Source organism: Corallococcus terminator, from assembly GCF_049194865.1.
Taxonomy (GTDB): Bacteria; Myxococcota; Myxococcia; order Myxococcales; family Myxococcaceae; genus Myxococcus; species Myxococcus terminator_A.
The window spans coordinates 1-95,811 of sequence record NZ_JBLZWL010000023.1 but is presented as its reverse complement, the minus strand read 5'-3'; the positions used below and the strand labels follow the sequence as shown (position 1 = coordinate 95,811).

The following is a 95,811-nucleotide window of genomic DNA, read 5'->3' as shown; positions in this document are numbered from 1 at the left end:
GTGGGTGGGAAAGCGCGGCCAGTACACAGCCGCCGTGTCCGGCGAGAGAGACACCTTCGCCACCCGCTGGGAGATCTCCGCATACCAGTCACATGCTCGCGCCACCTGCTCCCGTACGGGACGCAGCCTGCGCTCCGGGCTCGCCACCTCCATCGATTGCGCCAGCGCGAACAACACCCCGAGCAACTGCTCGCTCACCTCCAGGAGCACGAGCAGGTGCTCACCCCGTCGCGACTCATCGGAGCGCCCTACCCGCGTGGACGCCAGCGTCTGTCGGGCTCGCTCAATCTTCGCGCGCAGCGGCAGGTGCCGCGTCGTGGCCGCCGTCCAGACCTCCGCGGGAGCCCCCTCCCGCGCGAGCGTGGCGAGGTCCCGTGCCCCATCGGCGAGCGACGTGTACACATGCGCGATGGCCCGGCGCGACGGGCGATAGGGATGCACCGGCCAGAGCACCAGCGACTGCAACATCGCCCACCCGCCGCCCAGCAGGAGCGCCCCGCCGCGCGTCAGCGCCGCGTCCAACTCCACGGCATGCGCTCCCAGGGACGCCACGAAGATGACCGCGAGCTTCTCCCCCACCGAGCCCGCCGTGTCGCCGTAACACCGGGCGAACGTCAGGACGAAGACTCCCACCAGGAGCAGAATCGCATCCAGCCAGAGGCGCCCGCCCGCCAGCGCGGCGATTGTTCCCACGAGTGCTCCGAGCACCGTCACCGTGCCCATCACCCGCGCCCTGCCCCGGTAGGCCCCTCCGGGATTCGCCAGCGTCACGAGCAGCCCCGTGAGTCCCGTCCAGCCCGCGTCCTTGAAGCCCAGCAGCATGGCGAGCGAGTACGGAATCGTGACAGCCAACGCCGCGCGAACACCGGCCGCCCATGCCGGCTTGCCCGGCTGGAGTCGGAAGAACCTCCGGATGTGGCGCAAGAGACGATGCATCCGCGAGCCTCCCCCTGTCCGCGATGAATGTCCTCATGTGCTCACGCACCGCGTCGCCCGAAAGCTCCCCTCGCTCGCAGGGGCGCTCGGTGGGCGGCGTGGGCAGGGAGGCAATCGTCCCCCGCATGCCCTCACGCTCAGGGCCAGGCCTTGACGGGCTCACCGAGGACCCGCAGCAGCGCCGCGTCTCGCGCGGCGACGTCATCCCCCACCAGTGCGTCCAGGAGCGCCAGTTGCTCCTGTCTGCGCACGGGGTCATGCACCCAGAGGCCATGCCTCGCCATCAACATCTCCGCGGCGTCGAGCCTCATTGAATCCCGAGGCCGCTCCCGAATGAGCCGCACGAGGCGAGCGCTGGCGTCACTCGATGGCAATGCACGGCGCAATCCTTCCGACGCGATGCCCTTGGCCCACTGGTCCTCGAGCCGCGCCACGGAGCCCTCCAGCAGGTCCAGCGCCATGGGCTCGTTCACGAGCACGCCGAGCGCGGCGGCGACCTCCAGGTCGAAGTACGTGGGCGTCACACCGGGCTTCCACGGCAGCGGGAGTGCCTCACGCAGCAGGCCGATGGTGGCCTGCGTCGGGGCCAGGACCGCCAGCGCCACCGGGGCGCGCACCTCCCGCTGGGAGAGGAGCCGGGTCAGCGTGGCGAACACCTGGACCTGTTCGTCCGGACCGAGGTGTCTCAGGTTGCCCAGCGAGAACCCATCGAGCCGCTCCCGCCCCTGTGCATCGACCTCACGCATGAACAACTCATAAGCCGCGGTCATCCCTGTCTCTCCTTCGCACCCGCCTGAGGCATCGGTTGCTCAGTGACCTACGTGCAACCGGCCCGGAGGCAGTGCCGCTTCCAGGCGCTGCGCTTCCGTCGCGGGAATCTTGTCCAGGCCCAACTTGAACTGCTTGAGGTGCGCGAGCGGCGCGAGGTCCGCGGGCAACGCCGTCACCTCGCCCTGGAAGAAGCCAGAGTGCGTCAGCTTCGGCATCCGGCCCAGGCCCTCCACCAGCGCCCGCAGCTTCTCCGGCGTCGTCTTGAAGAAGCGCCACCACCAGAGCTTCTTGAGCTTCGGCAGTCGCGTCAGCACCTCGGGAAAGCCCTCCAGTCCCTTGGCGTCCAGGTACAGCTCCTCCAGTGACTCCAGCTCGCCAAACGCGTCCGGGAGGCTGGCGAGCTTGTCGCAGTAGCGAAGGCTCAGCTTCTTGAGCGCGGGGAGCCGGCACAGCTCCTCGGGCAGCGCGCTCACCGGCAGGCTCTCCAGGCTGAGGGAGCGCAGCGCGCGCAGCTCGCCGATGCGCGGCGAAATCACCTCGATGGGATTGGAGTCCAACGTGAGGCCCTCCAGGCCCGTGAGCGTGAAGACCTCCTCGGGAATGGCCTTCAGCTTCTTGAGCGAGAGCCCGAGTCGAGGCGCCTTCTCCCCCTTCGCCACCTTCTCCTTCGCGGCGGCAATCGCCTTCTCCACCGGACCGAGCCGCGTGTCCGCCAGCACGGGCTTCCCCGCGCGCAGCTTCGCGCGCAGCGCCTTCCCATCCAGCGTCGAGTCGACGACGCCGTCCTCGTCCTCGTCCTCGGCGGTCCACGCCCCCGGAAGCAGCGCCTCATGCGGCGCCAGCGTCTGACGAGGATTGCCCGGAGCGGTGAGCTTGCTACCCACGAGGGCGTCCACATCGAGCGCGCCCGCCACATGGAGGTGGTGATGCTCCTCGACGAGCACCCGGGCCTTCAGGCCGCCACCCACCCAGAAGACGTCGTCACCGAGCGAGTCTCCGAAGAGGAGCCCACGAATCCGGACGTCACCCGCGATGAACATGGCGGAGAGCGTCACCACGTTCTCCACCTCCAGGTCTCCCAGCACCACGAGGAGCGTGTGGTCGGCGGCGTGTCCATCCTCCAGCAAGCCCTTCAGCCGGACATTGCCGGAGACGACGAGCGGCCGAGGCCCCACCACGAGCGAGTCCGCCTCCAGGTCGCCTTCATGGAGCAGGACGCCCTCGTCGGTGACTCCCTTCCACCAGGAGGCCAGCTTCTGACGCCACTCGGGCGTCGCGGCGGCCTCCACCCGGGCCCAGGCCTCACGCTCGGAGACCTCACGCCCCCAGCTCGTCACCGCACCCTGCTTCGCCGCCATGTCCTAGAGACTCCCAGCCGAAGATTCCCAGCGCCGGACATCAGGGCATGGACGATGGCGGTCATCAACAACTCCGCGCGACATGCGGCAGGTGCGGCTCACCGACCGTTGTATTGCGCGTCGGTGACCTTCTCCAGCCACTCGACGCTCTTGCCCTCGAGCTGCTCCTGGATGGCCAGGTGGGTCATCGCCGTGGTGGGTGAAGCGCCATGCCAGTGCTTCTGGCCGGGAGGTGTCCAGACGACGTCTCCGGGACGAAGCTCCTCCACGGGGCCGCCCCAGGCCTGCACCCGGCCCATTCCCGCCGTCACCACCAGCGTCTGACCGAGCGGATGGGTGTGCCACGCTGAGCGAGCGCCGGGCTCGAACGTGACGTAGGCCCCCGCGGTGCGCGAAGGGGCGCTCGGCTGGAAGAGCGGGTCCACGCGCACGGCACCGGTGAAGGTCTCCGCGGGCCCCTTGGCGGAAGGCTGCGAGCCACCACGGATGATGCGCAGGACAGGCGCGCCCCCGCTGGCGGCCTTTCGCGGGTCCGTCTGGGCCGCCGCGGGAACAAGGAGCGACAGCGCGACAATGACAGGCAGTTTCATCTCCAGCATCCTTTCGGGCGCGAAGCCCCTGCGCGTGGTCAGGCGTTCGTCGTGTCGATGACGAACCGGTGGTCGGGTAGCTCGAGGTCGCCCTTCATGGCTTCTCCTGTGCCGGCATGCCGAGCCGGCGACGCAGCTCCATCATCGTCGTGTTGGCCCGGAACCCCGGGCTGCCTCGCTGGAAACGACTGGCTTCGGACAGCTTGCCCAGCACCAGCGGCTCACAGCCGGCATCGCGCACCAGCCGCGCGGCCACCTGAACGGCCTCGGCGTCGTCTCCGGCGAGCGGCACGGCCAGCTTTCCGCTCTGCCTCGCGGCGGACGCCTCCACCTCCGTGGCATCCACGGCGCTGAAGGCCCGGACCAGCCGCGTGCTTGGCAGGTACTTGGCCGAGGTGGGGCCCACGCCGTGGGCCAGGGCCTCGCGCGCCAGGGCGTCATCACTGCTCGCCGAGGGATTGCAGGCGTCGAGGACGACCTTGCCGCGAAGGGCCTCCCTCAAGTCACGCCCCAGCTGCGGGAGCGCGGCGTAGGGGACGGCGAACAACACCACCGAGCCGAACCCGGCGGCTTCGCGCGGCGTCCCCACCGAAGCGCGCGGGCCCAGCTCGCGGGCCATGGCGGCGAGTTCCTCGGGATGGCGGGAGGAGAACAACACCTCGTGCCCGGCCCGAACCCAGACCCGACCGACAGTGCCGCCCAACCAGCCCGCGCCAATGACCCCGATTCGCAGGGCCTGAGCCTTCTCCTTCACCTTGCCCAGGGCGGGGAGCGCGGCGAGAGAGACGGAGGCCCCCAGAAATGACCGACGAGAGAGCGACATGAGCGTGAACCCTCCATGAGAGGGTAGAAGTACGCTCGAGGCCGGTCCGACATTAGACGCGACCGACGCAATGGGCCCTGAAGCCTTGCTTCACAATCCCGGAGGCCCCGTCACGGCGGGCGAAGGGTTGTTCAGGCTGCTCAGTCTGAACAGCTGGAAGCAGGAGATGACGGCGCAGAGAAGAATGAGGGCACCAATCAGGTACCCCCCGACGAGGAAGATGGCGACGCCGAAGAGGAGGTCGAGCGGGAGGGCAATCCAACCGGGGATGGAACTCCGCGTGAGCACCAGCAACCCGGCGAGCCCCAGCAGGGGAGACGCCAGGCACAGGGTGCCCACTATCGAATAGAAGGGCTCTCCCTTGGGCGAGGCCATCGTGGACAGGACGCCCATCACCACGATCAGCACCACCACGCCACCTTGAAGGATGGCCAGGTCCCTCAGCAACGCACTGCGGAGGACAGGAGGCTCCTTCTCTCTCGCGAGACAATCGGCGCAGTGCGTTCGCTCGGACGCGAGCGTCTCTGGCAGGCAGGCTTCACAGAAGAACCCTCCGCAGCGTGGACAGGCCTGGACCTCCTCCACCCGAGGGTGCCGGGGGCATCGCGCCGTCGTGGCCTCCAGGGGTCCCTCGGTGGCGGGCGGATCCATGCCGGCGGAGAGCGCCTCGAACACCGGCGGCAAGGGCTCGCGCGTCGCGCCCGCGAGCGAGGCGAGACACCGAGGGCAGAACTCCGCATCGCGAGGCGCCACGGCGCCACAGGCGCAACGCACGCTTTCAGTCCCCTCGGCCGAGCCCGAGGCCTCGGCCCAGCGAGCTGCATCCAGTACCTGACCGGGCTCCCAGATGAGGGTGTTGCCGGGCTCGGAGTCCTGCGTGAAGGGACCGGGCGTGACGTCGGCGATGAAGCCCTCCGGCATCGCGCGCGCCGCATGACGCCGCGTCCCTGGCTCACTGGGCCCCAGGCCCATGGACGGGGCCAGGGTGATGGCGATGGCGGGAAGGCCGAAGCCCGTGGAGGCAAACACTCCCGCTCTGAGGAGCGTGCTCGACAGCGGACGGGCGGCGGGGCGGACCTCCACCTGCTCCAGCGTGTCGAACAGGCGCCAGGGAGGACGCACTCGCGTGGCGTCCTCCGGAACCGGCGCATGGAGGAGGAAGAGCAGCTCCTTCATGTCGGCCTCGAGGCTCAGCGGCAAGACCCACCGCATCACCTTTCCTCCTTCCAAGGAGGGAAGCCCCCCACGCCACAGCTCTCGCCGAGTCACGGCATCGACGACGCGCAGGCTCACCGAAGGCGGCAAGGGCGTGAAGGCCGCCTGGAGCCAGACGACGGCGCGCGCCTCGGTGCCGCCCGGGGCCTGGACGATGGGCTCCACATGAAGCTGCACCGCTCCGAACTCACGAGGCTGACGCCCGAGCGTGTCGAGGATGTCCGGGTGGAGGCTTTCGTCCATGGGCGCAAGGCAACAGCAGCCGCCCCATAAAGACAACGGAGAACACCTGATACCCGGAGGCACATCCAACCCGGACTCCGATGGCGACCAGCCGAGCACACCCAGGTTCCAGGTCTCGATTGACCTCGGCCCAGGCGCGCTCCGCAATGCCAGACCCACCCCGTGGAGGGATGGACAATCCCTGTCATCCTGCCTGTAGTCCCGAGAGTCGCCGGGCTTGAGAACTCCGTCGGCCGATGCGGGACTCGATGAAGCTGGGGGTGCCACTACCTCTTCTTCGGCGACCTGGAGAATCCCAATGTCATGGACCCGGAGCCCTTCTTCACGTTCTCCCTGGAGGACACGAAGGCCGACTGGGTGAAGGTCGCGAAGTTCCTCTCCAAGTTCAGCCGCGAGTCCTTCAACGCGACGACGCTCATCACCGACGCGGAGAACAGCCGCTACCGGCAGGGGATGATCGACAAGCTCTCCGCCGTGCTGAAGGCTCCCGCCGAACACGAGGACTTCATCCGCTGGCTGACCGAGGATATCTACAAGGGGAAGCGGACGACGGCGGTGCTGGAGCGGCTCGGCGAGGTGGCGAAGGAAGCCATCGAGCCCACCCTCCTGCGGGTGATGGGCGATGACTTCCTGAACAAGCTCAAGGAGCGAATCCAACGGCTGAACGAGGGCGCCGCTCCGTCCACCTCGCCCGAAGGCCCCAACGTGGTGAAGGCGGACTCCACCAAGCCCTTCGAGGGTGAAGCCCGTGCTCCCGTCGAGGAGAAGAACCGCGCCGCCGTCGAGACCACGGAAGAGGAGCTGGCGTTCTTCAACGTCGTCCGGGACATCTGCGTCAAGAACGGCCACGTCCCAGAGGACATCCTCTTCCGAGACACATCGAACTACTTCAATGTGTCCTTCAAGCGCCCGACGAAGTGGTTCGCGCGGTTCTTCGGCAACGGCAGACGCAAGAGCATCGTCACGTGGGTTCCTGTCGAGGAAGCCAAGGCCATCACCGCCGACTTCGACGTGGAGGCGGCGCCTCCTGCCCTGGGGACCAGCCGCGTCTACATCGAGAACGTTCCACAGGTCTGGGCCCTGAAGAAGCTGGTGGCCCGCAGCCTGGAGCTGTCCCTGACCATCAAGGAAGAGGCCCCCTCCGAGCCCGTCACGCGCGACGACCCCAAGTCCGCACTCAAGGTCGTCTCAGGCCCCTGAGCCCCTGACTACGGCCCCGCGTCGGGCGACACGCAGGCGTTGCTCAACGCGGTGGACCAGAGCTGGCCCGCCCGCGTCTCGTCATACGCGCTGAAGAACACGCGCGAGCCCACCTTGAGGAACCCATAGGGGTAGGACGAGGTCTCCGCCGGGGCGATGTTCTTCAGGCGTCGCGTCCCGCCCACCGTGCCGTTGCTCACCCAGGGCTCCACGCCGACGCCGCCCAGCTCGAGCGAGCTGAAGAAGACCAGGTCATCCGACACGGCGACGAGCGGAGAGCTGTACTCGTCCGACAGGCTCATGGGCCGACGCAGCAGGGTAGTCCCCGCGTCGGTGCCATCCGTCACCCACAGCTGCGAGTCACGCACCCCCGGACCCGAGGTTCCGATGTGGACGGAGAAGAAGAGCTTGGAGCCACCCGGCGCCTTGCTCACCGCGTCGATGAAGGGGAACGCCACGCCCTGCGAAGCGAAGGCATTGGGCAGGCTCGTCACGGACGTCGGATTCCCGCCCGCGAGCGGGACGCGGTAGATGACCATGTACTGGGTGGTCACCGATGTGGTCGTGACGTAGGCCCAGGAGCCCAGCGCCCCCAGAATCTCCACGACACGCGAGGAGCCGAAGGACGCCAGCCGCACCGTGCCCGCGACGGTGCCATCCGTCTTCCACAACTCCTGCAGCCCGGAGGCTTCGCCCAGGATGAACAGGGTGTGCTCGTCCGAGGTCCGCACCGAGCGGATGAAGGCCTGCGCCCCGGAGGTGAGCTTCTTGAGTCGCACGGTGCCCTGCGTGGTGCCGTCCGTCTTCCACAGGCTGGTGCCCTCGCCGGACAGCTCGCGCACGAAGAAGAGCAGCGCGCCGTCCGCCTTCGCGTCCAGGTAGCTGACCTCCATCTCCGTGCCGAAGTCACGCAGACGCACCGTCCCCGAGGACGTGCCATCCGACCGCCACAGCTCGTAGCGGGTGGTGGGGGACGTGGTGTCGTCGTACGTCTCCTTGAAGAACACCAGCGCGTCTTCCACCGCCGTCAGGTGGCTCAGCGTGGAGTGCTCGGGACCTGGTGTCAGATCCTTGACCAACGCGGTGCCCGCGCCCGTGCCGTCGCTGGCCCACAGCTCCATCCCATGCGCCGTGTCCCCCGCCATGAAGAACAGCCGGGAGGGCGTGGCGGTGAGGTGCGTGACGATGGGCCAGAAGGTCCCCGTCGAGGTGGGGAGGCTCTTGACCTGCGTGGTGCCCGCCTCGGTGCCATCGCTCTTCCACAGGGCGCGGCGGCCATCCTCGAAGTTCACCGCGAAGTGGAGCGTCCCCTGGAAGCTCTCGAAGGGACCGGGGCCCGCCGCGAAGAGGGCACTGCCCAGCTCCGAGGGCGGAAGGATGGTCTTCACCCGCCTGGTAGCCGCCTCCGTGGGGAGGCAGTACGACGAGTCAAGCCCCTGCTCCACCTCCCCCGAGGAGTCAGCCGTCGCCTCCTCTCCTGGAAGTGCACTCCCGCAGCCCGCCCCCACCACCAGCAACGACACCATCCACCGACCGCGCCACGACATGCCGCCCCCTACAGGAAAGACTGGGAGGGAGGGTGTGTCGCGTGGTGCCCGGTGCAAAGTGGCCCCAAGACCTACCTTGCTCGCCTGCTTGGAGAGACAGCGCGTGCGGTGGGATTGGCACCTTCGCGTCAGGAAGGATTCGGAGTGTGTCCACTCCACACGCGGGACGCATCGTGACCTCCTGGAGCACCCGAGGTGCCCGCTTCCGGGAAGCGCTCGTGCCACATCCGGACACCCAGGCGCGGAGTCCAAGCCACCCCGACACGCAAGCCGCCCGCCCTGCTCGCGTGGGAGTCCGTGGCGCTAGAGTTGCACAAACGTCCCAGCCCCCATGCCCTCGCTCCTCCAGGAAGTTCGTCTGTCGCTGCGTCGGATGCTGCGTGAGCGCGCCTTCACCACGGTGGTGGTGGCCACGCTCGCCCTGGCCATCGGCGCGACCACCGCGGTGTTCAGCGTCGTCTATCAGGTGATGCTGCGCCCGCTGCCCTACAGCGAGCCCGAGCAGCTGGTGCGCCTCTACCAGTCGAGCGCGCAGCGGGAGCGGCTGGGCGTCAGCCACCTCATGCTGCAAGCGTGGCGCGAGCACGTCCGGACCTTCGAGCAGGTGGAGGGCCTGGCGCTGTGGGACCGCACCCTCACGGGAGCTGGCACCGCGCCGGAGCGGGTGCGCACCGGCCGCGCGACGGCGGGGCTCCTGTCCATGCTCGGCGTGCAGCCGACGCTCGGTCGCGCCTTCGGACAGGAGGAGGTGGCGGCGGGCCAGGACGACGTGGTGCTGCTCGGACACGGCCTCTGGCAGCGCCGCTTCGGAGGAAGGCCGGAGGCGCTGGGACAGAGCCTCATGCTCGACGGCAGGCCGCACACCGTGGTGGGCGTGCTGCCTGCGTCCTTCCGCTTCGCCCCCGACGTGGACCTGTGGAAGCCGCTCGTGCTGGAGCCTGTCTGGGAGGCGCATCATCCCGGGGACGTCACGCTGCGGGCGGTGGGTCGCTTGAGGACGGGGACGCCGCTGGACACCGCTCGGGAGGAGCTTGAGGGGCTGGCCGCGCGACTGGCCCGGGAGCCCGCGATGGCGGAGCAGGCGCCCGGGGTGCGACTGGTGCCGTTGCACGAGCTGGTGGTGGAGGGAGCCCGTGAGCGGCTGTGGCTCCTGTCCGGCATCGTCGCGCTGGTGCTGCTCGTGGCCTGCGCCAACGTGGCCAACCTGCTGCTCGCACGGGCCAGCGCGCGTGAGCGGGAGGTCTGCGTGCGCGCGGCGCTGGGGGCGGGACGGTGGCAGCTGGCGCGACAGTTCCTGGTGGAGAGCGCCCTGCTCGCCCTGGCGGGCGGCGGCACGGGACTCCTGCTCGCGCTGTGGGGCCTGGACCTGATGAAGCTGCTCATCCCCCAGGGCGTGCTTCCTCCCGAGAGCCTGCGGTTGGAGCCTCACGTGCTCCTCATCGCGCTCGGCGTGTCGCTGTCCACCAGCCTGCTGTTCGGGCTGGTGCCCGCGCTTCGTGCGGCGCGGGCGGAGGCCCTGGGAGCGCTGGGCGTGGCGCGTGGCGGGCGGAGCGTGACGGGGACCGGGCGACTGCGGGCGCTGCTGGTCGTCGCCCAGGTGGCGCTGGCCCTGGTGCCGCTCATCGGCGCGGGGCTGATGCTGCGCACGCTGCGCGCGCTGCACGAGGCTCCGCTGGGCTTCGAGCCTCGCGGCGTCATCGCCACCGACGTGCTGCTTCCTGGCAACACGTACGAGGACGACACGAAGAAGCGGCTCGCCCTCTCCACGCTCGTGGAGAACATCCGGGCGCTTCCCGGGGTGTCCTCGGCGGCGCTGGCCAGCACCGTGCCCCTGTGGGGCCGCAATGGGGTCAGCGCCGTGCTGCTCCCAGGCGAGTCACCGTCGGCCGCGGACACGCGCGAGCTGGCCACGTTCCGCACCGTGAGCGAGGGCCTCTTCGAGACGCTGGGAATCTCACTGAAGGAGGGCCGTCCCCTCGTGGATTCGGACACCACGAGCGCGCCCCAGGTGATGGTGGTCAACGAGACGTTCGCGCGCCGGCACTTCGCGGACGGACAGGCGCTGGGCAAGCAGGTGAAGTTGACCCTGGACGGCGAGGACTTCCGCGAGGTGGTGGGCGTGGTGCGCGACGTCCGCCACGGAGCCGTGGGCGAGACACCCCAGGCGGAGGTCTACCTCCCCATGAACCAGTTCGCGGCGTTGTACATGGTGCTCGTCGTGCGCTCCTCCACGCCGCTGGACGCGCTCGTCCCCGCCCTGCGCGAGCGCTACCGCGCGATGGATGCGGACCTGCCGCTGGGCACCGTGCGGGAGATGGAGGAGGTCGTCGAGGCGAGCCTCGGCACCACGCGCGTCATGGGAGGACTGCTGGCGCTGCTCGCGGGCCTGGGCCTGTCCCTCGCGGGCGTGGGCCTCTATGGCGTGGTGGCGTATTCGGTGAGCCAGCGGACCCGCGAGCTGGGCATCCGCATGGCCCTGGGAGCGACGGACTCCCAGGTCCTCCGGTTGGTGGTGGGCCAGGGAGCACGACTGGCGACAGTCGGCGTGGGGGTGGGCCTGGTGGGCGCCGCCCTGCTCGCGCGGAGCCTGTCTGGAATGCTCTACGGCGTGCACGCCTTCGACGTGGCGACGTTCCTGGCCGTCCCGGGCCTGCTGGGAGTCGTGGCGCTGCTCGCGAGCTGGTTGCCCGCGCGCCGCGCCCTCCAGGTCTCTCCCAGCGAGGCCCTTCGCTCAGAGCAGTGAGGACCGAGACTCAGACGCAGACGGAGTAGTCCTTGCAGACGCACTGACCTCCACTCTGCCCGCACTGAATGAAACAAGAGCAGTCCTCGTTGGTACAGATGTCCTGACACGATTCCGCGCCAGCCTCGGCCTCCGCCGGCTGAAGCACGCCCAACGCGCCTCCAACAACGACTCCCACGACAAAGACCCACTTCTGGAATCCCTTGCGCATGACAAGCCTTTCAATGGGGACGGCGGCGCCAAAGCTAACACAACCCAGACAGAGTCCCTGGCGCCGCGCTACCCTCAGGGGTTTCCACGACCTCCGGACGCGGAGTCTTGGGTCTGCTGCTTCGCCGCGTTGTTGACGAGGGTGTCCAGCCCGGGAAGCCCCACAAGGGGCCTCGCGCCGTGCTGCCGTAGCCACGCTCGCGAGGGGCCCGGCATCCAAGCGGGCCCGTGTCGGCCGGGGCTCCGAGCAGCCCTCGTCGTGCGTCGCGAGACATCCGGCGCATGACGCCTCCTCCGTGAAGGAGGAATCACGCATGCCGCTCAAGAACTATGGAGTGCTGAAGGGCTCCGCCATCGCGCGCCGCCTGGGCTCCGGTCCCAGTCCCCACTACCAGGTCCGCCTCGTGGACCAGGACGCGGACCACCGCATCGCCATCAACGTCAGCTCGAAGCTGCCGCCATCGGACCTGGAGTATCTCGTCGACGAGAACTTCCGGCACCCCGCAACCGCGGCGCTCAAGGCCCTGCCGCTCGGCTTCACGCCGCTGCCCGGTGGCGGGAGTGGACGGGCGCTCGACTACATCCGGGGCAACTTCTTCGACCGCTCGCTCATGAAGGCGCTGGCGCCGAACGTGCCCGGGCCGGACAACGACTTGAACGAGAAGCTGGACCACTTCTTCCAGCGCGCCATGGCCGATGAGCACGCCACCGTCTACGCCTTCGGTGAGACGTGGGGCCCGGAGAGCGCCAAGGACAAGTACTTCGGCTTCAGCCCCGGGCGCGGCATCCACGACATCCACATGAACCAAGGCAATCACGCGTCCTTCGCGGACCAGGATGGCGTGTGGCAGGACGGCGGCGTGCTGCTCCACTTCGCGGAGCCCGAACAGTGGGTGGGCATCTTCCTCAAGTTCCAGTCGCAGGTCTGGCACACCGACGACAGCACGGGACATGCCCTCACCACTCCCGTGCCCGAGCAGCACGACGGCCTGGTGCGCATCATCGCCGCGCTCGTCAACGACACCCACGCGCCCGAGCAGGAGACCGTCACCCTCCTCAACACGTCACCCGCTCCGGTGTCCCTCGCCGGCTGGGTGCTCGCGGACAGGAAGAAACACCAGCAGACCTTGAGCGGAGACCTGGCTCCTGGCGCCACCCGCGTGCTGCGCGTCGCCAGGCCAGTGGAGCTCACCAATCAGGGCGGCTCCATCAGTCTGCTCGACGCCCAGGGGTTGAAGGTCGACGGCGTCTCGTACGTGCGGGAGCAGGTCCGTCGCCCCGGCTGGACGGTCGTCTTCTGAGGGCCGTCAGCGCGCGGGCGGCACACAGCGATTCAGGTCGTACGGCCGGCTCCGCGCGCACCAGTCAGGGCGGCCCGAGGGAGCCCAGGAGAGGACGAGGTCCGACGGTCCCCCACCTTCGATGGGGCCGGGCCAGGTCTCCACGAGCTGGAGTCCGTCCTTCTGGCTCCAGCGGTACAACTCCGGAGCGGACTCCGGCGTCTTTCCTTCCAGCGCGAATGCCATGGTGTGCACGGGCCCGCACAGGACGCGGGGCACGGCGCGCAGTCCCTTGTGGACGACGGCACGGCGAACCTCCGTGTCGTTCTCGAACCACACCAACTCCAGGGTGGTGCCCTTGTAGCCATCCCCGTCGAAGTACGCCAAGGGCGAGGTGACAATCAGCTCCGAATCACCGCACCACTCCCGGTCCTGCGCGAACACGGGGAAGCGGCTGTGAATCTCTCCGGTCCGGGTGTCGACGAGGATGGCGGTGCCGTCCCGCATGCCCACCAGCGCCCGCGTACCGGAGGGGCTGGGGGAAGCATTGCCGACCTCCGGAATGCGCACCGAGCCGACCGTCATGACCGAGTCCGTCCGGCAGGAGCCGCTCTCCCAGTCGAGCCACTCACAGGTCCGCACGTGGGTGATGACCGCGGAGCCCATCGTCTCGGTGCGCACGGACTCGGTCCGCCTGCACCTGCATCCGGCGGCCATCAGGACGACGAGCACGAGAGCCGCGTGACGCATGGAGCCTCTGGGATGACGGGACGAGGTGCGGGGCACGCCAGAGAGTCTAGTCCGCATCACCCTCGCCCGACACGGCGCGTGACCTGGGCGACGCGTCAGCGGACGTCGAAGCAATAGAAGACCCGGGGCTGCCCGGTGCCCGTGAGCACGTCGGTGTGCAGCTCCAGCCGGTAGCAGGGCTGCTCCCCCTGCTCCGGCGTAGGCCAGGTCGTGCGCTCCACCTGGAACGCGGTCAGCAGCTCCGGCGCCCCCTGCCGTCGCAGTCGCAGGTGGCCGACATCGACGGAGTAGGCGTGGACCTGGACCTGCTCCTCCAGGTCGATGCTCTCCAGCTCACCCTCCCGGTAGAACACCAGCCGGTCCGAGACGGGATACCAGTCAGGGTCCCTCAGCCAGGTGGCGAAGGCGATACCCAGACCCGCCGGGTCGAACAGCTCGCGCTCCGGGCGCTCGGCGTCCTCGACACCCGTCCGGGCCCGCTCCAGTGACGAGAGCGACAGGCGGACCTCCGCTCGCACGTCGCGGCGCGGCTCCGTGGCCTCCAGCGCGAGCAACGCGGGACATGCCTCCGCCGCCAGCCGTCGCCCCAGCGAGCGCGCCGCCTTCAACCGCACCTCGGGCTCTGGGTCCGAGAGCGCCCTCACCAGCGCCTGCTCCACCTCCGCGCCCGGCCTGTCCGCGAGCACCCGCGCCGCCGCCGTGCGGACCCTCGGGTCCACGTCTCGCGTGAGGGCCACGGCCAGGTCCTCGTCCGCCGAAGCCGCCGCGCCCGACAGCGCGAGCGCGGCCTGGGAGCGCACCTGCCAGTCCGGGTCCGCACGCAGCAGCCGTCGCAGCGAGTCCAGCGCCCGCGACGCGCCGACGACCCGAGGCCACGCCACCACCGCCGCGGCCCGCACGCGCGCGGAGGGGTCCTCGAGCGACGCCTGGAGGACCGGCTCTCCTTCGCATGCACCCAGGGCCCCGAGCGCGGTGACGAGCGCGGCACGCTCCTCCGCGTCGGTGGCGCGGCGCGCTTCGTCGACAAGTCGCGGGGTCGCCGCGCCACAGCCGAGCTGACCGATGGCGAGGATGGCCATCTTCCGGAGCTGCGGCAGCGGGTCATCCAACACCGGAATCAGCGCCTCGCATCCCTCCGAGGCCCCCCGCCGCAGCAGCGCATGGAGCGCCCGCATCCGCACCGTGGGCGAGGCATCCGCGAGCATGGGCAGGAACGGCGCGGCGGAGAGGGCCTCGCGGGGAGTGAGCGCCTCGACGGCCGCGACGCGCACCTGCTCGTCCGCGTCCTGGAGCGCCGCCACGAGCGCGCTGTCCGCGGCCGGCCCCGCCACCATCGCCATCGCCGCGACGGCCGCGGCCCGGACCGACGGCGTGGCGTCAGCCATTCCCTGGCGCGCGAGCGGCAGCCACGCCGGTGACGCCTCCTCCCTCGCGACGTCGAGCATGATGAGCCGCTCGGACTCCGTCGCGTTCGCATAGCGCTCCCCCAGCAGCGCGCCCGCGTCGGAGGTATCGATTCGCGCGAGGGCTTCCATGGCCTGGCGCCGCACCGTGCTGTCCACATCCGCCAGGGCATGGACCAGCCGCCCCCAGGCCACCTGTCGCGGCACCAGGGCGAGCCCTCGGGCCGCCATGGCCCGGACTCGCGCGGACACGTCCCCCAGCGCGGAGAGCATGAGCGCCTGGGCCGCGCGCGCCTCCAGCCCCTGCATCGCCAGCAGCACCAGGACCCGCTCCCGCTCCTGGCCAACGGAGAGGGCCTCCTGCGCCGCATCGACCAGGTCCGCCCGAGCGCGCAGCCGCGCGATGTCCTCGGTGAAGCCACCGGTCTTCGACTCGGCAAGCTGGCGCAGCAACTCCGATGTCGACAGGGACTCGCTCGAGGACTCGGGACGCTGGCCCGCATCTCGGTCCGGAGGTGTTCGCGCTCGTGCCACGTACTCCCCCTGGCTCCGTGCTCTCCTCACGGGAGTGTAGCCGCTCGCTCCCTCGACGGGACTCAGGGGTTTCCACGAGGCGGGGTGACTTCATGGGCGGGCCGTCGGTCCTACACCCACCCGCCCCGCCCTCCTTGCCAGAGAGCAAGCGCACCCAACCCCGCATGCGAGGTGTCAGGGCCTCGCGTCCGGGAGGGCACTACAGGGAGAGAATGACGAGAGACAGCCACCTTGTTCTTCTTCCCATGGCCGCCCCTGAAAGTGCTCCGTCACCGCTTGCCCCGGAGGCCCAGCCCGTCGGCTTCACCGCGGACGTCCAGGCCATCGCGCGCATCGATGCCGTCAAGACGGTGCTGCGCGTGCTCTTGCAGACCACGGGGCTGCGCCTGGCCGTCGTCGCGCGTGTCACCGCCCAGGAGTGGCGGTGTTGCGCCGTGCTGGATGAGATGAACTTCGGCCTCAATCCCGGCGACACGCTGGCCATCACCACGACCTTCTGCAACACGGTCCGAACCTCGGCGACACCGCTGCTCGTCAATCACGCGAGCAAGGACCCGCGCTTCGCCAGTCACCCCGCGCCCAAGCTCTATGGCGTGGAGAGCTACATCGCCGTGCCCCTGTACCGCAGGGACGGGTCCTTCTTCGGTGTCATGTGCGCGCTGGACGCAAACCCCGCCCTGCTCACCCAGGACAAGCTCGAGGTCTTCCGCCACCTCGGAGAGCTCATCGGCCATCAACTGGAGAACCAGGACGAGCTGGAGCGCAGGGACGCGCAGCTCTTCAACGCGAAGGAAGCGGCGATTCTTCGCGAGCAGCTGATTGGCATCGTCAGCCACGACCTCCGCAACCCGCTCAACGCCATCCTCCTCTCCGCGTCCACGCTGGTGCGGCGAACGGACCTGGACGAGCGGGCGCGCAAGGCCATCCGGCGCGTCGTGGACTCGGCGGACCGCGCGCAGCGCCTCATCCGGGACTTGCTCGACTTCACCCAGACACGCATGGGCCAGGTGTTGCCCGTCAATCGCCAGCCCATGGACATGCACGAGCTGACCCAGCAGGCGGTGGACGAAGTGCAGTCCGTCATGCCGGAGCGGGTGCTGGAAGTCGAGACACGGGGCGACGGGAAGGGAGCCTGGGACTCGGACCGAATCGCCCAGGTGATTCACAACCTGCTCTCCAACGCCGTGCAGTACAGCCCGCCCGACGCCCGCATCCAGGTGCTCTGCGAGGGCAGCGGCCGTCAGGAATTGGTGCTGCGGGTGAGCAACGCCGGGCCGCCCATTCCCGTCGACGTGCTCCCCTCCCTCTTCGAGCCCATGCGGCGCGGCACCGAGACGGGAACGGAGCGGCGCAGCATCGGCCTGGGCCTCTTCATCGTGGACCAGATTGCCCGGGCCCATGGAGGCCGCGTCGAAGTCGACTCCACGCTGGCGGGCGGGACGACCTTCAGCATCCACCTCCCGCGCCACGGCTGACCGCCCCTCCCTCGCGTGACGAGAGGGGCGGTGGTCCTTCAACGACTCAGGGGTTGAAGGTGATGTACGTCCCCGCGAGGCGGTTGTTGTCCTCGAAGAGCTCCTGCGTCGCGTTGCCCACGTCCGCGATGGCCCCCAGGTACCAGGACCCCGGGAACGGGATGCCGGCGAAGATGGGAACCGTCCCCGTCTCGCACTGGCCCGGCGCCAGGTTGAACGCGGGCGTAGCGCCCACGGGCAGGTCCGCCTCCAGCGCGCCAGGCCCGATGGGCGGCGTGATGACGGCATCCTTCGACAGGAACAGCTCCAGGGAGGTGACCCCCTGCTGCGTGCCGTGGTTGCACACCTGGAAGGACGCGGTGAAGGGCGCCCCGAGCGAGAGCGGGGTGGGCGCCGTCACGGACGTCACCACGAAGTCCGGCCGGTACCCCACGCCCAGGCGCGTGCCCAGCGTCACGTTGTTGTCCTCGAGGAGCTCCACCTCCAACTGAGCCGGGTCCACGACCGCGCCCAGGAAGTACGTCCCCTCCTGGACCCCGTGAGGCATGCCAGTCAGGCTCACCGTCTCGCACGCGCCGGGCGCCAACGGGGCCGACGGGTAGACGGGGCCGACGTACGCGTCCGCCGAGGGCTGCGAGCCCACGCGGGGAGTAATCACCGCATCCCGAGACAGGTACAGGTCCACCGGGGCCAGCCCCGGAGTCGTGCCCTGGTTGCACACGGTGATGTTCGCGGTGAGCCACTCGCTGACCTGCACCGCGGGGGTGCCCGTCACCGACGTCACGACGAGGTCCGGCCGCAGGCCCACGCCCAGCTTCGCGCCGCTCCGCGCGTTGTTGTCCTCGAACAATTCCGCGACGACGTTGTCACGGTCCGCGAGCGCCCCCAGGAAGTACACCCCCTCCGGGATGGGCGAGCTCGACACGGACGAGAGCGTGCGGCACTCCCGCGCGTTGAGCGCGCCGATGCTCACCTGTCCCAAGGAGCGGTCGGTCGCGGTGATGACCGCGTCGTCGGACAGGAACAGCTCCATCTGGCCGCCGCTCGACGGCGTCGTGCCCTGGTTGCAGACCTGGACGCTCGCGGAGAGCGGCTGGCCGGGCGCGACAGCAGACGGACCGGAGAGCGTGCCCACCACCAGGTCGGGGCCCAACCCCACGCCGAGCCGCGCGCTCAGCCGCGTGTTGTTGTCGGCATCCAGCTCATTGAGGAGGCGGGCCGGGTCGACGATGGCGCCCACGTGGTAGGCGCCGGGGACGAGCCCCGGGGGAGTGCTCGTGAAGCTCACCGTCCGACAAGCGCCGGGCTCGAGCGGCCCGGTGTCCTGGGTGCCCAGCCGTGTGTCCGTCAGCGGGTTGGGCGGCACGTGCGGCGTGATGACCTCGTCCGCCGTCAGGTACAGCTCCACGGTGGTGGCGCCACGGACCGTGCCCTGGTTGCACACCTCCGCGCTGGCCGTCAGCGACTGCCCCGGAGCCACGCTCGCGGGCGCCGTCACGGACGCCACCACGAAATCAGGCCGCAGCCCCACGCCCATGCGACTGCCCGCCTTCGTGTTGTTGTCCTCGATGAGCTCGGCCATCGTCAGCGCTGGGTCCACGATGGCGCCCAGCGTGTAGGCCCCCTCGCGAGGCACCGACGCCGTCACCGTCTTCGACTCCGTCTGGCACTGCCCGGGTGAGAGCATGCCCAGGATGACTTCACCGAGCAGGACATCCGACGTGGGCACGAGCGGCACCTCCGACGTGATGACCGCATCCGCGGACAGGTACAGCCTCACGATGGACATGGCCGGCACCGTGCCGACGTTGCAGGCCGTCACCAGCGCGGCGAAGGACTGGCCCGGCGCCACACTCGCCGGTCCCGTCACCGACGTCACGACGAAGTCCGGACGGGAGCCCACACCGAAGCTCGCGCTGGCCTGAGTGTTGTTGCTCCAGTCCGTCTCCAGGCCGCCACGCCGTGCGTTGACGATGGCCCCCAGGAAGTACGCCCCGGGGATGGGCGCGTTCGCCTGCACGCGCGTCGTGCGCGTCTGGCATCCGCCCGGCTGGAGCGGCTCCACCATGAACTGACCGACGCGCGCGTCCGAGGCGGGAGTGAGCGGAAGGTCCGCGGTGATGACCGCGTCCGCCGACAGGTACAGCTCCACCTCCGTGCCGCTCGAAGGGAGCGGCCCCTGATTGCACACCGTCACGCGGGCATCGAACATCCCTCCGTCCTGGATGCTCGCGGGCCCGGTGACGGACGTCACGACGAAGTCGGGTGCCGGCGCCGCGCTGAGCGCGGACCGCTCCGTCTCCACGGAAGCACCCTCCGTGACTTCCTCGACCGCGACGGGTCCGACTGACTCATCACAAGCGCTCACGACCAGCATCGTCGCGAGCCCCGTCACACCCCACACACTGCTCCTGGCCTTCATACGTAAACCTCTCGCGGGAACCGCCGGCCCGGACCTGCTTGAATCCTGCTGCTCGCAGGCGCTCGTGGCCGACTCCGCCGCGTGCCCTGTCTCACTTCACACCCCTGGCCTGGCTTTCCTGCGCAACGCCTCGTGAGCGCCTCTGGCGGTCCTCCCTGACGAAGCCCTTTCGTCGAGCGTCCAGGCGTGTGCGGTATAAGGCGCGCCATGGAGTCACCGCCGGCCCACCTCGCCCCCTCACCCACGGACCCCTGGCGGCTGCCTGTCTTCTGCCTGGCGGCGGCCTCGGTGCTGGGCCTGACGCTCCAGCTCACCAACGGCACGCTCCGCGAGGACTCCCTGCGGGGACTCACCCTGGCCCTGGGACTGAGCCTCTTCGCGGTGGTCGGCCCGGGACTGCGCCGTCCCTGGACGTGGGCGGAGCCGGTGCTCGCGCTGCTCGTGGGGGTCGCGCTGCTGGCGCAGCTCCAGGCCCTGCTCTCGGACTACCCCGCGGCCTCGCTGCGGCTGGATGGCCACTGGCCCTTCGCGCTCTTCCATGAGCGTCTGGCCACCGCGGCGCTTGTGTCGGGAGCGCTCCTGGCGGGGCCGGAGCGACTGCGACAGGTGGGTGTGCCCGTCCTGCTCGGGGTGTACCTGCTCCTGGGAGGGTGGATCCTCCAGCATGCCCCGGCGCCGCGCATCGACGTCTTCGTGTTCCAGGTCGAAGGCGCGGACGAGCTGCTGCGCGGCGGCAACCCGTTCGCGATGACCTTCCCCAACATCTACGGCCACTCGCTCTGGTACGGGGACGGGCTGGTGAAGGACGGGCGCCTGCTGTTCGGCTTTCCCTATCCGCCCCTGAGCCTGCTGTTCGCCACGCTCGGTCGCGTGCTGGCCGGAGACCCTCGCTACGCGCAGCTCGTGGCCACGGCGCTGGCGGCGGGCCTCATGGCCTATGCGCGGGGCGGACGGCTGGGCGCGGGCGCCGCCGCGCTCTACCTGCTCACCCCGCGCGGCTTCTTCGTGCTGGAGCAGTCCTGGACGGAGCCGTTCCTGGTGCTGCTGCTGTCGGCGAGCGTGTTCTGCGCCCTGCGCTTCCCTCGCGCCCTGCCCTACGTCTTCGGGCTGACGCTCGCCGTGAAGCAGCACACCGTGTTCCTGGTGCCGCTGGCCTTCCTCCTGGTGCCCGAGCCCCGGCGGCTCTGGGGCCTGCTGTGGCGCGCGGGCGCCACCGCCCTGCTCGTGAGCCTTCCGTTCGTCCTGCCGGACGTGAAGGCGTTCTTCCACAGCGTGGTGGCGCTGCACGTGCACCAGCCGTTTCGCACGGAGTCGCTGAGCTACCTGGCCGCGTGGGTGGCGAGGGGCCATCCGCCTCCGCCGCTCTGGATTCCGTTCGTCGCGGTGTCCCTGGTGCTGGGGCTGGGCCTGTGGCGTGCACCCCGGTCCCCCTCGGGCTTCGCCGCCGCCACGGCGCTCACGTACGCCACCTTCTTCGCCTTCAACAAACAGGCGTTCTGCAATTACTACTACTTCGTCGTGGCGACGCTGTGCGTGGCGGTGGCCTCCGCGCGGCTGCCCTCGTCGGAAGTCGGGGGCCGGTGACAGTTTCTCGCGGGCGCGGTGTTCCATCGACGGCGCGCGACCGCGCGAGACTCTCAACGGAGGCAGGATATGTGGATGCGCATGGCCGCGGGTGTGCTCGCGGCGGGGTGGCTTGCGGGGTGCAGTGACTTCGACGTGCACGGCAACGGCGACACCGTCACCGAGGAGCGCCAGGTGGAGGCGTTCCAGTCAGTGACCCATGAAGGCCCGCTGGACGTGGTGGTGCGCGAGGGCGAGACGGCCAGCCTCAAGGTGACGCTGGACTCCAACCTCCAGGACAACGTGCGCACCTTCAAGGGCCCTGATGCGTCCCTCATCATCACCACGGACGGCAACCTCCACCCCAAGGGCACCGCGCGGGTGGAGATCACCGTGCCTCGCCTGGTGGGCGCCACGCTGGAGGGCTCCGGCACGATGACGGTGGAGGGCTTCCTCGGGCAGAGCGGGGAGCACGTGCGGCTCCAGTCGACGGGCTCGGGCAGCCTGCGCTACTGCGGCGGAGCCCGCACGGTGGAGGCGAGGGTGGAGGGCTCCGGCCGGGTGGTGATGTGCATGCCGGACTCCGTGCTCGTGGAGCGGGCGGACTTCGCCCTGTCCGGCTCCGGAGAGCTGAGCTGGATGGGCGCCGCGAGCGACGTGCACGTCGCCAGCGAGGGCTCCGGCCTGGTGAGGCTGCGGGGCACCGCCTCCCGGCTGAGCGTGCGGCTGGACGGCAGCGGCGACCTGGAGGCCCGCGAGCTGCGCACGGTGGACCTGGACCTGGTCTCCGAGGGCTCCGGTGACGCGAGCGCCACCGTCGAGGGCGGCACCGTGAAGGTCTCCCTGGACGCGTCGGGCGACGTGGACCTGTGGGGCTCGGCCTCCGTGCGCTCCATCCGCGTCAACGGCAGCGGCCGGGTCAACTGGCACTGAGGCCCCAGGCGTGACGGCGGCCCACCCATCCGGGCCGGGCCGCCCGAGCCTCGCGACCTCAGTTGCTGGCGAGCGCAAACGCCAACGCCGCCCCATAGGGGGCCGGCAGCTCGGCGCCGCCCTGGTACAGGGTTCGCGTCGTCCAGCACGCATCCTCGTCGGAGAGGGTGCCCACCCGCAGCATGTAGTCAGCCAGCTTGCGCGCGTCCTGCTCGCCCAGTTTGGCGCCGAGCTGGGAGAACCCGCGCGACAGGTCGTCCTCCACGAATGTGCGCGACGGCGTCTGCCGCAGCTCGGCGACCACCGCCCTCGTGATGACGCCGCCGAACGCCCGGAGGCCCTCGTCGTCGAGTTCGCCGAGCAACCGCCCGAGCCCCTCCTCGCCCAGGTCTCCCCGCCCGAAGGAGGCACAATCCTTCTGCTGCGCGGCGCCCAGCATGCGCGCGAGGAGTCGCATCCGCAGCACCAGGTCCTCATCCGACAGCTTGGTGAGTCCCGCGCGCGTCTTGAGCATGGACTCGTGCTGGCGCTCGGCCGCGGTGAGCTGTGGGGTCTGCTCGAACCACTGGCGAATCTCCGGAGAGGCCCGCGCCTCCAGCGCCCAGTACTTGAGGTACCGGTCCATCGGCGTGCGCGGCTCCTCCTCCGCGAACGCGGTCATCATGCGGTCGAAGTCCGAGACGCTCCTCTTCGCGTACTCCCGGTAGCCGAACCCCGAGGCCAGCGAGGCGAGCGTCACCAGGACCACGGTGCCGTTCTTGCCCAGCTTGAGGACGTGGCCGAGCCCGCCCGCGAGCCCGCCCGCGACACCACCGACCAGCGTGCTGACCAGGACACTCGACCAATCCAAGCAATGACCTCCGACGTTGAGGTCGCCAATGTAGGGCCAGCCGGAGCGGCGGTGGAAGCCTCGCTCCGCACCCAGGGTGGTGGCCCTCCGCACCCAGGCGGCCCGCTCGCCTCCCCCCCGGGCGAGCCCTCCGCCACCACCGGCCTTTCTTCGCGGGCGCCTCCGGGATATTCACCGCGGGAATGAAGGACGCAGAGACCTCGTCGCCCGCACTCCCCGCTGATACCGACCTCCCGCAGCTGCCCTCGCTCTCGCTGGAGGAGGTCCGTCGCTGCACCCAGCTCCTCGAGGCCGTGGCGCAGGAGCGCATCCTGCTCACGCGGCTTCCCGAGGAGGACAAGCTCGCCCTCCTGGTCGCCGCTGGCCGCCTGGTGCACCCCGACCGTGGGGCGAAGACGCGGCTGGAGAAGGCCCTGCGGCGCGAGCGCCGGCACGAAAAGGAGACCAAGGACCGCGAGGTCCGGGCCTCCACCCGGATCCGGCTGATGCGTCGGGCGCCCGTCCTCAACGTGCCCCTGCTGCCGCCCCCGCCCGAGGAGAACCCGGGGCAGCTGCTCGAGACGCCGCGCAAGTGCTACGTGTGCAAGGCGGAGTACCGGCAGCTGCACTTCTTCTACGACGCCATGTGCCTGGAGTGCGCCCACTTCAACTACGCGAAACGGACCCAGCGCGCGTCCCTGGACGGCAAGGTCGCGCTCATCACCGGCGCGCGCGTGAAGATTGGCTTCCAGGCCTCGCTGATGCTGCTGCGCTCGGGCGCCACCGTCATCGCGACGACGCGCTTCCCCCAGGACGCGGCGCGGCGCTACGTGCTGGAGCCGGACTTCGCGGACTGGTCCCACCGGCTGCACATCCACGGGCTGGACTTGCGGCACGCGCCCAGCGTGGAGCTGTTCGCCAACTACGTGGAGCAGACGCACCGTCGGCTGGACATCCTCATCAACAACGCGGCGCAGACGGTCCGCCGCCCGCCGGGCTTCTACGCGCACCTGCTCGAGGGTGAGCAGCTCCGCCTGGACCAGCTGCCGGAAGCCGCGAGACCGCTGCTCGCCGGACACCAGGCCTGCATCGCGACGGTGGCGCCCGCGCTCGGTACCGGTACGCAGGACGCAGCTTCGCTCACGACGACCTGGCGCAGCAGCGACCCCGCGCTGGGCATCCACTCCTCCGCCGCGCTGTCGCTCTTGCCCTACGCCATGGAGCAGGAGGGGGACACGCGCGCCCTCTTCCCCCAGGGCCGACTGGACGCGGACGAGCAGCAGGTGGACCTGCGCAACATGAACTCGTGGCGGATGAAGCTGGCGGACGTGACGACGGCGGAGATGCTGGAGGTCCACCTCATCAACGCGGTGGCGCCCTTCATCCTCTGCGGCAAGCTCAAGCCGCTGATGGCCCGCGAGCGCTCCACTCCGGGCCACATCGTCAACGTGTCGGCGATGGAGGGCAGCTTCTCGCGCGGGACGAAGACGGACCGGCACCCGCACACCAACATGGCGAAGGCCGCGCTGAACATGATGACGCTGACGTCCGCCGCGGACTACGCCAAGGACCGCATCTACATGAACGCCGTGGACACGGGCTGGGTCACCGACGAGGACCCGGTGCAGTTCTCCGAGCGCAAGGTGCAGGACCTCGACTTCCAGCCGCCGCTGGACATCGTCGACGGCGCGGCCCGCATCGTCGACCCGGTCATCTTCGCGGAGAACAGCGGCGAGTACGCCTGGGGCAACTTCTTCAAGGACTACCGCCCCACCACGTGGTGAGCACCTGACCGTGTCACCTGGGAGCAGGGCCCGTACCCATCAGCCGGGTACGCCGAGCCCGCTCCCGGGGCGTGTCGCGGGAAGTACGTAGGTCCCCGCCCACTCCGCTGGAGGCTGTGGCTGTGGTGACACCTGTCACCGTGGTACATGTACCCCAGAGTCGGCGACGGAGCGCCTCAGCGCGCCTGGAGTCCATTGCCCTCCGCCCCTGGCATAAACCCTCACCGCCTCATCTCCTCTCCATGCCGAATCCCCGTGTGCCTTCACGGTTGTTGAGCGCCCTCTTCGCCGCCCTGTTCCTCACCCTGTCCGCGTGTGGAGACGATCCGCCCTCCAATGCCGACGCGGGGCCTCGTCCCTCCGAAGGAGATGCCTCCACGCCCGACAGCGGCACGCTCGACAGCGGCACGCCCGACAGCGGCGGCGATGCGGGCACACCGGGACAGGAAGAGGACTCGGGCACTTCGTCGGAGACCGACGGTGGGAGCGGTGACGGCGGCGGCTGTCCTGGCAGCACCTTCGCCCCGAGCTCCTGCCCATGCTGCCCTCCTGACGATGATGGCGGCCCCGGCCCTCAGCCGGAAGCCGACGCGGGACCCCTGGATGCGGGACCTGTCGACGCGGGCCCCCCGGACGCGGGACCTGTCGATGGGGGACCTGTCGATGCGGGACCTGTCGATGCGGGACCTGTCGATGCGGGACCTGTCGATGCGGGACCTGTCGATGCGGGACCTGTCGATGCGGGCCCCCCGGATGCGGGAGGCCCCGTCTGCGGTGATGGAACGCGCGAGGCTCCGGAGACCTGTGACGACGGAAACACGACGAGCAACGACGGCTGCGATTCGAGCTGCGCCCTCGAGCCCGGGTGGAACTGCCCGACGAACGGGCGCGCCTGTCAGGCAGCGGCGTGTGGCGACAACCTCATCGCCGGCAACGAAGAGTGCGAGGACGGCAACATCATCACAGGGGACGGCTGCGACAACACTTGCCGCCTGGAGTCCGGCTACAAGTGCCCTCTCATTGGCCAGCCGTGCAGCCGCACCACTTGCGGCGACCAGGTGGTCGAGGGCACCGAGCAGTGCGACGACGGCAACAACGACACGGGTGACGGGTGCTCGCCGCTGTGCATGAAGGAGCCCCGCTGCACCGACGGCGTCTGTGATGCCACGTGCGGCGACGGGGTGCTGCTGCCCAACGACACGACCGAGGAGTGCGACGATGGCAACACGCGCGCCCATGACGGGTGCTCGCCGACGTGTCGCTTCGAGCCGGGCTTCACCTGCGTCAACGTCGAGCAGGAGCCGCCCCAGCAAGTGTCCCTCCCCATCGTCTACCGCGACTTCCGCGGCTACGACCTGCCGGCCTCGGGCCCCCTCCCCCGAGGACACATCGACTTCGAGAACAAGAACGGAACCGAGCGGGGCCTCGTGAAGAACCTCCTGAGTGTGGCCGGCAAGCCCGACTACGCGAAGGAGGGTCAGCCCTCCACCACGACGAGCGGAGCCGCGAATTTTGCCCAGTGGTTCCTCGACACGACCTTCGTGAACAAGCCCGTGGTCAGTACGCTGACGCTCCAGCGGCAGATGAATGGCGCGTACCTCTACGACAACGCGGCATTCTACCCGCTGGACACCCTGGGCTGGGTGGCCGCGGGGTTCGAGCCCCTGCGCATGGACAGCGGCACTCCCGCCCAGCCGCGCAACTACAGCTTCACCAGCGAGACGCGCTACTGGTTCGAGTACAAGGGCACCGAGGTCCTGACCTTCCGAGGCGATGACGACGTCTGGGTCTTCGTCAATCGCATCCTGGCGCTCGACCTGGGAGGGATCCACGGAGCGGAGCAAGGTACCGTCACGCTGTCCACTCAGGCCGCACGGCTCGGACTCACGCTGGGCGGCATCTATGAGGTCGCGGTGTTCCAGGCCGAGCGTCACACCACCGGCTCCTCGTACCGGCTCACCCTCAACAACTTCGCCACCCGCCGCACCCTGTGCATCGCGCAATGCGGCAACAACCAGGTCGATGCGTTCGAGGAATGCGATGACGGTGTGAATGATGGCAGCTACGGCCAATGCGCGCCGGGCTGCGTGCTGGGGCCGCGCTGCGGAGACGGCACTCTCCAGGACGTGTTCGGCGAGGAGTGCGATGACGGCAACCTCCAGAGCAGGGATGGCTGCAGCGCCACCTGCAAGGTGGAGATTGGCTGAGGCGTGAAGCCCGTCGGCTCCGGGGCACCACGTGCTCCGGAGCCAGGGACGGCCCTCCTCCACGACGAGCGGCGCCGCGACGACGGGCGCACGCTCACGAGCGGATGCGCCGGTACATCAGGTCCGTGCGCAGCGCGTACTTCCGGCCCGCGGTGACCTCCGCCCCCTCGTGGTACAGGTGGTGGTTGAAGAGCAGCGCGGAGCCCGCGCGCGGCGTCACGGAGCGCTCCAGGAAGAGGAAGTTCGTCGCGCCTCCGTGCGTGCAGTCGTTCAGGTACACCATGAAGGTGAGCAGGCTTCGCTCATCGCGGTGCCGCACGAAGGCCCCGTCGAAGTGCGGGGCGAAGTACTGCCCCGCGTCGTAGCGGTAGCAGCGCAGCCGCTCGTTCGTCCCGCACAGCTCCCACTCCCGCTCCAGCCGGGGCGGGACGTGGGGCGCGATTCGCTGGAACAACAGGTCCGCCAGCTCGTAGTCGTCGAACATCACCCGGGTGTTGTTCCGGATGTCGGGCCTCATCACGAAGCCCGAGGCCGTGGTGATGGGCGCCGCCGTCGGCCCGGCCTCCTCGATTCGCGCCACCAGGGCCCGGCACTCCTCGCCGTTGAGCAGGTCATCGACGGTGATGACCAGCGGGTTGCGCTCATCCAGCTCTACCTCAGGATCCGGAAGCAGGGGCGTCATGGACGTGGATGTGATTCCAAGCGCCGTGAAATGTAAACGCGCCCCGTGTCACCTCCGCCCCCCACGTGAACTACAGGCCCGCCCCACCGCGCCCACGCGGTCCGAAGAGTTCGTGCCGCCCGGCTGCCGCGCGTTGCCTCTCGCCGAGGCAAGCACGGTGACGACAGGGTGGCCCCACGATGAGCCACCACCACCGCCGCCGGTATAGGTCCACTTGTGAGCGTCTCCTACATCCTCCCGGTGTCGTCGCTGGGCGGCGCATCCACGTGAAAGGCACTGTGCTCACATCTTCACGGAGTCACCACGGCACGGGCATGAAGGGTTCAGCCCCGGCCCGTTCCAGGGGATACCGGGGAGCGGCCGGAGCGACGACGCCGGCCCCCACCACCCAGGTCCCCCGGGACTGACGGAAAGGACGCCATGCTACACATCACCAGCGCGGGACAAGGAGCCAGGGTGCGGCTGGAGAGCATCCCCACGGCCCCGCCGAAGAAGGCCCTCAAGGCCGATGCGAAGGCGGAGTTCGACGCGCTCGGCGAGGAGCTGTTCGACCTCCAGGACCTGCTCTGGGGCGCGCGCATGAACTCCGTGCTCATCGTCCTGCAAGGCCGCGACACGGCGGGCAAGGACGGCACCATCAAACACGTGGTGGGCAACCTCAATCCGCGCGGCGTCAGCGTCGCCTCCTTCGCCGCCCCCAGCACCGAGGAGCGCGAGCACGACTTCCTCTGGCGCATCCACCGCCACACGCCCCGCCAGGGCGAGTTCTCCATCTTCAACCGCTCCCACTACGAGGACGTGCTCGCCGTGCGCGTGCATGACCTGGCGCCCCGCTCACTCTGGAAGGAGCGCTACGGACACATCCGCGACTTCGAGGAGATGCTCTTCGAGCACGGCACCATCGTCCTGAAGTTCTTCCTCCACATCAGCAAGGAGGAACAGGAGCAGCGCCTGCTGGACCGGGAGAAGGAGCCGCGCAAGGCCTGGAAGATCAGCCCCGGGGACTGGGAAGACCGACAGCACTGGGCGGACTACACCCGCGCCTACCATGACGTCTTCGCGCGCACGTCGACGAAGAACGCGCCGTGGACCATCGTCCCCGCGGACGCCAAGTGGTACCGCAACCTCGTCGTCGCGCGCGCGGTGGCCACCGCCCTGCGGCCCTACCGCAAGCGCTGGCAGGAGCGACTGGACGAGGTGGGCGCCCAGAAGAAGGCGGAGCTCCGGACCTGGCGCAAGAAGCATTGATTCGCTGAGCCCTGGCGTGCGGGGAGCCGGCTTCCCCGCGCGTCACGAGCGCCGGCAGACGGCTGTCTATCGATGCGCGCTCAGCCCCCTTGATGGCGCGGCAGCCACACCTTGAAGCGGGTTCCATCCTCGGCGGAGTACACGTCGATGCTGCCGCCATGGCCCAGGACAATGAGTCGGGAGATGTAGAGCCCCAGGCCGATGCTGCCCTTGCCCCTGCGAGCCTTCGGACCACGTCGGTAGGGTTCGAAGAGGGTGGGCAACAGCGCCGCGGGAATGGGCGGACCCTCGTTGTGGACCTCCAGGCACATGCCCCCCTCGTCCTCCCGGAGCACCACCCGCACCCGCGCGGCCGGCTCGCTGTGCTGAAGCGCGTTGCCCACCAGGTTGGTCACCACCTGCGCCAGCCGGTCCTCGTCCGCGTCCAGGCGACCGTCTCCTCGAAGGTCCAGGTGGACGTGCCGGTGGGGATGCACGAGCAACACCTCTTCCACGACCTGCCGTGTCAGGCCATGCAGGTCCATGGGACGGGGCCGGATGGGGAGGCTGTCGCCGACACGGGCCTGGGTGAAGTCCAGCAGGTCCCGAATCATTCGCGTGGCTCGCTGGGTCGCATCGCGGATGCGGTCGATTCCCTTCACCCCGTCCGCGGACAGCCCGGTGCGCCGGAGCAGCGCGGCGGCCGTCAGGAGGATGGCATTGAGGGGGTTGCGCAAATCGTGGCTCACGATGGCCACGACATCCTCGCGCACCCGCACCGCCTCGCGCGCCTCCCGGTACAGCCGCGCGTTCTCGATGGCCACCGACGCGCGGTCCGCGGCGCCACGCGCCAGCTCCACCAGCGCCTCCATCTCCGCGGGCGCATGAGGTTGGGTCCACACCAGGTGGATGAGCCCCAGCGCGCGCCCGCGAGACACCAGCGGCACCAGCGCCGAGGACTGGGGCGCCAGCTCGTCCAGCAACGCGCGGTGCGCCGCATTGCTCGCCACCGCATCCAACCACTCCGGCGTCACCTGGGGCACGGCGATGGACTCGGCCCGCGACAGCGCTCGGGCCATGGGCGTGTCGCCCTCCACGCGAGGGGCGAAGGGAAGGATGCGTCGAATCAGCTCCCGGCGCGCCGGGTCCCTCGCCGCCGCCTCGACCCGGACGAGCTGCCCCTCCGCGTCCAGCAGGTCCACAGTGCAGTAGTCGGACAGGTGCGTCACCGCCAGGCCCGCGAGGCTCCGGAGGGTGGCCTCCAGGTCCAGCGAGCCCGACAGCACCCGCCCCGCCTCCAGCAGGAAGTCCCGGGCCGCGTTCGTCCGGCGGATGTCGGTGATGTCGGTGGAGATGCCGCAGACGATGGGTCCCTCCTCGCGCGCGCCGGGCAGGGGGAACTTCATGGCGAACCACGTGCGCAGCCCCTTCACCCCCGGAACCTGCTCGTCCGCCATCACGGGCGCGTGCGTCTGGCGAACCCGCGCGTCGTTCTCGCGGTTGCGGTCCGCCACCGAGGCGGGGAAGAGCTCGCAGTCCGTCCTGCCGAGGATGGCCGAGCGTGGCATCCCCATCGCCTCCTCGAAGCTGCGGTTGACGAGGACGAAGCGGCCCTGCGCGTCCTTCGCGAAGATGACGGGTGGCGCATGGTCGATGATGGCCTGGAGCCATGACTGGTCCTCGCGCGTGCGGCCCGTCACCGAGTGCCGGCTCACCGCGTCCACGGCCGCCTCCGCCAGCACCGCCCCCACGATTCGCAGCTCCCGGAAGGACACGTCCGCTCCGGCCTCGTCGAGCAACTCCAGCAGGCAGTCGTGGAACAGGACGTACTCCCGCCCGAGCAGGCCCGCATCCGTGTCCTGGTGGGCGTGCCAGCGCTCCGCCTGCCCGACGCGCAAGTCGTGAAGCACGCGGGGAGCGGGCGGAACACGCGCTTCCCGGAGCGCTCGGGTGAGGGCGTCCAGGAGGAGGGGGAACAGCTCTACCAGCCTGCTCTCCGCGAGGCCCTGGGGACCGCGCTCCCGCTCCAATCGGAGCGCGTAGCGTGCCCTCAGCTCACGCTCCCATCCCGACAGCAAATCCCCCACCCGAGCGACGGGGACCTCCCCCAAATGCACCAACGTGCGGCTCCTTCCTGCACGGCGGGACCAGGCGGGCAGCCTCCCGCCGCGTCGAGCGCCCTATCGGGACACCCACCCGCCTTCCCCCACACGAACCCCATCGCCGCCCCCGGCCTTCCAGCGCGAGCACGGGCGCACGACATATCTACGCATCGGGCCCCCAGGGGCTCATGCGGCCAGCCAACCAGGACGCTCCCCAAGAGAATGGGCTTCTGTTCCTGACGGATGCCGCGCGCCTCCAGATGCGCGGCGTGTCGAGTCGGGTCTTCCCGCGGCACTTCAAACCAGACACATCAGCCTGAAACATACACATGGGAACCCTCCAGCTTCTCCAGGGTGAAGGCGCGGCCTCTCGGAAGGAACGGAGGACGTCGCCATGTTTCGAGCCGCGTCATCGGACACGGGGCCCTTGTGGAGCGGCTCCTCCGGGCCCTGATACACTGCCGTGATACACCGAGCATCACCTCCCCTGCCCGAACATCCTCGAGCCCGCACCATGAGCACTCTCGACACCTCTGTCTGCCCTGTCAGCTCGTTCAACGAGTGGGACCCCCTGGAAGAAGTCATCGTGGGCATCGTGGACGGCGCCACCGTTCCGCCCTCGCACATCGCCCTGAAGGCCACGCTGCCCGAGGACCAGCACGACTTCTTCCGCAAGCACGCCGGCCGGCCCTTCCCCGCCGAGCGCATCGCCGCCGCGAAGCGGGAGCTGGACGGCCTGGTGCACCTCTTGGAAGCCGAGGGCGTGAAGGTGCGCCGACCGGTGCCGGTGGACCAGCTCAAGCCCTTCGGCGCGCCGGGCTGGACGAGCACCGGCCTGTACGCGGCCATGCCCCGGGACGTGCTGCTGGTGGTGGGCGATGAGCTCATCGAGTGCCCCATGGCGTGGCGCTCGCGCTACCACGAGACCTCCTCGTACCGCCCGCTGCTCAAGGAGTACTTCCGAGGCGGCGCCCGATGGACGGCGGGGCCCAAGCCGGAGCTGCGCGACGAGCTGTATGACCATGACTGGACGGAGGCCCACGACGGCGGCCCCTTCCGTTCAGTCATCACCGAGTTCGAGCCCACCTTCGACGCCGCGGACTTCATGCGGTGTGGCCGTGACCTCTTCGCCCAGCGCAGCAACGTCACCAACGACTTCGGCATCGAGTGGCTGCGCCGCCACCTGGGCCCGGAGTACCGCATCCACGTCTTCGAGTTCGATGACCCGCATCCCATGCACATCGACGCGACGCTGGTGCCGCTGGCCCCGGGCAAGCTGCTCATCAACCCGGAGCGCGTGACGAAGGTGCCGGAGCTGTTCAAGGGCTGGGACGTCTTCCGCGCGCCCACGCCCAGCATCCCCCCGGAGCACACGCTCTACATGACGAGCAAGTGGCTCAACATGAACATCCTCATGCTCGACGAGGAGCGCGTCGTCGTGGAGCGCCAGGACGAGCCGATGATTGCCGCCTTCAAGAAGTGGGGCTTCAAGCCCCTGCTCTGCGACTTCCGGAACTTCAACTCCTTCGGCGGCTCGTTCCACTGCGCCACGCTGGACGTCCGGCGCCGAGGTGGCCTCAAGTCCTACTTCTAGGGACGCCGGAAGGCGTGCCAGTCCGTCAGGGGTCCGTTAAAAAGGGCCCCCATGACGGCACTCGCTGACCTCTTCCCGACCGACGAGCAGATTCCCCCCGGCGTGAGACTCCCCGCCTATCTCGAGCAGCGCGAGTACCTGGTCGGGGGTGAACTGAGGACGTGGGCGGGAGACCTCAGCCCCGTGCGCAGCCCCGTCTTCGTGAAGACGGCCGAGGGCCCGAAGCAGAAGGTCATTGGGGCCACTCCGCTGCTGACTTCCCGCGAGTCGCTGGACGCGCTCGCGGCGGCCGTGAAGGCGTACGATTTGGGCCGGGGCGTCTGGCCGACCATGAGGGTCGCCGAGCGAATCGAGGCCGTCGAGCGCTTCGTGTTGGCGATGCGCGCGCAGCGCACGGCGGTGGTGAACCTCCTGATGTGGGAGATTGGGAAGACGCAGCCGGACTCCGAGAAGGAGTTCGACCGCACCATCGACCTCATCGTGGAGACCATCCGCTCGCTGAAGGAGCTGGACCGGACCTCGTCCCGCTTCGTGCAGGAGCAGGGCATCATGGCGCAGATTCGCCGGGCTCCCATGGGCGTGGCGCTGTGCATGGGGCCCTACAACTACCCGCTCAACGAGACGTTCAGCACGCTCTTCCCCGCCCTGTTGATGGGTAACACGGTGGTCTTCAAGCCGGCGAAGTTCGGCGTGCTGCTCATCCGTCCCCTGCTGGAGTCCTTCCGCGACTGCTTCCCGCCGGGCGTCATCAACATCATCTACGGCAAGGGCCGCGAGACGGTGGGCGCGCTGATGGAGAGCGGCCAGGTGGACCTCTTCGCCTTCATTGGAACGAACAAGGGCGCCAGCGAGCTGAAGAAGATGCACCCCCGGCCCCACCGCCTGAAGTCCGTGCTGGGCCTGGACGCGAAGAACCCGGCCATCATCCTGCCGGACGCGGACCTGGATAACGCGGTGAAGGAGTGCCTCACCGGCACGCTGTCCTTCAATGGCCAGCGGTGCACGGCGCTCAAGCTGCTGATGGTGCACCGGAGCATCGTCGACGCCTTCCTGAAGAAGTTCACCGCGGCGGTGGACCAGCTCAAGCCCGGCATGCCGTGGGAGCCGGGCGTGGCCGTCACGCCCCTGCCGGAGCCGGGCAAGACGGACTACCTCCAGGGCCTCGTGGACGACGCGGTGTCCAAGGGCGCGCGCGTGGTGAACGCGACGGGGGGCCAGTCGGCCCACTCGTTCTACGCGCCCACGGTGGTGTACCCCGTGACGCAGGACATGCGGCTGGCGAGCGAGGAGCAGTTCGGCCCCGTCGTCCCGGTGATGGTGTTCGACGAGGACGAGGAGGTGGTGCGGTGGGTGGTGAACGCCCAGTTCGGCCAGCAGCTCAGCCTCTTCGGCCAGGACTCGGCGCGCATCGGCCGCTTCATCGACGCGTTCTCCAACCAGGTGGGCCGCATCAACCTCAACTGCCAGTGCCAGCGCGGCCCGGACACCTTCCCCTTCAACGGGAGGAAGGACTCCGCCGAGGGCACGCTGTCCGTCGCGGATGCGCTGCGCGTGTTCTCCATCCGCACGCTCGTCGCCACGAAGACGACGCCCGCCAACACCACGCTCGTCCAGTCCATCCTGACCCGGCGCGAGTCGGACTTCCTCACCACGGACTTCCTCTTCTGACGGCTCAGTCGAACTCGAGCGCCCGCTGGAAGTCGGCCGGGTTGGAGGCCGCGCTCTGCGCGGTCTCCAGGGTGATGAGCCCCTCGCGGTAGAGCTGCGTCAGGTGCTGGTCGAAGGACTGCATGCCGAACATGTCGCGGCCCTTCTCGATGACGTCCTTCAGCTCGCTGGCGCGGTCATCCCGGATGTACTGCTCCACCGTCTTCGTCTGCACCATGATTTCCAGCGCCACCGTGCGGCCCTTGCCGCTGGCCCGGGGCAGGAGCCGCTGGGACACCGTCGCCTTCAGACAGTCCGCCAGGCGCATGCGCACCATCATCTGCTCTTCGGCGGGGAACACCGACACCAGGCGGTTGATGGTGCGCGAGGCATCCGTCGTGTGCACCGTGGAGAGCACCAGGTGGCCCGTCTCCGCCGCCTTGAGCGCGATGTCGATGGTCTCCGTGTCGCGCATCTCGCCCACCAGGATGACGTCCGGGTCCTGGCGCAGCGCCCCTCGGAGCGCCACCGCGAAGTTGTTCGTGTCCGAGCCAATCTCCCGCTGGGAGATGGACGACTTGATGTTCTTGTAGATGAACTCGATGGGGTCCTCGATGGTGAGGACGTGCAGGTTCTCCGAGCGATTGATGTGGTCAATCATCGACGCCAGCGTGGAGCTCTTCCCGGAGCCCGTCGCGCCCGTCACCAGCACCAACCCTCGCTCGTTGCTCGCAATCGTCTTGAGCACCTGCGGCAGGCCCAGCCCGTCGATGGTAGGGATTTCATCCGGGATGATGCGCAGGATGCACGCCAGCGAGCCCCGCTGACGGTAGATGTTGACGCGGAAGCGCGCGACGCCCGGCAGGCTGTAGGACGCGTCGCACTCCTGGAGCGTGTCCAGCTGCTTCTTGACGGACGGGTCCGAGATGACGTGGAACGCCACCTGCTTGGTGTGGTCCGCGAGGAGCTTGTCCATCTTCAGGGGCCGCAACGCGCCGTTCACCCGGTAGATGGGCGGATCACCCGGGCGAAAGTGGATGTCCGATGCGCCATTCTGCACGCCGACCGTGAGCAGCTTGTTGAGCGTTGCCAGATCCAGGAGAGGGCCTACCTTCAGCGAGGAGAGCCCCGGATTCTAGGCCAACGACTCTCACCTGCCCACGGAGTGGGTAATGACCCTCGCGCTCCTCCCGGGTGGTGAGAACCCCGCCTCAGGACCACGGCGCTTCACAGGCGTCACGATTAGCTGCACGGCAGAAATCCCGGCACGCGGTACACGTCACTCGGCGGCCAGGACCTGGGGCGGAATGGTCGGCAGGGGCACCATGACGAAGCGCTGCACGGAGTTCGTCGTCATCACGCCCTTGGAGATGCTGGATATCTGTCCGGCGAGGCGCCGCCAGCGTCCTTCCTCGACGAGGAACTCGCCGCGGGCCACATAGGAGAACTCCATCATCCCGGGGATCGACTTCTCCGGCTCGCGGTGCGCGATCTTGCCGTCGTGCCGCTCCGCGAGCGTGAAGTCGATGACGGCCACCGTGCGGCCCTCGGCCTCGTGCTCCAGCGCCACCAGCTCCACGCGGTTGAGCAGCTCGTGCTCGCCCTGCCAGCTGCCGCCCATCTTCACCAGGTCCGCGCTGTGGGTCCACACGTCGCCCACGGAGACAGGCTTCGACGGCAGCTCCACCATGAAGGCCACCAGGTTGCGCTGCTCGCGCTTGAGGTCGCTCGTCACCAGCCCGGAGGGAGTCAGGTTCGCACGAAGCTGCACTGTGCCCTCCATGGACTTCATCGCCTTCGACATCGCCTGTTCCTGCTTCGACGGGCGCTTCACCTTGGGCATGTCCATCCGCGTCACCACCACCTTGGCGGCCACGTCGCCCGAGTCCTTCGGCGTGAGCACCAACACCATGGCGGACTGCGTCGGCTGGCGAATCTCGAAAATCTGCCGGCGCTTGCTCGCGGGGACGCCCTGCAGCTTGAGGCTGGAGAGGTCCACGCGCATCGAGCTGCCCTTCGGGTCCGCGTTCTCCGTCGTGTACTCGTAGCCCATCGACTCGGGGGGCACCTTCCACCGGAGCGTCACCGGCGGGGGCGCGGCGCCCAGCAGGAGCGAGGACAGCGAGAGCAACAGCGCGGTGGGGAGCACATGGCGGCGGGACATGCCCGCATCATCAAGTGCCTGGCCGGCCTCGCGAAAGCCCCGCTGCGTAATGAACAGACGCAACCGCGTCCACGCCCGACGCAAGGGGAGGCGGGCCAGGCGATATGTCATTCTCTTTTCGGCAGGTTGCCACCGCTCACGGCCAGGGGCCCTGACCTTGCACGGGCGGCAGCACCGTCGTCCCCTCCAACCCCTGGGTCGTCCATGAGCGTCTCTCACACTCTCCTGCGTCGTTTGACGGTGGGCGGTGTCCTCGCCGGAGCCGTCATCGTCGCCTGCGCCACCGCTTCACCCACTCCGGTGGGCTCGACGGACAGCCCGGATGCCCAGGCGCTTCCGCCCGGCTGCAACCCGAACTCCCCCTGCGCTGGCTCGACGTGCGCCACCTCCATCACCCCCGCGCTGTCCGTGGTGCCGGCGGATGCCTGCCCCCGTGAAGGGGAGTTCCAGTCCGACGTGGACGTCTATTCGTGGAACACGTTCATCGCGCTCAACTGGCCGGCGACGACGTCCTCGTGCACGCCGAATACGCAGACCAGCATCCTCAGTGGCCAGGGGCCCACCGTCTGGGAGACCTACCCGGAGGACACCGACGTCTTCGTGAAGCCAGGCACCAAGCCCGGCGCCTGGTGCACGTTCAGCACGCCCGCGGCCGTGGAGGCGAAGCTGCGGCGGCTGACGCAGCTGACCGAACCCAACCTTCTCGCTGCCCTCGACGCGAACGTGGACAAGCTGCTGGTGAGTGACTCCAAGGCCTCGGCCGCCATCACGGAGAGATTCCCGGACATCGAGCAGGCCATCGGCGGGCCGCTGACGGACCAGAACGGCCGGTTCGTGCGCTACGAGAAGCGCCTCAACCAGGACGAGTACAACTACCTCATCACCAACAACCTCTGGAACGCGGCGGGGCAGACGAAGGCCACCATCGCCTTCCCCACCGGCCCCACCCAGAACCCGGGGCCCTGCAATGGCCAGCCGTGCGGTCCGGTGGGCGCCATGGAGGTCAAGGCGGCGTGGAAGGTGTTGTCCGCGCAGGAGGTCTCCGGCAAGCGCTTCTACATGCGCAAGGCGTGGGTCTTCAACAACGACTCCGGCGCGCCGAGCCCCGGCGCCAACCCCGTCATCGTGGGGCTGGTGGGCCTGCACATCATCCACAAGACGGACACCCAGTCGACGTGGTTCTGGTCCACCTTCGAGCAGGTGGACAACACGACGTCCTCCTTCTTCAACCCGCACTGCCCCAACTGCCAGCCCAACCAGCAGACGGCGCAGCAGCCCTACACGGAGCTGGCTCCGGACGGCGGGCCGCTCAATGCGCCGGTGCAGGTGACTCGCACGACGCCCATCCAGGCCGACCCGAGCCTGAATGCGTACTACCGGGGACTGCTCAAGGGCTCCGTGTGGGCGAACTACCAGCTCATCAGCACCCAGTGGGCCACGGGCGGCGCGCCCAAGGGGACGCCGCCGGTGCTCGCCAACACGACGATGGAGACCTTCATCCAGTCGACCGCGTCCTGCCTCGGCTGCCACTCCAATGCCCCCAAGGCGAGCGGCAGTGGGACGGCGGACTTCAGCTTCCTGATGATGGGGGCGCAGTAGAAAAGCCCCGGCGTTGACACCACCGCATCGCGACCAAACCCTCTCATCAAGGGCCCTGGGTCGCGATGCGGGCCGCTCGAGCGACGAGGCAAGCAACGCCTCGCCTCCCCACTCTGGACCCGAGGGCGGCCACGCATGGGCACGGCAGACGAGGCGGCCTTCATCTCCACCGGGCACCTCCCCTCCCCCGAGCGGGTCCGGGAGCTGGTCACCGAGGCGCACCAACGTTACCGGGGCAACACGGAAGGCCAGTGCTCGGACGTCTACCCCGCACTGGCCCGGGTGGAGCCCCAGCTCTTCGGCGTGTGCGTGGCGGGCATCAACGGCGGCAGCCACGGCGCTGGAGACGTGGACCAGCCCTTCACGCTCATGAGCGTCTCCAAGCCGTTCGTCTTCGCCCTCGTCTGTCAGGCGCTGGGCCCGGAGACGGCGCGGCGCAAGCTGGGGGTCAATGCCACCGGCCTGCCGTTCAACTCGGCCATGGCCATTGACCAGAGCCCGGATGGACGCACCAACCCCATGGTGAACTCGGGAGCGCTCGCGACGACGAGCCTCGTCCCGGGCGCCACTCCCGAGGCCCGGTGGCGCTTCATCCAGGAGGGGTTGTCGCGCTTCGCTGGAAGGCCGCTCGTGCTCGACGAGGAGGTGTATGACTCCGCGACGAAGACACACCATCGCAACCAGGGGCTCGCCTGGCTGTTGCACGGCCTGGGTCGCCTGGAGACACCGCCGCCCCTGACGACGGAGCTGTACACCCGCCAGTGCTCGCTGGCGGTGACGGCCAGGGACCTGGCGGTGATGGGGGCCACGCTGGCGGACGGGGGCGTGAATCCCGTGACGAGGACGCGGGTGGTCGACGAGGAGGTCTGCCACCACGCGCTCGCGGTGATGGCCACCTCGGGGATGTATGAGACGTCGGGAGACTGGCTCTACGACGTGGGCATGCCCGGCAAGAGTGGCATTGCTGGCGGAATCGTCGCCGTCGCGCCGGGCAAGGGCGGGTTGGGCACCTTCGCGCCACGGCTCGACTCCGCTGGCAACAGCATCAAGGGTCAGCTCGTCGCGCGGTTCCTGTCGCGGCGGCTCGGCTTGAGCCTGTTCCGCTCCAGCCCCGACACCTGAGACAGGACGCTCTGCGGCGGCCAGTCGACGAAGGGCTCGGCCTGGGTCCGCGGTGTTGGCGTCGAAACTCTCGTGACTACATTTTCGCGAGTTCGACAGTCGGCGCCCCGCTGTCACAGCGCCCGAGGACAGAGCCATGACGATGACGTTTCCCACGTTTCATGCGGAAGCCGTGTCTGACTTTCATCCCGCCCCCTCCATGAAGGAGCTCGACGCGACCAAGCTCCACGTCTCGCGGACGCTGCCCAAGGACGCGGGCAGCCTGGGCATCCCGGTCGGCGTCGACGGTGAGGTTCCCCGTGAGCTGGGGCTCAGCCGGGCCCAGCTCAAGGCCGCTGGCTTCGAGGGCAAGGTCGGCCAGTCCCTCGTCATTCCTCTCGCGGATGGCCCCGCGCTCGTCGTCGTGGGCATCGGGGAGAAGGCAGACAGCGACCTGGCATCGCTCCGGAACGCCGCCGCGGCCTTCGCGCGGGCGGCGGGCCACTACGTCCACCTCGGCTTCACGCTGCCGGACCTCGGCGATATCGCCCCCGACGTCGCCGCGCAGGCGGTCGTCGAGGGCATCCTCCTGGCGCGCTACCGCTATCGTCCGCTCAAGCGCACCTCCCAGCAGGAGCCGCCGCTCGAAGGCCTCACCCTCCTGTCGTCGTCGCTGCCACTCGAGGAGGTGAAGCGCGGCGTGGAGCGCGGCCGAATCACGGCCCGGGCCGCCGAGCTGGCCCGCGACCTCGCCAACGCGCCGGCCACGCTCCTCACCGCCCGCCGCGTCGAGGAGATAGCGCGCGTGGTGGCGGCCTCGTCGGGGCTGGACATCGAGGTCTTCGACGAGAAGGCCCTCGCCAAGATGGGCTGCGGCGGAATGCTCGGCGTGAATGCCGGGAGCGCGGAGCCCCCCCGCCTCATCAAGCTGACGTACCGGCCGAAGGACGAGCGCGGGAAGGCCCTGGAGCCCATCGGCCGCGTCTCGCTGATTGGCAAGGGCATCATGTATGACTCGGGAGGCCTCGGGCTGAAGCCGAACGACCTCGTCCACGCCGCGATGAAGACAGACATGTCCGGCGCGGGGGCCATCCTGGCCGCCATGTCCGCCCTGTCCTCGCTCGGGGCCAGGTCCGCCGTCACCGGGTACCTCATGTGCACGGACAACATGCCGGGCGGCAAGGCGATGCGGCTCGGCGACGTCCTGACGGCCCGGGGCGGGAAGACCATCGAGGTCCTCAACACCGACGCCGAAGGCCGGCTGGTGATGATGGACGGACTGGTCCTCGCGACGGAGGAGCAGCCGCCCCCCGATGCCATCCTCGACATCGCCACGCTCACCGGGGCGTGCGAGCGCGCGCTGGGCAACGACAACGCCGGAGTCATGGGCAACCACCAGGGCGTGGTCGACCAGGTGCGCGCGGCGGCCGAGAAGTCCGACGAGACGGTGTGGCAGTTCCCGCTCGACAAGCGCCTGCGCTCGGAGCTCGATTCGGAGGTCGCAGACCTCAAGAACATCGGCGGGGTGAACGCGGGGCAGATCACCGCGGGCCTGTTCCTGGAGGAGTTCGTCAACGGCCTCCCCTGGGCGCACATCGACATGGCGGGGACGTCGCGAGTCGAGAGCGACAAGGCGTGGCGCTCCAAGGGCGCGACGGGCTACGGCACGCGGCTGCTCATCGAGTTCCTGCTCGGGTTCAGCGCGCCGAAAGAGACTCGCCACTGACGTCGCCAGCGGGCGCCTCGCCCAGGGGCGCCCGCCCGCGCGCGGAGAGGGCGATGCTGAGCTGCGCGGCCCAGTACAACAGCATGATGGCGTAGCTGGCTCCCGGCAGGGGGCGCACGAAGAGCTTGATGGCGAGCAGTCCGTCACTCGCGGCGAAGAGCAGCGCACCGGCGAACGCTGCCCGCTGCTCGAGGCGTGACAGGCCAGACGCGCCCTGCAACGCCGCCGCGCGCCAGGCCATCGTGCAGATGACGACGACATAGGCCGTCACCGGAAGCGCCATCGCGCCCAGGCTCGGCCACAGGAGCACGCTGGCGCTCAGGGCCAGGAGCAGGAAGGGCAACGCCCTCACCCACTGGAGCCCTCGCGTCACGGTGAGGTACGCGGCGGTGTAGCTGACATGGGCCAGCAGGAAGGCGCCCAGACCGGGCAGGAACATCCCCGGTCCCGCATCCAGCAGCACGTCCCCCAGCAGCGACAGCCCCAGCCCGGCAAACACCCACCGGGCATACCGCTCCCGAGGCGGCCACTGCCACCACAGCAGGCAGAGCATGGGCAGCGCCTTGGTGACCAGCCGGAACTCGGGGCGCCCCGTGTCCAGCACGAGGAGGAAGCCCACCGCGCCCGCGACTCCGACACCCGCGAGAATCCTCGTCCCACCACCCGTCAGCATGGGGAGGAACCTTAGCGCGGCGCCGCCCCAGGCCCCAGGCCGGTATACGCGCTCACCCGGTGACGAGCGGCTCCATGCGGAACCACCGATAGCCGTAGCCCTCCAGCGTCACCCGGTGCCGCCCCGCCTTGCCCGGCGAGGAGTGCGCCTCCGACAACAGATGCACCAGCCGAGCGGGAGGGCCGCCGGGCGCAAAGCCCACCTCACACGCCTTGCCGGACAGGTTGTGCAGCATCACCAGCGTCTCGCCCTTCCAGTCGTAGCGCAGCGCGAGGACGTTCGGTTGTTTCACGCGCAGGAGCTTCCACTCGCCCCAGCCCAGCTCCGGGCACTCCTTGCGCATGCGCACCATGCGCTCCATCCAGTTGAGCAGCGAGGCGGGGTCCCTGCGCTGCTGCTCGACGTTCACCTGGGGAAAGCCGAAGGGCGCCTTGGACACCACCGGCCGGAACGGCTCGGGCGCCCGGGTGAAGCCTCCGTGGGCCTCGTCGGACCACTGCATGGGCGTGCGCACGCTCTGCCGCTCATGCAGGGACAGGTCCTCCCCCATGCCCAGCTCGTCTCCGTACCAGAGCACCGGCGTGCCCGGCAGCGAGAGCATCAGGCTGAAGGACAGCTCCAGTCGACGTCGGTCCGCCGCGAGCATCGGGGCCAGTCGCCTGCGCAGGCCCCGTCCATAGAGCTGCATCCTCGGCTCCGGCCCCAGCTCCGCGAACACACGCTTTCGCGCCGCCGCTGGCAGCCGCCCCAGGTCCAGCTCGTCATGGTTGCGCAGGAAGTTCGCCCACTGCGCCAGGTGCGGCAGCCGGGGCGCGGAGCGCAGCGCCTCCGTCAGCGGAGTCGCGTCCTCGGTCACCAGCGAGAGGAAGAAGTTCTGGTTGGCGGCGAAGTTGAAGACCATCTGCATCCGGTCCCCCTCCTTGCCGTAGAAGTTCATCACCTCGTCCATGGTGACGTTGGCCTCCGCCAGCAGGATGGCGTCGCCGCTGCGCCACGAGAGGAACTCCCGCATCCGGTTGAGCAGCGCGTACGGGTCCTTGATGCCGTGGTTCTTCAGCCCCTTCAGCTCCACGAGGAAGGGCACCGCGTCCACCCGGAAGCCTGACACGCCCAGCTCCAGCCAGTAGCCCATCACCTTGAGCAGCTCCTCGCGCACGGCGGGGTTGGCGATGTTCAGCTCGGGCTGGAAGGGGAAGAAGCGGTGGAAGTACCAGCGCTTCACGGAAGGGACATGGGTCCACGTCGTGTGTTGCGAGCCCGGGAAGACCATGCCCTCGTGCGCGTCGCGGGGCTTCTTCTCGGACCACACGTAGAAGTCATGGAAGCGGCTGTCGCGGCCCTTGCACGCGTCCAGGAACCACGGATGTTTGTCACTCGTGTGGTTGACGACCAGGTCGATGATGACGCGCATGCCGCGCTGCTTCGCCTGATGGGTGAACTCCACGAAGTCACCCGGAGTCCCCAGCCGGGGGTCCACGCCATAGTGGTCGGTGATGTCGTAGCCGTTGTCGCGGTTGGGCGTGGGATGGAAGGGCATCAACCACAGACAGGTGACGCCCAGGCCCGCCAGATAGTCCAGCCGACGCTGGAGGCCGACGAAGTCGCCCACGCCGTCGCCGTTGCCATCCATGAACGTCTCGACGTCCAGGCAGTAGATGACCGCGTTCTTGTACCAGAGGTCCTGAATCATCCGTCTCCCTGGAGGAAGGGTGGTGATGCCGCGCGAAAGACGACACCGTGAAGGCCCTCATGCGTGCGACACCGCACACTCGGCCATCAGCCAGGCTCGCGAAGCCGAGAAGGCGACACCAACTTGCGCGCGCATGCTCACGCTCGGCTACCACGCCTCCCACGAGCAGTTTCCTCCCAGCGAGCTGCTTCGACTGGTGCAACGCGCGAACGCGGCGGGCTTCACTGCCGCGCTCAACTCCGACCACTTCCACCCGTGGAGCGAGGCCCAGGGACACAGCGGCTTCGCCTGGAGCTGGATGGGCGCGGCCCTGGCCACCACGAAGCTGACGAGCCTGGGCGTGGTGAACGCCCCCGGGCAGCGCTACCACCCCGCCATCATCGCGCAGGCCCTGGGGACCCTCGCGGAGATGTTCCCGGGGCGCGCCTGGGCCGCGCTGGGCAGCGGGCAGCTCGTCAACGAGGGTGTGACAGGAGAGCCCTGGCCGCCGAAGGACTTGCGCAACGCGCGGCTGCGGGAGTGCGTGGACGTGATGCGCGCCCTCTTCCGAGGGGAGACGGTGACGCACCGGGGGCTCGTCCGGGTGGAGGAGGCGAAGCTCTATTCACGGCCAGCCCGGCCGCCCCTGCTGGTGGGCGCGGCCATCACCCCTCGGACGGCGGAGTGGGTGGGGAGCTGGGCGGATGGCCTCATCACCGTGAGCAAGCCTCCCGACGAGCTGCGGAAGATGGTGGAGGCGTTTCGTCGCGGGGGCGGCGAGGGCAAGCCGATGTTCCTCAAGGTGCAGCTCTCCTGGGCCCAGGACGAGCAGGCCGCGCTCCAGGGCGCGATGGAGCAGTGGGCGCCGAACATCTTCGCCAGCTCCGTGCTGACGGACTTGCGCCGCCCCTCCCAGTTCGAGGAGCTGGCGCGCACGGTCCAACCCAAGGACCTGGAGGGCCACGTGCGCGTGTCCGCAAGCCTCCAGCGGCACGTGGACTGGCTGGCCCAGGACGTGGAGCTGGGGTTCAGCCACCTGTACTTGCACAACGTCAATCGCTGGCAGGAGCCGTTCATCGACGCCTTCGCCACGCAGGTCCTGCCAGCGCTTCGTTGAAACCCTCGCTGCCGACGATTCACGACAGGCGTGTCAGGCGCTCCACGATTTTCAGCGCTCCCGACATCAGCGAGGCGCTACCAGAGCATGCGCCAACCAACGCCCAGCGTGATGTACTGCTGCCCTTCGTCGGTTTCGTAGGTGTAGTTGTAGAGGTTCCGGTGAATCCGCCCCTCGAGGGACAGGCGCAGCCAGTCCGCGGGGCGCACCTCCACCTCGCCGCCCAGGGAGTAGCCCAGGTTTTCGACGGAGCCATGGTTGTAGCCCACGCCCAGGAGGACCGCGGGTCGGGCGCCGCCGAGGTCGATGCCCAAGCGCGCCAGCCCACCGACCTGGAACAGAGGCTTGTTCACCAGGCTGTAGGAGTGCTGCCCATCGAACGTGACATCCATCCGGGAGCCCGCCTTCGCGTAGATGGCGGCCTCCGGCCCCACCGAGAAGTAGCGGTTCAGGTGCTTGAGCAGGTGCAGCCGCACGCCCACGCCGCTGTGCCTCTCTCCCTCCATGTCCTCGCCGCTCACCGCCGCGCCCAGGCCCACGCCCAGCTCCAGGTCCTTGGGACGGGCCGCCTCCTGCGCCCACGCACTTCCGGCCACCAGCAGCATTCCTGCGAAAAACGCCTTCATCTTGAATCCTTCCACGAGACCCGGCCTAGAACGTGGAAGGCCTGTACAAATTCCAGGCCACCCTCCCTTGCATCACTCCGGCTTGGGTCCGCCCTGGGCGCCTCGCGCCCCGGCCCCACTGCCTCGGGGAGCAGGATGCGACTCCGCATGCGCGGGCTGGCCGTGGGAGGGGGGCTTGTTGCCTCGCCGTCGCCGACGTCGTCGCTTCAGCGCGGCGCCTCCGTCTGATGCGCCTCCCAGCTCCCGGAGAACCGCCGCGCGCGCGCCGCCCTCCAGACGCAGCTCCTGGAAGAGCGCCTGCACCTGCTGCGCGCCCTGCGGATGACGCAGCGCCTCGGAGAGGCGCTCGACGACATCGATGCGCAGCGCCACGGAGCCCAGCACCTCGTACCCGAAGGCTCGCGCCTCCCGAGGGCCGAACGCGGAGGCCTCCATCGTGACGTCGCGCGGCACGCCCTTGGGCACGGGCTTCTGGAGGAACAGGGCCGTCAGCATGCTGCGCCGCTCCAGCGCCGGAGGGGCCAGCGCGGCGGCCACGTAGAAGTAGCGGCGGCCCTCGCGAACACCCAGCGACCGCAGACGCTCTCGCGACTCCACGTCCATGAGGCCCCACTGCTCCCGGGCCTCCGCCTGGGTAATCACGCCCACTCCTTCCGCGAGGCGATAGGAGAGTCCCCGCGTCACGGGAGAGCGCCCCGCGCCGGTGAGCGACTCGGCGGGAAAGCCACCCATCGCCTCGGTGACCAGGTCCCTCGCCAGCGCCTGCAGCCGTCGCTCCAGCCGCCGCCGCGCGCCGCCCGTCCAGACCTCTGGCTCCGCGAGCGCGAGCTGGGGCGAGCGTCGGTCCGTGCCGCGCACCAGTCGCGCCAGGGGCTGCCCCTCGAAGGAGATGCTCCCCAGCGCATCCACCTCGAACGTCTCATGGGTGGCGTCGACGACGCGCTGGACGAACTGCTCCTCCGTCATCGCCCCACCATCCACGCCCGGCACCTCCCCCAGCAGCAGCCCCAGCTTGGCGAAGGGACTGTCGGAGCCGCTCGCGGCGGGCGGCGTCGTGGCCCTCACGAAGCGCCGGGCGCTCCTGCGCGCGGCCCGCTGCACGAAGCGCTCGACGAGGCGCTCATGCAGCGCATCTCCCAGCGCGTCCTCGATGAGGCGCGTGCGCTCCTGCCACTGCTCCGCGTCATGCAGCCACGACGAGCGATGGCTGATGTACGTCCAGATGCGGATGGCGGCCAGCCGGTCCATCAGCGTGTGGAGGTCCCCCGACACGTCGTCGAGCGGCGACACCTGCTTGCCGAGCCACGTCGGGTCCAGCGTTCCATCGCCATCGGAGAGCTGAAGGAACGTCTCCCGCAGCAGCCCGACGTGCTGGCCGAACAGGCCCTTGCGGAAGTCGGGAATCTGGCAGACCTGCCACAGCAGCTCGACCGTCGCGCGGTCCGTCACCAAATCCCGGACGGCGGGAATCTGGGAGAGGTCCCTGAGCGCATCGAAGTCATCCGCGCGCTCCACCCGGACGAAGGCATTGTGACGAGGCGCGTGGGAAAGCGAGTCGAGCAGGGCCTCGGGGCTTTCGAAGTCCAGCTCGGCGTTGCGCCAGATGAGGCTGCGCACCGCGGGGAACCGGTGTGACTCGATGGCGGTGACCACGCGGGGAGACAGCTCCTCCAGCGTGTTCAGCGTGCCGAAGCTCCCGTCATTCAGATGACGGCCCGCGCGCCCGGCGATCTGCGCCAGCTCATCCGGAAAGAGGTCTCGCTGCTCGGCGCCGTCGTACTTGGACAGGGCGGCGAAGGCCACGTGGTTGAGGTCCAGGTTCAACCCCATGCCGATGGCATCCGTGGCCACCAGGTATTGAACCTCTCCCGACTGATACATCGCCACCTGGGCATTGCGGGTCCGGGGCGACAGCGCGCCCAGCACCACGGCCACGCCGCCGCGCAGCCGGCGCAGTGACTCGGCCAGCTCGTACACGCGGTCCGCGGAGAAGGCGACGACAGCCGAGCGCGGCGGCAGGCTCTTCAGGGAGCGCCGACCGGCATAGCGGAGCTGGGACAGGCGGGTGGCGCGCTTCACCGAGGCGTGGGGGATGAGCGACTGGAGCATCGGCCGCATCGTGTCCGCGCCCAGGAACCAGGTCTCCTTGCGTCCCCGCGCGTGCAGCAGGCGGTCGGTGAAGACATGCCCGCGCTCACGGTGGGCCGCGAGCTGGATTTCATCCACGGCGAGGAAGTCGACCTTGCGGTCCAGCGGCATCGCCTCGACGGTGCAGATCCAATAGTCGGGGCGCGGGGGCAGGCGCTTCTCCTCGCCCGTCATCAACGCGACCCGCCCCTCGCCCACCCGGGCGGTCACCCGGTCGTAGACCTCACGGGCGAGCAGGCGCAGCGGCAGCCCCATCATCCCGGAGTCGTGTTCGAGCATGCGCTCGATGGCCCGGTAGGTCTTCCCCGTGTTCGTGGGCCCCAGCTCCGCCACGACGATGGCGGCCGAGCGGCTGGGCGGACTCGCGTTCATTGCGGACAGTCTAACCGCAGGAGGGGCCCTGCGCCGCTGCTCGCACCCAAGCCATGGACGGCACCGGGGAGAGCCTCCTAGCTTGGGCCCCATGACCCATCCCGTCAGAGACACACTCCTCGGGCAGCTCGACATCGCGTGGGCCCTCACCCAGTACCATCTGGAGAGCTTGACCACGGAGGAGTGCCTGCGCCGTCCGGGCCAGGTGGGCCTCCACGTGCAGCAGGGCGCGGACGGACTGTGGCGCGCGGAGTGGCCCCAGCACGAGGGCTATGACCTGGGGCCCGCGAGCGTGGCGTGGCTGACGTGGCACCTGGGCTTCTGGTGGTCCATGGTGCTCAACCACTCGTTCGGCGACGCGACGCTGACGCGGGAGGCCGTCTACTGGCCCGGCACCGCGGACGAAGTGCGCGCCTGGATTGCGCGGCTGCACGGAGAGTGGCGGGGTCATGTCGAGCGGCTCGGCGACGAGGACCTGCGCTCCACGGAGCGAACGCGCTGGCCGCTTCAGGGCAAGCCCTTCGGCGACATCGTCGGCTGGGCCTCGCTCGAATTGATGAAGAACGCGGCGGAGCTGGGCTATGCGCGCTTCGTCCTCGCGGCCTCCAAGGCCCCCTAGCCCAATGACAGGTCCGTGTCTGTCATTGGACCAAGGTGAAGGCCCGGGCGGCCCCTATTTGTCATCCCGCCGCAGCACGAAGAAGTACGGCGCGGCCATCCCCCGGGCATCCATCACGCCCAGCAGCGTGTTCGCGTCCACCTTCCGGAACACGTCATTCGTGGGCCAGTCGTCGTAGATCATCGTCGCGCTGACCTGGCCCCGGTACACCGTCAGGCGCAGGCGCGCCTTGAACTTCTGGGTCTCCACGTCCGCCCGATGCGGACCCACGAGGCCGCGAATCGTGGGCGACGGCCACTTCCTCGGGTCGACCGGGAACACCGACGCGCGGTCCTCCGTGTAGAACAACAGCGGGTGCACGCTCTCTTCGTCCACGAACCGCTTGCCGTACCAGCCCGTCGCGCCGAGCATCCCATCCATCGGGTGGCCCGTCAGGAGCTCACTGCCCTTCCAGGTGCCGCGCATGAACTCCAGCTCCACCATGGGCAGGCTGTCGAACAACGCGAGCGCCTCTTGCGCGTCCAGGCGCCCTGCGCTCACCGCTTCGTCGAAGGTCATCGCGTGCTTCCTCCGTGCATGCGCAGCACCGGCTTGATGGCCGTGCGCGCTTCCATGTCGTGAACCGCGTCGTTGATGGCCTCGAAGTCGTAGGAGCGGCTCAGCTTCTCCAGCGGAAACCGCCCCTCCGCGTGCAACGCCACCATCCTCGGGATGAAGGTCTTCGGGTCCGCGTCCCCTTCGAGGATGCCCACCAGTCGCTTGCCGTAGAGCAGCCGGGTCATCGAGAGCGTCACCTCCGATGCCTCCGGGCTGGGCAGTCCCAACAGGCCACACGTGCCCAAGGGGCGCGTCACGTCGAAGGCCTGACGCAGCACCTGGGGCAGGCCCACGCACTCCAGCGCGAAGTCCACCCCACCCCGGGTCCGCTTGAGCATCGTCTTCGTCAGCTCGGGCTCCGTCGCCAGATACGTGTCCGTGGCGCCCAGCTCGCGCGCCAGCTCCAGTCGGCCCGCGTCCAGGTCCACCGCGAGGATGCTCGCCGCGCCAGCGACCCGCGCCGCCATGACCGCCGCGAGCCCCACCGCGCCCACGCCGAAGACCGCGAGCTGCTGTCCGGATTGGAGCTTGAACGCCTCCAGCACCGCCCCCGCGCCCGTCTGGAACCCACAGCCCAGCGGCGCGAACAGCTCGAGCGGCGCCGCCCGGTCCACCTTCACCGCGTTGTGCTGATGCGCCAGCACCTGCGTCGCGAACGACGACTGGTGGAAGAAGCCCGAGCGGATGGGCGCCCCACGCCATCGCATGGGGAAGGAGCCATCCGGCCGCGCGCCGGAGAAGTTCCCCGCGTACCCACGCTCGCAGTAGGCCGGATGCCCCCGCTCGCACGTGCCACAGGCGCGGCAGGAGTAGTAGCTGAGCACCACCGAGTCCCCGGGCTCGAACCCCGTCACACCCTCCCCCACCGCCTCCACCACCCCCGCGCCCTCATGACCGAGCACCGCCGGGAAGGGGAACCGCCCCGCGCCCGCCCGGTACGTGAGGTCCGTGTGACAGATGCCACTGGCTGTCACGCGAACCCGCAGCTCACCCACACCAGGGCCCTCCAGCTCGACCTCGTCGAGCACGAAGGGACCGCCCACCGCTTGAACCAGCGCCGCACGCACCGGAAGACCCATGGGCCCATCCTATTGGCACTCTGCCAACGATGTCGCTCCCGAACTGCGGGGCCGGTGCATTTCCTCCCCCGGAAGGGCCGCGCTGAGGGGTCTTCAACGCAAACCTTGCGTCGCATTGAGAGGGACTTTCAGGCTCTCATACCCTGGCATGAGTTCATCCGTGACTCACTTGCGGCTTCCCGAGACAGACATCTATAGGCCTCACAGCGGATTCCTCCGCGAAATCCAGACATCGGGCAAGGCAAGCACATGGAAAGAAGAACCTGGCGGAAGTGGACGTGGAATGCAGGAACGACGCTGTCGGTCGCGGGGCTGCTGTCGCTGACAGCCTGTGGTGAGACCGCGCTCCCCGTTCCCCTGGAAGCCGAGTCCCTGGGCGAGGTCGCCTCGGCGGCGAACGGCGAGTGCCAGGTCCAGCCGCCCTTCGATCCGAACTTCGAGCCGGAGCTGGAGTGGGCGTGGAACTCGAGCACCGTCCTGCCGACCCACGTCCAGGTCATGATGACGCCCATCGTCGTGGAGGTGAACGGGGATGGCGTCCCGGACGTCGTCTTCAGCACCTTCGTGGGCAGCAACTACAACACCAACGGCGTGCTGCGGGCGCTCAGCGGTGCTGATGGAAGTGAGCTGTGGACGGTGACGGACCCGGCCCTGCGCGTGCGCGGCGCGGCGAGCGTGGCGGGCGCGGACATCGACGGTGACGGACTGGTGGAGCTGTGCGCCATTCCGGAGAGCGGCACGGGCCTGCTCTGCTTCGAGAACACGGGCGCCTTCAAGTTCCGGACGACGGTCTCCCAGAACAGCTGGGGCGGCCCCTCCTTCGCGGACCTGGACGGCGACGGCACGGTGGAGATCCTCAACGGCCAGGCCGTCTTCAGCAACACCGGGGCGTTGAAGTGGACGGGCACGGACACCATCGGAGGCCCCCAGGGCCCCATCTCCTTCGCCGCGGACATCGACGGCGACGGCCTGCAGGAAGTGGTCAACGGTCGGTCCATCTACCGCCATGACGGCACGCTCAAGTGTCGGAACACGGCCATCGGCAACGGCCTTGCGGGCGTGGCCAACTTCGACGCGGACGCGAACGGTGAGGTCGTCGTGGTCAGCGGCGGCCTGGTCTACCTGATGGATGACAACTGCACCCTGCTCTGGAGCCAGGCGATCCCCGGTGGCGGCGCCGGTGGTGCGCCCAACATCGCGGACTTCGACGCGGACGGGTCGCCGGAAGTCGGTGTGGCGGGTGCCAGCCGGTATGCCGTCTTCGAGACCAACGGCACCGTGAAGTGGTCCAGCCCCACCCAGGACCACAGCTCGAACGTGACGGGCTCGTCCACCTTCGACTTCGAGGGCGACGGTCGCGCCGAGGTCGTCTACGGCGATGAGGTCCGCCTGCGCATCTACGACGGTGCCACGGGCGCGGTGCGCTTCCAGGTGGCCCACTCCTCCGGGACGACGTACGAGAACCCGCTCATCGTCGACGTGGACGCGGATGACAACGCCGAAATCGTCGTCGCGTCGAACAACTATGGCATCCCCGGCCCCACCGGCATCCGCGTGTTCCGGGACCGCAAGGACGGCTGGGTGAACACGCGTCGCATCTGGAACCAGCACGCGTACTCCGTCACCAACGTGAACGACGACGGCACCATCCCCGCGCACCCCGTCGAGAACTGGCGCACGCCCGGACTCAACACGTTCCGCGCCAACAGCCAGGGCACCGGCACCACCAGCCCCTTCGCCGCCGCCGACGTGACGGTGGCGGAGGTCACCTCGTCGTGTGACCGGACCACGGGGACGCTGAGCCTGCATGCTCGCATCAACAACGAGGGCGACGCGGCCACCTCGGCGGGCCTGCGCGTGGCCTTCTACCAGGGCAACCCCACCTCCGGCGGCACGCTGCTGGGCGTGGGCATCCTCCCCACGGTGCTGAGCGCGGGGAGCAGCGCGGTGGTGAGCCTGGCGCTCGCCTCGGCGCCCGGTGGCACCACGGTGGTCTTCGCCCAGGCGGACGATGACGGCACCGGCACGGGTCGCGAGACGGAGTGCATCGAGACCAACAACGCGGGCAGCGCGCCCGTGAGCCTCGCCTGCTCCACCAACGAGCCGCCCGTGGCCGTCTGCGGCGACGTGTCCGTCAGCGCCAGCCCCACGACCTGCAACGCGCCCGCGAACGTGAACAACGGCAGCTACGACCCGGACGAGCAGCCCGGCCCGTTCTCCGTGTCGCAGGCGCCCGCGGGGCCCTTCGGTCCGGGCACGCACTCCGTCACCCTGACGGTGTCGGATGGCCAGGCCAGCGATACGTGCACCGCCACCGTCACCGTGGTGGACGTCACCCCGCCGGTCATCGTCTGCCCGCCCGAGCGCATCGTCGAGGCCACCGGACCTGCCGGCGCCTTCGTCACTCCCGCCGCGGCCTCCGTCTCCGACGCCTGCGGCGCGCAGGTCAGCGGGCCGGCCGCCGGCACCTATCCGCATGGAACGACGGCGGTGACGTACACGGCCACCGACGCGGCGGGTAACAGCGCCTCCTGCACCACGGCCATCCACGTGGTCGACTCCGAGGGCACGCCTCCCACCCTCATCATGTGCGACGTGCCGCGCTACACGTCCGCCGCGCAGGTGAAGGCGTGCGGCTGGGCCACCTCCAGTCCTGGCGGCGCGCCCATCAGCGTGGTGCTGCTCTCCATCGACGGGGGCGCCCCCGTGCGCCTCACGCCGGACGCGGGCGGCGGACACGTCGTCGAGTGGCTGAGCCTGGCCGAAGGCCACCACACCCTCACGCTCACGGTCATCGCCACCGATGGCGGCATCGCCACCCAGAGCCGGCAAGTCACCGTGGACCGCACCGCGCCCCTGCTCCGCATCGTCGCGCCGAACCCCCAGGAGACGCAGCCGCTGACGGTGAACGTCATCACCGAGGTGACGGACCTCACGCCGGTTCGCGTGACGGCCAACTGGGTCAGCACCACCGACGTCGGCGCGGGGACGAACCTCGCGACCACGCCCGTGACGTTCTCAGGCCCCGGCTCGCACCTGGTGCTCATCCGCGCCACGGACGCCGCGGGTAACACGTCCGAGCAGGTCATCCAGGTCCAGGTCCAGTAGCGAAGCTCCAGGCGCTCCGTGGCGAAGTGGAGCCACGGAGCGCCTCGGCTCGACACGACGGCTCGAGCCAAGACGTCAGGTCCGCGACTGCTTCCGCACCTGCTCCCACGCCTCGATGATGCGACGCGTCTCCTCCTGGGCCAGGGCCTGGAGCTTCGGCCCGAGCTGGGCGACCTTGTCTGGATGGTATTGCGCCACCAGCGCCAGGTACGCCCGCTTCACGTCGGGCAGCGGCGCACCCGGTGAGACCCCGAGCACTTCCCACGCGGTGGGAGGTGGCGCGGCGGGCGCCTCGGGAGGTTCCTCTCGCGGCGCCTCTTCCTCTTCCGGAGGCGCGCGCTCTTCGCTCACCGGCTCGCGGCCCTCGCCACAACCCGCGCACAACAACCGCTCCTGCGCCTCGCCACCCGACGGAGCGACGACGCGGACATCACAGCAGTCGCCACACACCAGGTGGTGACACTGCTCACAGCGCGCGGCCGACGCGGCCTCCTCCAACCCCACCCCACACCGGGGACATTCGTCGGGCAGCGGCGCCTCTTCTCCGCAGCGCACGCAGAACGCCCAGCCTCGGTCCAACCGCACCTCGCACTCGTCGCACGACAGGTCGCCTTCGTGCTCCCAGTGTTTCTCCTCGCCGCACCAGGGGCAGAAGGGCATGAGCCACTCCAGCTTCCCCGCGCACTCCGGGCCATCGCAGTCGAAGTCGAGCTTGTACCCCCGGGCGACAGGCCTCGGCGGGTTGTCCTCCTCGAACGATTCGCCACACGCCCAGCAGCAGTTGAAGTCCCGGTGGGACGGCGCGCCACACGCCTCGCAGGCGGGATTGCCGTGCTCGCTCTTCCACGAGACTTCGTCACCACACGTCGGACAGAACGCCATGCACGGCTTCACGTCACCGTGGGTGCAGCGCGCTCGCGCATCCCGTATCGCCCGCTCGCGCTGTCCACGCGGCGCGGGAAACGGAGGCGTCTCGCCCCGGTCCACCAGGACTTCCCACAGGCAGGAGCGACACACCCGCCCCTTCACCTGCTCCTGTGTCGGTGCACGTCCGCCCACGCGCGCGCGGAAGGCGCTCGCCTCCAGCACCTGGGCGCTGAGACACGTCTCACACACAGCGTCGCCACATGACTCACAGCGTCCCGCCAGGCGCCGGCTGCCGAAGCCCAGCAACCCGGCCGTCAGCGTCTCCAGGCAGCACGGACAGGCTCGCATGCACTTCCTTCACCGGGAGAGGCCCCTGCCTGGAGCACGTGAGTGGACGGCCCTCCTGCATGCCCGAGTCCGGAGACCCCGTCCAGAAAGCGACCCTCTGGCACGACTCTGTAACGAAACATGGATTATCAGCGAGCCGTGCGACTGGTGTATGGGGGACCCCTCTCTCGCAGTGCCCCTTGAGGAGTTCTCCATGCGTCGTCTCGGTTCAGCCCTGCTTTGCGCCAGCCTGCTGGTCGGCTGTGGTCCCACCTCGCCCGCCGAGCCCTCCGCGCCGTCCGAGCAGCCTACCTCCGAGGTACCCGCGCAGCAGGCCGCGCCCCTCACGACGACGAACGTGGACGTCGCGCCGGAGTGTCAGGGCATCCTCACCTTCGCGAACACGGCGGCGCCCGCGACGCTGGACGCGTACCTGCCCAGCGACCTCGTCCTGAACCTCGTCAGCCGCCGCTCGACGGCGCCGTTCGTGACGCTGGCGGAGGTCTCCTCCGTCCACCTGATGGGTCCCTTCCGCCTGACGCAGCTGGAGACCGGGGCTCGCGCGAACGGCTTCATCAACAGCAGCTGCGTGGGCATCCTGGACGAGCTTGCGCTCTCCACCGATGACGCCGCGGCGGTGGTCTCCCTGGTCAACACCGTGAGCAGCTCCACGCTGTACGCCGTCCTGCCGTACGCGTGGAACGGCGCGACGACGCTGCTCGCACTGCGCCCGTTCACCTCCGTCCACGCCATCTCCAACGCGAATGGCATCGGCGCGGTGAGCCTGCGCAACCTGCGCAACGCCGCCACCATGGGCTACGACCTGGAGGTCCTCGTCTCCTCGGTGAACGCCGTCCCCGACAACGACTGGACTGTGAAGATGGACCTGTCGTTCGACATCGCGGATGTGGTGAACGGCGCTCACGGCAATGACCACCGGGCCTATACCCAGTGCTTCGGCATCAACCCCGCCAGCTTCCCGAACGTGCAAATCACCAACCGCCCGAACCTGGCCGACGCCGCCGAGGTCCACAACTACGTCGCGAGCGCCGCCAACACCGCCCAGTACCAGGGGCAGATTCCCACCAGCATCATCAACGACGGCCTGGACGACCTCGACGCGCGCACCGCGGGCGGCACGTTCAAGGGCTGCCACATCGGCTACAACCGGGGTCCCTGGGCCGGCATCCAGGTCCACTTCTTCGTCAACGTCACGACGGGCTTCCGCATCCTGACGGTCCAGCACTGGGTCGAGTGATTCATCCCCGCGAAGCCCCAGGCCCACGTCACCGGGCCTGGGGCTTTCGTGCGCGGCTCGATTGCCCACGGCGGAGGCGGGGCCTAATCTCCAGGCAATAACCGTCTTCAAAGGAAAAGCCGTGCGACCCTTCCCCCGAGCCTTCGTCGCGGCAGTGCTCACCCTTGGCGCGACGCTGCCGGCGCTCGCCGTCGAGCCACCTCCCGAGTTCGGTACGGATTGGGATGACCCGCGCACTGCGGTCCCCACCGTGGAGCGGCCTGCGACGGCGTCCTGCACCGTGCGAATCGTCGACGAGAAGTTCGACGACTTCACGCCCTTCACGGGCACCTTCACGCCGCCCGCCGAGTGCCCGGGGCCATGGCACAAGGTGGTGCTGCGCATGGAGGGCAAGGTCCAGGGCGTCCAGTACGACCGGCTGGGCCACCTGGAGGTGGGCGGCGTCACCCTCTTCAAGACGTCCACGCCCGAGCCGTCTCGCGAGGGCATCGCCTGGTCGGTGGAGAAGGACGTCACAGCCTACGCGCCGCTGCTGCGTCAGCCCCAGCCGGTGTGGATGCTGATTGGCAACGTGGTCAATGACACCTACACGGGCGTGCTGGACGTGCAGGTGTATCTGACGTTCTACGCGGCGCAGGGAAGGCAGACGCCACCGGCCCGGACGGCGAGCGACGTGCTGCCGCTCGTCAACCCGCGCCGTGAAGGCAGCGCGCTGGTGGGCGAGGTGACGGTACCCCAGAACACCACGCGGCTCCTCGCGGAGGTCTACGCGACAGGCTCGGGCGGAGGCTGCGAGGAGTTCTGGTACATCACCGCGCCCACCGTCGTGCCGTACTCGTGCCCCGCCGACGCGGGCCCGTACCGTGAGGTCCAGATTGAAGTGGATGGAAAGGTGGCGGGCATCGCCATGCCCTTCCCTCATGTGTACACGGGCGGCTGGTCCAACCCTTTCCTCTGGTACGTGCTCCCAGCGCCTCGGGCCTTCAACATCCGCCCCATCGCCTATGACCTCACGCCCTTCGTGGGCCTGCTGACCGACGGCCAGCCGCACCAGGTTCGGGTGAGCGTGCTGGGTGTCCCCGAGGGCCGTCCCGGTTGGGACCTCCCCACCAACCTGCTCGTCTGGCGGGACGCGAGCGCCGCGCGCGTCACGGGCGGACTGCTCCAGCATCAGGTCGGTGCGCTGACGAATGACGCGGACTACTCGCTCGTGGACGGCTGGCATCAGGTGGACACGCGGGGCGGGCAGCACCTGCGCGTGTCGGGTTACCTGCGCACCTCGCGGGGCTGGGAGCTGACGACCGTCGAGCAGAAGGTGTCCAACGACAGCATGCACCGCTGGGTGGGTGACATGGAGAACCCGGACCAGCTCACGGCGACTTGGAACGACACCAGCACCGTCACCGTGGTGGGACGAGAGCTCTTTCCGACGGTGAGCCGCTCCGACAAGCGCTTCGTGCTCGACGGGCTCATCAGCGTGACGCCCGAGAACCGGCTGACCACGACCATCACCATGAACGACGCGGAGGATGCGTTCGAGTTGCACGGCCTCCAGCCGCTGACGCACCGCAAGCTCAGCGACGTCTTCACCGGCGAGGCCGCGTACACGCTGGGCGTTCCCCGCGCGCAGCGCAACGCGGTGGGGACGTCCACGCACCGCTACAAGGTGACGGGCTTCCTGGGTGACTGCTACGACCGGAGCCTCTCCAGCCGCAACGGCTACATCACCGAGGACCTCCAGCGCTGCGATTGAGCTGACCTCGTGACAGGCCCTCCGCGAGGACCACCGCCTCGCGGAGAACCTGGGCACTCACCGTGAAATGACGGTAGGTGCCGACATCACGGGCGACAGTCCGACGCGTTGCTGTCGCTGGTGTCCTTGTTGTTGGTGACGAACGGGAACCCACACCCGGCCGGCGAGCCACACGACTCACGGCCCGTGAGCGGATTGCCGCAGCCGTCACCGTCTCGGTCCTCGTACCAGATCAACCGCTGGAAGACGCCCCCGTGGGTGTCATTGCAGTCATCGGGCTCGGTCGCCAGATAGGTCCCCTGGACCAGGACCTGGTTGTTCGGGCCCATGAGGTTCGTGGGGTTGACGCACCAGCGCAGCTTGAAGCCCGTCCCCGCGTGACCATCCTGGTCCGCATCGCCATACCAGAGGCGCGTCCCGCCCCCGGCGACAGGCAGATCCGGGTCCACGTCGTTCTTGTCCCCATCGCAGTCGTTGTCCACCTGGTCGGCGAAGGCGCCCGCCTCACACACCTCCGGCCGGCCCGGATAGACGCTCGCGTTCAAGTCGTTGCAGTCGTGCTCCACCGCCACGTAGCCCGCCGGGCGGATGCACCGCGCCAGCGTGTCCGTCTTCACACCAATGCCATCACCATCCACGTCGCGGTACCAGACGGTGCCGTTGACGGCGCCCTCCGTGTTGCCGTCGCAGTTGTTGTCGAACTGAGGACCCGAGGCTTCGCAGACCTCCGCCTGGGCGGGGCTGATGCTCGCACTGCCGTCATTGCAGTCCGTGCGGTTGCGCACATAGCCCGGGCCCGGAGACGCGCAGGACGCCACGGGGCTCGCGGAGGCATTGCCGTAGCCGTCACCGTCCGTGTCCGGGTACCAGGAGGTCGTGGCAATCCCCTCGTCGACCTGTGAGTCACAGTCGTTGTCCAGGGTGTCACACAGCTCGGGGGCCCCGGGCTTCACAGTGGCGTTGCCGTCGTGGCAGTCCACCTGGCTGTTCACGTAGCCCGCGGGCGCGGAGCAGGCGAGGACGCGGAACGTCACGTTGGTGGTGCCCACGCCGTCCCCGTCCGCATCCGGGTACCAGGCGTTCATCACCCCTTCGTCCACGGCGCCATCACAGTTGTTGTCCCTGCCGTCACAGACCTCGGTGGCCCCAGGCTTGACCCCCGCGCGCGAGTCGTCGCAGTCCTGGTTGTTGGAGACGTGGCCCGAGGCAGAGCAGGCGACGACGACGACATAGGGGTTGCCGAAGCCATCCCCATCCGAGTCCCGATAGAAGTTGGACTTCACTCCCTCGTCCGTGTCGAAGTTGCAGTTGTTGTCGAGGCCATCGCAGACCTCCGTGGCGCCGGGATACATCCGCGCGCCATTCGGCGCGGAGTCATTGCAGTCGTCGCTGACGGCGGCAAACCCCGCCGGCTGGCTGCAAGCCTGGACGGTCGGCGTCGACACGCCATGGCCATCACCGTCCACGTCGCGGAAGTAGGTCGTCTGGACCCCCTCGTCCACGGTGCCGTTGCAGTTGTTGTCCTTGGTGTCACAGACCTCGTTGGCGCCCGGGTGCGTGGCGTTGGTGGTGTCGTCACAGTCCGTGTTGCTGGCCACGTGATTGGGCGGTGCCACACAGGCACGCTCGACGTTCGCGTTGCGGCCGTAGCCGTCGGAGTCACCGTCCGGGTACCAGCTCGGCCAGAGGGACTGGTTGTCGTCCACGAGCCCATCGCAGTCGTTGTCCTTGTTGTCGCAGACCTCGGCCGCGCCCTGGTGGATGGAGGCGTCGTTGTCCGTCGTGAAGTTTGGATCCGGGTTTCCGGGGAGCGCATCACACTCGGCGCCAGAGCTGGTCCCATAGGCAATCCATCCCGGGCCCGAGGGAGGCGCGCAGCGCAACTGCGCCGTGCTCGGGTAGACAAATCCGTCCCCATCCAGGTCCTGGACCCAGTCCGTCATGTTCACCGGATTGGCGCCGAGCTCGTCACCCTTCAGCCCGTCGCAGTTGTTGTCGATCTCCGCCCCGGGAGTGGCCTCGCAGACCTCATCGGCCCCTGGATAGACATTCACCAGGGAGTCTTCGCAGTCACCGTCGATGAGCGCCCGCTTGCTGCCAGCAGTGGGTTCTCCGCACTGGCGCGAGGAGCCAACGCTCGTCCCGAAGCCGTCACTGTCGTTGTCCACGAACCACGTACGCGGACCGTGACCGAGCACCAGTGACACGGCGCCGGTGCCTCCAAGCCCTGGCGATCCCACGGCGAAGTCGGCGGAACCGTCTCCATCCACGTCGCCGAGCGCCACGAGGGTCCTGCCCACCTCGCTGTTGACCGCGGGCCCCACGATGCGGGCGACCGAGGGCAGCGCGACGTTCCCAAAGAACCGGACCGCTGAGCCATAGACCACGTAGACCGCGCCCGTGTTGGTGGTGTGGCCCGGCGCGCCAATAAGGAGATCGTTGAAGCCATCACCGTTGATGTCGCCCGGCCCGAGCACGGCCGTTCCCGCCAGATCCTGCGCGGCGCCCGTGAGTCGGAAGTGCGCCGACAGTGAAGAGGGCGTCGTGGAGACACTCCCGCCGTACACGACATAGGCCTTGCCCGCCGCGCTGCCAGAAGCCGGTGCGCCGATGAGCAGGTCCTCCAGGCCATCGTTGTCCAGGTCGCCAGCGCTCGCCACCGAGGAGCCCGCCAGCTCTCCCGCCGTGATCCCCGTGAGGACGAGGTTCGCCGTCGAGAAGCTCTGCAACCCGGACACCGGGCCAAAGAAGACGAAGACAGCTCCCGCATCCACCAGCGAACCCGCGTCATAGCGAGGCGCGCCCACCACCAGGTCCTTGTTCCCATCACCGTTCACGTCCACCACGGCCACGGAGGTCCCAGCCTGGTACCCGCCCTGCGACGGGCCGCCCTGCACCTTGATAGGGGCACCGGCGAGCTGACCACCCGCGGAGGGGGACAGCGCACCACTGAAGGCATAGACGGCTCCCGTGTCGAGGACGCTCGCGGACGTGTCGTAGAAGGGGGCGCCCACGATGACGTCGGGCTGACCGTCCCCCGTGATGTCTCCAATCGCCAGGGAGGTCCCCGCTTGCTCCAGGGCCTGAGCGCCCCGCAAGCGATGGCTGAGCGTGGTGAGCAGCCGGTCCCCTCCCGCGATGGCACTGCCCTCCACGGGATAGGCATTGCCTAGATTGGAGGAGAAGCCAGGAGCCCCCATCAGCAGGTCATTCGCCGGGCCGGCGGCGAAGTCTCCCACCGCGACGGCGGTCCCCAATCGGTTGATCGCCACCTCGCCCTCGTAGCGGGTCGAATAGCTCCGGATGTCCAGGAGGCTCGGCAGAGGATCCGTGGAAGGGGGAACCAGGGGGACGATGTTGACGTACCCCCTGAGGGTCGTTGTGGAGGAGATGCCGGGGGCCCCGATGACGAGCTCGGGGATGCCATCGCCGTTCAAATCACCGGCGGCCAGCGCCGCGCCCGTGCGGGTATTCGCGAGGGCCGGCACCGTGAAGCGCCTCGGCCCCGCCGGAGGAAGCTGGGTAACGGTCGCGGTGGGCAGCTTGCAGAGCGGATCCCCCGGCAGGGGCTGCGTCTGTGAAGAGGAAGCGGAGCCCTCGGCCTCGCTTGTTTCCGAACCGGAACAAGCAGCCAGGGCCAGCCCCGACAGGAGCAATGCCAATCGTCGTTTCACGGCCATCTCTTTGGTGGAAGGAGCCCCGGGAAAGGGCTGGCGCCTTCTACTCACACACCCGAGGTATGAGCACTCATTTTCACATTTTATACAGACAGGGTATTTCCACCAGCATCCCTGTATAAATACAGCCACACCAACCAGTTCGTGCCCCTACCGACAAGATGGGCCTCGCAACCCATACCCTGTCAAATGAGACCCAGGGGTGACACTCCGACGTGTGACCGTCCCGTCGCGGGCTCGTGACTTCAAGTCCAGACAAGCCCTTACGGGCTCTTGCAACTGCGTCTCTCGTGTCACCCTGGAGCACACACCCGCCCCAGGCCCGGGGGGCTCACTCCAGCTCGTTCGGAGTCTGAAGGCGCCTGCGCTGGACCCAGTCACGCGCCTTCGCGAGCTCACGCTCGAACCAGCTGTCCGCGGTGGCCTCCAGCACTTCCTCGTGGGTGAAGCCGAACTCCGAGGTGGCGGGCGGCGGCTGCTGGCGCCCCCACCGGGTGGCGATGGCGCGCGCCCACTCGGACTGGCTCCGCGCGAGCGCGAGCTGGAGGTACTTGGCGTCGCCCCGGTCCGACGAGGTGCTCGCCTGGAGGGCCGCGCTCAGCTCTCGCTGACTCCACGGCGCATCCAGGACACAGAGGACGGAGGCGACTTGCATCCGGGCCATGGGGACGGAGGAGCGCAGCGCGCGCCGCACCAACTCCAGGGCGTGCTCGGGTGCGTGCTCCAGCACCAGGAGCGCGAACTCTCCCGCATAGGGATTACCGCCATACCCTTTCACCTTGTCCACCCGGGCGAAGGCGAGCACCGCCGCGAGCACCCGCTCCCGCTCGAACCTCCGGCGCAGCAGATAGCTGGCGGCGGCATGGAGGGAATGGGGATGGTCCTCCTCGGGGGACATGCGCTGGAGCAGGCCAAACACCGCCGGAGCGCTGGCGTCCCCTGGCAGCGCGTCCAACCGCTCGATGGCCGCCCCCATGGCCGAGGAGATGGGACCGGAGAGGACGCGCTCACAGGTCAGGACGAACGCGTCGGGTGACACGAGGCCCTGGAGGGCACCGAGCGCATCGCCCGCCAAGGAGGGAATGGTCGCCCGCGCGAGCAGCCACTCCCTGCGCGCTTCGCGGACCGCCAGGGCTCGCTCGGCGAACACGCTGGAGTCCAGCATCTCGAAGTCTCCGAGCAGGAGGAGGCTCCGCTCGCGCGCGTCCGGAGTCCCCAGGTCCAGCGTGGCGGCGGCGTCCGCCAGCGCCTCCAGCGCGGGAGGGAGTCGGAAGACATGCTCACTGGGAGGGTGCCGCAGGAGCCCCTGGGCTTGAAGCTCACGGATGCCGCTCACCACCAGGTCCCGCCCTGGGAGCAGGGCCGCGAGGCGCAGCTCGGGAAGGCCCGGCGCCTTGAGCGAGAAGATGCGGGTCGCGAAGAAGTAGGGGTCGATGGTGGCCCCCTCGTCCCCATGGAAGTCGACATCCAGAATCTCGTCCGCGCTGGAGAGGCAGCAGCCGCGTCCATGGAACTCGTATCGCCAGCCCGCGAGGCCGGGAACCTCGCCTGAGTCCTCGTCCTCGTCCTCGTCCTCGTCCTCGTCTTCAGCCGAGGCCTGTCTCGCCGTGAGTCGCTCCTCGACGATGCGGACGAGCCAGCGCTGGCGGACGAACTGGCGCATCAAGCAGACGAGCAGCCACGCGGAGTCGGGACGAAAGGCAGGCGCGTTGACGCGGCTCGCGGGCGCGCCGCTCAGCAGGTCACCAATCGTCTGGATGAGGTCTCTCATGGAAGCTCTCGTTTACCCCACCTGGGCCCGCACCGTGTTACGAGCGTCCCCATGTCGAAGACCCCGCCAGTTGCTCGCCCCCGTGCCGTCCTCGTGGGCGTCCAGTTTCCCAGCGTGACGGACACGGAGCACGCCGCGGACCTCGCGGAACTCAAGAGGCTGGTGCACACGCTCGGCTATGACGCCGTCGCGACGGTGACCCAGCGCCGAGGAGCGCTCGCCACGGGGACGGTGCTCGGCAAGGGGAAGCTCAAGGACCTGGCCGCGCTCACCGGAGGCCCCGGCGTCATCACCTCGGGTGCTCAGGACCGGACCTCCAAGGCCCGCGCGAAGTGGGAGGCCGCCGAAGAAGAGTCCGAGCAGGAGGGTGAGGAGACCGCTCAGGCCCCTGAGACAGACGACACCGAGGCGGAGGACACCGAGACGGACGACACCGAGACGGAGGACTCCGAGACGGACGACACCGCGGCCGAGGAGGAGGACGACGAGGAGGACGACGAGGACTCCGAGCCCGAGGAGGACGTGAGCGGGCCGCGTCCCACGGTGGTGGTCGTCGACCACGAGCTGTCGCCGAGCCAGCTGCGCAACCTGGAGAAGGCCACCGGGGCCCAGGTGATGGACCGCACGGGCGTGATTGTCGACATCTTCCACCGGCACGCGCGCAGCCACGAGGCGCGCATGCAGGTCGAGATTGCCCGGCTCAGCTACCTCGCGCCCCGGTTGCGGGAGTCCTCGGGAGGACGGGAGCGCCAGCAGGGCCGTGGCGCCGGAGACTCCGCCGTGGAGTTGGACCGGCGGAAGATTCGGGACCGGCTCGCGGAGCTGCGCGCGGGGCTCGCCGTCATCCAGAAGGAGCAGGACCATCGCCGGTATGCCCGCCGGGAGCAGCTCCGGGTGGCGCTCGTCGGCTACACCAACGCCGGCAAGTCCTCCCTGATGCGCGCGCTCACCGGGAGCGAGGTCCTGGTCGCCGACCAGCTCTTCGCGACGCTGGACACCACGGTGCGCGCGCTGCACCCGGAGACCCGTCCTCGCGTGCTCGTCTCCGACACGGTGGGCTTCATCCAGAAGCTGCCGCACGACCTCGTCGCCTCGTTCCGCTCCACCCTGGATGAGGCGCTGGAGGCGTCGCTGCTGCTGTACGTGGTGGACGCGTCCGACCCCACCTGGAAGCTACAGCTGGAGGTCACCCGGTCCGTGCTCCGGGAGATTGGCGCGCACACGGTTCCGAGCAAGCTGCTGCTGAACAAGACCGACCGGCTGGACGAAGCCGCGCAGGACGCCCTGCGCGCCGAGCATCCGGAGGCGGTGCTGCTCTCGGCCCATCGCCCGGAGGACGTGGCGAAGCTCCGCCAGGGCATCATCCAGTTCTTCGAGGCGTCGATGGTGGAGGCCCACCTGATGATTCCGTACGCCAGCCAAGGCCGCATCGGCGAGGTGTACGAGCACACCACGGTGCTGACCGAGGAGTTCGACGAGCACGGCAGGAAGCTGCGAGTGCGGGGTCTGCCCGCGGCGATTGCCCGGCTCACCCGGGACTTCCAGGCGTGAGGCCGGCGGTGCTCACCGCGAACGAGCACCGCGCATGACCTCCCAGGCAGGGCCGCGCCGCAATCCCTCCGGGCCCCCTGCCCCAGCCGCCCCGTGAGCGCACCACCGGGGCGGCATCCGACGCCCCACCTGCGATTTCCCTCGGCCTCGCCGTGTCCCACGACAACGGGGCCCCGCGCCGAGGAGGGACCCACCCCGGGCATTCTTGAGACATGAATCAGGATTCAACATCATCCCTCCACGTCGACGCGCCCTGCATCTCTCCCGCGGCGCCTCACTGGAGCGGTCATGCAAGAGGTGCAGGCCTGGGTCCTTCATCGCGGAGAGAGGCAACGGGACGGCAAGAGCGTCCCGGGTGAGCTCGTCCAGGAGCCCTTCGCGATTCCCGACCTGGGCCCGGAGCATGTGCTGGCGGAGCCTCTCTACGGCTGCTGGGAGGGAAACATGGGCCACGCCCTCCAGCGCGTGCCCGTGGACATCTGTCGGCTGCGCCGGGAAGACAAGGTGGTCATCGGCAACGCGGGCGTGGTGCGAGTCCTGGAGACAGGCAGCGCCGTCACGCGCGTCCGCCCGGGAGACGTCTGCCTCGTGTTCTGCAACGCGGAGCAGGACGAGCACGGCTACCCCGTCAAGGTGCTGGCCTACGACGCCAGCCACACCATGGGCCTCCTCGCCCGGAGGACGCGGCTCCCCGAGCGCGTGCTCGTCCCCATCCCCCGCGACACGCGCCACTCCCTGAAGCAGTGGGCCGCGTTCTCCCTGCGCTACATCACCGCGTGGTCCAACTGGCGGCTCGCCTACGGCTGCTGGCGACTGCAGGTCAGCGAGTCGGACTGTCCCGCGCCCTTCGTCGTCGGCTGGGGAGGAGGCGTCTCCTATGCGCAGCTCCGCCTGGCGCGGTACGCCGGGTGCCGCGTGGCCATGGTCGCCTCCCAGGACGAGCGCCTGCGGCACCTCGCGTCGGTGGACATCATCCCCATCGACCGGCGTGAGTTCCCCGACCTGATGCTGGACCCGGCCCTCTTCGCCGCCGACTCCGGTTACCGCCAGCGCTACACCCAATCGGAGAAGCGGTTCCTCGCGCGCGTGAAGGAAGCGGGACGCGGTCAGGACGTCTCCATCTTCCTGGACCACATCGGCGCGCCGCTCTTCCAGGCCACGCTGAAGGCACTCGGCAGGCAGGGCGTGATTGCCACCGCGGGCTGGAAGCTCGGCGCGGAGCTCATCGACCTCTCGCGCTCCACGGAGTGCACCAAACGCCACCAGCACATCCACACCCACTACGCGCGCTACTCGGAGGCCGTGGCGGCCGTGGGCTTCGCGGAGGAGATGGGCTGGCTGCCCCCCGTGGACGGCGAGCGCGTCTACGCCTGGGACGAGATTCCCCAGCTCGCGCGCGACGTCGAGGAGGCACGCGTCGCGTCCTACTTCCCCCTCTTCCAGGTCAATCCCGAGGCGCCGGCCCCCATCAGCCAGGAGGCCGCATGACGCGGGACGCGACGGACACGCTGGCCACCGCGAGGCAGCGGTTCAAGCACCAGTCCCGGGGCTTCGGCGTCGCGCGCGTGCTCCTCGTGGACCTCATCACGATGGCGTTCGCGCTGCCCCCGGGTCTCGTGGCGTGGTGGTCCTGCCTGCTCTTCCTGCGGTGGTGCTGGGACAGGCCCATGTTCGCCGCGTGGGCGTTGCTTGCGCCTGGAGTCCTCGCGAGCGTCTTCCTGGCCACGTGCTGGCTCATGCGCCTGTGCATCCCCCGCATGCGGCCGGGCACCTACCCGATGGAGCTGTCTCGGGACTACCTCGCCTGGTACACGGTGCTCTGCCTGGGTCACGCGGTGCGCATCTCCGGACTCCAGCCGTTCTTCTTCACCTTCTACGTCACCAAGTACCTGTACTGGCGGGCCATGGGGGCGCGCATCGCGTACGGGGTGAACTCGTCCCTCTTCGCCATGCTCGCGGACTACCCGCTGCTCACCATCGGCAAGGGCTGCACGATGGGCGCGAATGTCTTCGTCATTGGCCACCTGTTCCTCGGCGACAAGGTCCAGCTCGGCGAGGTGCACATCGGCGACAACGTGTTCCTCGGCGCGGGCGCCATGGTGGGACCCAGGACGACCATCGGCGCGAGGAGCTGGATTGGAATGGGCAACAAGCTCCTGAAGGACACGCTGCCGGAGGACTCGCGCGTCGAGAACTTCGCGTGGGAGCACTTCAACCCGGCCCGCGCCCCCGCCCAAGCGAGCCCGCCATGAAGGTGCTGGAGCCGCGCCTGGGCATCCAGGTGCTGGGACATGGCCGCTCGTGGCCCGGCACGCGCACCGTGACCAACGCGGAGCTGCTCGCCAGGGACTCCGAGCAGCACGGCCGCTCCGCCCGGTCCCTGGAGACGCTCGGTCGCAAGCTCCAAGCACGACTGGGTTTCGGTCAGCGATACCTCGCGCGACTGCCCGGCGCACTCCCGGGAGAAACACCACCCGCACCCGGCGACGAGGACACCAGCGAGTCCCTCGCGCTGACGGCGACCCGGCGTGCGCTCGGAGACCATGTCGGCGCCGACATCGAAGCGCTGATTCACGGCACCACGACGACGAGCCGCTACACGGGCTCGCAGGCGGCGGCCATCCTGGGACGACTCGGCGCTCATGCCTCGGCCTACGAGCTCAAGGCAGGATGCTCCACCTCCCTGGCCAGCCTGCACCTCGCGATGTCCCTGCTGGGCAGTGGCTACGACAACGTGATGGTGAGCTGCGCGGAGACGTTGTCCAAGGTGATGAACCCGGCCCTCAAGGAGACCTGGTTCATCCTGGCGGATGGTGGCGCGGCCTTGTGGCTGCGCCGTGAGCCGACCTCGCCCGACTTCGAGGTGCGCCAGTGCCTCTACGCCACGGACGGGACGCTGGTGGACCTGTACACGACCCCCGGGAGGCTGCCTCCCGACCGGAGCGTGCTCGAACAGGGGGGCTACGCCATGGCGGGCGATGGCACCCGGCTTCGCGAGGAGGCGCTGCGGCGATATCTGGAGATGCTCCGCGCGATGTTCCCCGGCGGCCGAGGCCTGGAGCGGGTCCGCTGGGTGGTGGCCCATCAAATCAACCGGAAGCTCATCGAGCAGGTCTGCGCGGAAGGCGGGCTCGAGGCGAGCCTCGTCTGGAGCGCGGACCGCGTCGGCAACATCGGCGGCGCCTCCGTCCTGTTCTCGCTCTCGGAGGCGCTGGAGCAGGGGCTGTTCGCGCCGGGTGACTCGGTGCTGTTGATGAGCGTGGGCGGCGGGCTGTCCTTCGCGATGCAGCACTGGGTGAAGCAGTGACCAGGGAGAGCCACGACATGGACCTGCTCGAACACATCAAGAAGGCCCTGCTCAGCGCGGGCATGGAGGCGCTCCCCACCGACACCGCCGAGAGCCTCGCGACCCATGGCATGGACAGCCTGCTGATGGTGCTCAGCGTCGCCGCGCTGGAGAAGGAGCTGTCGCTGCGCATCTCCGGCAAGGACTTCTCCGAGCAGTCCTTCCACAGCCTCGACACCCTGGCCGCGTGGTTGCGCGAGCTGGGCGCCACATGAGGGTCCTCATCACCGGAGGAGGCTCCGACATCGGACGCTCCATCGCCCGGCGACGGCTGGCGCTGGGCGACGAGGTGTTCGTGACGGCGTCCTCGGAGGCGTCGCTGGAGCAGTTGCTGGCGCGGTATCGCGAGGAGGGGCTGAAGGCCCAGGGCCTGGTGCTGGACCTCGCGACGCCTGGACGCAGCGACGAGGCCCTGGAGGGACTGCTCGCGGGGGGCCTTCAAGGGCTGGTGCTGAATGCGTGGACACGGCGGCCGCCCCTGCACCGCTTCCACGAGCTGCCGCAGGCCGCGCTCGAAGCGGATGTCACCGCGAACCTGATGGGCAATGTCTGGCTGCTGCGCCGCCTGCTGCCGTCGATGCTCGAAGCCCGCTGGGGCCGCATCGTCTTCATCTCCAGCGTCTCCACCGTCAGCGGCACGGGGCGCTACGGCGCGTACATCCTGTGCAAGTCCGCGCTGGAGGGACTGATGCGCAACCTTGCCGTGGACTACGGCGCGTTCAACGTCCTGTGCAACACCGTGCGCCTGGGACTCTTCAAGACGACGCGCACGAAGAAGTACTGGTCCCGGCCCCGCTACGTGGAGCGGATGGGCGGCGTCATTCCACAAGGGGCGCTCGGCGAGCCCGAGCACCTCGGCGAAGCGCTCGACCCGCTGTTGTCAGAGCACCAGTACATCAACGGCGCGGTGCTGGACGTCACCGGGGGCCTCCCCATGGTCCGACTGGAAGGAGTGTTGAAGCCATGAGCTTCCTGAAGCCCGCCGCACCGGTGTACCTGCTCGGCCCTCGCTCGTGGCTGCCCGCGAAGGTGATGACCAACCAGGACGTGCTCGACTGGATGGGGACGCGCGCGCGGCCCAGCTGGATTACCCACCGGACCGGTGTCGAGAAGCGGCACTGGGTGGAGCCGGAGCAGGCGTGCAGCGACGTCGCGGCGGCGGCGGCCCTGCGACTGCTGGAGGACTACGCCATCGACCGGAGTCGCATCGCCCAGCTCCTGCTGGCCACCGTGTCGGGAGACTTCCCCACCCCGCCGACGTCGCCGCTGGTGCTCCCCAAGCTGGGCCTGGATGGCATTGGCGTGCTGGACCTGGTGGCGGCCTGCGCGGGCTTCACCAGCGCCGTCCACGTGGGCGCGGGGCTCGCGCTGGCCACGGGGAGCGACCACCTGGTCATCGCCGCGGACATCCGCTCCAAGTTCCTCAACCGCGAGGACCTGGCGACGACGGCCCTGTTCGGCGACGGGAGCGCGAGCTGTCTGGTGACTCCACGCCCCGAGCAGGCCGACTACCAGCTCGTCGCGAGCGAGCTGGGTGCGGACGCGTCCATGGCGGACATCATCGCCATCCGCGCGGGCGGCTCTCGCCTGCCTCACCACCTGAACGATGACCCGACCAAGGTCTTCCTGAAGATGGAGCACGGAGCCACGCTGTTCATGAAGGGCGTGGACAACATGTCGGCGGGCGCGGCCTCGCTGCTGCGACGACTGGGACTGCGCGTGGCGGACGTGGACTGGTTCGTTCCCCATCAGGCCAACCTGCACCTCATCCGGGCCATCACCGACAAGCTGGGAGCGGACCCCGCGAAGGTGGTGGAGACCGTCCAGTTCACCGGCAACACGTCGGGGGCCAGCGTGGGCATCGCGCTCGCCCATCTCCAGGAGCAGCTCCCGCTGCGCGCGGGGCAGAGCGTCCTGCTCATCTCCGCGGGCGCGGGAGGCGCGTCCGCCTGCGCGCTGCTCAAGCGCCTCTAGTCACGGGAGCAGCCCTGTCATGAGCCCCGCCTACGCATTCTCCCGGGCGGATGACGCCCCCGCCCTCATCCTCGGTGAGGAGACATATTCCTTCGCCGCGCTCCGACGAGAGGTGGAGGCCCTCAAGGCGCGCCTCGCCGACAGGCCCTCGGGGCTCGCCATCCTGAGGTTCCATCGGTCGCTCGGGTTCGTCGCCCGCTTCCTGGCCCTCTACGAAGCAGGGCATCCATTGGCCGTGTTTGCTCACGACTGGACGGACTCGGAAGTCGAGGCGCGGCGAGCAAGCCTGGGGGACTGCTTCGAGTTGGACGAGGCCCTCTCGGTCTCCTGGCGAAGCGGACGGACCGAGCCGCCCCACCACCCGGAGACCGCCGTCATCCTGTTCACCTCCGGGAGCACGGGCGCACCTCGTGCCGTGCAGCTCTCCCGGAAGAACATCGACGCGAACATCGACGCTGTCCTCACCTCGCTCGACTTCGCGTCGGTCTCCCGCCAGACGCTGTTCCTTCCCCTCTCCTACTCCTTCGGGCTGCTCGGGCAGTTGCTTCCCGCACTGGCGGCGGGCATCCCCACCCACCTGCTCGCCAACCTGGTCGAGCTCAAGCGGCTGCTCGATGAAGGGCTCTTGAAGGGGATGATCAGCGGAGTCCCATCCCACCACGAGACGCTGCTGAGACTGCTGGGCGATGGGCCCGCGCACACGCGGGACATCACCCACGTCGTCTCCGCCGGCGCGCCGCTGAGCCTGGAGCTGCGCCAACGACTGACACGGGCCTTTCCCGCCAGCCGCGTCTACACCTGCTATGGCCAGACGGAGCTTGCTCCTCGGGTGCTCTGTCTGCGCAGCGACCACCCGGCCTTCTTCTCCTCCGCGACGGGCTTCCCGGTCGGAGCGCTCACCGTGAAGCTCACCCCGGAGGGCGAGCTCTGTGTGCGAGGTGAACAGGTGATGTTGGGGTATCTGGGGGCACAGGAGGCCACACGCGAGAAGGTCCGCGAGGAGGGCTGGCTTCACACAGGCGACGTGGCGGAGCTGAGTCCCGAGGGCCTGGTGACGCTCCTGGGGCGCAACGATGAGCTGCTCAAGGTCGGCGGGGAGCGACTGAGCCCGCTCGAAATCGAGGCCGTCCTGCGCATCCTGCCGGGGGTGACGGACGCCGCCGTGTCGGGCCGCGAGGATGCCTTGTATGGAATGACACTGACGGCCTTCCTGCGCTTCGAGCCCGGCGCGCCCTCCCCCCTCAAGCGCGAGCTGCGGCAGACCCTGCGCGAGCACCTGTCCCCACACAAGATTCCCACCGAGTTCTACCGGGTGGAGCAACTCCCACGGACGTCGAATGGCAAACTACAACGCGCCCGACTGGCGGAGTGCATGCACCCCGACCAGCGCCTCGGCTGAGCATCGTCCTCTCGGGCTCTCACAAAAACGCATCAATGACAAACACACCCGAAGCCGCTCGAATTGACAGGGCACCCACGGAAACCTAGACAACCCGCCGCCTCCTGGGACTTCACCTTCCCCAGACAGGCATGAAGGAGTTGTCATGAAGCGACACGTGATGTTGCTGGCCATCCTCGGCGTCCTGGGCTTCGTTGGCCCGGGTTGCGGGCCTGGGTTGGAGCAGCAGGAAGCGCCCCCGGAGGAGACGACGGAGCAAGTGCCCGGAGAGGAGACCTCGTCCGAGGAGAACAACGTCGAGCAGTTCGCGCGCAACTGCAAGACGACCTGCACGGGCGTCAACTCCAGCGGAGCCACCTGTGGCGTCGTGGGATTTGGCTCCACCACGTTCCTTGGCGGTTGCAAGAAGGCGTGCCGGTTCGCGCGGCAGGACGCCGACGCGAAGGCGGGGTCCTACGGCTGTCAGCTCCATCAGTGCAGTGACGCCTGCGGGTAGCTCACCGCTGAGCCCCTGAGCCGGGCCCAGGGCTGGGGGCAGCAGGCATCCTGCTTGCCGTCCCCTGTCCGTCCAGAAGCCAGTCACGCACCGCGAGGAAGCGGGCCGTGGGAGCAGCGGCGCGGCGCCAGGCGACCCAGAGCGTGCCCCAGGGACGCCGTGGCGAGCGCCGCCCCACCTCCGGAGTGAGCGCCACGACGCGGCCCTCTCGCACCGCGGGGTCCACCAGATAGTCGGGCAGCACCGTCACGCCCACGCCGGCCTCCGCCAGCGCCAGCATCTCATCCAGGTTGGCGATGCGGCACACCACCTGCGCGGGCAGCGGCTCCTTCGGGCCCAGCGTGGTCCGCCACCAGGGACCGAGCATCGCCAGGTCCGCATCGAACGCGATGAAGCGATGGGCTCCGAAATCCCGGGCGCTCCGAGGCGTCCCCCATCGCTTCAGATATGAGGGCGAGGCCACCGCGACGAAGCGCTCTTGCGCCACCTGCCGGACCTCCAGTCCTGGGGCCTCCGGCAGGAGCCCGACGATGCCCAGGTCCAGCTCACCGTCCAGCAGCCGGCGGGCGATGCGGCTCGGGACGTCGAAGCGAACCTCCAGCCGAAGCTCCGGGTGCCGCGCCAGGAGGCCCGGCAGACGTGGGCGCAGCCAGTGCCGGAAGAAGGGCCACGGCCCACCGAGCGACACCTCACCGCGCACGGTGCGCTGCGCCTCGGACGCGTCCTCCAAGGCGGCGTCCAGGGCGGGCAGGTGCTCTCCCAGACACGCGACGAGCGCCGCTCCAGCGGGTGTGAGTCGAGCCCGGCGCCCCACCCGCTCGAACAGGGCCACCCCCACCTGTCGCTCCAGCGCCTTGAGCTGCTGCCCCACCGCGGAGGCGGTGATGCCCAGCCGGGCGGCGGCGGCGGCGTGAGTCCCGGCGCGGCTCACTTCCCACAGCGTCCACAGGGCTTCGCGATTGCCAAGCATGGCTTCACTTTATGCGAAGACCCTCTCGGTTTTCTGGGGATGGACGCGGGAGTACTCCTTCACATCATCGGCCCACCTCATCCGGGGGCCTGGAGGAGTCCGCCATGGAAGCCCTGACCGCAGTGAAGGTCCTGTTGATTGTCACCAGCCATTCGCAATTCGGAGATACCGGAGAGCGGACGGGCTTCTGGCTCGAGGAGCTCGCCGCGCCCTACGCGCGGTTCTCGCAGGCCGGCGCCCAGGTGGACATCGCCTCGCCCCAGGGAGGCGCGGCCCCGGTGGACCCGCGCAGCGAAAAGGAGTCCACGGACGCCACGCGGAGCTTCCTGGCCGACGCCCAGGCGACGAAGAAGCTGGCGCACACGCTCACGCTCGCGGAGGTGAAGGATACCTACGACGCCTACTTCGTGGTGGGCGGGCACGGCGTGATGTGGGACCTGGCGAAGCACGCCCCGCTGCACAAGCTGCTCTCCACGGGCTACGCGAGGGGCGCCGTCATCGCGGCGGTCTGCCATGGCCCCGCGGCGCTGGTGGGTGTGAAGGGGCCGGATGGAAAGCCGCTGGTGAACGGCAAGCGCGTGGCGGCCTTCAGCAACGCGGAGGAGAAGGCGGCGAAGTTCGACGCCATCGTCCCCTTCCCGCTGGAGACGCGGCTGCGCGAGCTGGGCGCGCGCTACGAGTCCGGCCCGTTGTGGCAGAGCTTCGCGGTGCGCGACGGACGGCTCGTCACCGGACAGAACCCGGCGTCATCCGCGGAGACGGCGAGCGAGGTGCTCCGCGCCCTGAAGGAGAAGAAGTAGTCCCCGACGACAGCGCGGCACGAGCCCACCGGCGAGACGGAGCCGGCGGGCTCACTCGCATCAGCTCAGTTGAAGCAGGCGAACGACATGGTCGTCCGGTAGGGCGACGTCCGGCCTCCGACGATGGCGGTGCCGTTGCAAAGGCAGTCACGACGACCCACTTCCACCGTCTTCGTCGCGTCGCTGAAACAGGTGATTTTCGTGAGGTTGATGCCGTTACAGCTCGCCGGAATGCTGGCCTGCTCAACTGCGTCCACGGACCGCTCCTGCTCGTCGACAACGGCCTCGCCACCGCACGCGGCCAGCAGCATGGCACCCACCACGACACCCATCTTGAGACAACCGTTCATCCAGGCCTCCCGCCGTTGTTGAAGGGAGCAGACCAAGCCGTCAGCGACGGAAGCACCGACATATTCGATGACACGTCGTGGCCGGAGACGGACGCCCCACGCGCGCCTCGGTGAGACGAAATGGACGGCCAGCACACGGCGGTGGGCGGGGCCTTCGCGGCACCGTAGAGTCCCGTCCGTGACGCACTCACCAGACGACCTGGCGGCGCTCGCCTCCGATGCGACGGACACCTTTCGCCTGCGACTCGCGCAGGCGCTGCATGAGCGGGGCGACCCACGAGGTGAGTTCATCCAGGTGCAGTGCGCGCTCGCCGAGGCGGGGAAGGACTCCTCCGCGCGGACGCAGGCGCTTCGGGCGCGTGAGGCCTCGTTGCTCGCCGAGCATGAGGCGACGTGGCTCGCGGAGCTTGGTCTCATCCCAGGTGATGCCGTGTTCGCGCGGGGCTTCGTGGACCGCGTCACGGTGGACGCCAGCCGCGCCCGTGGCGTCTACTCACGGCTCACCCGTCACGAGCCCGTCCGCGCGCTGAGTCTGCGCGTGGACCTTGGAGGCTCCGAAGAGGAACTCCCCCACCTCCTCGAGGAGATTCGTCACGCGGGCCTCGCGCCATCGCTGGAGCGCCTCACGATTGACCGGAATCAATATTGGGAGGTCATCCACGACGATGAACTCGAGCTTCGACGACGGGGCACGAGGACGCTCGGGCTTTCGTTGGCCCTCGTCGACTTCGCCCGCCCCGACGCGGGGATGGAGCTGCTGAGCATCGCGCTCGCGTCTCCCGAGGCGGCGATGCTCGAGACGCTCGGCATCAAGCACATCAGCCGTGGGGCGAATCCCCTGGAAGGACTCCTCCAGACCTTGGAGCGCGCGGGGCCTCGACCTTCGCTGCGCGAGTGGACCCTGGAGTTCTCCAGCCCCAGTGGGAAGGAGTGGATCCGCTGGGTCCAGCTGCCGTCGCTCTCACGGCTCCTGGCCCTGTATCCAAAGCTCCAGACCCTGGTGCTCCCGATGACGGAGCTTCAGGCCGAGCACGTCGAGCATCCCGAGCTGCGTGAGCTCTCCCTTCACTGGTTGGGGCTCATCCCCTGCGGCCCCTCGGACCTGTCACAGTGGAAGCCCGCGCCCGTGCCCAAGGGCAGCGGACTCCAGTTCCTGCGGGAGGCACGCCTCCCCCAGCTCGAACGACTGCACATCGATTTTCAGTACGAGTGGTACATCGCGTGGACCCCCGAAGACCTGGCGCCGCTCTTCGAGGCGGAGGGGCTGCCCTCCTTGCGTCAGCTCGAGCTGCGCAACTGCGCGTTCGGCGATGTCCTGTGCCGCGAGCTGGTCCGCATGAAGCACTGCCCGTCGCTCCAGGTGCTCGACCTGACGGGACTCGTGCTGACGGACGAGGGCGCCGTCACGCTCACGCGCCATCGCGACCGCTTCCCGAACCTGAAGCAGTTGGTCTTCGGTCCCTGGGGACTCTCCGAACCCGTCTGGAACGCGCTGGTGAAGCAATACCCCATCACGGTTCCTTAAGGGGCCCATGTGAGTCTGCCCCAGCTCCATGACGCTCCCGAGATGTGATGAAGGGGTCCCAGGGTGTCAACGGAGCCGGAGCAAGCTCAAGGCAGGCTGGTACACTCTAGCGGAGACCCCTGCGGCCTTGACCCACAGCACTTCGCTTGATTGAAAGGACGTGGCAATGGGTTCCCGAACTTCCAGCGCACTCCTGCTCCTGCTGCTGCTCTCGGCCTGCGCGACGACGGCGCCGAGCATCGAAGAGTTGGAGGCTCCGAATCCGAGATTCGCCAACCTTCAGCGGGCGGCGCAGTACCCCTGGACGGATGACGGGCGTTGCGTGGTGCGGGAAGCCTCCAACGAATGGCCTGTCCTGGCGGAGCGATGCTTTCACGCGCTCGAACACGACAGGGTCCAGTTTCGCGATGTCACAGGAAGATGCGCTGTCGCAAATGCGGGTGCGGCTGTCGTGGGCGTAGGGCTCTGCATCTTTGTAGCACCAGGGTTCGTCGTCGGTGCAGTGATTGTTGTTGGTGCGGTGGTGGTGGCAGCCGCGATCCAAGAGGGAATTGAAGTTTATCAACGGAACACCTCCCGCGAGCGCGCGAAGCCCAAGACTCAAACGCAACCGGACAAGGAACCGTTAGCGACCCCAGCGCCTGAGCCGCAAGGGTCGCGCATCAGAGACACCTTTCCCCCACCGCCAGAAACCAAGCCGCGCCGTCCGTCGTGCGAGCCCATCCCGGTGCGTCACGCGGGCGGAGATGCCGCACATAACGAGTGCGCCGATAAAGTTCCGCCCAACCGTTATCCCCGCATGGACGTATTCGTGGATGGTGAGCGCTTCGATGCTCTGCAAGTCGGCGTGCGGGTGCTGTGGGAGATCAAAACCCATCGATTTGACACATATCCCGACTTTATCCGGAGGCGGGAGATCGAGAAAGAGTTGGAGCAAATACAAAGGGAGCGAACTGCCGCGGCGGCATGTGGATATGACTTCGTCATTGGGGTCAGCACCCAAGCGCACAAAGACGCGCTGATCGAAGCGGATTTCTCACTGAATGTCGTCGTCACGGGGTGCAAACGATGACCAGGCCCAAGGCCCTCACCCTCATCGTCTACGCGCCTGCGCTCGTCGGCACGGACGACCGCTCGCTCGCTGTCGTCCGTGGAATGGAAAAGGCGCTCCCCGGCCTGCTGCTGGGGTGGGAAGTAGGCAAAGGGGGGCACCCCATCGCATTGCCGCAGCACGATGCGTGGCTCCCGGAAAGAACACAGGACGGGAGATTCCCTCTTCTGTGCAACGGGGACGAGCGCTACCCCGTGACGGTCAACGGGAGGGGCAGACCTGGACTCCTGAGCCCAGGCGGTCAGTCTCTGTCTGAAGTGCATGCAGAGCTGCCCTTGGACGAGCCCGTAATCGCGGCAGCGGCGGCTTTGATTGAGGGCGTGGCGGAGGGGGCGCGCGCTTTCTGGGGGCATGCGTCGCCGTATGGTTACGGCTCGGAAGTCGCGCAGCAGTTTCGCCGATCGCCTCATGGACCCGAGTGTTCACCCCGTGGGCTTCCCATGATCAACCTGCCAGAAAAGCTCCCCGCGCCTGAGCTTCCCTGGTTCCTCGGGTGGCTGAACTATTGGTCTGCCGCTGCCGCGCAGGCCATCGGGTTCCCGGATCCTGCTCGCGACGCCGAGCTGCTCACGCGGGCGCGGCGCACGCCGTCGGGCGGGTGGGTCGTGCAGCTCACCGATGCGCCGCTCGACCTCGACAATCCCGCCCACCTCGACGCACTCAAACGGACCTACGAGCGCTATTCGCGGATTGGCGGGCGCCTGACTTCGCGTTGAGTGCGGCCGCGGGGCGGTTCGAGAAGGCACAGCAGCCACTCCAGACCCAGCCGTAGGGACCTGAGCGGCCCTGGGCCAGGCACACGCGAACCGCCGCGGCCTGGCCCGGGATGACGCGAATCAGTTGCCCGACGCGCGCACCGTGCCACCGCTCGCCCAGTGGTCCACGGCGGCGTGCGACGCGGTGGTGTCGAGCAGCTCCGCGAGCAGCTTGGGGCTCGCCACTTCGTCCGGCTCGAAGACCCCCAGCAGCGCCAGCTCCGGCTTGACGTCGCCGTAGTGCTCCTCGCCCACGGTGAGGAAGCTCGGCGTGTAGCTCACACCCACCAGGCCGCTCACCAACGGGGCGATCTTCAGCGACGAGCCATGGGCATGCACCGGCCCGGCGGGAGCGCCGTTGCCCTTGACCAGGCCGATGTCGTGGCCCAGGAACCGGACCTCGTACGCCCGCGAGTCATCCCAGTGGGGGACCTGCTCGACGACGAGGGTCAGGCTGCCCTCGGACTTCGCTCCGGCATCCTGGTTCGCCTTCTCAATCAGCCCCTTGAGGGTCTCGAAGACCTGGGGAGCGAGGCCCGCCCAGCGATCGCGACGGGCATAGGCCGCCCGGATGTTCTCGTTGATGGCCTTCAGAGATGCTCCAGCGCTTTTCGACGACATTGCGAACCCTCGGGGGTTGTTGGAAGGCGGCGATGCTGCCCCCCTGTTGGCGACCCTGTCCAGATCCCCACTCCCGCTTTCGGGGTGGGTCCACGCGTCCTTCACCCGCTGCTAGCGCTGTCCACCCGACACCCCACCCGGCCCGCATGCCTCCTCCTGGCCGCTGGCCTGCCCTCCAGGGCGGCAATCTCCCTTTGAAATTCGCGGCGGCTTCTCGTAGTTTCGCCCGTGACTTCGAGGAGTGTTGCGAGGCCCCAGGCCCCAGGCTCGAAGCGCGGTACCCAACGGCACTCACCTGGACGCGTTGCTTGCGAGGGTGGGTCCGCTTTCTGCGGCTCGGGAGTTCCTCGCCAGCTCGCGCCGCAACCATCAGCAGGAGCCATGCCATGACCGCTGTTCCCCAGACCCAGAAGCAGGACCACGCCGTCGCCGACCTGTCGCTCGCCACGTGGGGCCGCAAGGAAATCCGGATCGCCGAGAGCGAGATGCCCGCCCTCATGGCCATCCGCGAGGAGTACGCCAAGACGCAGCCGCTCAAGGGCGCGCGCGTCACGGGCTCGCTGCACATGACCATCCAGACGGCGGTGCTCGTGGAGACGCTGCAGGCCCTGGGCGCCGAAGTGCGCTGGGCGTCGTGCAACATCTTCTCCACGCAGGACCACGCCGCCGCCGCGCTGGTCGCCGCGGGCACCCCCGTGTTCGCCCACAAGGGCGAGTCGCTGAAGGAGTACTGGGACTTCACCCACCGCATCTTCGAGTTCGGGCCCGCGGGCAGCGACCACGAAGGTCCGAACATGATTCTGGACGACGGTGGTGACGCGACGCTGCTGATGCACCTGGGCAAGCGCGCGGAGAAGGACGCGAGCCTGCTCTCCTCGCCCCAGAGCGAGGAGGAGCGCGAGCTGTACGCCTCCATCAAGGCGAAGCTGGCCCAGGACGCGACCTGGTACACGCGCAAGGCGGCCAAGATTCTCGGCGTCACCGAGGAGACGACGACGGGCGTGCACCGCCTCCAGGAGATGTCCGTGAAGGGCACCCTCCTGTTCCGCGCCATCAACGTCAACGACAGCGTGACGAAGAGCAAGTTCGACAACCTGTACGGCTGCCGCGAGTCCCTGGTGGACGGCATCAAGCGCGCCACGGACGTGATGATCGCCGGAAAGATCGCGGTCGTCGCCGGCTACGGAGACGTGGGCAAGGGCTCCGCGCAGGCGCTGCGCGCGCTGTCCGCCCAGGTGTGGGTCACCGAAATCGACCCCATCTGCGCGCTCCAGGCCGCGATGGAAGGCTACCGCGTCGTCACCATGGACTACGCCGCGGACAAGGCCGACATCTTCGTCACCGCCACGGGCAACAAGAGCGTCATCACCCATGACCACATGGCGAAGATGAAGGACCAGGCCATCGTCTGCAACATCGGCCACTTCGACAACGAAATCGAGGTCGCCTCCCTGGAGAAGTACCAGTGGGAGGAGATCAAGCCGCAGGTGGACCACGTCATCTTCCCGGACAACAAGCGCATCATCCTGCTCGCCAAGGGCCGGTTGGTGAACCTGGGCTGCGGCACCGGTCACCCCAGCTACGTGATGTCCAGCTCGTTCGCGAACCAGACCATCGCGCAGATTGAGCTCTACTCGCACAGCGACAAGTACCAGGTGGGCAAGGTGTACGTGCTGCCCAAGCACCTGGACGAGAAGGTCGCCCGGCTCCAGCTCAAGAAGCTCAACGCGCAGCTCACCGAGCTGACTCCTGACCAGGCCTCGTACATCGGCGTGGAGAAGAGCGGCCCGTACAAGCAGGACACCTACCGCTACTAGGCAGGCCACTGCTGGGGCGCGAACGCAGGGAGGGTTCGCGCTCCAGCCGAGGAAGGATGATGGTGCACCCCGGCCAGCGCGGGTCTACGGTCCGCGGCCATGGGTTCCGTCGCCACTTCAACCCCGCTCGCCCTCGCGTGCGCGCTGCTCCTCTGCACCTCACCGGCGAAGTCCCAGCCGATGGACCCGGATGCCCCGCCGATTTCGGCGGTCTCCCTCACCGTGAGCGGAGGCGTGTCCCTGGGCGTGTACGAAGCGGGCTTCCTGTACTACGCGCTCGCCTCGTCGCGGGGGAACCCGCAGGTGGACCTCCGCCTGCTCACGGGCGCCTCCGCCGGCAGCCTGAACTCGCTGCTCGCGGTGATGGCCGCCTGTGGCGCCCAAGCGCCCTCCCCCGAGCAGTCCCTGTTCTGGCGCACCTGGATTCCCATCGGCTTCGACCGCCTCTTCCTGCGGTCCTCGACGTCCCCGCTGGGCATCTTCTCGCGCGAGGCGCTGGAGCACGGCGCGGCCGGCATCGAAGAGGCCTGGAAGAAGGGCCTGAGCCCCTCGTGTGATGTGGTGCTCGGCGTCTCCACCACGCGCGTGGAGCCCCGGGTCCTCTGGGCCGCGAACGACCGGCTGCCGCTGCCTCGCATCGAGGAGAAGTTCGCCATCCGCATCCAGGGCCGAGGGCCCGGCAAGCCCCCGCGCGCCACCAACTACACGACCCCCGGCAGCCGTCGCATGGAGCCGCTGCTCGTCACGGATGACCAGGGCGAAATCCCCTTCGAGCACCTGCGCAACCTCATCCTCGCCTCCATGTCGTTCCCCGTGGCCTTCCCGCCCCACTCGCTGCCCACCTGCGAGTCGAAGAGCACCAAGGCCACCCCCGCGGTGTGCCCCCAGGAGAAGGCAAAGACATCCCGGTTCATCGACGGAGGCATCTTCGACAACGCTCCGCTGCGGCTGGCCGTGGGGCTCGCACGAGACGGACTGAAGGCCTCCGACGACGGCAAGCTGCACTGGCGCGACGTCCCCACGCCCGGGGTGCGCGACACGCCCAAGGGCGTCACCTTCGCGTTCGTCGACCCCGACGCCACCGAATACCCCCTCCTGCCTCCCGCCGAAGCCCAGTCGGATGAGACGTCGCTGCCGGTGGAGCTGGCGGGGCTCATCGCCGCCCTCGTGGACACGGCGCGCTCGAAGGAGCTGTCGCTGCTGCTCGAAGAGGAGCCGAACATCGCACGCCACCTCGTCCTGCCGCGTCGGCACTTCCCCGCAGCGAGCGCCCCGCTCTTCGCGTTCCTGGGCTTCTTCGAGACCGAGTTCCGCACGTTCGACTTCTACCTGGGCATGTACGACGCCCGCAGGATGCTGGAGGACGTGGAGGAGGGAATCGCGCGCTTCGCCGAGCCCATCGGCGAGCCCACGGAGGAGCCCGGCGGATGGGCCCCGTTCACCTGCATGCGCGCCGTCTACGACGGAGCCTCGAACGCGACGCGGGCCTGTCAGGGCGACGCGCTGTCGGACTTCCGCGCGCTGCTCCAGGTGTCCCTGGACCAGCTCTACTTCGCGTGCGGCACCGCCAGGAAGGAAGCGTCCGAGGGCGCCAAATGGCGCAACAAGCACTGCGACCGCGCCATGGCGGGACAGCCTCCGCCCAAGGTCCCCGGCCTCTCCCCGAGCCGCTGGCCCGACTGGAAGAAGGGCGAAGAGGAGCCGGAGCTGGACTACTCGATGCGACTGCTCGGCGCCTATGGGTTCCAGTTTCGCGACCTCGGCGTGGAGCAGGGGCGCGGTGACCTCGCCATCGTCCGCATCCGCGAGTCCATTGGACGCGCGCTCCACCGGCTCACCTCGGCGCAGCCCGGCTCCGACAAGCAGGTGGTCGGCTTCGCGGGCAAGCTCGCGGCGGACAGCGTGGCGTTCGCGCCTCCCGACACCGTGCTGCACTTCACCATGGGGCCCACGCAGAGCGAGGTCGGCCTGAGCCTGGGCGCCTTCGCCTCCAAGCTCCCCACGGGCCTGCGCTTCGCCAGCGCCGTCGGCTTCCGGGGACTCGAGGAGGTGTTCTCCTCGGGAGGCGGCGAGTCCTTCTCCGTCGCGCTCGTGGGTGGACTCGAATACCGGCCGCGCACGGACCAGTCCTTCCTCGCGCAGAGCCGCTTCGGGCTGCGCGCCGGATGGATGCTCAGCGCCAATGACGGCTATGGAACGCAGGGCTGCGAGGGACGCGGCGCCAGTCGGGTGACGGCCTGCTCGCGCCCCGTCGTCCAGGCCCTTGCGGGCATGGCCTTCCTGGAGCGATTCCGCGTCCAGCTCGTCGGCGAGTGCTACCCGGGCTCGAAGAACCGGAAGACACTCTGGTCGGTAGCGCCTGGCCTTGGTGTGGAGCTGGCGCTCTAATCACTTTCTCGCCGCGTCCAAAGGAAGCCACGCCATGCAATGGAGAGCCCTGCTCTGCCCTGTCGTCCTCGTCCTGAGCGCCTGCTCGGAATCACCCGACCCCACACCCACGCCTCCGCGTCCGCTGAAGGCGGTCCTCTTCCCCTACATTCCAGACGCCGCGGGAGATGGCTTCGCGAGCCTCAAGCAGCGGCTCGAGGCAGACTTCGAGCGGGCGCACACGGACATCGACCTGGACATCGTGTTCGACTCGAACCTGGACCTCTATGACCTGGACGAAGGCGGCACGCTGAACCAGCTCCTCGGCCAGGGCACGGGGGCGGCCCAGGTGGTGGAGGTGGACACGCTGATTCTCGGCTCCCTCGCGTCGAAGGGCTGGATTCAGCCCGTGCCGGTGGAAGCAGGCGCCTCGCACCCCGCCGCCGAGGAGGCCGTGCGCATCTCCGGTGCGAGCTATGGCGTGCCCACCTACCTGTGCACCTACGTCGTCTATTCGAACAGCCCCCAGCTGCGGACGGCCACGGATGGGGCGTCGCTGGTGCGGATTCTCAGTGACGTGGCGCCCGGCAAGCGGCCCCTCGCGGTGAACTTCGACGGGAGCTGGACGTTGCCCTCCTCGTACCTGGATGCCTGGGCCGACACGCATCCGGGCACGGCGCTCTCCACCGCCATCACCCTGCCGCTGGACTCGCCGACGGTGGCGTCCTTCAAGACGGTGGTGGACAGCTGCTCGCTCCAGCAGGACGTCAACCCGTGCCTGGACGGCACGTACGACGGGAACACCGTGGCCGAAGAGGCCTTCGCGACGGAGCAGGCCAATGGCTTCATGGGCTACACCGAGCGCCTGTTCTTCATCCGCCAGGCCCGGCCCACCCAGCGGCTCCCAGAGGTCATCTCGGTGCCGCTCGGCACGGGCTCCGCGCCCGCGGTCTTCGTGGATGCCCTGGTGCTCAACGCGAGCTGCACCGGGGCGTGCGCGGAGGATGCCCGGGCCTTCACGACCTTCATGAGCGACCCCGAGGTGCGCGGCCTCATCGCCTTCAGCGAGGACGCGCCGCTGGGCACGTCGCCTCGCTACCTGCTCCAGGCCAACCGCGCCTTCTACCAGCAGGAGCCCGCGCGCTCGGACCCCATGTACCAGCGGTTCGAGCCGCTCCTGAACGGCGCCCGGCCCTATCCCAACCAGGGCTTCCCCGAGAACAGGCGGGCGATGCAGGCCGCGCTGCTTGAAGACCTGCAGTAACGAACGAACGGTGGGGACATGAGCCAGCCTCACCGTCGTCCACCGTATACCTAGGGAAGCGTCCACCCTTTCCCTGGAAGCCCCCATGCGACTGCTCTTGCTGAGCCTGCTCTGCCTCGTCTCCTCCGCCGGCTGCGGAGACGACAAGTCCGAGGACCCGAACTCCTCGCTCGCGGCCTGCTCGTTCACCGACAAGTGCGCGAGTGCCGACGAGGCCTGCTACGTCAGCCAGGTCTGTGGCCCCCCCGCTCCGAATGAAGAGCTCTATTGCCAGGAGGAGAAGGGCGACCGGAAGTGTCACCGCCGCTGCCAGGATGATGACACCTGCGGGCCCGGTGAGACGTGCAGGGAAGTCGAGTGGATCCAACGAACGGACGTCGTGGAATCCACCACCCTCTGCTTCAAGTAATTGAAGCCGCTGACAGAGAGGCCGGGGGCGCTGAAGCCCCCAGCCCCTCACCCACGGCCGCTCAGGGCTGGCCGAGGTTCGTCCAGGTGTTCGTCGCCGGGTTGTACCGCTCGATGGAGTCGTTGAGGTTCGTCGCGAGCAGGTAGCCGTTCGAGCTGAAGATGCGCGTCGCCGAACCGTGAATGGAGTTCCACACCGTGCCCGCGTACTTCATGATGAACGAGCCATCTGGACGCAGCCCGTAGACATCACCTCCGACGGCGACGTAGCTCCGACCCGAGAAACCGATGGGGGTCCACGTCGTGCCACCGTCGTAGCGCTCGATGGCGTCCTTCACGTTCGTCACGCGGTACATGCTGGTGCCACCGCTCACCAGCTCACTGGCGCCTCCGCCAATCACGGACCACGACGTCCCGGCGATCCAGCGCGCGACGTACGCGTCCTGCCAGGGGTCGATGCCAAACACCTGCGTCGTCGTCGAACCGAAGCGCGAGCCCGGCCCGCCGATGGTCGTCCACACGCCCGTCCCCGAGTTGTAGCGGAGCACGTTGCCCGTGGCCGCGTCGGTGGCGCAGAGGGCCCCCGCGCACGCGAAAATCTGCGCGGCGGGATTATTGCCGATGGTCACCCAGCCGGCGCCCGTGAACTGGACAGGCTGGCCGCCCCCCGGAATCTGGCCGTAGAGCGTGTTGCCCACGGCGACGAAGGCCTGGCCCGGGTTGCCCACCAGCGTCCACCCGGCGACGTCGCGCCGGTACAGGTCGCCCGTGGAGCGCTTGCGCGCGTACACCGTGCCGCTGCTCGTGCTGAGCACGTTGGTGGGCGCCTCATACAGCGACTGCGCGCCCTCCACGTCCCGCTGCGAGATGAAGTTCAGCGTGCGGGCCGGGTCCAACCAGCCGGGCTGGGACGGGTAGTGCATCGCCCCGCGGCCGTCGTAGCAGGTCAGCGGCCGGTAGCTGCTGGTGGTCACCATGCCGCAGCCCGCGGCGGTGTCGTGCTCGTGCACGAAGCCCAGCGAGTGGCCGAACTCGTGCGTCAGCACCGCGATGAACTGCGCATCCGTCCACGTCGACGTGGGGCCCAGCTCCAGGAAGCGCGTCGGCCGGGAGTAGGTGGGGAAGCCCATGCCGGCCTGGAGGCCGCTGAAGGTGAAGTTGCGCTCGACGTTGTACTTCACGTTGTTGTTGAGCCGGTTGCAGCTCGCCGAGTCCTCCGACACGACGTGCACGAAGCGCACGTTGGCGGCGGCCTCCCAGCCCGACGCGGCGCGGTGCATGAACTCGACGACGCGGCTGTAGTCCGCGCCGAAGTCGCTCGGCCGAATGCAGTAGGTGATGTTCCAGCGGTCCGTCCGGTTCCACGCGGCGTCAGCGCCTCCCACGCGGAACACGGAGAGCGCGTTGGGGTTCTGGGTGATGCTCTCCCAGTACTGGCGCACCATCGCCAGGTCGAGCATGCGCATGTCGCCCTCGACCAGGAAGTGGCCGTCGGGCGTGGTGACGACCTGCTTCGCGCGCCAGGCCTCGAAGGCCGCCTCGGTCTGCTCCGCGGAGGTGACCAGGTCGTCCTCCGGGCCCGTCCCGGTCGCCTCCGGTCCGCAGGCGCCCAACATCAGGCCCAACGAGGCCACGGCCAGCGTGGTCGTCCGCCACCCGTGACGTCGAGTGTGAGTCATGCTCGTCATGTGAACTCCCCCCGAGCGTCGAGGACGCGCCTCGGCGCCGGTGATGTGGTGTGGTTGCGCTTCAACGGGGCTGCGATGCGAGAACGAAGGGGGCGCGCGATATTCCCGCCCTCGCTGCCAGCGCCTCCACTCGCGTGCCCCCCGGACGCAGCCGCGTCCGAGCCGAACGCGGCCTGCCGGGACACGGACCACCTCGGAGCCCCTACCCCGTGGCCCCGTCTGGGACCGCGTGCGGCACGGTGGGTGCAGTGTTCGTCCGCGCGGTCGCGACCTCGACTTCCCGTTCCGGCGCGGTCACTCCCCCTCCCCCGGAAAGCACCAGCCAGCATGATCATCAAGTGCATGAGGTGTCATCAGGTCGCCTTCGCCTTCGAGTTCGAGAGCAAGAAGGTCTGCAGGGCGTGCACCAAGCTCCTCGCGGGGAAGCGCGCCGCGACGGGCAAGTTCCTCTACACGGGCAACACACGGGACCAACACAAGCGAAAGGTCCTGCAAGCCAGCACGCGGCTCACCGGCGTCACGAAGGGCCGGCACAAGCTCCGGCGCGCCCGGTCCGAGCCGTCGTCGCCAGACATCTCGGGTGGAATCTTCGAGCCCGCGATGGAATTGGAAGAGCCCACGGTCGTCGACGACACGGCGCCGTTCATCCCGCCCAGCATCCTGCGCATGCAATGCATGACGCTCTTCATCCCCTTCGACGCGGGGAACAACTTCTACCGGAACAACGCGAAGCAAGGGACCTTCGAGGCGGACTTCGTCCCCCAGGGCAACAACGTCTTCGCACCGCGCTCGAACCTGGCGGCGGCCCAGGCCCTCTCGGCCTTCAACACCAAGCCCTATCCCAGCCACCAGCCCTTCGAGGCACAGTCGACGCCCATGGAGGAGGCGGAGATCCTCGCCGGCTACAACAACATCGTGCTCAAGCACATCATGGCCTGCACGAACACCGTGGAGTGGAAGCGGCTCCATGCCTCCAAACCCATCGACGTGCATGCCCAGTTGAGCCGGCTCGTTCCCGAGGTCATCTTCCTCTCGGAGGAGCTCAAGGGCGCCCCATTCCCCTCGGTCCTTCAGCCCTGCGCGGAGCTCAAGTACCGGAAGATCGGCGGCATCCGCCAGCTGCTCGACCCCCAGGTCGACGCGAAGAACGAAATCGCGGCCTACGTGCTGATGGACGAGAACTTCATGACCCAGGTCGTCTACAACGCGAGGACCCTCGTCCGCAAAGGCGTCAAGCACGACGAGAAGTGGCTCTGCGTCCAGAAAATCCTTCCCGAGTTCAAAGTGTGCTTCGAGGTCGCGGGCGTGCACCTGGACGCGGGCTACACGGGCTTCTCGTCCGCCCCCAAGAAGAAGGAGGCGCTCGAGGAAGTGGGCCAGTTCGCGGTGGACAATGAGGTCGACGCGCTGCTGGGTGACCTGAACATGGACTCGTTCGAGCTGAACGGGGGGTTCTTCCCGAGCCGCTTCTCGTTCCAGCTGCACGCCGACAACACCGTCAAGCCCGTCTACACGCTGTCCCATTCCAACACCAACGCGAAGAACAACTACATGGGTGGGCTGATTGCCAACACCGACCAGGTCGAAACCGAAGCGATGAACCTGAGAGGCGAAGACACGGTGTCGCTGTCGCGCACGCTGGATGGGAGGTTCTACTCAGACCATCCGGCCATCATGGCGAACTACTTCAAGTCCTTCCCCGGCTGACCCCGCGCGGATTGGCGCATTCGTTCAAGCCCGCTCAGGCTCGCGCGCCTACCCTGGTGATGAAGCTGTCACCAGGAGGACTTGCATGGATGCGCCCGGTTCACCCTCGCCCACCGCCTTCCGCGTCGGGCGGACGCTGACGTGGTGGTTCGTCTCACTCGCGCTCGCCTGCTTCGCCGGCGCATGTGGCTGTGCGACGACACCCACCCGTCGCCTTGTCTTCCCCTCCGCCCCTCTCCCACCCACGGAGGTCCAGGCACCTGGCACGGTGCTGATGGTCCTCTCCGCCGCATCCGAGCAGAAGCTCGCGGATGGCAGCACCCGCTCGACGGGCGTCTTCCTGAATGAGTTCTACGAGCCTTATCGCGCGCTCGTCGACGCGGGCTATGAGGTGGTGCTCGCGACGCCGGGGGGACAGAGGCCCGCGTTCGACCCGGAGGGCCTGAAGCCGTCGTACTGGAAGGAGCGCCCCGAGGCGCTCGCCGAAGCGCAGGCCTTGGTGGCGCAGCTCCCCCAGCTCCAGGCGCCGCTTCCCCTGGCCGAGGTCCGCACGCGCGCGGAGACGTTCCAAGCCCTCCTCATCCCCGGAGGCCAGGGCGTCATGGTGGACCTGCTCGACGACGCGGAGCTGCACGGCCTGCTCGTCGACTTCGGGGCCACCGCCCGTCCCGTGGGGCTCGTGTGCCATGCCCCTGCCCTCCTGGCACGACTGTCCGCGAAGCAGAGCCCCTTCGCGGGGCGGCGCGTCACCTCCGTGTCCGGCTTCGAGGAGTGGTACATCGAGACGTTCGTCATGGGCGCGCGTGCACAGGTGCGAGGCATCGGAGACCAGCTCGACGAGGCGGGCTATGAGCATGAGACGGCCTTCCCGGGCCGCTCGCGCGCCGTGAGAGACTGCAACCTGGTGACGAGCCAGAACCCCTTTTCCGGCGCTGACTTCAACGCGCTCTTCCTCGCCGCGCTCGCGGACTGGCGCAACGCGGGGCGGTGCGAGCTGGAAGCCAGCGCGTCTCCGGACGTCGCTCCTTGAGGAGGACCCGCTGACCATGGAGGACCAGGGCGTCATGACGAGCGCGGCGCTGAGCGCCGTGCTGAAGGCCGTCGTCGCGCGGGACTACCCGGGGATTCCCACGGAGGGTCGCGACAAGGTCGCCATCCTCCAGGACGTGATGGATGCCCATGGGTGGCGCCCGGTGCTGGAGCTGGGCCGGTCGCTCAGGGCCTTGTCATCGCATCCCGTGCTGCGCGCGCTCTGCGCGGGGCAGACGCCCCGGCACACGGTGGAGCGGTGGAGCACGCTCGAGCGCTTCATGCACTCCCGGCACCGGACACGACTCGTCGAACATGACCTGGCGCGTGCCCGGATGACGCTGCGCCACGTGGCCATCGACGGCGGGAGGATTCGCGTCGTCAACGACCTGTTCATCTGGGGCGTCCTCGTCGCCATCCTGGAGACCGCGGGCTTCACGGGCCTGACGGTGTCGCTCGCGTGCCCCTCCGGCGCGGACGTCGTCATCCACGGTGGGACTTCCAGGCTCGGCCCCCGGAAGCTGCCCCCGGTCACCGACGTGGCCACCTTCTCGTGGAAGCCCGCGCGACAGGCTCCTCCCCCCGTGAGCGAAGCGCCCGTGCAGGAAGCGCCGGGACCGGTCCGCGACCGACTCCAGCGGCTCATGAGCGGAGACCTGCTCCACCCCTGGACGCTCGAGGAGAGCGCACAGGGGCTCGCCTTGTCCCGCCGCACCCTTCAACGCGCCTTGCACGAGGAAGGGACGACCTTCTCGGAGACCCTGCAGCGCTCGCGGGTCGACGCCGCGCACGGGCTGCTGGGCGATGCGAGCTTGACGCTCACGGACGTCGCGTTCTGCACGGGCTTCTCCGACCAGGCACACTTCTCCAGGACCTTTCGCAAGTACAACGACATCCCTCCCTCGGCGCTGCGAGAGCTGATGCGCTCCGCTGGCGCCAAAGGCCGCGTTTGAGCGGCCCCTTGATGGGGGCCAATGGCACACACTGACATTGGCCGCTGGAGGACAGGTGTGGGCCTGGGGCTCCAACGCCCAAGCGCCCGTCAGTACTCCGGGCGGGGCGTCAACCCGAGCTGCTCCCGGAGCTTGTTCTCGGTGGGATGCGAGGGCCGGATGTCCGGCGTGCTGGCGTTGCCGTCGTGGTCATAGGGCAGCCCCGTCGCGGCCAGCTCACGGTTCTTCACGCCGTCCGTCTCTCCCGGTGCGCGCGTCCCCGTGGCGTAGTTGTAGCCATGCACCAGCTCGTGAAAGAGCGTGGTGACGGGGGGACGCACCTGCCAGGGCTTGTCTCCTTCGTAGTACTCCGTATCCGTGGGGTTGTAGTTGATGTTCGCGTCCGAGCCCGGCCCCGGCGTCCCGTCGGGCCGCAACCACGAGTCGTCGTCGTTGGTCGGAGAGGCCGAGTCTCCACCCGAGGTCTCCCGGATGGTCGTCGACCTGCCGCTGGCATCCAGCCCCGAGAGCAGCTCCCGTCCCACCGGGAGCGACTCCAGCGCCTCCAGGTCCGACTGCACGCGCGCCTGGAAGTTCGCATCCCCCTTCACCGTCACCGACGTGCCCACGTCCTTGCTCAGGTCCACCGTGGTGACGGTGTCCTGCTTCGAGCGCGCCACGGTGTCGTCCTTCTGTGAATAGACCTCGTCGCGCCCGGAGCCGCCGTCAATGGCATCCTTGCCGGCCCCTCCCGCGAGCACATCGCTCCCGGAGCCGCCGGCCAGCTTGTCGTTGCCCCGGCCGCCAATCACCTGGTCATTGCCGGAGTCGCCCTTGAGGCTGTCGTCGCCACGGCCACCATCGAGGTAGTCCCGCCCCGCCCCGCCGCTCACCGCGTCGTTGCCGCCCAGGCCATACACCACGTCCCGGCCATCACCGCCCCGGATGGAGTCATCACCCGAGCCACCCTGGAGATAGTCATCTCCCTTTCCTCCATCGATGGCCACGCCCGTCTTCACGTTGGCGTCCACGGTAATCTGGTCGTTCCCGTCGCCGCCCTTGATGACCACATTCTCGGCCTGCTCCGCCGTGAGCTGGAGGGTGGTGCCCCCGCTGGTGATGGTCAGCCCACCCTTGGGTCCCTGGGAGACAGTCGCCGTGTCGTCACCCGCGCCCAGGTTCACCACCGTCCGCCCGGACTTGTCCTCGCTGACTGTCGGCGGCGTCGCGCTCGGCCTGGCGCGAGCCGCTCCCGTCAAGTCCGGTCCGGACTTCCGCTGGGCCGCATCAAAGGAGTCCCGCGCGAAGGCGCTCGCCGGCTTCGCGGCCTGAGGGAGGACGGGCTTCGGCTTCGCCAACTCGACCTTCGGCGGGGACAAGAACGGCTTCGCGAGGACCTTCGCGGCGACCTTGGTACCGGACATGGAGGTGTTCCTCAGGGACAGGGAGACCCCTCCTACGACCCGAGCCCGAAGACGGTTACACCCGCGCACTTCAGGAGCAGCGGGCCCACCAACGACAGGGTGCGTCATGCCTCCGCGGGGGCACGGCTCACTGCTTCACGAGGGCCGCCTCGAGGATGCGAGCATTCACCGCGCAGCTGTCCCTCGATGCGCCCTCATCCCCAGGCGTCTTCGAGTGGTGGCGTGAAAGGCTCCTGCTCGGCGTGACACCCGAGCAGGGCCAGACAAAGCGGAAGGAGCGTGCTCAGCCGCGAGCCGAGCCACCACGGAGTGACTGCCAGTCCAGGTGGTGTGCTCCTCACGTACGCGACGCTCAAGGGGCGCAGTAGGCGATGTGCTGCTGGGTGTAGCGGCCCCGCTGCTCGCCGAACTTGTTGAGGATATCGGGGCAGTCGCAGTACTCGCGGCCGACCTCGACGTTGTTCACGTACCAGTAGCGGTTGAAGGCGCGCGTGCCGTCACAAGCCCAGATGAGCGCCTGCTCGGTCGACTCGATGACCTCCGCCTCCTCCACGGACTGCGCCTCGGGGGCACCACCACAACCACTCAGGACCAGCGCGACGACACAGGCCAGCTTCACGGGCTGCTTGAACATGCTCGACTCCCATCAGTGAAGGTATCGCCGAGCACATCTATCACAGGAGCAACTGCATTTCGAGCCAGTCTTGTTTTCTTCGGGTGAAACATATCCAGGCTCACGCGACGACGAAGCCTCCAGGGGAAGAGGACCTGGAGGCCTCGCCGCGACGGGAGTCAGGTGGACGAGGGCGTCAGCCTGCGCCACTCCAGGACGAATACGGAATGGCTGCCCCCCAGCGTGAGGGGGTCGGTGCGCAGGAAGAGCTGCTGGCCATCCAGGACGGCCTTGCGTCGCTGCACGGTCCCAATCCAGTTCGGAAAGAGGCTGCCCTGGACGTGGTGAGAGACCACGTCCGTCTTCTCGTCGACCTCGTAGGTCCCGAAGTACACGGCGGCCCCGTCCAGCGCGGCCTTCGCTTCCTCGCCCTGGCTCCGCATGGGATCCGCGGACTGGAAGGGGGCGCGGTCCCCCCGCATGAGCTGCACGGACATGTTTCCCTGGCCGTCATACATCAACATCCCCAGGAGCTGCTCTCCGAAGGGATGGACCTTGCTGCCATCAGGCAGGAGGCTCACCATGGATACGAGCTGCCAGGTACCGATGAGTCTATCCTTGAGCATTGATTCATCTCCTCTGGGTAGGGTCGAAATCAACGCGAGTCAGGCGTCGCGTCGACCTGAATGGCGGCCAGGAACTTCCCTTGAGCATTCTCCACGGTGATCTTGAACTGGCCAGCCGCTTCGGCGGCACAGGTCAACCGCACCGACTCCCCCGGGAAAGGCACGTCCTTGCAAGAAGACATACATCTATTGATGCGATAGACGTCGAAGCCAGGGAAGTGGCTCACCAGGGACACCGCATTCCCCACCAGGATGGTCAAGGGACATATCGCCCGCACGTCGAAGTGGCCGGCGAAGTCCTCGCGGGTCAACCCATCCAACTGGGCCTTCAGCACCTCACCGGGCTTCACCCAGTCCAGCTTCATCGGTCGCACCGGGTTCTGGTGGGGATTGGGCTGACCGGGAGTCCACGCCTTCGCGGGTGCCTCATCCGCCCCCTTGATGGCCACGAACTTCTCCTCCGTGAGGGTGATGCACTCCCCATGCATGACCGCGTAGCGCTCGCCCTCCTCCGTGAAGCACGTCGCGGTCGCCTTGAAGTAGGGGAGCTGCTGTTTCTCTTCGATGCTGGTCACTCGTCCCTCGCAGCGAAAGGATTTCGTCCGGGTCGCCTTGACCGGGAACACCTGGAGATCTGCCTTGGCGGCGAGGTAGTAGCGCTTGGCCTGAACGGGGTTCGCCGCGGCGCAGGTCAGGACCGCGTGGAGCGCCGAGAAGCGAAGCGCCTCCGAGCAGTTCAGCAACGTCGTCTCGGAGTATCGCTGCTGCTCCGGCTTGAACCGACCGTGCAGCACGCCATCGACGACGTTCAAGTCGTAGGCATTGACATACGGCGCGGACTCTCCAATGAGGTCGATTAGGTTCGCCATCGAAATCATCCTTTCCAGTCGTCACTTCGTCAGGCGCAACATGTCCAGCGGGCCTGTTTCGAGGCAACTGGACCCAGGTCGAATGGCTGGCGCCGCACCGACGCTCATCTTGCCAGTGATTGACCGCCTGGAGATAGCGCAGCCAGGCGTCGTTGCTTCTGACGCCCGCAGTCTGCGGGCGAGCAGATGTGCCACGCCTTCGCCCGCAACGACAGACATCTGCCCCTGGGAGGCGCCACCTCTCGCCAGTGCGGGGTGGGGGCGTGACAAGCGCAGCCGAGTGCCGACTGACCAGGGGGAGACGACGCCTTGGCCCGTCACGAACCCGACGCTGGGAGCGAAGACTGGCCGGCTACTTGAGCGGAAGCCGAGCCTCGGCGGCGGGCCTCACGGGCGGCGCCTCCCGCTTGAAGGAGGCCCATGACACGGAGACCTCAGCGCCGGCCTCGTCGCGCCCATGGAGGACATCCACTACTTGCTTCACGGTCTCCGACAGCTCGGACGGGCGCACCGTGACAAAGCCCCGGAAGCCACCCCGGCCAGCCTCCTCCTCCACGGTGATGACCTGGCGCCACTCACGCGTCATGGACTCCACCTGGTCATCCCAGTGAAGAGTCATTCGCTCCACGCGCTCCCAGGTGACGAAGCCTTGCTCCGGGACCGCGACAGACACCTCGCTTCGCCACACGTCCGAGTCCGCGCGCGTGCGTGACAGCGTGAGCGTCGCCGGCAGCGGCGCGTCGGAAGGTGGCTGACCCCGCACACCCACGAAGGCGGTGGCGCTCAGCGCGGCACCCGCACGGCGACTCGTCGTGAGCCGCACCGTGAAGGTCCGGACGTCCAGCGACTCCAACGCCCGAGTGTCATAGGCATGCTCCACCTCGGGCCCGGAGGTGGAGGCGGTCCGTCCGTCACCAAAGTCCCAGGCATATCCGGTCAGCGCCTCGGACTCCGGAGAGACAGCACGCAAGAGGAAGGCGCCGTTGGCGCGCTGGATGACTTCGACCTTCAGCCTGCCCTCCTCGCGGGCCGCGCCGTCATCACAGTCACGGACCTCGATTCGATGCAGCGCCTCGGCCAGGATGCCCACACGCCGTCCACCCAGGTCCTTGCACACCTGGAAGCGCACGAAATAGGTACCCGGCTCAGCCGGCGCGTGCCACTGGAGTCGAGCCCCCGGATGCAGCTCGGCCGCAGCATCCCGCCCGGGCCACACCCAGCGGTAGAGGACACCCGACTCCAGCGCGCCCCCCACCCTCCCCGTCAGGGAGACCTGCCCGCCCGCACAGGTCCAGGGCCGATCCACCTCGATGCGCTCGATGACGGTGCTGGAGGCAAGCACCACCCGCTCCTCGTTCAGCGCCGCCGACAGGGCCTCTCCCGAGACCTGGGAGGGAACGAGCACGGAAGCCTCGCGGCCCACACGAGCCGAGGCAGCCCGCGGTGTCACCACCGGCACGACCGAGACCTCCGGCCTCACGGTCTCCGGGCGCCGGACACCCTCTCCCACACCGTCACGCGCGAGGAGCACCACCGCCAGGGCCAGCAACAGCACGACGGCGCCCGTGGCGACGGCCACGCGCCCCCGGAAGCGGACTCGAGGGGATTCGAGCGACATACGAAGGCTCGCGACGGCGTCAGAAGCCGAAGTCGTCGAGGTGCCGGCGATACCCCTTCGAGTTGGTCCGGTACCACTGGTCGTCCCAGCCCTTGAAGTCGACGTCGTCGAGCAACCGCTCCGTCTTGCCGTTCAGCACCACCGAGTTGATGAGCTGCACCGCCGTGGACCCCACGTTGCGTGACACCAGCGGCGTGGACGCCGTATCCAGGTACTGGGCCACATGGCGGCTGCAGTAATCCTGGGCGAAGCAGCCGCTGTCACAGGTGGAGAGGTTGTTGTACGTCGCGTGCTTGTCCTCGGCGACATACAGCACGGGCCAGCCCCGGTAGGCATTGCGCGAGTCACGCGTGTCGTATTCCAGCTGCTCGTACGAGTACCAGGCCGACGACTCACACACGCTCTTGCGGTGCGCCGACAGGTAGACCCAGTCGAGGTACCAGCGTCCACCGGAGTAATGGACCTCGAGAATCTGGAACTCGGGGTCGCCGTCGTGGCCGGTGGTGACGCCGGTGTCGTCGAAGAAGGTGTCCAGGTAGAAGATTCGCAGCGTCCGCGGCGCGAACCCCTCGCTCTTCACCGCATAGTAGGGACGGCGCTCGTAGCCACTCTCTCCGGTGTCAAACCAGAACAGCGGCATGAACCAGCGCGCGACCTGGTGCTCACAGTCGTCGCTCAGGCCATCCCGGTCCGCGTCCGTCCCCGTGCCCCAGCAATTGTCACCGTAGGGAATGACGGACAACCCATCCGCGCGCGCCTCTACGTATACGAGGGTGAGCAACAGCGCCACCAACGCGGCGACGCAGTGCGCCGCACGAACACCGGGTCGACCTGAACCTCGACGCGCACTCAGATGGCCTCGACGCATTCTCTGCCCACCTCGAAATCCATGAAAGACTCAACTTCATACACTTCCAGGAGGCAGAGCAACACATGGTTCTCACCGCAGGTACTTCTCGCCGCGTCTTTTCATGGATGAATCTGGCCCTGCTGTTCGGAGGCACCCTCGCGGGCTGTGGCGGTCCGCTGGAGGCCGGCGACACGCTGGAGGCGCAGCCCCAGGCACTGGCCTACCCCAGCGGCGCCAGCAGGACGGTGGTGTCGCGGCGCGTCGTCTACAAGAACGCCTCGGGCGCCTATCAGGCGGCGGCCGGCTTCGAGCAGTTCCGCGCGGCGGGCGCCTCTGACAGCACGCTCCACAACATCCGCATCGCGGAGGCGGATGCACCCGCGGTGCGCGAGGCCCTCGTCGTCATGTCGGCGGGCCAGAAGATTTCGAGCAGCGGCCACTCCAGCGGCGTCACGGGACAGTCCTCCAACTGGGACTCGACCTGCGACAGCGTCTCCTGTCCCAATGTGGGGCTGGACGGCCGCTCGCTGGCGATGAAGCTGGACACCCTGGGCTGGTTTCCTCGCGGGAAGACCTATCTCGCCCTGGTCAACGACAGCAACTTCGACCACCTGGACGGCAGCGACACCAAGCAGCGAATCGTCAACGGGTTCGCGGGCTGGCTGCAGGCCCAGGTCCGTCCGGAGACGCGCTCCATCTATCTGGCGGGCAGCTCGCGCGGCGGCTGTCTGGTGATGCTCGTGGCCCAGGCGCTTCGCACGAACACGGCGCTCGACGGCATCGACATCTATGTGTCGTCGTTCGACGGCGTGTGTCGCAACAGCCAGGACGAGTTGGGGACCTTCGACACCAAGATCAACAACCCCGTGCGGCCCTGGGGCACGTTCTATGGCGCGTGGGCCACGAACCTGAACGCCCAGTTCCCCCGTCGTGACCGGCTCCACCTCTTCCACGTGGTGGGAGGCCAGGAGGTCGCCCCGGCCACGGGCATCCGCGCCTTCTCGGGGTACGCCGGCGCCACGCCGCCGTCCACGGGAAGCAACCTCGACTGGGGTTGGTACAAGCAGACGTGGGTGAAGTGGAAGCACAAGGAGATTGGCAACCCGTACACCGAGCCCAGCGCATCCGAGCAGGCACAGGTCGTATCGGAGACCATCGACGCGCACCTGACGTGGCTCGACGCCCGTATCCCCTAGCGTCTTCCAACCGGGCAGCAAGAGAGCAAGCGAGATGCGACAGTGACGGGCCTGCCAGGTCTCCAGGACTGGCAGTTGCCATGGACACGAAGGCTGCCCAATGGCATCTTGCCGCAAGTCCATACACACAACGAGAGGTCCACCTCACCATGAAGATTTCATCCCTGCCATCCATTGCCGCCGTGG

Annotated in this window: 74 protein-coding genes and 1 riboswitch; of the genes, 40 read left to right on the top strand and 34 right to left on the bottom strand. The window is 68.7% G+C overall.

Features of this window, described 5'->3' with window-relative positions; all coding sequences use genetic code 11:
• From ACN469_RS10920 to ACN469_RS10895, 6 genes are all read right to left on the bottom strand, one after another.
• A partial coding sequence (locus tag ACN469_RS10920) for an aromatic acid exporter family protein (RefSeq protein WP_498766875.1) occupies positions 1-936 on the bottom strand: 936 nt, incomplete at its 3' end.
• A 137-nt stretch (positions 937-1,073) separates the two neighbouring features.
• A complete protein-coding gene (locus ACN469_RS10915; protein ID WP_498766873.1) occupies positions 1,074-1,706 on the bottom strand; it encodes a hypothetical protein in 633 nt (210 codons plus the stop codon).
• Between the two features lie 39 nt (positions 1,707-1,745).
• A complete protein-coding gene (locus ACN469_RS10910; RefSeq protein WP_498766871.1) occupies positions 1,746-3,065 on the bottom strand; it encodes a leucine-rich repeat domain-containing protein in 1,320 nt (439 codons plus the stop codon).
• Positions 3,066-3,163: 98 nt separating this feature from the next.
• The gene (locus ACN469_RS10905; protein WP_498766869.1) at positions 3,164-3,655 is read right to left on the bottom strand and encodes a (R)-mandelonitrile lyase; all 492 of its coding nucleotides are present in this window, start codon (positions 3,653-3,655) and stop codon (positions 3,164-3,166) included.
• A gap of 94 nt (positions 3,656-3,749) precedes the next feature.
• A complete protein-coding gene (locus ACN469_RS10900; RefSeq protein WP_498766867.1) occupies positions 3,750-4,478 on the bottom strand; it encodes an NADPH-dependent F420 reductase in 729 nt (242 codons plus the stop codon).
• A 90-nt stretch (positions 4,479-4,568) separates the two neighbouring features.
• Positions 4,569-5,936: a hypothetical protein gene (locus ACN469_RS10895; RefSeq protein WP_498766865.1), complete on the bottom strand. Its 1,368-nt coding sequence runs from the start codon at positions 5,934-5,936 to the stop codon at positions 4,569-4,571.
• A 303-nt stretch (positions 5,937-6,239) separates the two neighbouring features.
• On the opposite strand from ACN469_RS10895, the gene ACN469_RS10890 reads away from it, so the two are divergent.
• Positions 6,240-7,136, top strand: a complete 897-nt coding sequence (locus tag ACN469_RS10890) for a hypothetical protein (protein WP_498766863.1) — start codon at positions 6,240-6,242, stop codon at positions 7,134-7,136.
• A gap of 8 nt (positions 7,137-7,144) precedes the next feature.
• On the opposite strand, the gene ACN469_RS10885 is transcribed toward ACN469_RS10890, so the two are convergent.
• Positions 7,145-8,683: an ELWxxDGT repeat protein gene (locus ACN469_RS10885; protein WP_498766861.1), complete on the bottom strand. Its 1,539-nt coding sequence runs from the start codon at positions 8,681-8,683 to the stop codon at positions 7,145-7,147.
• Between the two features lie 331 nt (positions 8,684-9,014).
• Between ACN469_RS10885 and ACN469_RS10880 the strand changes: the two genes are divergently transcribed.
• Positions 9,015-11,426 carry an ABC transporter permease gene (locus tag ACN469_RS10880; RefSeq protein ID WP_498766859.1) on the top strand — a complete coding sequence of 804 codons (2,412 nt, stop codon included), beginning with the start codon at positions 9,015-9,017 and terminating at the stop codon, positions 11,424-11,426.
• A gap of 524 nt (positions 11,427-11,950) precedes the next feature.
• A complete protein-coding gene (locus ACN469_RS10875) occupies positions 11,951-12,937 on the top strand; it encodes a DUF2278 family protein (protein ID WP_498766857.1) in 987 nt (328 codons plus the stop codon).
• A gap of 6 nt (positions 12,938-12,943) precedes the next feature.
• Here ACN469_RS10875 and ACN469_RS10870 read toward each other — a convergent pair whose 3' ends face one another.
• A complete protein-coding gene (locus tag ACN469_RS10870) occupies positions 12,944-13,666 on the bottom strand; it encodes a hypothetical protein (protein ID WP_498766855.1) in 723 nt (240 codons plus the stop codon).
• A gap of 95 nt (positions 13,667-13,761) precedes the next feature.
• Positions 13,762-15,603, bottom strand: coding sequence for a HEAT repeat domain-containing protein (locus ACN469_RS10865; RefSeq protein WP_498766853.1), 1,842 nt, complete (start codon positions 15,601-15,603; stop codon positions 13,762-13,764).
• Between the two features lie 245 nt (positions 15,604-15,848).
• Between ACN469_RS10865 and ACN469_RS10860 the strand changes: the two genes are divergently transcribed.
• Entirely contained in the window at positions 15,849-17,078 is a 1,230-nt protein-coding gene (locus ACN469_RS10860; protein ID WP_498766851.1) for a GAF domain-containing sensor histidine kinase, read from the top strand.
• Between the two features lie 46 nt (positions 17,079-17,124).
• On the opposite strand, the gene ACN469_RS10855 is transcribed toward ACN469_RS10860, so the two are convergent.
• Positions 17,125-19,500: a CARDB domain-containing protein gene (locus ACN469_RS10855; RefSeq protein WP_498766849.1), complete on the bottom strand. Its 2,376-nt coding sequence runs from the start codon at positions 19,498-19,500 to the stop codon at positions 17,125-17,127.
• A gap of 207 nt (positions 19,501-19,707) precedes the next feature.
• Here ACN469_RS10855 and ACN469_RS10850 point away from each other — a divergent pair, with 207 nt between their 5' ends.
• Entirely contained in the window at positions 19,708-21,084 is a 1,377-nt protein-coding gene (locus tag ACN469_RS10850) for a hypothetical protein (RefSeq protein ID WP_498766847.1), read from the top strand.
• Between the two features lie 75 nt (positions 21,085-21,159).
• The gene (locus ACN469_RS10845; RefSeq protein ID WP_498766845.1) at positions 21,160-21,996 is read left to right on the top strand and encodes a GIN domain-containing protein; all 837 of its coding nucleotides are present in this window, start codon (positions 21,160-21,162) and stop codon (positions 21,994-21,996) included.
• 58 nt (positions 21,997-22,054) lie between these two features.
• On the opposite strand, the gene ACN469_RS10840 is transcribed toward ACN469_RS10845, so the two are convergent.
• On the bottom strand, positions 22,055-22,846 hold the full coding sequence (locus tag ACN469_RS10840; protein ID WP_498766843.1) for a hypothetical protein: 792 nt from the start codon (positions 22,844-22,846) through the stop codon (positions 22,055-22,057).
• Positions 22,847-23,028: 182 nt separating this feature from the next.
• On the opposite strand from ACN469_RS10840, the gene ACN469_RS10835 reads away from it, so the two are divergent.
• Together ACN469_RS10835 and ACN469_RS10830 are read left to right on the top strand one after the other, a co-directional pair.
• Positions 23,029-24,609 carry an SDR family NAD(P)-dependent oxidoreductase gene (locus tag ACN469_RS10835; RefSeq protein ID WP_498766841.1) on the top strand — a complete coding sequence of 527 codons (1,581 nt, stop codon included), beginning with the start codon at positions 23,029-23,031 and terminating at the stop codon, positions 24,607-24,609.
• Between the two features lie 242 nt (positions 24,610-24,851).
• Positions 24,852-26,816 carry a DUF4215 domain-containing protein gene (locus ACN469_RS10830; protein WP_498766839.1) on the top strand — a complete coding sequence of 655 codons (1,965 nt, stop codon included), beginning with the start codon at positions 24,852-24,854 and terminating at the stop codon, positions 26,814-26,816.
• Positions 26,817-26,910: 94 nt separating this feature from the next.
• Here ACN469_RS10830 and ACN469_RS10825 read toward each other — a convergent pair whose 3' ends face one another.
• Entirely contained in the window at positions 26,911-27,498 is a 588-nt protein-coding gene (locus ACN469_RS10825) for a prolyl hydroxylase family protein (protein ID WP_498766837.1), read from the bottom strand.
• 420 nt (positions 27,499-27,918) lie between these two features.
• On the opposite strand from ACN469_RS10825, the gene ACN469_RS10820 reads away from it, so the two are divergent.
• On the top strand, positions 27,919-28,746 hold the full coding sequence (locus ACN469_RS10820; RefSeq protein WP_498766836.1) for a polyphosphate kinase 2 family protein: 828 nt from the start codon (positions 27,919-27,921) through the stop codon (positions 28,744-28,746).
• Positions 28,747-28,826: 80 nt separating this feature from the next.
• On the opposite strand, the gene ACN469_RS10815 is transcribed toward ACN469_RS10820, so the two are convergent.
• Entirely contained in the window at positions 28,827-30,842 is a 2,016-nt protein-coding gene (locus ACN469_RS10815; RefSeq protein ID WP_498766834.1) for a sensor histidine kinase, read from the bottom strand.
• Positions 30,843-31,341: 499 nt separating this feature from the next.
• On the opposite strand from ACN469_RS10815, the gene ACN469_RS10810 reads away from it, so the two are divergent.
• The gene (locus ACN469_RS10810; RefSeq protein ID WP_498766832.1) at positions 31,342-32,421 is read left to right on the top strand and encodes a hypothetical protein; all 1,080 of its coding nucleotides are present in this window, start codon (positions 31,342-31,344) and stop codon (positions 32,419-32,421) included.
• Positions 32,422-32,472: 51 nt separating this feature from the next.
• On the top strand, positions 32,473-34,089 hold the full coding sequence (locus tag ACN469_RS10805) for an NADP-dependent glyceraldehyde-3-phosphate dehydrogenase (protein WP_498766830.1): 1,617 nt from the start codon (positions 32,473-32,475) through the stop codon (positions 34,087-34,089).
• Between the two features lie 4 nt (positions 34,090-34,093).
• On the opposite strand, the gene ACN469_RS10800 is transcribed toward ACN469_RS10805, so the two are convergent.
• Positions 34,094-35,167: a type IV pilus twitching motility protein PilT gene (locus ACN469_RS10800; protein ID WP_498766879.1), complete on the bottom strand. Its 1,074-nt coding sequence runs from the start codon at positions 35,165-35,167 to the stop codon at positions 34,094-34,096.
• Positions 35,168-35,347: 180 nt separating this feature from the next.
• On the bottom strand, positions 35,348-36,232 hold the full coding sequence (locus ACN469_RS10795) for a hypothetical protein (protein ID WP_498766828.1): 885 nt from the start codon (positions 36,230-36,232) through the stop codon (positions 35,348-35,350).
• 204 nt (positions 36,233-36,436) lie between these two features.
• Here ACN469_RS10795 and ACN469_RS10790 point away from each other — a divergent pair, with 204 nt between their 5' ends.
• The 3 genes from ACN469_RS10790 to ACN469_RS10780 all read left to right on the top strand — a co-directional run bounded on the left by ACN469_RS10790 (position 36,437) and on the right by ACN469_RS10780 (position 40,658).
• Positions 36,437-37,831: a hypothetical protein gene (locus ACN469_RS10790; RefSeq protein ID WP_498766826.1), complete on the top strand. Its 1,395-nt coding sequence runs from the start codon at positions 36,437-36,439 to the stop codon at positions 37,829-37,831.
• Between the two features lie 135 nt (positions 37,832-37,966).
• Positions 37,967-38,953, top strand: a complete 987-nt coding sequence (gene glsA / locus ACN469_RS10785; RefSeq protein ID WP_498766824.1) for a glutaminase A — start codon at positions 37,967-37,969, stop codon at positions 38,951-38,953.
• 136 nt (positions 38,954-39,089) lie between these two features.
• Positions 39,090-40,658, top strand: a complete 1,569-nt coding sequence (locus ACN469_RS10780; protein ID WP_498766822.1) for a leucyl aminopeptidase — start codon at positions 39,090-39,092, stop codon at positions 40,656-40,658.
• Here the strand turns inward: ACN469_RS10780 and ACN469_RS10775 are convergent.
• Both ACN469_RS10775 and ACN469_RS10770 read right to left on the bottom strand, forming a co-directional pair.
• A complete protein-coding gene (locus tag ACN469_RS10775; RefSeq protein ID WP_498766820.1) occupies positions 40,630-41,331 on the bottom strand; it encodes a lysoplasmalogenase in 702 nt (233 codons plus the stop codon). The genes ACN469_RS10780 and ACN469_RS10775 overlap by 29 nt on opposite strands.
• 52 nt (positions 41,332-41,383) lie before the next feature.
• Positions 41,384-43,021, bottom strand: coding sequence for an alpha-amylase family protein (locus tag ACN469_RS10770; protein ID WP_498766818.1), 1,638 nt, complete (start codon positions 43,019-43,021; stop codon positions 41,384-41,386).
• Between the two features lie 25 nt (positions 43,022-43,046).
• Here ACN469_RS10770 and ACN469_RS10765 point away from each other — a divergent pair, with 25 nt between their 5' ends.
• Complete coding sequence (locus ACN469_RS10765; RefSeq protein WP_498766816.1) at positions 43,047-44,117, top strand: TIGR03885 family FMN-dependent LLM class oxidoreductase; 1,071 nt, start codon at positions 43,047-43,049, stop codon at positions 44,115-44,117.
• Between the two features lie 77 nt (positions 44,118-44,194).
• Here ACN469_RS10765 and ACN469_RS10760 read toward each other — a convergent pair whose 3' ends face one another.
• Together ACN469_RS10760 and ACN469_RS10755 are read right to left on the bottom strand one after the other, a co-directional pair.
• Entirely contained in the window at positions 44,195-44,743 is a 549-nt protein-coding gene (locus tag ACN469_RS10760) for an outer membrane beta-barrel protein (RefSeq protein WP_498766814.1), read from the bottom strand.
• Positions 44,744-44,815: 72 nt separating this feature from the next.
• Entirely contained in the window at positions 44,816-47,263 is a 2,448-nt protein-coding gene (locus tag ACN469_RS10755) for a helicase-related protein (RefSeq protein WP_498766812.1), read from the bottom strand.
• 91 nt (positions 47,264-47,354) lie between these two features.
• On the opposite strand from ACN469_RS10755, the gene ACN469_RS10750 reads away from it, so the two are divergent.
• Positions 47,355-47,882, top strand: a complete 528-nt coding sequence (locus tag ACN469_RS10750) for a DinB family protein (RefSeq protein ID WP_498766810.1) — start codon at positions 47,355-47,357, stop codon at positions 47,880-47,882.
• Between the two features lie 54 nt (positions 47,883-47,936).
• Here the strand turns inward: ACN469_RS10750 and ACN469_RS10745 are convergent, their stop codons facing one another.
• Positions 47,937-48,440, bottom strand: coding sequence for a DUF4334 domain-containing protein (locus ACN469_RS10745; protein ID WP_498766808.1), 504 nt, complete (start codon positions 48,438-48,440; stop codon positions 47,937-47,939).
• A complete protein-coding gene (locus ACN469_RS10740; protein ID WP_498766806.1) occupies positions 48,437-49,558 on the bottom strand; it encodes an NAD(P)-dependent alcohol dehydrogenase in 1,122 nt (373 codons plus the stop codon). The genes ACN469_RS10745 and ACN469_RS10740 overlap by 4 nt, the downstream gene beginning before the upstream one ends.
• A 249-nt stretch (positions 49,559-49,807) precedes the next feature.
• Here ACN469_RS10740 and ACN469_RS10735 point away from each other — a divergent pair, with 249 nt between their 5' ends.
• A complete protein-coding gene (locus ACN469_RS10735) occupies positions 49,808-52,666 on the top strand; it encodes an FG-GAP-like repeat-containing protein (protein WP_498766804.1) in 2,859 nt (952 codons plus the stop codon).
• Between the two features lie 75 nt (positions 52,667-52,741).
• Here the strand turns inward: ACN469_RS10735 and ACN469_RS10730 are convergent, their stop codons facing one another.
• Positions 52,742-53,881, bottom strand: a complete 1,140-nt coding sequence (locus ACN469_RS10730) for a J domain-containing protein (RefSeq protein WP_498766802.1) — start codon at positions 53,879-53,881, stop codon at positions 52,742-52,744.
• A gap of 193 nt (positions 53,882-54,074) precedes the next feature.
• Here ACN469_RS10730 and ACN469_RS10725 point away from each other — a divergent pair, with 193 nt between their 5' ends.
• The gene (locus tag ACN469_RS10725) at positions 54,075-55,118 is read left to right on the top strand and encodes a hypothetical protein (RefSeq protein WP_498766800.1); all 1,044 of its coding nucleotides are present in this window, start codon (positions 54,075-54,077) and stop codon (positions 55,116-55,118) included.
• 121 nt (positions 55,119-55,239) lie between these two features.
• A complete protein-coding gene (locus ACN469_RS10720; protein ID WP_498766798.1) occupies positions 55,240-56,871 on the top strand; it encodes a peptide-N4-asparagine amidase in 1,632 nt (543 codons plus the stop codon).
• A gap of 86 nt (positions 56,872-56,957) precedes the next feature.
• On the opposite strand, the gene ACN469_RS10715 is transcribed toward ACN469_RS10720, so the two are convergent.
• Positions 56,958-60,545 carry a MopE-related protein gene (locus ACN469_RS10715; RefSeq protein ID WP_498766796.1) on the bottom strand — a complete coding sequence of 1,196 codons (3,588 nt, stop codon included), beginning with the start codon at positions 60,543-60,545 and terminating at the stop codon, positions 56,958-56,960.
• 334 nt (positions 60,546-60,879) lie between these two features.
• On the bottom strand, positions 60,880-62,319 hold the full coding sequence (locus tag ACN469_RS10710) for a DUF6896 domain-containing protein (RefSeq protein WP_498766794.1): 1,440 nt from the start codon (positions 62,317-62,319) through the stop codon (positions 60,880-60,882).
• Positions 62,320-62,370: 51 nt separating this feature from the next.
• Between ACN469_RS10710 and hflX the strand changes: the two genes are divergently transcribed.
• The 9 genes from hflX (at position 62,371) to ACN469_RS10665 (ending at position 71,085) form a co-directional block, all read left to right on the top strand.
• Positions 62,371-63,870 carry a GTPase HflX gene (gene hflX / locus ACN469_RS10705; protein WP_498766792.1) on the top strand — a complete coding sequence of 500 codons (1,500 nt, stop codon included), beginning with the start codon at positions 62,371-62,373 and terminating at the stop codon, positions 63,868-63,870.
• 288 nt (positions 63,871-64,158) lie between these two features.
• Positions 64,159-65,358 (top strand): MDR/zinc-dependent alcohol dehydrogenase-like family protein, encoded by a 1,200-nt coding sequence (locus ACN469_RS10700; protein ID WP_498766790.1) that lies wholly within the window; start codon positions 64,159-64,161, stop codon positions 65,356-65,358.
• Positions 65,355-66,122 (top strand): DapH/DapD/GlmU-related protein, encoded by a 768-nt coding sequence (locus ACN469_RS10695; RefSeq protein ID WP_498766788.1) that lies wholly within the window; start codon positions 65,355-65,357, stop codon positions 66,120-66,122. Before ACN469_RS10700 ends, ACN469_RS10695 begins: the two co-directional genes overlap by 4 nt.
• Complete coding sequence (locus ACN469_RS10690; RefSeq protein WP_498766786.1) at positions 66,119-67,177, top strand: 3-oxoacyl-ACP synthase III family protein; 1,059 nt, start codon at positions 66,119-66,121, stop codon at positions 67,175-67,177. Before ACN469_RS10695 ends, ACN469_RS10690 begins: the two co-directional genes overlap by 4 nt.
• Positions 67,178-67,194: 17 nt before the next feature.
• Positions 67,195-67,431: a phosphopantetheine-binding protein gene (locus tag ACN469_RS10685; RefSeq protein WP_498766784.1), complete on the top strand. Its 237-nt coding sequence runs from the start codon at positions 67,195-67,197 to the stop codon at positions 67,429-67,431.
• Positions 67,428-68,183: an SDR family NAD(P)-dependent oxidoreductase gene (locus ACN469_RS10680; protein WP_498766782.1), complete on the top strand. Its 756-nt coding sequence runs from the start codon at positions 67,428-67,430 to the stop codon at positions 68,181-68,183. The genes ACN469_RS10685 and ACN469_RS10680 overlap by 4 nt, the downstream gene beginning before the upstream one ends.
• Complete coding sequence (locus tag ACN469_RS10675) at positions 68,180-69,190, top strand: 3-oxoacyl-ACP synthase III family protein (protein WP_498766780.1); 1,011 nt, start codon at positions 68,180-68,182, stop codon at positions 69,188-69,190. Before ACN469_RS10680 ends, ACN469_RS10675 begins: the two co-directional genes overlap by 4 nt.
• Before the next feature lie 19 nt (positions 69,191-69,209).
• Positions 69,210-70,589, top strand: a complete 1,380-nt coding sequence (locus ACN469_RS10670; RefSeq protein WP_498766778.1) for a class I adenylate-forming enzyme family protein — start codon at positions 69,210-69,212, stop codon at positions 70,587-70,589.
• Between the two features lie 145 nt (positions 70,590-70,734).
• Positions 70,735-71,085 (top strand): hypothetical protein, encoded by a 351-nt coding sequence (locus tag ACN469_RS10665; RefSeq protein WP_498766776.1) that lies wholly within the window; start codon positions 70,735-70,737, stop codon positions 71,083-71,085.
• A 1-nt stretch (position 71,086) separates the two neighbouring features.
• On the opposite strand, the gene ACN469_RS10660 is transcribed toward ACN469_RS10665, so the two are convergent.
• Complete coding sequence (locus ACN469_RS10660) at positions 71,087-72,055, bottom strand: LysR family transcriptional regulator (RefSeq protein WP_498766774.1); 969 nt, start codon at positions 72,053-72,055, stop codon at positions 71,087-71,089.
• Between the two features lie 104 nt (positions 72,056-72,159).
• Between ACN469_RS10660 and ACN469_RS10655 the strand changes: the two genes are divergently transcribed.
• Entirely contained in the window at positions 72,160-72,855 is a 696-nt protein-coding gene (locus ACN469_RS10655) for a type 1 glutamine amidotransferase domain-containing protein (RefSeq protein ID WP_498766772.1), read from the top strand.
• 65 nt (positions 72,856-72,920) lie between these two features.
• Here ACN469_RS10655 and ACN469_RS10650 read toward each other — a convergent pair whose 3' ends face one another.
• Positions 72,921-73,205, bottom strand: coding sequence for a hypothetical protein (locus ACN469_RS10650; RefSeq protein ID WP_498766770.1), 285 nt, complete (start codon positions 73,203-73,205; stop codon positions 72,921-72,923).
• A gap of 178 nt (positions 73,206-73,383) precedes the next feature.
• Here ACN469_RS10650 and ACN469_RS10645 point away from each other — a divergent pair, with 178 nt between their 5' ends.
• The 3 genes from ACN469_RS10645 to ACN469_RS10635 all read left to right on the top strand — a co-directional run bounded on the left by ACN469_RS10645 (position 73,384) and on the right by ACN469_RS10635 (position 76,557).
• Positions 73,384-74,730, top strand: a complete 1,347-nt coding sequence (locus tag ACN469_RS10645) for a hypothetical protein (RefSeq protein WP_498766768.1) — start codon at positions 73,384-73,386, stop codon at positions 74,728-74,730.
• 166 nt (positions 74,731-74,896) lie between these two features.
• Positions 74,897-75,802 carry a DUF6310 domain-containing protein gene (locus ACN469_RS10640; protein ID WP_498766766.1) on the top strand — a complete coding sequence of 302 codons (906 nt, stop codon included), beginning with the start codon at positions 74,897-74,899 and terminating at the stop codon, positions 75,800-75,802.
• Positions 75,799-76,557, top strand: coding sequence for a DUF5953 family protein (locus ACN469_RS10635; protein WP_498766764.1), 759 nt, complete (start codon positions 75,799-75,801; stop codon positions 76,555-76,557). The genes ACN469_RS10640 and ACN469_RS10635 overlap by 4 nt, the downstream gene beginning before the upstream one ends.
• A gap of 120 nt (positions 76,558-76,677) precedes the next feature.
• Here the strand turns inward: ACN469_RS10635 and ACN469_RS10630 are convergent, their stop codons facing one another.
• Entirely contained in the window at positions 76,678-77,217 is a 540-nt protein-coding gene (locus ACN469_RS10630; RefSeq protein WP_498766762.1) for a hypothetical protein, read from the bottom strand.
• A 230-nt stretch (positions 77,218-77,447) separates the two neighbouring features.
• A riboswitch (S-adenosyl-L-homocysteine riboswitch) is annotated at positions 77,448-77,517 on the top strand.
• 86 nt (positions 77,518-77,603) lie between these two features.
• Here ACN469_RS10630 and ahcY point away from each other — a divergent pair.
• The 4 genes from ahcY to ACN469_RS10610 all read left to right on the top strand — a co-directional run bounded on the left by ahcY (position 77,604) and on the right by ACN469_RS10610 (position 83,074).
• Positions 77,604-79,034 (top strand): adenosylhomocysteinase, encoded by a 1,431-nt coding sequence (gene ahcY, locus ACN469_RS10625; RefSeq protein WP_498766760.1) that lies wholly within the window; start codon positions 77,604-77,606, stop codon positions 79,032-79,034.
• Positions 79,035-79,133: 99 nt separating this feature from the next.
• Entirely contained in the window at positions 79,134-81,422 is a 2,289-nt protein-coding gene (locus ACN469_RS10620) for a patatin-like phospholipase family protein (protein ID WP_498766758.1), read from the top strand.
• A gap of 34 nt (positions 81,423-81,456) precedes the next feature.
• The gene (locus tag ACN469_RS10615; RefSeq protein WP_498766756.1) at positions 81,457-82,665 is read left to right on the top strand and encodes an extracellular solute-binding protein; all 1,209 of its coding nucleotides are present in this window, start codon (positions 81,457-81,459) and stop codon (positions 82,663-82,665) included.
• An 85-nt stretch (positions 82,666-82,750) separates the two neighbouring features.
• Positions 82,751-83,074, top strand: a complete 324-nt coding sequence (locus ACN469_RS10610; RefSeq protein WP_498766754.1) for a hypothetical protein — start codon at positions 82,751-82,753, stop codon at positions 83,072-83,074.
• A 61-nt stretch (positions 83,075-83,135) separates the two neighbouring features.
• Here ACN469_RS10610 and ACN469_RS10605 read toward each other — a convergent pair whose 3' ends face one another.
• A complete protein-coding gene (locus ACN469_RS10605) occupies positions 83,136-84,752 on the bottom strand; it encodes a M57 family metalloprotease (RefSeq protein WP_498766752.1) in 1,617 nt (538 codons plus the stop codon).
• Positions 84,753-85,103: 351 nt separating this feature from the next.
• Here ACN469_RS10605 and ACN469_RS10600 point away from each other — a divergent pair, with 351 nt between their 5' ends.
• The 3 genes from ACN469_RS10600 to ACN469_RS10590 all read left to right on the top strand — a co-directional run bounded on the left by ACN469_RS10600 (position 85,104) and on the right by ACN469_RS10590 (position 88,450).
• Positions 85,104-86,468 (top strand): hypothetical protein, encoded by a 1,365-nt coding sequence (locus ACN469_RS10600; protein WP_498766750.1) that lies wholly within the window; start codon positions 85,104-85,106, stop codon positions 86,466-86,468.
• Positions 86,469-86,553: 85 nt separating this feature from the next.
• A complete protein-coding gene (locus tag ACN469_RS10595) occupies positions 86,554-87,498 on the top strand; it encodes a type 1 glutamine amidotransferase domain-containing protein (protein WP_498766748.1) in 945 nt (314 codons plus the stop codon).
• A 16-nt stretch (positions 87,499-87,514) separates the two neighbouring features.
• The gene (locus tag ACN469_RS10590; RefSeq protein ID WP_498766746.1) at positions 87,515-88,450 is read left to right on the top strand and encodes a helix-turn-helix transcriptional regulator; all 936 of its coding nucleotides are present in this window, start codon (positions 87,515-87,517) and stop codon (positions 88,448-88,450) included.
• Positions 88,451-88,539: 89 nt separating this feature from the next.
• Here the strand turns inward: ACN469_RS10590 and ACN469_RS10585 are convergent, their stop codons facing one another.
• From ACN469_RS10585 to ACN469_RS10560, 6 genes are all read right to left on the bottom strand, one after another.
• Positions 88,540-89,853: a M91 family zinc metallopeptidase gene (locus ACN469_RS10585; protein ID WP_498766744.1), complete on the bottom strand. Its 1,314-nt coding sequence runs from the start codon at positions 89,851-89,853 to the stop codon at positions 88,540-88,542.
• 352 nt (positions 89,854-90,205) lie between these two features.
• Entirely contained in the window at positions 90,206-90,487 is a 282-nt protein-coding gene (locus tag ACN469_RS10580; RefSeq protein ID WP_498766742.1) for a hypothetical protein, read from the bottom strand.
• 158 nt (positions 90,488-90,645) lie between these two features.
• Positions 90,646-91,092 (bottom strand): lipocalin-like domain-containing protein, encoded by a 447-nt coding sequence (locus ACN469_RS10575; RefSeq protein WP_498766740.1) that lies wholly within the window; start codon positions 91,090-91,092, stop codon positions 90,646-90,648.
• A 29-nt stretch (positions 91,093-91,121) separates the two neighbouring features.
• Positions 91,122-91,961 carry a hypothetical protein gene (locus ACN469_RS10570; protein ID WP_498766738.1) on the bottom strand — a complete coding sequence of 280 codons (840 nt, stop codon included), beginning with the start codon at positions 91,959-91,961 and terminating at the stop codon, positions 91,122-91,124.
• Positions 91,962-92,313: 352 nt separating this feature from the next.
• Positions 92,314-93,579: a PKD domain-containing protein gene (locus tag ACN469_RS10565; protein ID WP_498766736.1), complete on the bottom strand. Its 1,266-nt coding sequence runs from the start codon at positions 93,577-93,579 to the stop codon at positions 92,314-92,316.
• Positions 93,580-93,598: 19 nt separating this feature from the next.
• Positions 93,599-94,369 (bottom strand): hypothetical protein, encoded by a 771-nt coding sequence (locus tag ACN469_RS10560; protein WP_498766877.1) that lies wholly within the window; start codon positions 94,367-94,369, stop codon positions 93,599-93,601.
• A 143-nt stretch (positions 94,370-94,512) separates the two neighbouring features.
• On the opposite strand from ACN469_RS10560, the gene ACN469_RS10555 reads away from it, so the two are divergent.
• Positions 94,513-95,625: a hypothetical protein gene (locus tag ACN469_RS10555; RefSeq protein WP_498766734.1), complete on the top strand. Its 1,113-nt coding sequence runs from the start codon at positions 94,513-94,515 to the stop codon at positions 95,623-95,625.
• Positions 95,626-95,811 lie beyond the last annotated feature (186 nt).

Excerpts from the sequence above, each read along its gene's own strand:
- ACN469_RS10915 (WP_498766873.1), bottom strand. The coding sequence starts at position 1,706 with ATGACCGCGGCTTATGAGTTGTTCATGCGTGAGGTCGATGCACAGGGG.
- ACN469_RS10910 (WP_498766871.1), bottom strand. The coding sequence starts at position 3,065 with ATGGCGGCGAAGCAGGGTGCGGTGACGAGCTGGGGGCGTGAGGTCTCC.
- ACN469_RS10905 (WP_498766869.1), bottom strand. The coding sequence starts at position 3,655 with ATGAAACTGCCTGTCATTGTCGCGCTGTCGCTCCTTGTTCCCGCGGCG.
- ACN469_RS10900 (WP_498766867.1), bottom strand. The coding sequence starts at position 4,478 with ATGTCGCTCTCTCGTCGGTCATTTCTGGGGGCCTCCGTCTCTCTCGCC.
- ACN469_RS10895 (WP_498766865.1), bottom strand. The coding sequence starts at position 5,936 with ATGGACGAAAGCCTCCACCCGGACATCCTCGACACGCTCGGGCGTCAG.
- ACN469_RS10890 (WP_498766863.1), top strand. The coding sequence starts at position 6,240 with ATGGACCCGGAGCCCTTCTTCACGTTCTCCCTGGAGGACACGAAGGCC.
- ACN469_RS10885 (WP_498766861.1), bottom strand. The coding sequence starts at position 8,683 with ATGTCGTGGCGCGGTCGGTGGATGGTGTCGTTGCTGGTGGTGGGGGCG.
- ACN469_RS10880 (WP_498766859.1), top strand. The coding sequence starts at position 9,015 with ATGCCCTCGCTCCTCCAGGAAGTTCGTCTGTCGCTGCGTCGGATGCTG.
- ACN469_RS10875 (WP_498766857.1), top strand. The coding sequence starts at position 11,951 with ATGCCGCTCAAGAACTATGGAGTGCTGAAGGGCTCCGCCATCGCGCGC.
- ACN469_RS10870 (WP_498766855.1), bottom strand. The coding sequence starts at position 13,666 with ATGCGTCACGCGGCTCTCGTGCTCGTCGTCCTGATGGCCGCCGGATGC.
- ACN469_RS10860 (WP_498766851.1), top strand. The coding sequence starts at position 15,849 with ATGGCCGCCCCTGAAAGTGCTCCGTCACCGCTTGCCCCGGAGGCCCAG.
- ACN469_RS10855 (WP_498766849.1), bottom strand. The coding sequence starts at position 19,500 with ATGAAGGCCAGGAGCAGTGTGTGGGGTGTGACGGGGCTCGCGACGATG.
- ACN469_RS10850 (WP_498766847.1), top strand. The coding sequence starts at position 19,708 with ATGGAGTCACCGCCGGCCCACCTCGCCCCCTCACCCACGGACCCCTGG.
- ACN469_RS10845 (WP_498766845.1), top strand. The coding sequence starts at position 21,160 with ATGCGCATGGCCGCGGGTGTGCTCGCGGCGGGGTGGCTTGCGGGGTGC.
- ACN469_RS10835 (WP_498766841.1), top strand. The coding sequence starts at position 23,029 with ATGAAGGACGCAGAGACCTCGTCGCCCGCACTCCCCGCTGATACCGAC.
- ACN469_RS10830 (WP_498766839.1), top strand. The coding sequence starts at position 24,852 with ATGCCGAATCCCCGTGTGCCTTCACGGTTGTTGAGCGCCCTCTTCGCC.
- ACN469_RS10825 (WP_498766837.1), bottom strand. The coding sequence starts at position 27,498 with ATGACGCCCCTGCTTCCGGATCCTGAGGTAGAGCTGGATGAGCGCAAC.
- ACN469_RS10820 (WP_498766836.1), top strand. The coding sequence starts at position 27,919 with ATGCTACACATCACCAGCGCGGGACAAGGAGCCAGGGTGCGGCTGGAG.
- ACN469_RS10810 (WP_498766832.1), top strand. The coding sequence starts at position 31,342 with ATGAGCACTCTCGACACCTCTGTCTGCCCTGTCAGCTCGTTCAACGAG.
- ACN469_RS10805 (WP_498766830.1), top strand. The coding sequence starts at position 32,473 with ATGACGGCACTCGCTGACCTCTTCCCGACCGACGAGCAGATTCCCCCC.
- ACN469_RS10795 (WP_498766828.1), bottom strand. The coding sequence starts at position 36,232 with ATGTCCCGCCGCCATGTGCTCCCCACCGCGCTGTTGCTCTCGCTGTCC.
- ACN469_RS10790 (WP_498766826.1), top strand. The coding sequence starts at position 36,437 with ATGAGCGTCTCTCACACTCTCCTGCGTCGTTTGACGGTGGGCGGTGTC.
- glsA (WP_498766824.1), top strand. The coding sequence starts at position 37,967 with ATGGGCACGGCAGACGAGGCGGCCTTCATCTCCACCGGGCACCTCCCC.
- ACN469_RS10780 (WP_498766822.1), top strand. The coding sequence starts at position 39,090 with ATGACGATGACGTTTCCCACGTTTCATGCGGAAGCCGTGTCTGACTTT.
- ACN469_RS10775 (WP_498766820.1), bottom strand. The coding sequence starts at position 41,331 with ATGCTGACGGGTGGTGGGACGAGGATTCTCGCGGGTGTCGGAGTCGCG.
- ACN469_RS10770 (WP_498766818.1), bottom strand. The coding sequence starts at position 43,021 with ATGATTCAGGACCTCTGGTACAAGAACGCGGTCATCTACTGCCTGGAC.
- ACN469_RS10765 (WP_498766816.1), top strand. The coding sequence starts at position 43,047 with ATGCCGCGCGAAAGACGACACCGTGAAGGCCCTCATGCGTGCGACACC.
- ACN469_RS10760 (WP_498766814.1), bottom strand. The coding sequence starts at position 44,743 with ATGAAGGCGTTTTTCGCAGGAATGCTGCTGGTGGCCGGAAGTGCGTGG.
- ACN469_RS10755 (WP_498766812.1), bottom strand. The coding sequence starts at position 47,263 with ATGAACGCGAGTCCGCCCAGCCGCTCGGCCGCCATCGTCGTGGCGGAG.
- ACN469_RS10750 (WP_498766810.1), top strand. The coding sequence starts at position 47,355 with ATGACCCATCCCGTCAGAGACACACTCCTCGGGCAGCTCGACATCGCG.
- ACN469_RS10745 (WP_498766808.1), bottom strand. The coding sequence starts at position 48,440 with ATGACCTTCGACGAAGCGGTGAGCGCAGGGCGCCTGGACGCGCAAGAG.
- ACN469_RS10740 (WP_498766806.1), bottom strand. The coding sequence starts at position 49,558 with ATGGGTCTTCCGGTGCGTGCGGCGCTGGTTCAAGCGGTGGGCGGTCCC.
- ACN469_RS10735 (WP_498766804.1), top strand. The coding sequence starts at position 49,808 with ATGGAAAGAAGAACCTGGCGGAAGTGGACGTGGAATGCAGGAACGACG.
- ACN469_RS10730 (WP_498766802.1), bottom strand. The coding sequence starts at position 53,881 with ATGCGAGCCTGTCCGTGCTGCCTGGAGACGCTGACGGCCGGGTTGCTG.
- ACN469_RS10725 (WP_498766800.1), top strand. The coding sequence starts at position 54,075 with ATGCGTCGTCTCGGTTCAGCCCTGCTTTGCGCCAGCCTGCTGGTCGGC.
- ACN469_RS10710 (WP_498766794.1), bottom strand. The coding sequence starts at position 62,319 with ATGAGAGACCTCATCCAGACGATTGGTGACCTGCTGAGCGGCGCGCCC.
- hflX (WP_498766792.1), top strand. The coding sequence starts at position 62,371 with ATGTCGAAGACCCCGCCAGTTGCTCGCCCCCGTGCCGTCCTCGTGGGC.
- ACN469_RS10700 (WP_498766790.1), top strand. The coding sequence starts at position 64,159 with ATGCAAGAGGTGCAGGCCTGGGTCCTTCATCGCGGAGAGAGGCAACGG.
- ACN469_RS10695 (WP_498766788.1), top strand. The coding sequence starts at position 65,355 with ATGACGCGGGACGCGACGGACACGCTGGCCACCGCGAGGCAGCGGTTC.
- ACN469_RS10690 (WP_498766786.1), top strand. The coding sequence starts at position 66,119 with ATGAAGGTGCTGGAGCCGCGCCTGGGCATCCAGGTGCTGGGACATGGC.
- ACN469_RS10685 (WP_498766784.1), top strand. The coding sequence starts at position 67,195 with ATGGACCTGCTCGAACACATCAAGAAGGCCCTGCTCAGCGCGGGCATG.
- ACN469_RS10680 (WP_498766782.1), top strand. The coding sequence starts at position 67,428 with ATGAGGGTCCTCATCACCGGAGGAGGCTCCGACATCGGACGCTCCATC.
- ACN469_RS10675 (WP_498766780.1), top strand. The coding sequence starts at position 68,180 with ATGAGCTTCCTGAAGCCCGCCGCACCGGTGTACCTGCTCGGCCCTCGC.
- ACN469_RS10670 (WP_498766778.1), top strand. The coding sequence starts at position 69,210 with ATGAGCCCCGCCTACGCATTCTCCCGGGCGGATGACGCCCCCGCCCTC.
- ACN469_RS10665 (WP_498766776.1), top strand. The coding sequence starts at position 70,735 with ATGAAGCGACACGTGATGTTGCTGGCCATCCTCGGCGTCCTGGGCTTC.
- ACN469_RS10660 (WP_498766774.1), bottom strand. The coding sequence starts at position 72,055 with ATGCTTGGCAATCGCGAAGCCCTGTGGACGCTGTGGGAAGTGAGCCGC.
- ACN469_RS10655 (WP_498766772.1), top strand. The coding sequence starts at position 72,160 with ATGGAAGCCCTGACCGCAGTGAAGGTCCTGTTGATTGTCACCAGCCAT.
- ACN469_RS10650 (WP_498766770.1), bottom strand. The coding sequence starts at position 73,205 with ATGAACGGTTGTCTCAAGATGGGTGTCGTGGTGGGTGCCATGCTGCTG.
- ACN469_RS10640 (WP_498766766.1), top strand. The coding sequence starts at position 74,897 with ATGGGTTCCCGAACTTCCAGCGCACTCCTGCTCCTGCTGCTGCTCTCG.
- ACN469_RS10635 (WP_498766764.1), top strand. The coding sequence starts at position 75,799 with ATGACCAGGCCCAAGGCCCTCACCCTCATCGTCTACGCGCCTGCGCTC.
- ACN469_RS10630 (WP_498766762.1), bottom strand. The coding sequence starts at position 77,217 with ATGTCGTCGAAAAGCGCTGGAGCATCTCTGAAGGCCATCAACGAGAAC.
- ahcY (WP_498766760.1), top strand. The coding sequence starts at position 77,604 with ATGACCGCTGTTCCCCAGACCCAGAAGCAGGACCACGCCGTCGCCGAC.
- ACN469_RS10620 (WP_498766758.1), top strand. The coding sequence starts at position 79,134 with ATGGGTTCCGTCGCCACTTCAACCCCGCTCGCCCTCGCGTGCGCGCTG.
- ACN469_RS10615 (WP_498766756.1), top strand. The coding sequence starts at position 81,457 with ATGCAATGGAGAGCCCTGCTCTGCCCTGTCGTCCTCGTCCTGAGCGCC.
- ACN469_RS10610 (WP_498766754.1), top strand. The coding sequence starts at position 82,751 with ATGCGACTGCTCTTGCTGAGCCTGCTCTGCCTCGTCTCCTCCGCCGGC.
- ACN469_RS10605 (WP_498766752.1), bottom strand. The coding sequence starts at position 84,752 with ATGACTCACACTCGACGTCACGGGTGGCGGACGACCACGCTGGCCGTG.
- ACN469_RS10600 (WP_498766750.1), top strand. The coding sequence starts at position 85,104 with ATGAGGTGTCATCAGGTCGCCTTCGCCTTCGAGTTCGAGAGCAAGAAG.
- ACN469_RS10595 (WP_498766748.1), top strand. The coding sequence starts at position 86,554 with ATGGATGCGCCCGGTTCACCCTCGCCCACCGCCTTCCGCGTCGGGCGG.
- ACN469_RS10590 (WP_498766746.1), top strand. The coding sequence starts at position 87,515 with ATGGAGGACCAGGGCGTCATGACGAGCGCGGCGCTGAGCGCCGTGCTG.
- ACN469_RS10585 (WP_498766744.1), bottom strand. The coding sequence starts at position 89,853 with ATGTCCGGTACCAAGGTCGCCGCGAAGGTCCTCGCGAAGCCGTTCTTG.
- ACN469_RS10580 (WP_498766742.1), bottom strand. The coding sequence starts at position 90,487 with ATGTTCAAGCAGCCCGTGAAGCTGGCCTGTGTCGTCGCGCTGGTCCTG.
- ACN469_RS10575 (WP_498766740.1), bottom strand. The coding sequence starts at position 91,092 with ATGCTCAAGGATAGACTCATCGGTACCTGGCAGCTCGTATCCATGGTG.
- ACN469_RS10570 (WP_498766738.1), bottom strand. The coding sequence starts at position 91,961 with ATGGCGAACCTAATCGACCTCATTGGAGAGTCCGCGCCGTATGTCAAT.
- ACN469_RS10565 (WP_498766736.1), bottom strand. The coding sequence starts at position 93,579 with ATGTCGCTCGAATCCCCTCGAGTCCGCTTCCGGGGGCGCGTGGCCGTC.
- ACN469_RS10555 (WP_498766734.1), top strand. The coding sequence starts at position 94,513 with ATGGTTCTCACCGCAGGTACTTCTCGCCGCGTCTTTTCATGGATGAAT.